The 112,523-nt window shown below is 62.8% G+C and carries 106 protein-coding genes, 1 tRNA gene, 1 other RNA gene and 1 riboswitch (1 of these 109 running past the window's edge); of the genes, 59 read left to right on the forward strand and 49 right to left on the reverse strand.

All coding sequences use genetic code 11. The features are described from left to right. The 4 genes from ACN0X9_RS03140 to ACN0X9_RS03155 all read right to left on the reverse strand — a co-directional run. On the reverse strand, window positions 1–563 hold a 563-nt coding region (locus ACN0X9_RS03140; protein WP_417486183.1), incomplete at its 3' end, for a 5-formyltetrahydrofolate cyclo-ligase. 2 nt (window positions 564–565) lie between these two features. Then, a non-coding RNA gene (ssrS, locus tag ACN0X9_RS03145) (6S RNA) lies at window positions 566–725 on the reverse strand. A 34-nt stretch (window positions 726–759) separates the two neighbouring features. Beyond that, a complete protein-coding gene (locus ACN0X9_RS03150; RefSeq protein WP_417486184.1) occupies window positions 760–1,185 on the reverse strand; it encodes a cell division protein ZapA in 426 nt (141 codons plus the stop codon). A 4-nt stretch (window positions 1,186–1,189) separates the two neighbouring features. Beyond that, window positions 1,190–1,567, reverse strand: coding sequence for a DUF4164 family protein (locus ACN0X9_RS03155; protein ID WP_417486185.1), 378 nt, complete (start codon window positions 1,565–1,567; stop codon window positions 1,190–1,192). A gap of 131 nt (window positions 1,568–1,698) precedes the next feature. On the opposite strand from ACN0X9_RS03155, the gene ACN0X9_RS03160 reads away from it, so the two are divergent. Beyond that, window positions 1,699–2,286: a hypothetical protein gene (locus ACN0X9_RS03160; protein WP_417486186.1), complete on the forward strand. Its 588-nt coding sequence runs from the start codon at window positions 1,699–1,701 to the stop codon at window positions 2,284–2,286. Here ACN0X9_RS03160 and ACN0X9_RS03165 read toward each other — a convergent pair. Together ACN0X9_RS03165 and ACN0X9_RS03170 are read right to left on the reverse strand one after the other, a co-directional pair. After that, window positions 2,283–3,314 (reverse strand): glycosyltransferase family 2 protein, encoded by a 1,032-nt coding sequence (locus tag ACN0X9_RS03165; RefSeq protein ID WP_417486187.1) that lies wholly within the window; start codon window positions 3,312–3,314, stop codon window positions 2,283–2,285. The two genes, ACN0X9_RS03160 and ACN0X9_RS03165, sit on opposite strands and share 4 nt — an antisense overlap. After that, on the reverse strand, window positions 3,307–3,915 hold the full coding sequence (locus ACN0X9_RS03170) for a DapH/DapD/GlmU-related protein (RefSeq protein ID WP_417486188.1): 609 nt from the start codon (window positions 3,913–3,915) through the stop codon (window positions 3,307–3,309). Before ACN0X9_RS03170 ends, ACN0X9_RS03165 begins: the two co-directional genes overlap by 8 nt. 173 nt (window positions 3,916–4,088) lie before the next feature. Here ACN0X9_RS03170 and ACN0X9_RS03175 point away from each other — a divergent pair, with 173 nt between their 5' ends. Together ACN0X9_RS03175 and cysQ are read left to right on the forward strand one after the other, a co-directional pair. Continuing rightward, the gene (locus tag ACN0X9_RS03175) at window positions 4,089–5,801 is read left to right on the forward strand and encodes an SLC13 family permease (RefSeq protein WP_417486189.1); all 1,713 of its coding nucleotides are present in this window, start codon (window positions 4,089–4,091) and stop codon (window positions 5,799–5,801) included. A 22-nt stretch (window positions 5,802–5,823) separates the two neighbouring features. Further along, window positions 5,824–6,627 carry a 3'(2'),5'-bisphosphate nucleotidase CysQ gene (cysQ, locus tag ACN0X9_RS03180; RefSeq protein WP_417486190.1) on the forward strand — a complete coding sequence of 268 codons (804 nt, stop codon included), beginning with the start codon at window positions 5,824–5,826 and terminating at the stop codon, window positions 6,625–6,627. Between the two features lie 67 nt (window positions 6,628–6,694). Here cysQ and cysN read toward each other — a convergent pair whose 3' ends face one another. Both cysN and cysD read right to left on the reverse strand, forming a co-directional pair. Then, window positions 6,695–8,590, reverse strand: a complete 1,896-nt coding sequence (gene cysN / locus ACN0X9_RS03185) for a sulfate adenylyltransferase subunit CysN (RefSeq protein ID WP_417486191.1) — start codon at window positions 8,588–8,590, stop codon at window positions 6,695–6,697. Next, window positions 8,590–9,564, reverse strand: a complete 975-nt coding sequence (gene cysD / locus ACN0X9_RS03190) for a sulfate adenylyltransferase subunit CysD (RefSeq protein ID WP_417486192.1) — start codon at window positions 9,562–9,564, stop codon at window positions 8,590–8,592. The genes cysN and cysD overlap by 1 nt, the downstream gene beginning before the upstream one ends. Before the next feature lie 227 nt (window positions 9,565–9,791). Between cysD and ACN0X9_RS03195 the strand changes: the two genes are divergently transcribed. The 4 genes from ACN0X9_RS03195 (at window position 9,792) to ACN0X9_RS03210 (ending at window position 12,943) form a co-directional block, all read left to right on the forward strand. Next, entirely contained in the window at window positions 9,792–10,622 is an 831-nt protein-coding gene (locus tag ACN0X9_RS03195) for an ABC transporter permease (protein WP_417486193.1), read from the forward strand. 2 nt (window positions 10,623–10,624) lie between these two features. Then, the gene (locus tag ACN0X9_RS03200; RefSeq protein WP_417486194.1) at window positions 10,625–11,401 is read left to right on the forward strand and encodes an ABC transporter ATP-binding protein; all 777 of its coding nucleotides are present in this window, start codon (window positions 10,625–10,627) and stop codon (window positions 11,399–11,401) included. 83 nt (window positions 11,402–11,484) lie between these two features. Next, a complete protein-coding gene (locus tag ACN0X9_RS03205; RefSeq protein WP_417486195.1) occupies window positions 11,485–12,261 on the forward strand; it encodes a hypothetical protein in 777 nt (258 codons plus the stop codon). 82 nt (window positions 12,262–12,343) lie between these two features. Beyond that, window positions 12,344–12,943: a hypothetical protein gene (locus ACN0X9_RS03210; RefSeq protein ID WP_417486196.1), complete on the forward strand. Its 600-nt coding sequence runs from the start codon at window positions 12,344–12,346 to the stop codon at window positions 12,941–12,943. Window positions 12,944–12,984: 41 nt separating this feature from the next. Here ACN0X9_RS03210 and ACN0X9_RS03215 read toward each other — a convergent pair whose 3' ends face one another. The 6 genes from ACN0X9_RS03215 to ACN0X9_RS03240 all read right to left on the reverse strand — a co-directional run bounded on the left by ACN0X9_RS03215 (window position 12,985) and on the right by ACN0X9_RS03240 (window position 19,338). Next, on the reverse strand, window positions 12,985–13,254 hold the full coding sequence (locus ACN0X9_RS03215; RefSeq protein WP_417486197.1) for a hypothetical protein: 270 nt from the start codon (window positions 13,252–13,254) through the stop codon (window positions 12,985–12,987). A gap of 38 nt (window positions 13,255–13,292) precedes the next feature. After that, the gene (locus tag ACN0X9_RS03220; protein WP_417486198.1) at window positions 13,293–14,603 is read right to left on the reverse strand and encodes a lipopolysaccharide biosynthesis protein; all 1,311 of its coding nucleotides are present in this window, start codon (window positions 14,601–14,603) and stop codon (window positions 13,293–13,295) included. Window positions 14,604–14,622: 19 nt separating this feature from the next. Continuing rightward, window positions 14,623–15,618: a GNAT family N-acetyltransferase gene (locus tag ACN0X9_RS03225; protein WP_417486199.1), complete on the reverse strand. Its 996-nt coding sequence runs from the start codon at window positions 15,616–15,618 to the stop codon at window positions 14,623–14,625. 38 nt (window positions 15,619–15,656) lie between these two features. Next, entirely contained in the window at window positions 15,657–16,508 is an 852-nt protein-coding gene (locus tag ACN0X9_RS03230; protein ID WP_417486200.1) for a sulfotransferase family protein, read from the reverse strand. Window positions 16,509–16,543: 35 nt separating this feature from the next. Continuing rightward, window positions 16,544–18,421, reverse strand: coding sequence for a hypothetical protein (locus ACN0X9_RS03235; protein ID WP_417486201.1), 1,878 nt, complete (start codon window positions 18,419–18,421; stop codon window positions 16,544–16,546). Between the two features lie 287 nt (window positions 18,422–18,708). Further along, on the reverse strand, window positions 18,709–19,338 hold the full coding sequence (locus tag ACN0X9_RS03240) for a YdcF family protein (protein ID WP_417486202.1): 630 nt from the start codon (window positions 19,336–19,338) through the stop codon (window positions 18,709–18,711). A gap of 107 nt (window positions 19,339–19,445) precedes the next feature. Between ACN0X9_RS03240 and ACN0X9_RS03245 the strand changes: the two genes are divergently transcribed. The 7 genes from ACN0X9_RS03245 (at window position 19,446) to ACN0X9_RS03275 (ending at window position 28,922) form a co-directional block, all read left to right on the forward strand. Beyond that, window positions 19,446–21,053: a hypothetical protein gene (locus ACN0X9_RS03245; protein ID WP_417486203.1), complete on the forward strand. Its 1,608-nt coding sequence runs from the start codon at window positions 19,446–19,448 to the stop codon at window positions 21,051–21,053. Further along, window positions 21,053–23,038, forward strand: a complete 1,986-nt coding sequence (locus tag ACN0X9_RS03250; protein ID WP_417486204.1) for a hypothetical protein — start codon at window positions 21,053–21,055, stop codon at window positions 23,036–23,038. Before ACN0X9_RS03245 ends, ACN0X9_RS03250 begins: the two co-directional genes overlap by 1 nt. A gap of 39 nt (window positions 23,039–23,077) precedes the next feature. Further along, the gene (locus tag ACN0X9_RS03255) at window positions 23,078–24,028 is read left to right on the forward strand and encodes a glycosyltransferase family 2 protein (RefSeq protein ID WP_417486205.1); all 951 of its coding nucleotides are present in this window, start codon (window positions 23,078–23,080) and stop codon (window positions 24,026–24,028) included. Between the two features lie 135 nt (window positions 24,029–24,163). Next, window positions 24,164–25,108, forward strand: a complete 945-nt coding sequence (locus ACN0X9_RS03260; protein ID WP_417486206.1) for a Gfo/Idh/MocA family protein — start codon at window positions 24,164–24,166, stop codon at window positions 25,106–25,108. A gap of 120 nt (window positions 25,109–25,228) precedes the next feature. Continuing rightward, window positions 25,229–26,383 (forward strand): DegT/DnrJ/EryC1/StrS family aminotransferase, encoded by a 1,155-nt coding sequence (locus ACN0X9_RS03265; RefSeq protein WP_417486207.1) that lies wholly within the window; start codon window positions 25,229–25,231, stop codon window positions 26,381–26,383. Window positions 26,384–26,394: 11 nt separating this feature from the next. Then, a complete protein-coding gene (locus ACN0X9_RS03270) occupies window positions 26,395–27,768 on the forward strand; it encodes a nucleotide sugar dehydrogenase (protein ID WP_417486208.1) in 1,374 nt (457 codons plus the stop codon). A gap of 101 nt (window positions 27,769–27,869) precedes the next feature. Next, window positions 27,870–28,922: a hypothetical protein gene (locus tag ACN0X9_RS03275; protein WP_417486209.1), complete on the forward strand. Its 1,053-nt coding sequence runs from the start codon at window positions 27,870–27,872 to the stop codon at window positions 28,920–28,922. Between the two features lie 8 nt (window positions 28,923–28,930). Here ACN0X9_RS03275 and glmS read toward each other — a convergent pair whose 3' ends face one another. Beyond that, window positions 28,931–30,751 carry a glutamine--fructose-6-phosphate transaminase (isomerizing) gene (glmS, locus tag ACN0X9_RS03280; protein WP_417486210.1) on the reverse strand — a complete coding sequence of 607 codons (1,821 nt, stop codon included), beginning with the start codon at window positions 30,749–30,751 and terminating at the stop codon, window positions 28,931–28,933. A 166-nt stretch (window positions 30,752–30,917) separates the two neighbouring features. On the opposite strand from glmS, the gene glmM reads away from it, so the two are divergent. The 8 genes from glmM to rfbD all read left to right on the forward strand — a co-directional run bounded on the left by glmM (window position 30,918) and on the right by rfbD (window position 39,815). Further along, window positions 30,918–32,273, forward strand: a complete 1,356-nt coding sequence (glmM, locus tag ACN0X9_RS03285; RefSeq protein ID WP_417486211.1) for a phosphoglucosamine mutase — start codon at window positions 30,918–30,920, stop codon at window positions 32,271–32,273. Between the two features lie 90 nt (window positions 32,274–32,363). Next, on the forward strand, window positions 32,364–33,233 hold the full coding sequence (gene galU / locus ACN0X9_RS03290; RefSeq protein WP_417486212.1) for a UTP--glucose-1-phosphate uridylyltransferase GalU: 870 nt from the start codon (window positions 32,364–32,366) through the stop codon (window positions 33,231–33,233). 127 nt (window positions 33,234–33,360) lie between these two features. Then, entirely contained in the window at window positions 33,361–34,671 is a 1,311-nt protein-coding gene (locus tag ACN0X9_RS03295; protein ID WP_417486213.1) for a UDP-glucose dehydrogenase family protein, read from the forward strand. Between the two features lie 82 nt (window positions 34,672–34,753). Continuing rightward, window positions 34,754–36,274, forward strand: coding sequence for a phosphomannomutase/phosphoglucomutase (locus ACN0X9_RS03300; RefSeq protein WP_417486214.1), 1,521 nt, complete (start codon window positions 34,754–34,756; stop codon window positions 36,272–36,274). Between the two features lie 51 nt (window positions 36,275–36,325). Next, window positions 36,326–37,201: a glucose-1-phosphate thymidylyltransferase RfbA gene (rfbA, locus tag ACN0X9_RS03305; protein ID WP_417486215.1), complete on the forward strand. Its 876-nt coding sequence runs from the start codon at window positions 36,326–36,328 to the stop codon at window positions 37,199–37,201. A gap of 45 nt (window positions 37,202–37,246) precedes the next feature. Next, a complete protein-coding gene (gene rfbC / locus ACN0X9_RS03310; protein ID WP_417486216.1) occupies window positions 37,247–37,852 on the forward strand; it encodes a dTDP-4-dehydrorhamnose 3,5-epimerase in 606 nt (201 codons plus the stop codon). After that, window positions 37,849–38,910 carry a dTDP-glucose 4,6-dehydratase gene (rfbB, locus tag ACN0X9_RS03315; protein WP_417486217.1) on the forward strand — a complete coding sequence of 354 codons (1,062 nt, stop codon included), beginning with the start codon at window positions 37,849–37,851 and terminating at the stop codon, window positions 38,908–38,910. The genes rfbC and rfbB overlap by 4 nt, the downstream gene beginning before the upstream one ends. After that, window positions 38,907–39,815, forward strand: a complete 909-nt coding sequence (gene rfbD / locus ACN0X9_RS03320) for a dTDP-4-dehydrorhamnose reductase (protein ID WP_417486218.1) — start codon at window positions 38,907–38,909, stop codon at window positions 39,813–39,815. The genes rfbB and rfbD overlap by 4 nt, the downstream gene beginning before the upstream one ends. On the opposite strand, the gene ACN0X9_RS03325 is transcribed toward rfbD, so the two are convergent. The 6 genes from ACN0X9_RS03325 to ACN0X9_RS03350 form a co-directional block, all read right to left on the reverse strand. After that, a complete protein-coding gene (locus ACN0X9_RS03325; protein WP_417486219.1) occupies window positions 39,769–40,761 on the reverse strand; it encodes an NAD-dependent epimerase/dehydratase family protein in 993 nt (330 codons plus the stop codon). The two genes, rfbD and ACN0X9_RS03325, sit on opposite strands and share 47 nt — an antisense overlap. 217 nt (window positions 40,762–40,978) lie before the next feature. Further along, entirely contained in the window at window positions 40,979–45,877 is a 4,899-nt protein-coding gene (locus tag ACN0X9_RS03330; RefSeq protein ID WP_417486220.1) for a cadherin domain-containing protein, read from the reverse strand. A gap of 258 nt (window positions 45,878–46,135) precedes the next feature. Then, on the reverse strand, window positions 46,136–47,473 hold the full coding sequence (locus ACN0X9_RS03335) for a TolC family protein (RefSeq protein WP_417486221.1): 1,338 nt from the start codon (window positions 47,471–47,473) through the stop codon (window positions 46,136–46,138). 5 nt (window positions 47,474–47,478) lie between these two features. Continuing rightward, window positions 47,479–48,789 carry an HlyD family type I secretion periplasmic adaptor subunit gene (locus ACN0X9_RS03340; protein ID WP_417486222.1) on the reverse strand — a complete coding sequence of 437 codons (1,311 nt, stop codon included), beginning with the start codon at window positions 48,787–48,789 and terminating at the stop codon, window positions 47,479–47,481. Next, a complete protein-coding gene (locus ACN0X9_RS03345) occupies window positions 48,789–50,483 on the reverse strand; it encodes a type I secretion system permease/ATPase (RefSeq protein ID WP_417486223.1) in 1,695 nt (564 codons plus the stop codon). The genes ACN0X9_RS03340 and ACN0X9_RS03345 overlap by 1 nt, the downstream gene beginning before the upstream one ends. Before the next feature lie 139 nt (window positions 50,484–50,622). Further along, the gene (locus ACN0X9_RS03350; protein WP_417486224.1) at window positions 50,623–51,591 is read right to left on the reverse strand and encodes a KpsF/GutQ family sugar-phosphate isomerase; all 969 of its coding nucleotides are present in this window, start codon (window positions 51,589–51,591) and stop codon (window positions 50,623–50,625) included. Between the two features lie 363 nt (window positions 51,592–51,954). Here ACN0X9_RS03350 and gpmA point away from each other — a divergent pair, with 363 nt between their 5' ends. The 3 genes from gpmA (at window position 51,955) to ACN0X9_RS03365 (ending at window position 54,679) form a co-directional block, all read left to right on the forward strand. After that, window positions 51,955–52,686 (forward strand): 2,3-diphosphoglycerate-dependent phosphoglycerate mutase, encoded by a 732-nt coding sequence (gene gpmA / locus ACN0X9_RS03355; RefSeq protein ID WP_417486225.1) that lies wholly within the window; start codon window positions 51,955–51,957, stop codon window positions 52,684–52,686. Then, the gene (ribD, locus tag ACN0X9_RS03360) at window positions 52,683–53,306 is read left to right on the forward strand and encodes a bifunctional diaminohydroxyphosphoribosylaminopyrimidine deaminase/5-amino-6-(5-phosphoribosylamino)uracil reductase RibD (protein WP_417486226.1); all 624 of its coding nucleotides are present in this window, start codon (window positions 52,683–52,685) and stop codon (window positions 53,304–53,306) included. Before gpmA ends, ribD begins: the two co-directional genes overlap by 4 nt. A 71-nt stretch (window positions 53,307–53,377) precedes the next feature. Then, window positions 53,378–54,679 (forward strand): pentapeptide repeat-containing protein, encoded by a 1,302-nt coding sequence (locus ACN0X9_RS03365; protein ID WP_417486227.1) that lies wholly within the window; start codon window positions 53,378–53,380, stop codon window positions 54,677–54,679. A gap of 80 nt (window positions 54,680–54,759) precedes the next feature. Here ACN0X9_RS03365 and ACN0X9_RS03370 read toward each other — a convergent pair whose 3' ends face one another. Continuing rightward, window positions 54,760–55,236, reverse strand: a complete 477-nt coding sequence (locus ACN0X9_RS03370; protein WP_417486228.1) for an Hsp20 family protein — start codon at window positions 55,234–55,236, stop codon at window positions 54,760–54,762. Between the two features lie 221 nt (window positions 55,237–55,457). Here ACN0X9_RS03370 and ACN0X9_RS03375 point away from each other — a divergent pair, with 221 nt between their 5' ends. Further along, window positions 55,458–56,390, forward strand: coding sequence for a class I SAM-dependent methyltransferase (locus ACN0X9_RS03375; RefSeq protein ID WP_417486229.1), 933 nt, complete (start codon window positions 55,458–55,460; stop codon window positions 56,388–56,390). After that, complete coding sequence (locus ACN0X9_RS03380; protein ID WP_417486230.1) at window positions 56,387–57,055, forward strand: hypothetical protein; 669 nt, start codon at window positions 56,387–56,389, stop codon at window positions 57,053–57,055. The genes ACN0X9_RS03375 and ACN0X9_RS03380 overlap by 4 nt, the downstream gene beginning before the upstream one ends. 4 nt (window positions 57,056–57,059) lie before the next feature. On the opposite strand, the gene hisN is transcribed toward ACN0X9_RS03380, so the two are convergent. The 3 genes from hisN to ACN0X9_RS03395 all read right to left on the reverse strand — a co-directional run bounded on the left by hisN (window position 57,060) and on the right by ACN0X9_RS03395 (window position 59,251). After that, the gene (gene hisN, locus ACN0X9_RS03385) at window positions 57,060–57,857 is read right to left on the reverse strand and encodes a histidinol-phosphatase (RefSeq protein WP_417486231.1); all 798 of its coding nucleotides are present in this window, start codon (window positions 57,855–57,857) and stop codon (window positions 57,060–57,062) included. Between the two features lie 64 nt (window positions 57,858–57,921). Further along, complete coding sequence (locus ACN0X9_RS03390; protein ID WP_011644435.1) at window positions 57,922–58,308, reverse strand: helix-turn-helix domain-containing protein; 387 nt, start codon at window positions 58,306–58,308, stop codon at window positions 57,922–57,924. Window positions 58,309–58,435: 127 nt separating this feature from the next. After that, the gene (locus ACN0X9_RS03395) at window positions 58,436–59,251 is read right to left on the reverse strand and encodes an N-formylglutamate amidohydrolase (RefSeq protein WP_417486232.1); all 816 of its coding nucleotides are present in this window, start codon (window positions 59,249–59,251) and stop codon (window positions 58,436–58,438) included. Between the two features lie 207 nt (window positions 59,252–59,458). Here ACN0X9_RS03395 and cpdR point away from each other — a divergent pair, with 207 nt between their 5' ends. Then, entirely contained in the window at window positions 59,459–59,824 is a 366-nt protein-coding gene (gene cpdR, locus ACN0X9_RS03400) for a cell cycle two-component system response regulator CpdR (RefSeq protein ID WP_075188630.1), read from the forward strand. 140 nt (window positions 59,825–59,964) lie between these two features. Here cpdR and ACN0X9_RS03405 read toward each other — a convergent pair whose 3' ends face one another. Then, window positions 59,965–63,012: a TonB-dependent receptor domain-containing protein gene (locus ACN0X9_RS03405; RefSeq protein ID WP_417486233.1), complete on the reverse strand. Its 3,048-nt coding sequence runs from the start codon at window positions 63,010–63,012 to the stop codon at window positions 59,965–59,967. Between the two features lie 320 nt (window positions 63,013–63,332). On the opposite strand from ACN0X9_RS03405, the gene ACN0X9_RS03410 reads away from it, so the two are divergent. The 3 genes from ACN0X9_RS03410 to ACN0X9_RS03420 all read left to right on the forward strand — a co-directional run bounded on the left by ACN0X9_RS03410 (window position 63,333) and on the right by ACN0X9_RS03420 (window position 65,512). Next, a tRNA-Val gene (locus ACN0X9_RS03410) sits at window positions 63,333–63,407 on the forward strand. 20 nt (window positions 63,408–63,427) lie between these two features. Continuing rightward, window positions 63,428–64,339, forward strand: coding sequence for a Stf0 family sulfotransferase (locus ACN0X9_RS03415; RefSeq protein ID WP_417486234.1), 912 nt, complete (start codon window positions 63,428–63,430; stop codon window positions 64,337–64,339). A gap of 87 nt (window positions 64,340–64,426) precedes the next feature. Then, window positions 64,427–65,512, forward strand: a complete 1,086-nt coding sequence (locus ACN0X9_RS03420) for a P-loop NTPase (RefSeq protein ID WP_417486235.1) — start codon at window positions 64,427–64,429, stop codon at window positions 65,510–65,512. On the opposite strand, the gene ACN0X9_RS03425 is transcribed toward ACN0X9_RS03420, so the two are convergent. The 5 genes from ACN0X9_RS03425 to ACN0X9_RS03445 all read right to left on the reverse strand — a co-directional run bounded on the left by ACN0X9_RS03425 (window position 65,505) and on the right by ACN0X9_RS03445 (window position 71,180). Beyond that, on the reverse strand, window positions 65,505–66,266 hold the full coding sequence (locus tag ACN0X9_RS03425) for an ABC transporter ATP-binding protein (protein ID WP_417486236.1): 762 nt from the start codon (window positions 66,264–66,266) through the stop codon (window positions 65,505–65,507). The genes ACN0X9_RS03420 and ACN0X9_RS03425 overlap by 8 nt on opposite strands. Further along, on the reverse strand, window positions 66,263–67,243 hold the full coding sequence (locus ACN0X9_RS03430) for a FecCD family ABC transporter permease (protein ID WP_417486237.1): 981 nt from the start codon (window positions 67,241–67,243) through the stop codon (window positions 66,263–66,265). The genes ACN0X9_RS03425 and ACN0X9_RS03430 overlap by 4 nt, the downstream gene beginning before the upstream one ends. Further along, complete coding sequence (locus ACN0X9_RS03435; protein WP_417486238.1) at window positions 67,240–68,121, reverse strand: ABC transporter substrate-binding protein; 882 nt, start codon at window positions 68,119–68,121, stop codon at window positions 67,240–67,242. Before ACN0X9_RS03435 ends, ACN0X9_RS03430 begins: the two co-directional genes overlap by 4 nt. Beyond that, the gene (locus ACN0X9_RS03440) at window positions 68,057–69,955 is read right to left on the reverse strand and encodes a TonB-dependent receptor plug domain-containing protein (protein WP_417486239.1); all 1,899 of its coding nucleotides are present in this window, start codon (window positions 69,953–69,955) and stop codon (window positions 68,057–68,059) included. The genes ACN0X9_RS03435 and ACN0X9_RS03440 overlap by 65 nt, the downstream gene beginning before the upstream one ends. Window positions 69,956–70,066: 111 nt before the next feature. After that, window positions 70,067–70,262, reverse strand: a riboswitch (cobalamin riboswitch). Window positions 70,263–70,295: 33 nt separating this feature from the next. Then, a complete protein-coding gene (locus ACN0X9_RS03445; RefSeq protein ID WP_417486240.1) occupies window positions 70,296–71,180 on the reverse strand; it encodes a WecB/TagA/CpsF family glycosyltransferase in 885 nt (294 codons plus the stop codon). A 161-nt stretch (window positions 71,181–71,341) separates the two neighbouring features. Here ACN0X9_RS03445 and ACN0X9_RS03450 point away from each other — a divergent pair, with 161 nt between their 5' ends. Continuing rightward, complete coding sequence (locus ACN0X9_RS03450; RefSeq protein ID WP_417486241.1) at window positions 71,342–71,608, forward strand: hypothetical protein; 267 nt, start codon at window positions 71,342–71,344, stop codon at window positions 71,606–71,608. Here ACN0X9_RS03450 and mnmD read toward each other — a convergent pair. The 3 genes from mnmD to motA form a co-directional block, all read right to left on the reverse strand. Then, window positions 71,576–73,333: a tRNA (5-methylaminomethyl-2-thiouridine)(34)-methyltransferase MnmD gene (gene mnmD, locus ACN0X9_RS03455; RefSeq protein WP_417486242.1), complete on the reverse strand. Its 1,758-nt coding sequence runs from the start codon at window positions 73,331–73,333 to the stop codon at window positions 71,576–71,578. The two genes, ACN0X9_RS03450 and mnmD, sit on opposite strands and share 33 nt — an antisense overlap. Continuing rightward, window positions 73,330–73,896, reverse strand: a complete 567-nt coding sequence (locus tag ACN0X9_RS03460) for an RBBP9/YdeN family alpha/beta hydrolase (protein WP_417486243.1) — start codon at window positions 73,894–73,896, stop codon at window positions 73,330–73,332. Before ACN0X9_RS03460 ends, mnmD begins: the two co-directional genes overlap by 4 nt. Before the next feature lie 120 nt (window positions 73,897–74,016). Beyond that, entirely contained in the window at window positions 74,017–74,889 is an 873-nt protein-coding gene (gene motA / locus ACN0X9_RS03465; protein WP_417486244.1) for a flagellar motor stator protein MotA, read from the reverse strand. 188 nt (window positions 74,890–75,077) lie between these two features. Between motA and ACN0X9_RS03470 the strand changes: the two genes are divergently transcribed. Continuing rightward, window positions 75,078–76,352 carry an MFS transporter gene (locus ACN0X9_RS03470; protein WP_417486245.1) on the forward strand — a complete coding sequence of 425 codons (1,275 nt, stop codon included), beginning with the start codon at window positions 75,078–75,080 and terminating at the stop codon, window positions 76,350–76,352. A 3-nt stretch (window positions 76,353–76,355) separates the two neighbouring features. Here the strand turns inward: ACN0X9_RS03470 and ACN0X9_RS03475 are convergent, their stop codons facing one another. The 6 genes from ACN0X9_RS03475 to ACN0X9_RS03500 all read right to left on the reverse strand — a co-directional run bounded on the left by ACN0X9_RS03475 (window position 76,356) and on the right by ACN0X9_RS03500 (window position 84,008). Beyond that, window positions 76,356–77,564 carry a lytic murein transglycosylase gene (locus ACN0X9_RS03475; protein WP_417486246.1) on the reverse strand — a complete coding sequence of 403 codons (1,209 nt, stop codon included), beginning with the start codon at window positions 77,562–77,564 and terminating at the stop codon, window positions 76,356–76,358. After that, complete coding sequence (locus tag ACN0X9_RS03480; RefSeq protein WP_417486247.1) at window positions 77,561–78,373, reverse strand: DUF1194 domain-containing protein; 813 nt, start codon at window positions 78,371–78,373, stop codon at window positions 77,561–77,563. Before ACN0X9_RS03480 ends, ACN0X9_RS03475 begins: the two co-directional genes overlap by 4 nt. After that, entirely contained in the window at window positions 78,370–79,146 is a 777-nt protein-coding gene (locus ACN0X9_RS03485) for a DUF1194 domain-containing protein (RefSeq protein ID WP_417486248.1), read from the reverse strand. The genes ACN0X9_RS03480 and ACN0X9_RS03485 overlap by 4 nt, the downstream gene beginning before the upstream one ends. A gap of 75 nt (window positions 79,147–79,221) precedes the next feature. After that, the gene (locus ACN0X9_RS03490) at window positions 79,222–80,394 is read right to left on the reverse strand and encodes an iron-containing alcohol dehydrogenase (protein WP_417486249.1); all 1,173 of its coding nucleotides are present in this window, start codon (window positions 80,392–80,394) and stop codon (window positions 79,222–79,224) included. A gap of 64 nt (window positions 80,395–80,458) precedes the next feature. Next, window positions 80,459–81,355, reverse strand: coding sequence for a hypothetical protein (locus ACN0X9_RS03495; RefSeq protein ID WP_417486250.1), 897 nt, complete (start codon window positions 81,353–81,355; stop codon window positions 80,459–80,461). 70 nt (window positions 81,356–81,425) lie between these two features. Next, window positions 81,426–84,008: a TonB-dependent receptor gene (locus ACN0X9_RS03500; RefSeq protein ID WP_417486251.1), complete on the reverse strand. Its 2,583-nt coding sequence runs from the start codon at window positions 84,006–84,008 to the stop codon at window positions 81,426–81,428. 362 nt (window positions 84,009–84,370) lie between these two features. On the opposite strand from ACN0X9_RS03500, the gene ykgO reads away from it, so the two are divergent. From ykgO to ACN0X9_RS03555, 11 genes are all read left to right on the forward strand, one after another. Then, the gene (gene ykgO, locus ACN0X9_RS03505) at window positions 84,371–84,496 is read left to right on the forward strand and encodes a type B 50S ribosomal protein L36 (RefSeq protein WP_011644457.1); all 126 of its coding nucleotides are present in this window, start codon (window positions 84,371–84,373) and stop codon (window positions 84,494–84,496) included. A gap of 106 nt (window positions 84,497–84,602) precedes the next feature. Next, window positions 84,603–85,217 (forward strand): HAD family hydrolase, encoded by a 615-nt coding sequence (locus ACN0X9_RS03510; RefSeq protein ID WP_417486252.1) that lies wholly within the window; start codon window positions 84,603–84,605, stop codon window positions 85,215–85,217. A 216-nt stretch (window positions 85,218–85,433) separates the two neighbouring features. After that, window positions 85,434–86,615: an acyl-CoA dehydrogenase family protein gene (locus ACN0X9_RS03515; protein ID WP_417486253.1), complete on the forward strand. Its 1,182-nt coding sequence runs from the start codon at window positions 85,434–85,436 to the stop codon at window positions 86,613–86,615. A gap of 2 nt (window positions 86,616–86,617) precedes the next feature. After that, window positions 86,618–87,706 carry an acyl-CoA dehydrogenase family protein gene (locus ACN0X9_RS03520; RefSeq protein WP_417486254.1) on the forward strand — a complete coding sequence of 363 codons (1,089 nt, stop codon included), beginning with the start codon at window positions 86,618–86,620 and terminating at the stop codon, window positions 87,704–87,706. 138 nt (window positions 87,707–87,844) lie between these two features. Further along, complete coding sequence (locus tag ACN0X9_RS03525) at window positions 87,845–90,487, forward strand: ATP-binding protein (RefSeq protein ID WP_417486255.1); 2,643 nt, start codon at window positions 87,845–87,847, stop codon at window positions 90,485–90,487. Then, on the forward strand, window positions 90,484–90,936 hold the full coding sequence (locus tag ACN0X9_RS03530) for a response regulator (RefSeq protein ID WP_417486256.1): 453 nt from the start codon (window positions 90,484–90,486) through the stop codon (window positions 90,934–90,936). Before ACN0X9_RS03525 ends, ACN0X9_RS03530 begins: the two co-directional genes overlap by 4 nt. Window positions 90,937–91,009: 73 nt before the next feature. Then, window positions 91,010–91,588, forward strand: a complete 579-nt coding sequence (locus ACN0X9_RS03535) for a tetratricopeptide repeat protein (RefSeq protein ID WP_417486257.1) — start codon at window positions 91,010–91,012, stop codon at window positions 91,586–91,588. A gap of 3 nt (window positions 91,589–91,591) precedes the next feature. Further along, entirely contained in the window at window positions 91,592–92,548 is a 957-nt protein-coding gene (locus ACN0X9_RS03540; RefSeq protein ID WP_417486258.1) for an alpha/beta fold hydrolase, read from the forward strand. A 91-nt stretch (window positions 92,549–92,639) separates the two neighbouring features. Next, window positions 92,640–92,924: a DUF2312 domain-containing protein gene (locus ACN0X9_RS03545; protein ID WP_323761841.1), complete on the forward strand. Its 285-nt coding sequence runs from the start codon at window positions 92,640–92,642 to the stop codon at window positions 92,922–92,924. Between the two features lie 26 nt (window positions 92,925–92,950). After that, window positions 92,951–93,418: a hypothetical protein gene (locus tag ACN0X9_RS03550; protein ID WP_417486259.1), complete on the forward strand. Its 468-nt coding sequence runs from the start codon at window positions 92,951–92,953 to the stop codon at window positions 93,416–93,418. 88 nt (window positions 93,419–93,506) lie between these two features. Then, window positions 93,507–93,938 carry a hypothetical protein gene (locus tag ACN0X9_RS03555; protein ID WP_417486260.1) on the forward strand — a complete coding sequence of 144 codons (432 nt, stop codon included), beginning with the start codon at window positions 93,507–93,509 and terminating at the stop codon, window positions 93,936–93,938. Between the two features lie 146 nt (window positions 93,939–94,084). On the opposite strand, the gene ACN0X9_RS03560 is transcribed toward ACN0X9_RS03555, so the two are convergent. Beyond that, complete coding sequence (locus ACN0X9_RS03560) at window positions 94,085–95,548, reverse strand: sigma-54-dependent transcriptional regulator (protein WP_417486261.1); 1,464 nt, start codon at window positions 95,546–95,548, stop codon at window positions 94,085–94,087. 175 nt (window positions 95,549–95,723) lie between these two features. On the opposite strand from ACN0X9_RS03560, the gene ACN0X9_RS03565 reads away from it, so the two are divergent. Together ACN0X9_RS03565 and ACN0X9_RS03570 are read left to right on the forward strand one after the other, a co-directional pair. Beyond that, window positions 95,724–96,575, forward strand: a complete 852-nt coding sequence (locus ACN0X9_RS03565) for a CPBP family intramembrane glutamic endopeptidase (protein WP_417486262.1) — start codon at window positions 95,724–95,726, stop codon at window positions 96,573–96,575. Window positions 96,576–96,606: 31 nt separating this feature from the next. Then, on the forward strand, window positions 96,607–97,554 hold the full coding sequence (locus ACN0X9_RS03570) for an alpha/beta fold hydrolase (protein WP_417486263.1): 948 nt from the start codon (window positions 96,607–96,609) through the stop codon (window positions 97,552–97,554). A 27-nt stretch (window positions 97,555–97,581) separates the two neighbouring features. Here ACN0X9_RS03570 and ACN0X9_RS03575 read toward each other — a convergent pair whose 3' ends face one another. The 4 genes from ACN0X9_RS03575 to ACN0X9_RS03590 are packed head-to-tail and all read right to left on the reverse strand — an operon-like array spanning window position 97,582 to window position 100,163. After that, window positions 97,582–97,839: a hypothetical protein gene (locus ACN0X9_RS03575; protein WP_417486264.1), complete on the reverse strand. Its 258-nt coding sequence runs from the start codon at window positions 97,837–97,839 to the stop codon at window positions 97,582–97,584. 50 nt (window positions 97,840–97,889) lie between these two features. Then, the gene (locus tag ACN0X9_RS03580) at window positions 97,890–98,492 is read right to left on the reverse strand and encodes a response regulator transcription factor (RefSeq protein ID WP_417486265.1); all 603 of its coding nucleotides are present in this window, start codon (window positions 98,490–98,492) and stop codon (window positions 97,890–97,892) included. After that, window positions 98,485–99,576 carry a sensor histidine kinase gene (locus tag ACN0X9_RS03585; RefSeq protein ID WP_417486266.1) on the reverse strand — a complete coding sequence of 364 codons (1,092 nt, stop codon included), beginning with the start codon at window positions 99,574–99,576 and terminating at the stop codon, window positions 98,485–98,487. The genes ACN0X9_RS03580 and ACN0X9_RS03585 overlap by 8 nt, the downstream gene beginning before the upstream one ends. A gap of 14 nt (window positions 99,577–99,590) precedes the next feature. Next, entirely contained in the window at window positions 99,591–100,163 is a 573-nt protein-coding gene (locus tag ACN0X9_RS03590) for a DUF7010 family protein (protein ID WP_417486267.1), read from the reverse strand. Between the two features lie 184 nt (window positions 100,164–100,347). Here ACN0X9_RS03590 and ACN0X9_RS03595 point away from each other — a divergent pair, with 184 nt between their 5' ends. From ACN0X9_RS03595 to ACN0X9_RS03630, 8 genes are all read left to right on the forward strand, one after another. Next, the gene (locus tag ACN0X9_RS03595; protein ID WP_417486268.1) at window positions 100,348–100,653 is read left to right on the forward strand and encodes an aa3-type cytochrome c oxidase subunit IV; all 306 of its coding nucleotides are present in this window, start codon (window positions 100,348–100,350) and stop codon (window positions 100,651–100,653) included. 128 nt (window positions 100,654–100,781) lie between these two features. Next, complete coding sequence (locus ACN0X9_RS03600) at window positions 100,782–101,912, forward strand: Re/Si-specific NAD(P)(+) transhydrogenase subunit alpha (protein ID WP_417486269.1); 1,131 nt, start codon at window positions 100,782–100,784, stop codon at window positions 101,910–101,912. Further along, complete coding sequence (locus ACN0X9_RS03605; protein ID WP_417486270.1) at window positions 101,909–102,322, forward strand: hypothetical protein; 414 nt, start codon at window positions 101,909–101,911, stop codon at window positions 102,320–102,322. Before ACN0X9_RS03600 ends, ACN0X9_RS03605 begins: the two co-directional genes overlap by 4 nt. After that, window positions 102,309–102,653, forward strand: a complete 345-nt coding sequence (locus ACN0X9_RS03610) for a proton-translocating transhydrogenase family protein (protein ID WP_417486271.1) — start codon at window positions 102,309–102,311, stop codon at window positions 102,651–102,653. The genes ACN0X9_RS03605 and ACN0X9_RS03610 overlap by 14 nt, the downstream gene beginning before the upstream one ends. Next, window positions 102,650–103,231: a hypothetical protein gene (locus ACN0X9_RS03615; RefSeq protein WP_417486272.1), complete on the forward strand. Its 582-nt coding sequence runs from the start codon at window positions 102,650–102,652 to the stop codon at window positions 103,229–103,231. The genes ACN0X9_RS03610 and ACN0X9_RS03615 overlap by 4 nt, the downstream gene beginning before the upstream one ends. 25 nt (window positions 103,232–103,256) lie before the next feature. Next, window positions 103,257–104,660 (forward strand): NAD(P)(+) transhydrogenase (Re/Si-specific) subunit beta, encoded by a 1,404-nt coding sequence (locus ACN0X9_RS03620; protein WP_417486273.1) that lies wholly within the window; start codon window positions 103,257–103,259, stop codon window positions 104,658–104,660. A gap of 24 nt (window positions 104,661–104,684) precedes the next feature. Further along, complete coding sequence (locus ACN0X9_RS03625; protein WP_417486274.1) at window positions 104,685–105,116, forward strand: DUF3995 domain-containing protein; 432 nt, start codon at window positions 104,685–104,687, stop codon at window positions 105,114–105,116. Window positions 105,117–105,165: 49 nt separating this feature from the next. Beyond that, entirely contained in the window at window positions 105,166–105,453 is a 288-nt protein-coding gene (locus ACN0X9_RS03630) for a hypothetical protein (RefSeq protein ID WP_417486275.1), read from the forward strand. Window positions 105,454–105,643: 190 nt separating this feature from the next. On the opposite strand, the gene ACN0X9_RS03635 is transcribed toward ACN0X9_RS03630, so the two are convergent. After that, window positions 105,644–106,264 carry a class I SAM-dependent methyltransferase gene (locus ACN0X9_RS03635; RefSeq protein ID WP_417486276.1) on the reverse strand — a complete coding sequence of 207 codons (621 nt, stop codon included), beginning with the start codon at window positions 106,262–106,264 and terminating at the stop codon, window positions 105,644–105,646. Between the two features lie 122 nt (window positions 106,265–106,386). Here ACN0X9_RS03635 and ACN0X9_RS03640 point away from each other — a divergent pair, with 122 nt between their 5' ends. After that, on the forward strand, window positions 106,387–106,941 hold the full coding sequence (locus ACN0X9_RS03640) for a DUF4269 domain-containing protein (protein ID WP_417486277.1): 555 nt from the start codon (window positions 106,387–106,389) through the stop codon (window positions 106,939–106,941). Here the strand turns inward: ACN0X9_RS03640 and ACN0X9_RS03645 are convergent. Next, a complete protein-coding gene (locus ACN0X9_RS03645) occupies window positions 106,938–107,681 on the reverse strand; it encodes a 2OG-Fe(II) oxygenase (RefSeq protein WP_417486278.1) in 744 nt (247 codons plus the stop codon). The two genes, ACN0X9_RS03640 and ACN0X9_RS03645, sit on opposite strands and share 4 nt — an antisense overlap. A 76-nt stretch (window positions 107,682–107,757) precedes the next feature. Continuing rightward, entirely contained in the window at window positions 107,758–108,081 is a 324-nt protein-coding gene (locus tag ACN0X9_RS03650) for a TraR/DksA family transcriptional regulator (protein ID WP_417486279.1), read from the reverse strand. A gap of 105 nt (window positions 108,082–108,186) precedes the next feature. Here ACN0X9_RS03650 and ACN0X9_RS03655 point away from each other — a divergent pair, with 105 nt between their 5' ends. The 3 genes from ACN0X9_RS03655 (at window position 108,187) to ACN0X9_RS03665 (ending at window position 111,125) form a co-directional block, all read left to right on the forward strand. Further along, window positions 108,187–108,684, forward strand: a complete 498-nt coding sequence (locus ACN0X9_RS03655) for a DinB family protein (protein ID WP_417486280.1) — start codon at window positions 108,187–108,189, stop codon at window positions 108,682–108,684. Between the two features lie 93 nt (window positions 108,685–108,777). Continuing rightward, complete coding sequence (locus ACN0X9_RS03660; protein WP_417486281.1) at window positions 108,778–109,725, forward strand: ABC transporter ATP-binding protein; 948 nt, start codon at window positions 108,778–108,780, stop codon at window positions 109,723–109,725. After that, on the forward strand, window positions 109,725–111,125 hold the full coding sequence (locus ACN0X9_RS03665; RefSeq protein WP_417486282.1) for an ABC transporter permease: 1,401 nt from the start codon (window positions 109,725–109,727) through the stop codon (window positions 111,123–111,125). The genes ACN0X9_RS03660 and ACN0X9_RS03665 overlap by 1 nt, the downstream gene beginning before the upstream one ends. A gap of 345 nt (window positions 111,126–111,470) precedes the next feature. Here the strand turns inward: ACN0X9_RS03665 and rpsU are convergent, their stop codons facing one another. Beyond that, window positions 111,471–111,749 (reverse strand): 30S ribosomal protein S21, encoded by a 279-nt coding sequence (gene rpsU, locus ACN0X9_RS03670; RefSeq protein ID WP_011644492.1) that lies wholly within the window; start codon window positions 111,747–111,749, stop codon window positions 111,471–111,473. Between the two features lie 76 nt (window positions 111,750–111,825). On the opposite strand from rpsU, the gene ACN0X9_RS03675 reads away from it, so the two are divergent. Then, a protein-coding gene (locus tag ACN0X9_RS03675; protein ID WP_417486283.1) for a COQ9 family protein crosses the window boundary here: on the forward strand, window positions 111,826–112,523 show its 5' portion. The gene runs 16 nt beyond the window's last position; 698 of the gene's 714 nt are visible here — the first part of the coding sequence; the start codon lies at window positions 111,826–111,828; its stop codon lies off the right edge, out of view.

A 112,523-nucleotide genomic window follows, 5' to 3' on the forward strand; every position in this document is an offset into this window, starting at 1 on the left:
GGTATTCCCCCCCCCGGGCTCCCCCCCCCGCCCAACGCCTGCTCATGCCGTCCTGCGGGAATTCCCCCACCCACCTGGCAGTCAAAGGCCAGTCCGACGGCCCGCACGCCTGCCTCAGCGCGCAGCCCGGCTAACGTATAATCATAATATCCCTTGCCGAAACCGAGCCTGTTGCCAGCACGGTCGCAAGCCAGCATCGGCACCAGAACAAGCTCGGGCCGCAAGGCTGGCTGCTCTTCGCGAGGCTCCATCACACCCATGCCCCGACGCTCCAGACCCTCACCCTCTGCCCAGCTCCGAAAAACCAGCGGCTGACCGTGCCCCTGCACAACGGGCAGACACAAGGGATGCTCGAGGTCGCACAGACGCTTCATGAGAGGACGCGGATCGATTTCGCCGGACAATGGCCAATACCCGGCCACAGGAGCACCGGCGGCAGGCAACCAGGCGTCGGGAAAGTTCCGGGCCAGGTCATCTCCGGCCGCAGGCAGGCTTTCGGCCGCCCTGCGGCGCAGCCCGATCATCCGTGACCGCAGGGCCGGCTTGTCTGCGGGAAAAGTCATGTGGCGGCTCCACTTGCGCCGTCAGAGCGTGTTTATCCCCACAAACCCGACAGTGCAGGTGGGCACCACATGAACGGGACCAGGGTCCCAGACAGAGGCAGTTCCCTCGTGGAGGTGTACGGTCCGCAGGATAGACGCTCCAGTCGTACGCAGCAGATAACCGCCACCCCCTATGTGGAGGCGAAACGTCGCAAGCTCAAGCACCAGCTTCCGCAAGAGAGGTGTCAGGCGCAGGCGTGCGATCAGCGCTGCCATGATCACCGCCCTGGGCTTCAAGTGTATCGGCGAAACTTTCCATGCGTTCTGCGAGACGCGTCAGATGCCCGGCCAGCTCACTCCGGGCTTCGGCCTGGAGGCTCGCGGCGCCGTGATTTTCGTGACGCAGACGCTGGGCCTGTCCCTCAAGCTCCGCGATCTTGCGGTCGGACTCCTTGAGGTCATCGACCAGGATCAAGGATGCCATCAACAACAGTCGCAGATCACCGATCTGGCCAACCTGGGCGGATATCTCGCTGACGCGCTTGTCGAGACTGCCAGCGAGTTCCCGCAGATAAGCTTCCTGCCCTTCCTCGCAGCCGATGGTGAAGTCGCGACCATTGAGTTTGACCGTCACGCGAGACATGGGGTCATCCTTCCTCGGTCAGCAGGTCACGCAAATCGGTGATTGCGGTATCCAGGGCGTCAGAGGCGGCCTGGGCCGCGTCCTGCAGGACAGCTTCCCGACCGCGCGCCTGGTCCAGCGCCTCGGCCAGATTGGCGCGATCGACATCCGCATCCCGCGCCTCGACCGCGGCCGCTTCGGCCAGACGGACCCGCTCGCGCATGCTTCGCGCCACGCCCTCGACACGGCTCATCGCGGCATCTAGGCGGACGACAACGGCCTCAAGGGCATCTTCAGGCATGTCGGCGCGCACGTTCATACGTCCAAAATCGGCTGTGTCGCGCCAAAGTTCAAGTTCTTCGTCAACTTCATCCCCTTGGTCATTGACTCCAGTCTGAGTCATGGCACCCAAAAACGGCAGAACCGTGTTGGATCCGCCCGACAACAGACCGGTTACACGCGTTTGACGCTGCCTCCGGACCGGTCCAAAAGAACAGGTCTTCACAATTCGACGCGCAAGGGCGCTGATCCGAGATGCCTTCCCTACCCGACTGGGCTTTTTATCCGACCGCTGCCGCGGTTGTGGCCGCCATGATCGCCGCCGCCACAAGCTTCGGCGATACGAACCATCGGACACCGGAAGAAATCCGCGCCGAAGGCATCACCTTTTCAGGCGACCGATTGCCGATGCTGACGACCGGCAATGGCTTGACTGTCGAATTCCTCTCGGAAGACGGCATCCAGTTCGCCCGCATCATGGCAGCACGCGGGCCGCTGGACGGCATCCAGTCCGCTGGTGCCTTTTTCACCCTGTCCGAAGACGAGATCGAAGCGCTCGAGGGTCATAGGCTGCGAATGACCTATGTCGTCCGGTCGTCCGCCGAGGATGGCGCGGAACAAATGCTGACCAATCTGTTCATTCCCGGCCGCAGCCAGAGCCAATGGGAAACGAACGCGCTCGAACCGGACTTCACCGCCCTGACGGTCGAAATCTCGCCAACGCGATGCGACTGGGAATACGCATATGTCAGCGTTTGGCCGGACTGGAACAATGTGCGCAATCAGGTCGACCTGCAGCGGGTCGACGTGACAGTGCTCGAACCGATCAGCTGCCCGGACTAGTCTCGCTTTGCCTCGAACGCCCGGACTTTCGGCCGCCGCGTGAAGAGGTCGATCGGGTTCCAGTTCATCATGCCGGCAATCTGTAACGCAGAAACCCGACGATCTGCATGGATTCTCTTCCGCTCGGACAGCATCTCGGCCCGGCCGGCCAACGCATCGCCGATGGCCCGGGCGAACACACGCCCCTGTCCGAACCGGAACGCCGAGAGCCACAGGGCCAATGTGGCCAGGACGTGCCCGGGCAGCAAAACCCATAGCAGCCAACCGGGCGTATTCTTCATGAACACCCAGAGCCGGTTGCGGACACCGTGATAGGTGGCAAATTCCGAGCGCCGGCCCGATGATCCATAGCCGACATGATCCACTGCGGCATCGCGCAACTGGACAATGCTGTGGCCCAGCAGCCGGGCCCGGTAGCCAAGGTCAACATCTTCATTGTAGCAGAAAAAGCGGTCGTCAAATCCGCCGAGCGCCTCGAACAGGTCACGCCGGATGAACATGGCTGCACCGCAAGCCGCGAACATTTCACCTTCTTCTGGCAGCGCCGCGACCGGGCGGCCATAACCCGACCGATAGGCGAGGCCGGCCGCGTGGTAGCAATCTCCGCTACCGTCCAGGACACCGGGTGCATCGGCCGCATATTGTGTCGATCCGAAAACCGGGACGCCCTGATAGCGCTGACAGGCGTGTTCGAACTGTTCGATCCAGTCGGGGCGAGCGAACGCATCGGGATTCAACAGAGCCAGCCACTCGCCGCGCGCGCCCGCCGCGAGCCGGTTATTGCCGGTCGCGAAACCGAGATTTTCGTTACTTTCAACGAAGTCGACCGATGCCGGCAGATCGGCGCGGCCAATCCGCTCGTCTGCCGGGGACCCGTTCTCGAGCACCCGGATTTCAAGCGGTTGGCGGGTCTGGCCCCGCAAGGAGCCCAGGCACCGCTCAATTGTCCCGCGACTTCGATAGGCAACAATCAGTACAGAAACCGACGCCGCATCCTCCCGGAGCGTCGCTTCGGATTGATCAGTCAAGGTGCGGACTGTCCTGATCGGGAGCTTCTTCGATGATCACCAGCTGTCCGTCTGTCTCGGCGTACCGTTCACCTGTCCTTGGACATGTCAGGTCCTCGCGAAGCACTTCCCCGGACCGGCTTACCCAGCCAATCTGCCGCGCCGGCACACCCGCCATGAGCGCATGGGCCCTGACATCCTTGGTGACGGTCGCGCCGGCAGCGATGAAGCAATATTCGCCCAGCTCGGTCCTGCCATTGGGGTTGCCACACACGATCGTCGAGTTGGCACCGATCGTCGCACCGCGACGTACGATGGTCTCACCGAATTCAGCCTTGCGCTCGACGAAGCCACGCGGCGTCAGCACATTCGTGAACACGCACGAGGGACCGCAGAACACACCGTCCTCCAGGTGCACGCCCTTGTAGAGCGAAACATTGTTCTGGATCTTGACCTTGTCGCCGATGGTCACGCCCGGTCCGGCCATCACGTTCTGGCCCAGCGAGCAATTCCGACCAATGCGGGTATCCGGCAGGACATGGCTGAAATGCCAGACCTTTGTCCCCTCGCCGACAACCGCCCCGTCATCGACAACCGCTGTTTCATGCTTCCAGAATGCCATTTTCAACCGCCCTCAAATCCTGCGCGAGAGATAGCGAGGAAGGTTTCGACTGGCAAGCAACAAGGTCGAAAACCGGGTGTTGTTGGCCCACCGCGATTGGGCTATGTGAAGCCTCCTTTCCTGCTTGGCGATATGGCCCTGTCTTGATCAATTCTCCTTCGGGCCAAATCCTTTTGGACCTGCTTCTCGGGCTGGGTCTCGCAGCCGGACTGCTGTCGGGCCGCCTGTCTGCCGGGCGGGCCTTCGCGGTTTTCATTCTGGCCGTGATCATGACCGGTCGCCTGCCCCTGACCGACACGCTGGACCTGCTGACCTCTCCCGCAATCATTGCGGTGTCGAGCCTGGTCATTGTGTCGTCAGCGCTCGCAAAACTGCCCTGGTTGCCGCGCATGCTTTTCGGACGCGCCGGCCAAGGCAAGCGAACGACACTGGCCCGTTTTCTCGGGTCCGTTGCTGTCATGTCGGCCGCAACGCCGAATACCGCTGTGGTCGGGGCCGCGCTCGGCCCGGCAACACGCAATGGCACACTGACCCCGCGGGAATGCCTTCTTCCTTTGTCCTACATGGCACTGGCGGGCGGAATGCTGACCCCGTTCGGAACCAGCGCCAGCCTGCTCGTTGTCGCCGAAGCGGCGCGTTCGGGATTGATGCTCGACGTTCTCGATTTCACAAGGCCCGGCCTGGCCGTGGTCGTCGGCGTCTATCTCTGCCTTGTTTTCGTGTCGCCCTATCTCCTCAAGGCCCCGCCTGCCGAGACGAGTGACAATGACGACTTCTATTACCTGCAGGCGCGGGTCGAGAGCGACAGCTCGCTGATCGGCCGGTCGATCGAACAGAACCAGCTTCGCAAGCTCCATCACTTCTTCCTCGCGGAAATTGTCCGTGGCGACCGCACTGTCGCGCCGGTCGCGCCCCAGGAAATCATCCAGCCCGGAGACCGCCTGATTTTTGTCGGGGATGTCGGCAATGTCGACGAGTTGCGGGCCATGCGGGGATTGAGCCTCGACAGCGCGCCGCGCTCGCGGGAGCCCGGCGCCCAGGTCCATGCCGTCATTGCCACCGGGTCGGTTTTGGCGGGGCGGACCTTGCGGGAAATCGATTTCCGCGCTCGCTTCGACGCCTCTGTGGTCGCTGTCCGCCGGGGCGAAAGTCGCCTGTCAGGCAAGCTTGGCGACATTCGCCTGCAGGCCGGCGACGAGCTGGTTCTCGCGGCGGGCAGCGATTTCCGCCACCGCAGCAATATCAAATCGAATCTTCATCTGCTCGACCTCGACAATCCCGGCCTGATCCCCCTGAGCCGACGCGGCTCGGCGATGCTGCTCGGCTGCTTCGGCCTGTTCCTGGTTGGCGCCTTGAGCCAGATGGTCTCCTTCGCCCTCATTTCGCTGTTGCTGGCCGGGCTGGTCGTCCTGGCCGGCTGGGTTCCGCCGCGGGAAGCCCGGCGCGTATTCCCGTTCGAGCTCATCATCGTGCTGTGGGGCGCCATCGTCCTGAGCGAGTTGATCCGCGATTCCGGCGCGGCTGACGTCGCGGCAGACCTGATTGTCACCTATGCCGGCTCGCTGTCACCGATCGCGGCCCTGGCTGCGATATTCCTGATGGCCTGGGTGATGACCGAATTGTTCTCGAACACCTCGGCCGCCCTGACAGCGCTGCCGGTCGCATTCGTGATCGCGGAAAGGCTGGCCCTGCAGCCGGACGCCTTTGTCCTGGCGACGGCGTTCGGGGCCAGTGCGAGCTTCCTGATGCCCTATGGATACCAGACACATCTGATGGTGATGACACCGGGGCGATATGGCCTTGGCCATTTCCTGCGGATGGGCAGCATCGTTTTCCTGGTCTATGCCACGCTGAGTATCACATCCCTTTCAGTCCTGTATCTGTAACCAATTCGCTGCTGGAGTGCCCATGCCCGACCTGACCGACAAGAACGCCATCGCCTTTTCATTTGCCGAACTCTGCAGCGAGGCCGGCGTCGAGATCATGCGGATCTATGACACCGATTTCGAGAACCGGTCGAAAGATGACAATTCACCGGTAACCGATGCCGACGAAGCAGCCGAGGCGATCATCCTGAAAGGTCTCGAGGCCCGGTTTCCCGGTATTCCCGTATTGGCCGAAGAAAGCTTTGCCGCCGGGTTCCGACCGGAAATCGGTGCGGCCTTCATCCTGGTTGATCCGGTCGATGGCACCAAGGAGTTCATCAACAAGAACGGTGAGTTCACGGTGAATATCGCGCTTGTCGAGGACCGCCGGCCGACAGCCGGTTGCGTGTTCGCCCCCGCCCGCGAGCGCATCTATATCGGCGGAACAGACGCGTGGGCAGGCGGCCACCGTGCTGGCGAACCGGTGCGTCTGGACAGTCTGGAGAAAATCCGGACGCGGCCCCGCCCGCAAGCCGGGATGACCGCCGTGATGAGCCGGTCACATGCGGACGCCGACACCCTGGCCTTCGCCGAAGCGCGCGGTGTCTCGGACCGGATTTCGGCCGGATCCTCGTTGAAGTTCTGCCTGGTGGCAGAGGGGCGGGCAGATGTTTACCCGCGCTTCGGACCGACAAAGGAATGGGATACCGGCGCAGGCCATGCCGTGCTCAATGCCGCAGGCGGGGCCGTTACCACACCGGACGGCGCCCCGTTCCTCTACGCCAAGGAAGCGACCGAGTATCTCAACGGTGCCTTTGTCGCCTGGGGCCGCCCGGAAACGGCCTGATCATATCGGGCAGAGACGGGCGGGGCCTGCCAGTGCAGCCCTGCCCGTCTCCGTCGATGCTTCGTGATCAGCCCAGACGTCCCCGCTCCCGCAGGTGGGCGATCACCTGGTCGGCAGCCTCTTCGGCGGACAGCTTGGACGTGTCGAGACGGATTTCCGGTGCTTCCGGCTCTTCGTACGGACTGTCCAGCCCGGTGAAATTCTTGATCTCACCAGCCTGGGCCTTCTTGTAGAGGCCTTTCACGTCGCGCTCCATGCAGACATCGAGCGGCGTGTCGACGAACACTTCAACGAATTCACCATCATCGACCAGCTCGCGCACCATGCGGCGCTCGGACCGGAAGGGTGAGATGAACGAACACGTCACCAGCAAGCCGGCATCGACGAACAGTTTTCCGACTTCACCGATGCGCCGGATATTCTCGACGCGGTCTTCGTCGGTGAATCCCAGATCGCGGTTCAGGCCATGGCGGACATTGTCACCATCAAGCGAGTAGGTGTGCAGGCCGGCTTCGGCCAGCTTGCGCTCGACAATATTGGCGACCGTTGACTTGCCGGCACCGGACAGGCCGGTGAACCACAGCAGGGTCGGTTTCTGGCCCTTGATCTGCGACCGGCGCTCCTTGCTGACATCCATCGCCTGGGTATGGATGTTGGACGCCCGGCGCAGTCCGAACTCGATCATCCCGCCGCCGACCGTCTGGTTCGTGAACCGGTCGATCAGAATGAAGGAGCCCGTGTCCCGGACCTCACGGAAGGGGTCGAACGCGATCGGGCGGGCCGTCGACACGTTGCAAAAGCCGATGCCGTTCATTTCCAGCTTGCGGCTTGGCTGCTTCTCGTAGGTGTTGATGTCCACGCGATGCTTGAGCGTAGTGATCGTCGCCGGGGTCGTCGCGGTGCCGATCTTGAGCAGGTAGGACCGGCCTGGCAGCAGATCGTCATTGGCCATCCAGAGAATTTCGGCGGCAAATTGATCCGACACTTCCGGTCGTTGCTCAGCCGAGGCGAGAACGTCTCCGCGTGAAATATCGATTTCCTGGTTCAGTACCAGGGTCACCGCATCGCCGGCCCCGGCTGTCTCGAGATCCCCGTCCGCGGTCACGATGCGCGAAACATTCGCCGCCAGCCCGGACTGCGCGACCACGATCGCGTCGCCGACGCTGACCTTGCCCGACACAATCATTCCCGAGTAGCCGCGGAAATTGAGATTGGGCCGATTGACCCACTGCACGGGCATGCGGAACGGTTCGTTGCGAAGCTCGGTGTCGAGGTCGAGGTCTTCCAGATACTCCAGCAATGTCGGACCGGTGTGCCAGTTCATGGCGTCGCTGCGCCGGGTCACATTGTCCCCGAAGCGGGCCGACATCGGGATCGGCGTGATGGACTCGAAACCCAGGGATTCCGCGCTCTTGAGGTATTCCGCAACGATCTCGTGGAACCGGCCGCGCGAATTGTCCGCCAGGTCCATCTTGTTCACGGCCAGCACGATGTGCCGGATGCCCATCATGCGCGCAATGTAGGTGTGACGGAGCGTCTGCACGAGCACACCCTTGCGGGCATCGATCAGGATGACCGCGACATCCGCGGTCGACGCGCCGGTCGCCATGTTGCGCGTATACTGCTCATGTCCCGGCGTGTCAGCGACGACGAACTTGCGTTTCTCTGTCGCGAAAAAGCGGTAGGCGACATCAATCGTGATGCCCTGTTCCCGCTCGGCCTCGAGCCCGTCCAGCAGCAACGCAAAATCGATCTCGTCGCCAGCCGTCCCGTGCTTGCGGCTGTCGCGCTCCAGCACATTGAGCTGATCTTCAAACAACAGTTTGGAATCATAGAGAAGACGGCCGATCAATGTCGACTTGCCGTCATCCACGGACCCGCAGGTGAGAAAACGGAGAACGCCACGACCGCCGGAATGGGTCAGCCGCTCAATGACTTCGTCGCGCTTGGCTTCAATGTTCATCAGAAATACCCCTCGCGCTTTTTCTTCTCCATCGACCCGGCCTCGTCATGGTCGATCAACCGTCCAGACCGTTCCGATGTCCGGGCGGTCAGCATCTCCAGGACGATCTCTTCGAGCGACTGCGCTGTCGACTCGATGGCGCCGGTCAGCGGATAGCAACCCAGCGTCCGGAAACGCACCATCTTGAGTTCGGGTGTCTCACCGTCCTTGAGCGGCAGCCGGTCATCATCGACCATGATCAGCTGGCCGTCGCGCTCGACCACCGGACGGTGTCCGGCGAGGTAGAGCGGCACGATCGGAATGTCCTGCTCAAGGATGTACTGCCAGATGTCCAGCTCGGTCCAGTTCGAGAGGGGGAAGACGCGGATCGACTCGCCCTGCTTGATCTTGGTGTTGTAGTTGCGCCAGAGCTCGGGTCTCTGGTTTTTCGGATCCCAGCCGTGATTGGTGTCGCGGAACGAGAAAATGCGTTCCTTGGCCCGCGACTTTTCCTCATCGCGGCGGGCACCGCCAAATGCGGCATCGTATTTGTGCCGGTTCATGGCGCTGCGCAGGGCCTCGGTCTTGAGCACCTGTGTATGCAGTTGCGAGCCACTGTCCCACGGATTGACGCCCCGCGCGATCGCGTCCTCGTTGACCTCAACGCGGATCTCAAGTCCCAGCTCTTCGGCCAGCGCATCACGGAAGGTGATCATGTCGCCGAATTTGAAGGTCGTATCGACATGCTGCAGCGGGAAGGGTGGCTTGGCCGGGTAAAACGCCTTCAGCGCCAGGTGCAGCATTACCGCGCTGTCCTTGCCGATCGAATACAGCATCACAGGGCGCTCGAATTCAGCCGCCACTTCGCGAATGATATGGATGCTTTCCGCCTCAAGCGCCTTGAGGTGGGCGGACAGCTTCCTGTCCACCGGTTTCTTGCTGTCGCCCGCGAACCGGGCCGCGTACGCTTTGACATTTTCCTGAATGCTGGACATTACTTTGAGGCCGTATCCGATCTACCAATGAGAGCTAGCTTGGTCCTATCGCCCTGTGCGAGGGACGCAAGGGCTAATTGTGCCTGCCCCTGCATATTTTCAACTGACAGTGATCCAAGGAGCAACCGGCTTCTCTTCGCTGCGGACGGCTCGGGTGCTCGCAGCTTATGATTTGCACGGAGGCCGCCGGCACGTTATCTGGGCAGCGCTTGTTACCGGACGGCTTAATGTTCAATCTGCCTCAGTTGATGGTCGGGTCAAACCGATACCCGCGCACGGGTGTCCATGACGCGCTGGCGTCCGCCCTGTCCTGGCGTCTCTGGCTGCTGCTGGGCATCCGGGAAGTGAACTCACATTATCAACGCGCTTTCATCGGCCCGGCCTGGCTGACGGTTCACGCAGGCGTCTGGATTGCCGCAGTCACCTTCATTTTCGGCTACGTGATCGGGCTGGGCGAGAGCACGACCTCCTACGCGGCTCATGTCGCGGTCGGCATCGTGATGTTTCACTTCATCACGAATATTGTCGCCGGAAGCAGCGAGGTTTTCATCAAATCCCGCATCATGATCCACAGCCATCCGAACCCGTTGCTGATCCATCCAATGCGTCTTGCGGCCTCGGCCGTCTACGAGATGGCGCTGCAGCTGCCTGTCGTGATCGCGGTTTTCGTGGTGTTTCATACAAGCCTGTCGGCGACAGCCTGGCTCGCCATTCCGGGCCTGATGATGAACTTCATGATGGGCGTCGCGGTGGCCCTTCTCTTCGCGCTGGCAGGAGCGAGGTTTGGTGACTTCCGCTTCGTGACGCTGGCAGCGATGCGGCTGGCCCTGTTCATTACGCCGGTTTTCTGGCCCGCGGATCGACTGGGCCCGGATACGCGCTTCATCGCAGACGCCAATCCCCTCACCCATTTCATCGCCATCGTTCGCGACCCGTTGCTCGGCGAGCCCGCCTCGATGCTTGCCTGGATCACCGTCCTGGCCTGGTTCGGCCTTTGCGCGATCATTGGCGGCGTCTGGTTCGCCTCCGCCCGTCGCACCATTCCAATGTGGGTCTGACCATGGTCGTTGATGTCAAAGTGGACGGCGCCTCGGTCTATTTCCCCCAGCGCCGACAGAAGGTCCGCCGCCGGATGCTGTCCGGCAACCGGGTCGGCGGCGATGTTGTGGAATACCGCAACAGGCCCCATGTCGCGGCCCTGCAGGGGATCGATCTGAACCTTGAGGCCGGATGCCGGGTCGGCCTCGTCGGTCACAACGGCGGCGGCAAGACAACACTCCTGCGTACCATCGCGGGCGTATACACGCCGACCGAAGGTGATGCGACGGTGCGCGGGCGCGTGTCGACATTGTTCTCAAACGCTGTAGCCCTCAGCGAGTATGACACCGGACGGGCCAATCTCGAGCTTGCGGGCCTGCTGAACGGCCTGTCGGCCAGAGAAGTCCGACAGACCCTGCCGGAAGCTGTCGAACTCGCCGGACTGGCGGCCTATGTCGATGACCCGATCGTGTCCTATTCGGAGGGCATGAAGACCAGGCTCGGATTTGCGATGGCGGTCCTGACGAAGCCCGACATTCTGCTGATCGATGAAATCCTGAATGCATCGGACTGGGCTTTCCTTGACCAGATCCGGAGCAACATCACCGCGCTCAACAGCCCTGACCACATCCTGGTCATCGCGTCCCATTCTCGTGAACTCCTTCGGCATCTCTGTGACGAGGCGATCGAACTCGAACGGGGCCGGATCAAGCGTCGCGGGACCGTCGAAGCGGTTTTCTCGGCGATGGACGACGACCGGGCCAAGGTCGCGGAGTGGACCGACGAGCCCGCAAAATGACACTTCAATTCCGAACCGCGGGCTGCAACAATCCCGGTGCAATGCCCGTCCCTTCCAACGCCTGACAGTCGTGGACCAGAATCATGCGCGATTTTACGCTCGACGCCTATCTTGAGGTCATCGACCTCTTGCGGCGCAAGGACTATCCCTTCTTCGGAATCGCCGACTGGATGGCGGCCAATCCGGCGCGAGGCGCGCTGCTGCGTCATGACGTCGACCGGAAACCGGCGAACGCGCTCGAGATGGCGCAGGCCGAGGCTGACCGGGGGATCCGCGCCACCTATTATTTCCGGATTCTGGACATGTCGTTCGACCCGGCGATCATTCGGAAGATCGCCGAGCTGGGGCACGAGATCGGCTATCACTACGAAGACCTGAGCCTCGCCGGCGGCGATCATGACAAGGCCATGACGATGTTCACCGGGCACCTGGCGCGACTTCGGGAGCTGGCACCGATCACCACCATTGCGATGCATGGACGCCCGTTTTCGGCGTACAACAGCCAAGCGCTCTGGGACCGGGAGGCACTGTCCGACTACGGGTTGATCGCGGAAGCCTTCCGCACGGTCGACTACTCGGGAACATTCTATTTCACAGACACGGGGCGCCGCTGGGATGCCGGTCGCACCAATTTGCGTGACCGCCCCAAAGTCGCCCTCTTCCCTGACGAGGCTGTGCCCGACACACCCGCACTCAAGTCCTGGATTGAAAGAAACGAACCGGATCGGATATCGATCTCCGCCCATCCGGAGCGATGGGATGCCCACGCCGGCAATTGGTATGCACAGATGAGCAAGGACCGCCTGATCAATCTCGCCAAGGAAATCCTGGTCCGGGTCCGCCCACCCAAGCCGGTCTGACCGGGCACCGCCGCTGATATACCTTCAAACGACGCAACAACCCCGCCTTCCGTCCCGGAGAGGCCAAAGAGGAGAGCCCCACATGACGCCCAGATTGCTTGCCTTGATTGCTGCCACCGGACTGGCCGCCTGTTCCGACGGTCAGCCGGCCGAAACGACGACCGTGACCGAACCGGTTGAGACACCGGCGACCGCTGCCGAGGTCTTTGCCGAGCGCTTTGATCTGGCATCCGCCGATCATGTGGTCCTGTTCACCGACAGGGAAACACGCGACGCCATGTCGCTCCCGGACGAATTCACCTTCGAATATCTCGATGACGGCGATGTCGGCCGGGTTGCGGTCAGGGGTTTTCGCGAGTCACCGGCTCCACACGGACGCACCCAGGGCATCAGCCTGCGACTGCCCGAACAGATCGAGCAGTCGGTCAGCGGTCATCCGATCGAGGTCACAGTGATTGCCCGCAGCGCCGCACCAGGCACCATCTATCGCGTCGCCTACTCGACCAATGATGTCGGGAATTCCGGGTGGCGCGAGCTGTCCGCGGGCGCCGACTGGTCTGCTGAAACCTTCCGCTTCAATGTCCGGCCGATCGAGGCGGGCGGCGACGACTTCATTGGCGTGCTGCCGCCGGCCAGCGGGGCCGTCGAAATCGCGGCCATCACGATCAAGCTGGCGGACTGAGGCAAGGCTGCCGACCTCACGATCCGGGGTCGGCAGCCTTCCTAGATAAGCGCGCCGATCAGCGGTCGCAGCAGCCAGTGCAGAATGGTTGATACCACGCCCGCGATGATGCCACCGCCGGCATAGGTCACGATCGTCAGATACTCCCCGTCGCGAAGTGCCTGGGTTGCCGCCTGCCGATTGAAGGCCAGGGCGAAAAACGCACCGGCCAGTGCCAGCAGCGGTGTCGAGTTGAGGAAGAACGCCAGCACCAAAGTGGCCGGCAATCCGGCGGCGAAGCCAAGATTCACCGGCTTCTTGATTTCGTCCATTTTCGCCCCCTTTTGGGTCTGTCAGACCCGATCATGTCTCAGAACACGATGCGCACACCGAGTACGCGACGCGCCAATACCACAAGCATTATGGATGAGACAACAAAACTGCCGCCCGTCGACAGGGCTGCGCCGAGCAAGCCCATTCCCGGAATCAAGGCGATGTTCAGGACACAATTGGCGAGCAGTACCGTCGCCATGTAACCGGTATGAACCGATGGTTTGTGCGCCTGGGAAAACGTCTGATTGAACATGAGAAACGGCGCGGCAATCCCCATCATCGCAAGCAGCACGAATAGCGGTGTCCGGGCGACGTAATAGATTGGATCGCCAAGGAACCAGTCGACAAAGAACGGGTAGAGCAACCAGCCAAGGCCCGCCCCGACGAGGAACACCGGTGCCCCGCCGAGGAAAATCATTCGGCTGAGCTTCAGGATGCGATCTCGCTCGCCATCACGAATATGGCGGGCAATCAACGGATTGATATTGTTCCGCACGACGAAAATCGCCTGCATCACACCTTCCTGGATCAACACGGCCATGGTGTAGATTCCGGTCTGCGCCGCGCCGGCCATATATCCCAGCACCAGCACGGAGATACGTGAATTGAGCTCCAGGATGGCGCCGCTCAGGAACACCCGGGCGCCAAAAGACAGATGGCGCCGGATCCAGACCCGGTCGAGGGCCATGCGCTTGAGGCCCACCGCCCGGATCGCGGCGACGCCGAGGACCGGCAACAAGGCCAGCTCGGCAATGGTCAGGCTCAGCGTGATGTAGGCACCCGGCGCGTCGGTCAGGGCCAGAACCACAAGTGCGGCAATCATGAAAATGTATCGCAGCGATTGCATCACCGCGAACACGCGCATCTGGCGGGCACCATTGATGACGGCGTACAGAACCTTGTTGACCGCAAAACCCCACAGGCCCGGCAGCATGACCAGCCAGGCCGTTACAAAACCGTCGATCTGGTAGACCTGCGCCAGGACCGGTGTCAGGACCAGCCCGGCGAGCGTCGCCACCGTTGTCGAGATCGCGACCACCACCACCGCGTGGAACGCGCCCGAAATCGCCCGGTCCTGGTCGTCATGGGCGAATTCGGACACCGATTGCAGCGCCGAGAGATGGAAGCCGAATACCCCGAACTGCGACAGCGCGATGTAGAGCGCGAAGCAGATATTGAACAGGCCAAGGACGGTTTCATCATAAACCCGCGCAATGATGATGTTCATCACCACGCCCGCCGCCGCGAGGAAGACAAGGCTTCCCATGTTCCAGACCATGCCCGACATCAGCCGGGTCGGCGGCGGGGTTATCGCAGTGGAGGCGGGTTTGTTTTCTGGATCCGACATGGCTGGCCTCTTGTGACGATCAGGCTGCCAGCTTCAAGATCATCGGGGAAACGAGCTGGAACAGCGGCATGGGCATGCGTTTCAGCACGGAGGACGCGAGCTTGACGGCTGCTGATTCACGTTCCACCCCACCGCCTTCTCCACCGAGGGTGATATAGGGCAGATCGACGCTGACCCCGCCCCACTTTTCCTTGTACTGGACCAGGTTCGGCTGGCTTTTCGGTGAGGTGCCGAAGTCCACCTTGCGGCATCCGCGGGCAAACGCCGCCTCGATCGCGTCCCACATGACCAGCTGATTGACGCCATCCTGCCAGATATCCCGCCGGTCCAGCGACGCGCCGTATCCATAAATGGTCGTTTCGCCATCATCTAAGAAGATGATCGAAGCAACAGCTTCGCCATCGGCATTGATTGCGGTGTGCATGTGGAAGTCCGCCCCCATCTGGCGGGCCATCTCGGGGAAGAACGACTTGGGAAATGTCGGCGAACCCTGCCGCCGCCTGGTCTCCGCCTGCATCGACGTGAAGGCATCAAGGCAGGCCGGCGAGGCCTCACGGGACAACGCATAGTTCGACTTCTGGGCCTTCTTGATCTTGCGCTGGATGCTCGACTTGTTGAAGCCCTTGAACACCGTGTCGACATCGGCCGCGGCGCTCATGTCGAGAACCGTCATCACACGTCCGTCCACACGGGCACCATCATGGCCGTCGCCGGCTCCGTGGACCTGAACCGGCAGCACGCCGGCGGGCCAATCCGAAGGCGTTCCGAGCGGCTCGACATGATGGGAAAGGGGCAGGGCAATCCGCGCTTTTTTCAGACTCGTACCCATTTTCGACACCACCGGCAGGAAAAAGGTGACCTGCCCGTCCGGTCCGCGACCGATGACGGCACCGACCGGCCAGCCGAACACGCTTTCCAGAAAGTCGTGCCAGGGCTTCAGATGGTAAACCCGCGCACCTGGCATTGCAGCCACGGCCTGGTAAGTGGCCTCATCGATCTGCTTGACGTAGTCCATGCCTGTCCCCCGCCCGGTCGCCCCGGGCCCTGCCCGTATCAGCCGGGCTTTTTCATGATTTCCGGAATTGGAATACTGGTTCTCTCAACCGAAACCCCGGTGTCTCTTGTGTAGGCGTCCGCAAGCCCTTGCAGCATCGTCCGTGGATCTGCAATGAAATCCTCGTAGCGGACGTCAAAGGCCGTGCGGCCAGCGGCTGCCAGATCGGTGTCGATCTGCTCTTGCACCGCATCATACTGCCATCGCGTCTGCTCGATCGGCTCCGCCGACACAACAGCATCCGCTCCGTCAGGACGAACACCAGCCCACTGCTGTTCGCCCCCCACACTGCGGCGCATTTTCAGGATTGACCGTGCGGTCGTCTCCCGGTCGCGGTGCGTCCTGACCACCCATGCATCGGGCAGGGCCCGGAAAATTGTCGGCAGGCGGATCGCGTTGACCGTGTTCTTGCAAAGATAGGGCACGCCACTCGCCACCGACATGTGCCGGATGGCCCGCCCGAACGAGTCGACCCGACGTTCATCGTCGAGGAAATAGCGCATCAGCGGCCCTGCTTCGGAGGCGCCCCACAAACCCGGGACATAGCCGAAATCACTTGAGTCGCCGTGAGAGCGCTCCCGGTCCTTGAACCGCCTGCTGATCGCGTGCGCCATGCAGGGCAGGCTGAACAATGCCGCATCGACATTGCCGGGATAGGTAAAACGAAAATGCGTCAGCAATCGCTGATACAGGATCGTCGTTCCGGTTCTGGGCGGACCGACAATGAAGATCGGCGGCAGCGCCGGGGCAGCCCGGGTGGATTTCGCCAGTTGCCGGTCTAGCGCCGTCAGAGGCCAGAGCCTGGGCATCACAACCTGGCAGGTGTCCGAAATAATGCCCAGGACGCTCATGGAAGTACGCTTTCGCTCTCGTCCGGCAGAAACAACTAGTAGAGTTTTTCGATCGAGTTGATGGCAAACATGGCCCGGTCGAAATCGAAACCGATCACATGCGCATACTCCCGGATCGACTCATAACGCGGAGCGTTCTCCACCTCGGCCATCTTCAGCGCCGTTGCGCGATCAAGCTGACCGTCGCGGATCTGGTTGGAGCGGAAGGTGTCGATCTCCGAGAAGCCGGCGACGGTGTAGTAGATATAGTTGTAGAATGCGGCCGTCCCGTCACCGACGCGCCAGGTGCTTTCGGTGTCCGATGCCGTCTCCCAGCCATAGCGGTTTTTCAGGGTGTCGTTGATCTCGTCCTCATTCCACTCGATGTAGTCATAGAGCCAGACGAAATCGTGTTTCTGGAAGTAGGATGACCAGAAGCCCGTACCGGTATCGACCAAGGATGAATTCCAGTAGCCGGGATTCTTGCCCATGTGCCACGCGAAGTAGCCGATATAGCGCGCCTTCTTGAGGATCGACATATCGTAGGGACGCCACGACTTGCCTTCCCCATAGCCCTTGCTGTGAACGCCACAAAAGCCGGACTTGAAGTCGGTTTTTTCGAACCGGTTACCACAAGTGATCACAAGATCGATATTTCTCTCTTTGCGCAACTTGTTGTAATAATAGAAGTACATCTTGTCGCCGGCCATGAACAACGGAATGATGCCGAGGTTCGGATCACGCAGCCAAGCGTTTACGTTTTCGCGAATGTAGCGGCGCTTCTGCTGGATATCCGCGGATACAAGCAGATGCTCGACGCCCATGTCATAGGTCATCCGTGAGGTGTTGCGGCGCGCCAGATCGGTCACCAACGCCCAGTCATAGGTATAGGCGACCGTGTTGAGACCAAGCTCATTCACCGCGTAGTGCAATCCGAAACAACTATCCCGGCCACCCGACACTCCCATCAGGAGTTCCGGCGTCCCGTCCTTGCGGCGATAAGGCTCGACAGCCTCATGCAGGGCGTCCAGCCCCTTGACCTTGAACGGCACATGATCACGGCAGGTGCTGCACACGCCGTTCTCGTCAAATGTGATGCCCGGCAGGGTCTCGGGTAGGATACACTTGGTGCAGCGACGCAGATTGCGGCGGCGATCGGCCGCTTCCTCATGCTGGTCGATGATCTTGGCGCTTGCGCGCTGGGCCGACGTCGAAACCTGGACGACCGGCTCGGATGCCTTGAGATCAAAGATGACCGGCGCGGACTCGGCATCAACGAAGCAAGCTTCGAACGGCTTGAAGCGCTTCAGCGGGACGCCCTCAAACGCCTTGCGGACGTAGGCATTCTTCTCGCGCAGCTCTTCAAGGAAACGGCTTTCCGATGCGCAGATGAAGATGCCGTCGCCACCGTCAAACGCGTAGAGTGAACCGAAATTCGTTCCGCACAACAATCCCTGGGCATCGTCGCGCAGCATCACGGTCGTCGCCTGGCCCTCGAGCTCCGCATAGACCGAGCGATAGGCATCAAAGACGTCGCTGCCCTTTTCGCGCGCCGCGTCGAACAGGTAGGGGATCAATGTCGAGTCGAGCTGCGACTTGGGTCGATCAAGCTCCGGGTGCTTGGCCCAGACAGCCTCGTCATTGACGATGATACCATTGTGCACCGCAACCGAATTGGGGCCGACGGTCGGCAGATTGTTGGAGTTGATACCCTGATTGCCATTGGTCACCAGCCGGGCATGGCCGATCACGGAGACCGGGCCGTCTATGGTGCCGTCAGGTCGCGACTTCGTAGCCGAGGCGCGACCGTAAAAGTCGTTGAATTCCTTGAATTTTATCAGCTTGTTGGCATTCATCGCCTTTTTGTAGACGAACACTGCGTCGTCGGCATGGAATGCGAGCCCGGACGCTTCCTTGCCGCGTGACGACGACAAGCGGAACAAATCATCGACCACCCCGCGAAGCTCGGCCGACGTGATTGACCGGTCTCCCCAGATGGAAACCCCAAAAATACCGCACATAGTGGACGTCCCTGACAGAAAGCTAGATTGGACTCGCCACAACCCCGACGATCAGGCTTCAGCACCTTGAAATCATGATTGGTGGCACGAGCTTGAGTCGTCTTAATGAAACCCAATGAGGCTGTCGAGAGCGCCACGAAGATAATTGTGCCCGATCCGTGCGTGCGTCCGCCCCGCACCCCGGCGGGGTCGCCACCGCATCATTGACCGCGAAGGCGTGCAAGCCAGGCTTCCCGCCACCGCCGTGGCAAGGTGAGGCTGGCCCAGGCGATCAGCTCATGCTGCGACCGGACCAGGGTCCGGACCGGATTTGCGGGAGGCGCCGAACAATAGGTTTGAACTTCCAGGTCCGGCATCGTGCGGCGCACAATCCATGAAATACGCAGCAGATGAAGACAATCGCTGACCAGGACCACTTGTGGCACCGCTCCGCTCCTATCAATCAAATCGGCAAATGCACCGACATTGCTCACGCTGTCGAATGAGCCGCCCCCGACAACAACCCGATCGGCCGGCACGCCGCGATCCACCGCCAGTTCCGCCATCCAGGCGGCGCCGTGATACCCGGCCCTTGGCCGAAAGCCGCCGACCATTGCCAGGCCTTCGACGCGCCCCTCCAGCAACAGCAGCGCCGCAGCATCGACACGGCGACCGGTCGCAGCGCCGGCATCACCATAGAAGGCGACCGCAACGTCACCGCTGGCGGCGTCATTGTGCATCGCCCGGGCGGACAGCAAAAGTATCGCCGTTACAACCAGATGCAGGGAAAATGCCGCTGCGACAATGCCCAGCGATATCCGTTTGAAGTTGCCAAATTTTGCTGGCTGCATCCGTCCCCACCCCCAGTAGAGAACCGCGTTGGTAGTCCAATTTTCGTTTTTTTTCAAAGCAATGGATGCTCGATGCAGCGGCCTTGGCAGCCATGAAGTGTTGGTCTATGAACACGCCGACATGGGAACGGCTGGGGGCAGATCCATTGGAATCGAGCAATTACGAGTTCGCAGCTGTCCAGCTGATTGCCCACAGTGTGGTGCTACTCGGTTTCTTCGTGCTCTCTTCGTCCGCGGCTTTTTCCGCCATATCCTGGCTGGGCGGACGTCAAATCCCCCCCTTCCTGGCTTGGAGTTTGAGCCTGGTAATCGGACCGGTGCTGATGTGCTGGACCCTGGTGCACGCACTCTACTTCGCTCCCGGAATGGACCCGCGCGTATATCTTGGACTGTTGCTCGCCGTATTCGGTTTGCCGGGTCTCGCGCTGATCTGGCCGTTTGCCAAGACGCCGCTTGCCGGATTGATCAACCTGTATCGGGACCTGTCGTCCACGCCACTGCGCCTGACGCTCTGCGTCGGCCTTGCCATCGGCGTGGCAACAACCCTCGGCCATCTCATCCTGCATCAGCTGTTCATTCCACTGTGGTCGAATGACCCGCTCGAATACGCCCATGTCAGCCGCGTCATGGCCGATCTGGCCAGCGTCCGGGACTATCCCTTCACCGAGCCGTCCCTGACCGGCGGATTGCAGGCAGCCTGGACCCATCCACTGGGTTATCCGGGCTTCCTGATCCTCGGCTATTTTGTTCAGGGTTCGACTGACCTGGCCGGCTGCATCCGCATGGTCACACCGTGGCTGCTGTTCGCGAACGCCTGCATTCTCGGAGCGATCGCCGGCTACCGCCGCCCGGCAGCAGGCTTCGCCGCCGCGCTCCTGCTGGTAACCACCCCCTATGTCTTCCACCTCGCCGCCCAGTCCCATATCGACGTCCTGAGACTCGCTGCCCTGTCGGCCTGTTTCACGTCAATCTGGCTGCTGGCGCGCATGCCGGGCATCGGCATGGCCGTGATTGCGGGTTTTGCGACCGCGACCGTACACTTCACCCACTCGATCGGCCTGATTACGCTGCCCTTGGTGATCCCGCTTTACTTGCTGATTTCGCAAGCAACCTGGCAGGAGACCTGGCGGAATATCGTGATTGTGGCCACGCTCTCGATCGCTGCAGTCGCACTTCGCATCGGCATCAATATCGCCGAGTTCGGCAGCATCCTGAAGGATGGGCCAACCGTGTGGAGCTACGAGCACCTGCGGGTGGAGGAGCACCGTGAAGTCGTGCGTCTCCTCTACACGACCTATGACAAGATTTTCCGAGGCGTTTTCGCAGGATGGACACAACAGGCACTGTTCGGCTGGTCCTACTGGGTCGGCACGATCGGCCTGATCTGGGCGACCTGGCGCTTCCGCTCGCATTTGCGGACCCCGATGACATTGCTCAATGACCGCTTCTGGCGGCATCCGGACCCGATTTTCGCCGCCGTCATTCTGTGTGGCGGATATTTCGCCTTTGTCTGCCTGACCATCGCCGCCGGTTCAGATCTGGTGATCAAGAACCCGCGCTATCTCCTGACCATCCATCCATTCGTCATTGTCATCACAGCGCGCCTGCTCACCATGCCGCTGGAGGCCGCGAAGGGCTTCGCCTTTGCAACCGGCCCGTCCAAGGCCAGCCCGCAAGACGATGAGCGCGCTGATGCAGCCGGGAGCGTCTCCTGATGTCCGACCCGACCCAAAACCCCGGACCTTCGAGCTCCGACAAATCCACTGCAGACGTGAATGAGCGCATCATTCGGGTACCGGCTGATACTGCCAGCCCGAAGGCCGATCCCAACCGGCCAGAGGAGTCTGCCGACAAGGCGTCACTCAATGCACGGGCCGCCGACGCAATTGATGATTTTGTCGGCCAGGCGAGCGCGATCCAGTCTCGTGTCCGGTTCAACGCAACCTACTGGGTCTGCCTGTTGGTACTCATCGCCCTTTCCGCGTCCGGCTGGTTCAATGCGGCGGTGGTGACCGGGTCTGATTTCCGTTCATTCCGGGTGACCGGATCGACCTTGCTTGACCCTGAACCACAAAAAATGATGGCTCGGAACACGCAGATGATCCAGCTCATCGAAGCGATTTCGCGCGAGCAGGAAGAAGGTGAGTACACACTCGCTTTCCGGCAGGCCGAGCTGAGCTTCTACGGCGACCTGCCCTTTATCTATTCGATCAGTGAATCGATCGCCGAGATTTACGAGATAGATACGCCCGCCGCCTTGTTCGAGGAGTTGCAACAGCGCAACATCCGCTATTTCGCCCTGCCCAGCTATGCACGGGCGGAGCTGGAAAACTCGCAGTTCGAACCCCTTCTCGGCAATCCGGACTATGTCCAGTTGCTCTATGAGCTGGATGATTACCGCCTGTTCGAGCTTCGTGACGCTCCGGAGAATTTCGAGCGCGTCACCCTGATCCGAGAAGATTTCGAGCGTGACCCCGTGCTGCTGGCGAACTGGGCACTCAGCATGCGTCCGATCGGACTGTTGGCGACTCTCCAGGCGATCCTGTCAGGAGAACAGGCCGTTTTCACAACCAATGAGGACTCCGGATTTGTCGAAACCCGGCGCGAACGCAGCTACCGCGCCAGGCCGGGGATTGTCGACGTCCTCCAGCGTGGCGAACTGGCTCCCGGCGTGTCCCCGTTTGCTGTCCAGCAGAGCGATTTCGATGCCAGCCGCGGCACGTTGCAACTGGTCGCCGAAATTGAAGGCGACGGCTATTTCGAAGCCGTGATGACGGCCTATGACAGGTCTGGCAGCGAGATCAGCCTCGAGCCGCAAGTCCTGTGGAATGGCGTGCTGTTCCCGGGCGAACGGCGGACCATCCATGCGCAGTTCACCGACCTCAGCCAGCGGGTCCTTCCGTCCGCCCTTGGCGACCAGGACCGCCTCTACCGCATTTTCTTCCAGATTCGCGACGGCGGATATCTCCGGCTTTACAACTGGGAGATCAATCATTTCCCGGAAGTGGCACCGACCTCCAGCCAGTTCACCGATGCCTATCTCGCCCCGCTCAACAATGGCTGGAGTCAGGCCGGTGACGATCTGACAGGTCGCGAGCTGTACTTCACCACAGTGGCTGACGATCCGGATCCCTCCGACAATTTCACGCCGGTACGCTTCCGCCGCTATGACTCCCGACCGATTTCAGTGCTGAGCCCCGCCTTTTCGGCCCCGATGGAACTCTACAGCACGGATTTTCTTGAAACATCGACGCGATTGTCGTCGGCGATCCGCCCGGCCGTTCACGCTCGCACCCGCCTTGCCGGGACTGGCGTTGTGGATGTCACCGCGGTTGTTCGCTGTTCAACCCTGCTGAGAAACCAGGTCGAGGCCAGGGCGGCGACGGGCGATGCAACGCGCGGTGACGGAGATGGCTCCCTGCGCATTCCTCTGGGCACGATCCTGCTCGACGAAGCGGACAGGAACACCGCTTTCACATTCGACGTGCCGTGCCTTCCCCAGCTCATCAACTTCGAATATACGGCTGTCCGAAACACACTTCTGGTTAGACGAGACAACACTTTGTCGGACATTCAGGTCCTCGATCTCGACGCATCATTGCGGCTGCTGGACATCAGCGGGCGTGTCGCCGAGGCCCCCTTCACGATCACGACGCAACAAATCAACGAATATCGTGAGCGGGTTTCGCCCGTTCACTGAATCCACCCCTAATTTCCGCCCGAGAGCAGATCGAGTTTCATGGCCTATAAAACAAAGACGCTTGCAGCCGTCATTCCATGCTACAAAGAAGAAACACAGATCGGCATGGTGATCGACACCATGCCCGACTATGTCGATCACATCGTGATCATCGATGATTGCAGCCCCGACAAGACGTCCGAAGTGGTTCGGGGCTACATGGAATCCAACGACCGGATCGTGCTGATCGTGCACGAGGAAAACCAGGGTGTAGGCGGAGCGATCGCGTCCGGATACAAATGGGCTCGCGACAATGGTACCGACTATGCCGTCGTGATGGCCGGCGACGGCCAAATGGACCCCGATGACATGCCGGCCCTGCTCGATGTCATGATCGACGAGCAAGTGAATTACGCCAAGGGCAACCGCCTGATCTATCCGCGCGCCAAGGATCTCATTCCGCCCGTCCGCTATTTCGGCAATTCAGTGCTTTCCCTCATGACCAAGGTGGCATCCGGCTACTGGCACATCTCCGACAGTCAGACCGGCTATACGGTCATCGACCGCGAGGGACTGGAACGCATTGACTGGGACGACATGTACAAGCGCTACGGTCAGCCCAATGACCTGCTCGTCAAGCTCAACATCGAGAAACTGCGCGTCCGCGACGTGCCCATCCGTCCGGTTTACGGCGTCGGGGAGCAGAGCGGAATCAAGGTCTCGAAGGTCATCACCAAGATCTCCCGTGTGCTGCTCAAGGGCTTCCTGCACCGGATGAACGAGAAGTACATCGTCCGCGATTTCCATCCGCTTGTGCTGTTTTATGCGGCCGGTGCGCTGCAACTGATCATCGGCCTGCTCTTCCTGCTGCGGGTCCTGTTCGTCTGGGCCACGGCCGGCGACGCGCCGATCGCCTCGCTGATCCTGATGATGTTCATGATGTCCATGTCGATGCAGGCCTTCTTCTTCGCGATGCTCTTTGACATGCAGGACAATCGCGACCTCAGATAGACCGTCTGCGGGCCGGCCGGACAGACCGGTCGGCCCGCGCCGTTTTTCCGACGCACCGCAGGGGGCCGCTTGCTCGCTTTACGGACACGGAGCAGGTCCCTATAAGGGCGCAAATTCTTTCAAGGGACAAAGCGAATGAGTGTAAAAGTTGCCGTCGTAGGATGTGGCCACTGGGGCAAGAACCATGTCCGGAACTTCGCACAACTGGGCGCTCTGGCGGCCGTTGTCGATCCGCACGCTCCGACGGCCCAGCGGTTCGCTGACGAGTACGGCGCCGAAGCGCTGACCTTCGACAAGGCGCTTGAGCACGAGGACGTCGATGCCGTCGTCATCGCGGCTCCGGCCGAGTTGCACGCCGACCTGGCGGTTCGCGCTTTCGAAGCCGGCAAACATGTTTTCGTGGAAAAGCCGATCGCCCTGACCCTGCAGGAAGCCGAAACGATGAAGGCCGCGTCGCTGCGCGCCGGCAAGACACTCATGGTCGGCCACCTCCTGCAATACCACCCGGCCTTTGTCGCATTGCGTGATTTCGTCGGCGCGGGAAAGTTGGGCGAGCTTCGCTACGCTTACAGCCACCGGTGCTCGCTCGGAAAATTCCGGACCGAGGAGAACGCGCTTTGGAGCTTTGCGCCTCACGACGTCTCGATGTTGCTGGCCCTGTTCGGCAACGCGCCGGATTCGGTATCGGGCACGGGCGGTGCGTTTGTTACCGACGGCGTTGAAGATGAGTGCCGTGTCGACATGACCTTCCCGGGCGGTGGACGTGCCCACGTGTTTGCCAGCTGGCTGCATCCGTTCAAGGAACACCGGTTGATCGTCGTCGGCGAAACCGGAATGGCGGTTTTCGAGGATTCTGCGAACGGTGACGAGAAGCTGCGCCTCTATCGGCACACGATCGATACCTCTGGTGCGGCCCCCGTGCCCAGCAAGGCCGATTGGGAACCGATCCCTTATGGTGACGACGAACCGCTGCGGACCGAATGCCAGCATTTCCTCGACGCCTGCGCCGGCGGCAAGGCCCTCACCGATGCCGACGAGGCCATGCGGGTCCTCGATGTATTGCTGAAGGCATCTGCCTGACGCGAACGTGACGGGATCGCCACACGAAAGCAGCGAAACAACAATGTCACATATTCGCTATTGATTGTCGCTTACGGTTGCGGAAGAAAACGCGACCTCTACAGGGAAACGGGACACACCATGCAGTTCATCGACCTCCAGGCCCAGCGCGCACGCATTTCAGACAAGATCAACGCCGCGGTGGCGAAAGTCATCGAGGAAGGCCGCTATATCATGGGGCCCGAGGTCAAGGCCTTCGAAGCCCAGCTCGCCGAGTTCGGCCAGGCCAGCCACGCGGTCGGTTGCGCCAACGGCACCGAAGCCCTTGCCCTGCCGCTGATGGCCTGGGGCCTTCGTCCGGGTGATGCGGTGTTCTGCCCGTCCTTCACCTTCGCCGCGACCGCCGAAGTGGTTCCCTGGCTGGGGGCATCGCCGGTGTTCGTCGATATCGACCCGAACACCTACAATATCGATCCGGACCATCTGGAAGCGACGATCGAGGCCGTGAAGGCTGAAGGCAAGCTGCGCCCGCGCATGATCATCGCGGTCGACCTGTTCGGCCAGCCGGCGGATTACCCGCGCATCGCCGCGATTGCCAAGAAGCATGACCTGAAGCTGATCTCCGACAGTGCCCAGGGCTTCGGCTGTACGCTGCACGGCGACCATCCGATCAAGTGGGCCGACGTCGCCACGACAAGCTTTTTCCCGGCCAAGCCGCTGGGATGCTATGGCGATGGCGGGGCTGTGCTCACCAACGATGCCGCACTCGCCGAACGGCTGGATTCGCTGCGCGTCCACGGCAAGGCCGTGCCGTCGGACATCCAGGGCCGGACCTTCGATCACGACACCAAGTATCTCAACATGCGGATCGGCATGAATTCGCGCCTCGACACGATCCAGGCAGCGATCCTGATCGAGAAACTGGCCATTTTCGCTGACGAGATCGAGGCACGGAACCGCGTCGCCGCCCGCTATAACGAGCATCTCGCCGACCATGCTGCCAGCGTGCCGGCCATGATCGATGGCGGTGTCTCGGTCTGGGCCCAATACACGATTGAACACGAGAACCGCGACGGGCTGGCCGCTCATCTCAAGAGCCAGGGCGTGCCGTCGGCCGTCTACTACCCGATCCCGATCCACCAGCAGGACGTTTACTCGGTTTACCCGACCGGTCCTGGCGGATTGCCGGTGTCAGACGAAAAAGCGGGTCGGGTGATTTCCCTGCCCATGCACCCCTACCTGGACGAGGCCACTCAGGATCGCGTCATCGAAGCCGTCCGCGGCTTCAACGGATAAAGGACGATCACATGAACGCGCCCATCACAGCTGAATTCGACACCCTCGACACCCTGACGCCGGACTTCGAACGTCGCGCCGAGTCTCGCGACCTCATAATCGGCGTCATCGGTCTGGGTTATGTCGGCCTGCCTCTGGCTCAGGCCTTCTGCCGACAGAACACCCGGGTCATCGGCTTTGATGTTTCCGAGTTCAAGGTCGAGAAACTGAACGCCGGCAAATCCTACATCAAGCACATCAGCGACGACTCGGTCGGCGGCATGGTCGAAACAGGTCGTTTCGAAGCGACCACCGACTTTGACCGCCTGGCCGAACCGGACGCCCTGCTGATCGCCGTGCCCACGCCCCTCAACGCACACCGCGACCCCGATCTCGACTATGTCATCAAGTCGACCGAGGCGATCGCCAAGCGCCTGCGCCGCGGCCAGATCGTGATCCTGGAATCGACCACCTATCCGGGCACCTCGGACGAGGTGATGAAGCCGATCCTGGAGAAGCTCAGCGGTCTGGTCGCCGGTCGTGACTTCGGGATTGCCTACTCGCCGGAGCGCGAAGATCCCGGCAACCCGCAGTTCGAAACATCCACCATCCCGAAAGTCGTGGGCGCGGATACCGACGCAGAAAAGCGTATGGCTGTCGCGGTTTACAAGACGATTGTACCGCAAGTCGTGCCGGTCCGGGATTTGCGGACCGCCGAAGCGGTCAAGCTGACGGAAAACATCTACCGCGCCGTCAACATCGGCCTCGTGAACGAATTGAAGATGGTTTACGAGGCGATGGGCATTGATGTCTGGGAAGTGATCAACGCCGCCGCAACGAAACCGTTCGGCTTCCATGCCTTCTATCCGGGCCCGGGACTGGGCGGCCACTGCATCCCGATCGATCCGTTCTACCTGTCGTGGAAGGCTCGCGAATACGGCCTGCCCACGCGGTACATCGAGCTGTCCGGCGAGATCAACTCGAAGATGCCGGAATACGTCATCAACAAGCTGGCGGAAGAACTGTCGACCCGCCTCGAGAAGGCCATCAAGGGATCCCGCATCCTGCTGGTCGGCCTGGCCTACAAGAAAAACGTCGATGACATGCGGGAAAGCCCGTCTCTCAACCTGCTCGAGATCCTGGAAGAGCGTGGCGCGAAGGTGGACTATTACGACCCCTATATCCCGGTCGTCCCCTTCGATCCCGACCATCCGCAGTATGAAGGCCGCGCATCGACGGCTTGGGACAGTGACAGCCTGTCCAAGTATGACGCCGCGATTGTTGCCACAGACCATGACCGCGTAGACTATGCGATGGTTCTGAAAGCCGTGCCATTCGTGATCGACACCCGCAACGCCACCGTCATGTTGCAGGGTGAGTATGGCGACAAGATCATCAAGGCCTGATGGCGACGAGGTGTTGAATGCCGGGCAAGCCGGAGCTTTCTTTTCTGGTTATTGCCCGGCACTTCCCTCCCTCCGTTTCAGGGGGGGCACGGCGCCCGCTGATGTGGATCAGGGGATTGCAGGCGAACGGCGCCCGGACATTTGTCGTTGCCCCGGAACTTCCCGATGGCATTGAGGGGACTGCGGTCCACCATCCACATGTGGACCCCTCCACCCGGCCACCAACGGCTCCCGGACTGAAAGACCATCTCAGGGACTGGCTGCTGTGGCCTGACCCTGACATCCGGTGGGTGCGCAAGGCCGTCCGGGCTGCGCGGCAGACCTGTCCGTTCGTACCAGACTGGATATTCACCACCAGCCCGCCTGAATCCGTCCACACGGCGGGTCACGCCCTGAAGCGCGCCTGGCCGACTGCCCGGTGGGTGGCCGACGCCCGCGACCAGTGGATGCTGCGCCCCTTCCGCGCCGAACGCCGACAGCTCATCCGCCGCACGCTGGAACCGCTCCTGGCACGCCATATCCTGCGTGACTGCGACGCCGTCCTCAGCGTCAATTCAGCCATCTCTGACGAGCTCGCAACTTACGCGCCCCGCGCCGCCCGCTGCGTTGTCCCGCATTTCACCGAAAACACGGAAGCGCCCTACCCCTTTGACGGCACCACCATCAACCTGGTGCATACCGGCAGCTTCAAACTGTCCGATCCCGATGTGTCGGTCGATCACCTCATCGAACCGTTCGAGCAGGCCGCAGCGCTCAATCCGGCGCTGAGACTGCATCTGGCGGGCCGACTGCGCGATGACGAGATGGCGCGAATACATTCGAGCCCGGCGCACGACCGGATGGTGCTGCACGGAACGGTTTCACTAGCCGAGTCGATGCAGTTGCAGGCTGGGGCGGATGCCCTGATGGTCGTCGCCGCGGAAGCCTCAGACGCGCCCCCGGGCAAGTTGACCGAATATCGCGCTGCCAGCCGCCCGATCCTCCCGGTAGGTCCCGGCTCATGGCGCCGCCATATTGATGGAAGCTCGGCCGACCAGGACGTCAGCCGCTTGGCGGCCGTCACCAAGGCCGGCGCAGGCATCGATGCGCCAATGCCGACGCCGCCCGCAGAAGCGGTCGCGAATGCCCTCGAATTCCTTGCGGATTGCCCGTAGGCCCGGCACTACTCGACCGTGACCGACTTGGCCAGGTTTCGCGGCTGATCCACATCGGTGCCCTTCAGAACCGCCGTGTGGTAGGCGAGCTGCTGGATCGGGACGGCTGCGACAATCGGCTGGATGATCGGATGGCATTCCGGCATCACCAGCGTGTGGGCTGCGTCATTTCCAGCCAGTTTCGCGCCTTTGGGATCGGTGATCAGGATCACCTGCGCGCCCCGGGCGACCACTTCCTGCAAGTTGGAAATCGTCTTCTCGAACAACTCGTCAAACGGGGCGATGACAATGACCGGCGTGCCCTCTTCGATTAGCGCGATCGGCCCGTGCTTCAATTCACCGGCCGCATATCCTTCGGCGTGGATATAGCTGATTTCCTTGAGCTTGAGCGCCCCTTCCATCGCCAGCGGATAGAAGACGCCGCGGCCGAGATACAACACGTCCCGCGCCTTCGCCAATGACAGCGCAATGGTCTCGATCTGGCTCTCCAGCTCCATCACCTCATTAATGTGGCGCGGGGTCTGGAGAAGGGCCTCGACAAGTTCGGCCTCGCCATCATCGCTCAACTGGCCGCGCGCGCGCGCCGCCACACCAGCGATACAGGCCAGTGCCGACAACTGGGCCGTGAACGCCTTCGTCGAGGCGACACCGATCTCCGTACCGGCATGGGTATACAGAGGCAGTCGACAGTCCCGCGCGATGGAGGACTCCGGAACATTGACGACCGCTGCGGTCGGGATCTGCCGTTCATTGCAATAACGCAGGGCGGCCAGCGTATCCGCGGTCTCACCGGACTGGGACACGAAAATCGCCCGGTCATCCGGCGACATCACCGGTGAGCGGTAGCGAAACTCCGACGCGATATCGATATCGACAGGAATGCGAGCGTATCGTTCAAACCAGTATTTCGCCGTCGCTGCCGCGTAGAAAGCCGTGCCGCAGGCGGAACTGATCAGACGCCCTGAAGCGTCCCAGAACTCGCCCATATCACAGGAAAACCGGCGATTCACGGCGTCGATATAATTGGACAGCGTCCGACTGACGGCCTCCGGTTGTTCATGGATTTCCTTGTCCATGAAGTGCCGGAACTCACCCTTGTCGGCAAAGCCCGGCGTCGCGTTGGAAACCTGTTCAGGGCGCTCCACCGGCGTGCCGTCAAACTCGAAAATCGACGCAGAGGTCGGGGTCAGCTCACACCAGTCATCTTCTTCCAGATAGATTACCCGGCGGGTCCAGTCGGCGAGGGCGATCGCGTCGGAACCCAGATAGCTTTCCCCGTCTGCCAGACCGACCACGAGCGGGCTGCCGCGACGCGCACCGTAGAGATGCTCGGGATTGTCACGGCAGATGGCCGCGACCGCGTAGGCGCCCCGCAATCGCTTGATTGCCGAATGGAAAGCATCGCGCATCGACAGGCCCGCTTCGCGGTAGCTGGCAATGACATGAGCGATCACCTCGGAATCGGTCTCGCTGGCAAAGACGTGCCCCTTGCCTTCCAGCTCCTCACGCAACTCGCGAAAATTCTCGATGATGCCGTTATGGACAATGGCGACCGTGCTGCGGACATGGGGGTGCGCATTGCGCTCACCGGGCTTGCCATGGGTCGCCCAGCGGGTGTGGGCTATGCCGAGCGGACCATCGCAGGGATCATCGCGCAGGACGGCATCCAGGTTCGCGATCTTGCCACCCGCGCGGCGACGTTGCAGCCCGGTCTCTGAAAGCACGGCCACGCCTGCGGAATCATACCCGCGATACTCGAGGCGCCGAAGCCCTTGGACCAAGCGGTCAGACGTTGTCGTCGACCCTGCAATACCGAGAATACCACACATTTGCCTATGCCCCGCGCACACCTTGTATCACTCAGTTGTAGACGTGGTTGAACCTGCGTTGTAAAGACCCTTTCCACATTGACACAGCAAGTTTCTCGGGCACGCATCGACTGCGGATACCAGTCTGATCGCCCTGCCGTAATTCGTGTTTTGAAAAGAAAAGCCGATGAAGAAGTATTTTGGTACCGACGGCGTCCGGGGGCGCGCGAACTCCTTTCCGATGACACCGGAAGTCGCACTGCTGCTCGGCAAGGCAGCGGGTGCCTATTTCCGCAACGGTAATCACCGCCACATGGTGGTCGTCGGAAAGGACACGCGCCTGTCCGGCTATATGCTGGAATACGCCCTGATCGCCGGTTTCACGTCCGCCGGCATGGACGTGCGCAGCGTCGGCCCGTTGCCCACCCCGGCGATCGGCATGCTGACGCGGGCCTTGCGCGCGGACCTCGGCGTGATGATCACGGCCTCGCACAACGCCTATACCGATAACGGCATCAAGCTGTTCGGGCCGGACGGCTTCAAGCTGGCGGACGAAGCCGAGCTCGAGATCGAAGACCTGATGGGTACGCCCGAAAACCATCTGTCTGCCACGCCGGTGGAAATCGGCCAGGTCGCTGTCTATCAGGATGCCAAGGGACGGTATGTCGAAGCCGCCAAAGCGTCTTTCCCGCGCGAACTGACCCTCGCCGGGGTCAAGATCGTCCTCGATTGCGCCAATGGCGCCGGGTACCGGGTTGCGCCGCAGGCGCTGTGGGAATTGGGCGCCGAAGTGGATTCCATCGGCATCACCCCGAATGGCGAGAACATCAATCACGATTGCGGTTCGACCCGCCCGGAAGCGATGGCACGCCGTGTGGTCGAGACCGGTGCCGACATCGGGATCGCGCTTGATGGCGATGCCGACCGACTGATTGTCTGTGACGAGAATGGCCGGGTTGTCGATGGCGACCAGATCATTGCCCGAATTGCGACGGACCGCCTGAAGGCGGGCACACTTGCCGGCGGGGGCGCGGTCACCACGGTCATGTCCAATTTCGCCATGGACCGGTATTTCGAGGCCGAGGGAATGCGGCTGCTCCGCACCGGTGTCGGAGACCGATATGTGGTCGAGCGCATGCGCCAGGACGGGTATACCCTGGGCGGCGAACAGTCAGGCCATATTGTCCTGACGGACTATGCCACAACGGGTGACGGGCTGATCGCGGCGCTACAGATTCTGGCGGCCTGTGTCCAGCAACAACGACCGGTCAGTGAGTTGTGCTCCCTTTTCGACCCGGCTCCGCAAATCAAGACGAATGTTGCCTTCACGGGGCGAAGCCCGCTGGAGCAGGCAGAGGTCCAGTCTGTGATCCGCGACGTGACCGAACGCCTGGGCACGTCCGGCCGACTTCTGGTCCGGCCATCCGGAACCGAGCCCTTGGTTCGGGTCCTGGTGGAGGGCGAGAATACCGACATCATCAAGAAAGCCGCCGACGACGTGGTCGACGCCCTGCAGAGCGCGTCCGCAACGGTCAGCGCCTGATCCGTCAGGCAAGCCGGCCGCGGACAGCGGCGGAATGGACCCTGACAGAAGATTGGTCTAGTCGTGCTGCTCAGACAAATTTGAGGTCCCATGCGCAAGATCAGGAAAGCCGTTCTGCCCGTTGCAGGTCTGGGGACCCGTGTCCTTCCAGCGACGAAGGCGATGCCCAAGGAAATGCTGCCGGTTTTTGACCGGCCCGCGATCCAGTACGTGGTCGATGAGGCCTTCGCGGCCGGCATCGAGCACGTTGTTTTCGTCACCGGACGGAACAAGGGTGCCATCGAGGACTATTTCGACACTGCCTACGAGCTGGAGATTACGCTTCGGGAAAAGGGAAAGACCGACATTCTCGAAGCGCTCGAGTCATCCCGTCCGACGCCGGGCTCGATGAGCTTTGTCCGGCAACAGGCCCCGCTTGGCCTGGGACACGCGATCTGGTGCGCCCGTGACATCGTCGGCGACGAACCCTTCGCGGTCCTGCTTCCCGATGTCCTCGTCCAGGCGAAAACCGGGTGCCTGGCGCAGATGGTTGATGTCTATTCGGAAACCGGCGGCAACATCATCGCCGTCGAACAGGTCCCCCCCACCGAGGTGGACAAGTATGGCGTCATTTCGCCATCCAGCCGCAATGGCAACCGCATTCGCATGAACGGAATGGTCGAAAAGCCCGCTGTCGGAGCCGCTCCGTCAAACCTGGCGATCACCGGTCGCTACATCCTGCAGGCGTCTGTCTTTGGCTATCTCGCCGACCAGGCGTCTGGAGCGGGTGGCGAAATCCAGCTGACCGACGCCATGGCACGCCAGATGGCCAGTGAAGATTTTCATGCGGTCGAATATGACGGACAGTCCTATGACTGCGGCAGCAAGCTGGGATATCTGCGGGCAACCATCGCCTTTGCCCTGCAACACGAGCAGCTTGGCGGCGACGCCAACCGGATCCTGGCTGAATTCACCCGCTAGCGGGGAAGGCATGCGGCATCGCGCTGGATTGTCACAGTAAAAGCCCGGCAAGGGCCGGGCGCAGAAACATACCTTGCGCCACAGCGTCCGCTCGGCGATACCACAAGTCAGCCTTGGAGAATTTAGCATGCGCGTTGCAATGATCGGCACCGGTTATGTTGGCCTGGTTTCAGGGGCTTGTTTTGCTGATTTCGGGCACGAAGTGATCTGCGTCGACAAGGACGCCAGCAAGGTCGAGACGCTCAATTCAGGCGGCATCCCGATCTATGAACCGGGCCTCGACATGCTCGTGACCCGCAATGCGCGCGAAGGTCGCCTCTCATTCACCCAGGATCTGGCCGAGGCCGTCAAATCGGCGGACGCCGTCTTTATCGCGGTCGGCACCCCGTCGCGACGCGGCGATGGCTTTGCCGATCTGAGCTATGTCTATGCCGCCGCCAAGGAAATCGCCGAAGTCATGGACGGCTATACCGTCGTCGTGACCAAGTCGACCGTGCCGGTCGGCACGGGCGATGAAGTCGAGCGCATCATTCGCGAGACCCGCCCGGACGCCGATTTCTCCGTCGTCTCCAATCCGGAATTCCTGCGCGAAGGCGCTGCGATAGACGATTTCAAGCGGCCTGACCGCGTTGTCGTCGGCACCGATGATGACCGGGCCCGGGCCGCAATGAACGAGTTGTACCGCCCGCTTTTCCTCAACGAGACTCCGATCGTCTTCACCTCGCGCCGGACCTCCGAGCTGATCAAGTATGCAGCCAACGCCTTCCTGGCGATGAAGATCACCTTCATCAACGAGATCGCCGATCTGTGCGAGAAAGTCGGCGCCAACGTCCAGGAAGTCGCCAAGGGCGTTGGCCTGGACCAGCGCATCGGCGGCAAATTCCTGCATGCCGGGCCGGGCTATGGCGGCTCCTGTTTCCCGAAGGACACGCTGGCCCTGACGCGGACCGCCCAGGAGAACGATGCCCCCCTGCGCCTGATCGAGACCGTGGTCGAGGTCAATGATGCGCGCAAACGGGCCATGGCCGACAAGGTCATCGCCGCCTGTGGTGGCGACGTCAACGGCAAGACGGTGGCCGTGCTTGGGGTCACCTTCAAGCCGAACACCGATGACATGCGCGACGCACCGAGCCTCGAGATCATTCCGGCCCTGCAAAAGGCCGGCGCAACGGTTCGCGCCTTTGATCCGGCCGGCACGGTCGAAGCCGAAAAGCTGTTCGACAATGTTGAATTCGTCTCCGGACCGTACTTCTGCGCCGAGGGCGCCGACGTGCTGGTCATCATCACCGAGTGGAACGAGTTCCGCGCGCTCGACCTGCAGCGCCTGAAATCAACGATGAAGGCACCGGTCCTCGTCGATCTGCGCAATATCTACACCCTGGAAGAAGCGACCAATGCCGGGTTCGCCTATACCAGCGTCGGGCGGCCCAATGGCTGACCCACAGCCCGCCGGGTACAGCCCGACGGGCTGTGCGCGTCACAAGTTCCACCCTGCCTGTTGAACGAGAAGCGGTGTTCCCATGACGACCAAACCCCACGCCAGCCTGCAACCCAATTCCTGGGAGTTCGAGACCGAGGCGCTGATCAAGCCGACCGGCTTTCGCGAATATGATGCACGCTGGTGGTTCGGTCATCCCGGCTCCGACAAGGCCCCCGATCTGAACCTGTATGGCGTACAGGCACTGGGCGCGGGTCTGGGCACATTGATCCATGAACTGGGCGTCGCGCCGAAGATTGTCGTCGGGCATGATTATCGCGGCTATTCCCAGAGCGTGAAACAGGCGCTGGAGGTGGGACTGATGTCCGCCGGCATCGAAGTGCATGACATCGGCCTGGCCCTCTCGCCCACCGCCTATTTCGCACAGTTCGATCTCGATATTCCCTGCGTCGCGATGGTCACCGCAAGCCACAACGCCAACGGCTGGACCGGGGTCAAGATGGGCGCCAACCGCCCGCTGACGTTTGGCCCGGACGAAATGAGCCGGCTCAAGGAAATCGTTCTCACAGGTTCAGCCATTACGAAATCCGGCGGAGGCTATGTCCGTCAGGCCGGCGTCGCCGAACGCTATCTGGACGATGTCGCGAAAGGTGTCACCATCAAGCGCCCGCTGAAAGTCGTCGCTGCCTGCGGCAATGGCACCGCGGGCGCCTTTGCCCCGCAGGCCCTCAGGGCGATGGGCGTCGAGGTGATCGAGATGGATTGCGAACTCGACCACACCTTCCCGCGCTACAATCCCAATCCCGAAGACATGAAAATGCTGCACGCCATGCGCGACGCGGTCCTTGAACATGGCGCCGATGTCGGCCTCGGCTTTGATGGCGATGGCGATCGATGCGGGGTGATTGACAATGAGGGCGAGGAAATCTTCGCTGACAAGATCGGCCTGATGCTGGCCCGCGACCTGGCCCCGCTTCATCCGGGCGCCAGCTTTGTCGTCGACGTGAAGTCCACCGGCCTGTTTGCGATCGATCCGGTGCTGGCGGAACATGGTTGCAAGACCGATTACTACAAGACCGGCCACTCCTATATCAAGCGTCGCTCGAAAGAGCTGGGGGCCCTGGCCGGCTTCGAGAAATCCGGACACTTCTTCCTGCAGCCACCGATCGGACGCGGCTATGATGACGGTCTCGTGGCCGCCCGCGCTGTATTGCAGATGCTGGAGCGCAATCCGGACAGGACCATGGCGGATCTGCGCCGGGCCCTGCCTACCAGTTTTGGCTCGCCCACCATGTCGCCGGCCTGCGCCGACGAAAACAAATACGCGGTCGTCGAACGGATCGTCGCCAAGGTTGAGGCGCTGCAGGCAGCTGGAACAACGGTCGCGGGGCGGCCCATAGTCGACATCAACACCATCAACGGGGTTCGCTTCACCCTCGACGGCGGCGCCTGGGGCCTGGTACGCGCCAGCTCGAACACGCCGAATCTTGTCGTCGTCATCGAAAGCCCGGACTCCGGTGATGACGTGAAGGCCATTTTTGGCGAGATCGCCGAATTGCTGAGCGAGTTTCCGGAAATCGGCGACTTCGATCAGAAGATCTGACTTGGCCCGGTCGAGGCCAGTCCTCGACAGGAAGCGGAAGGAGCACCCCGCGTGAAAGGCATCATTCTCGCCGGCGGAAGCGGTTCACGCCTGGGTCCCCTGACCCGGTCGACGTCGAAACAGCTGCTCCCCGTGTTCGACAAGCCGATGATCTACTACCCGCTCTCCGTGCTGATGCTGGCCGGGATCCGGGACATTGCCATCATCACCACCCCGCGGGACCGCGACGCCTTCATCGCCCTGCTTGGCGACGGGTCCAAATTCGGCGTCACGCTGGACTATGTGACCCAGGACCAGCCGCGCGGTATTTCCGAGGCCTTCCTCCTCTGCGCCAATTTCATTGGCGACCAGCCCGTCACCCTCATACTCGGCGACAACCTGTTCTACGGTCATGGCCTGTCGGGGCTGGTCCGGGAGTCGATTGCAGCGCCGATCACCGGCGCGACCGTTTTCTCCTGCAGCGTGAGTGACCCCAGCCGCTACGGCGTGGCCACGATCGATGCCGAGGGGCGCGCGATCAAGATCGAAGAGAAGCCGGCCAATCCGACCTCGAACCTGGCGATTACCGGCCTCTATATCTATGACAACACGGTCGTCGAGCGGGCCCGCTCACTGACCCCGTCCGCCCGTGGCGAGCTGGAGATCACCGATCTCAACCGCACCTACCTCGAACAAGGCACGCTGAAAGTGACCCCGCTCGGGCGCGGCGTGGCCTGGATGGACACCGGAACCCCGGACGCCCTGCTGGAATCGTCGGAATTTGTGCGCTCGCTCCAGCGTCGCCAGGGCCTTCATATTGCCTGCCTAGAGGAAATCGCGTTCCGCCAGGGATGGATTTCACAGGACGCCCTCGCCGCAGCTGTCGCAGGACTGGGGGCCAGTGATTACGGACGCTACCTGGCCGAAATTTCAAACGCCGGCCGGTGAACCAATCGCCTTGAATACAGCCTCCAAAAAGGCGACACAGTCCTGATGTCCGTCTCCAATTTCGAAATAAGGCCGCTGAATCTGGAGAACGCCGCGTGCGTTCGCCAACCACGATTTGCAGACGGGCGCGGCAGCTTCTCCGTCCTCGCAAATCACGAGCTGTTCGCCTCGCTCGGGATGCAGACCAGCTTCCTCCAGCAAAACATGTCGATCTCGAAGGCCGCCGGGACCGTGCGGGGATTGCACTATCAGGCCCCGCCCGCCGCACAGGCAAAGCTGGTCAATGTGATCAGCGGTCGAATTTTCGATGTCCTGGTGGATGCACGCCCGAATTCACCGGGGTTCGGTCGACACTGCACGGTAACACTCGACGCCGACACGCCGACCGGGGTGTTTGTGCCACGCGGATTCCTGCACGGGTTCATGACATTGGAGCCTGAAACGACAGTCCTTTACACCGTTGACCACCCCTACGCTCCGGATCTCGACGTCAGCATCGCCTGGAACGACCCGGAACTGGGGATTGAATGGCCGTTCGACCCGTCTGAAGTGACGCTGTCCGGCAAGGATGTCGCCGGCGCGCCGTGGTCGTCGGTCGGCGATACATTTGACTCCATCGTCTGCGGACCCGGTCAGGACACGCGCTCATGAAACTGCTTGTCACAGGCGGCTGCGGCTTTATCGGGTCGGAAGTGGTCCACATGGCCATCGCCCGCGGGCATGATGTCACCAATCTCGACGCCCTCACCTACGCCGCCAACCCGGCCAATCTGAGCAGCATTGACGCTCATCAACGCTATCACTTCATCCGGGCCGACCTGCGTAACCTTGAGGAAACCCAGGCCGCCATTCGGTCTGCTCGACCGGATGCCATCCTGCATCTGGCTGCGGAATCTCATGTTGACCGGTCAATCGATGCGCCATCCGTGTTTGTCGATACGAATGTGGGTGGGACTGCCAACCTCCTGCAGGCCACGCGCGCCTATCGGGACAGCCTGCCTGTCGATGACCGCGACCGCTTTCGTTTCGTGCATGTATCGACCGATGAAGTTTACGGCTCGCTCGGTGAGACCGGCGTTTTCACGGAAGCATCACCCTATCAACCAAACTCTCCCTACGCGGCGTCAAAGGCGGCGGCGGACATGCTCGTACGCGCCTGGGGCAAGACCTATGGCCTGCCGGTCCTGATCACCAATTGCTCGAACAATTACGGACCCTTCCAGTTCCCGGAAAAACTCATTCCGATGGTCATACTGTCGGCAATCCGGGGCCGTCCCATTCCGGTGTACGGGTCTGGCGAAAACGTGCGCGACTGGCTGCATGTCGAAGACCATGCCGATGCCTTGTTGCGGGTCATGGAATCCGGACGATGCGGCGAGATCTACAATATTGGTGGTGATGCCGAGCTGAGAAATATCGATCTGGTCCGTCAGCTTTGCACCCTGCTGGACGAGGCCCGACCGGCGCCACAGTCGTATTCCGACCTCATCACTTTCGTCGACGACCGGCCGGGGCATGATCATCGCTACGCGATCGATGCCGGAAAAATCAGCCGGGAACTCGGCTGGCGCCCGCAGACGGACCCGACGACAGGATTGCGCAAAACCGTGGACTGGTATCTTGCCAATGAGAGCTGGTGGCGTGACATCCTGGACAATCGCTACGGACAGGAAAGGCTCGGTGCCGGCACGCCGGTGTCGACGTCGTGACACGCCGGCTTCTGGTCCTGGGTCGCAGTGGGCAACTCGCGACGTCCCTGTCGGGGCTGGCCAAGGGCGCCGGTTGGGAGATCGATACCGTCGACCGCAGCGAGGCGGACTTCACCCGTCCCGATCAGGTGATCAAGGCCGTGCACGCCCGCCCTGCGATCGATGCCGTCATCAACGCGGTCGCCAGCAATGATGTCGACGGGGCAGAGGTTGATGACCGCGAAGCGATCGCGGTGAACACCCTCACTCCCGCGGAACTCGGTCGGGCCTGTGCCGATCGCGGCATTCCCTTGCTCCACGTGTCGACCGACTATGTTTTCCCGGGCCGTCAGGGCGGGAAGTACCGTGAAAGCGACACGCCGAGCCCGCTGAATGCCTATGGCCGCAGCAAGTTGAAGGGCGAATCCGGGGTTTTGTCCGCGTCCGCCCGACATGCCGTGTTTCGCACCGCCTGGGTGTTCAACGGGACGCACAAGAACTTCCTGACGGCGATGCTGGCTCAGATCGGTGTCCGGCAGGAGGTGCGGGTCGTGTCCGACCAGATTGGCAGCCCTACCCACGCTGACACCCTGGCATCAGGGCTTCTTCGCGCTGCGGATTACCTGTTGGCGGGAAAGGCGCGCGGTGGCCTGTTCCATCTGTGTAGCCCTGACCCTGTCAGCCGATCAGACTTCGCCGATTTCATTTACCGGACCGCCGCCCGGCACGACGGGCGCTGCCCGCGTGTCATACCGATCGGGTCGGCCGACTGGCCGTCCAAAGCCCGACGTCCGGACAATTCGAGTCTCGATTGCGACCTTTTTGAAACTACCTTCGACTACGCCCTGCCGCACTGGCGGACGGGCGTGGAACAAGCGGTCAGTCGTTGGATGGACGGTCGGGCCGGGCCGAGTTCCACTCCCTGAACCAGTCAGCGAACTTCGCCAGTCCTGTCGCCAGGTCGACAGATGGCCTGTAGCCATAATCCGCTTCCAGTCGGCTGGTATCCGCATAGGTGCGCGTGACATCGCCGGGCTGCATCGGCAGCATCTCTTTTTGTGCCACAACGCCCAATTCGGTCTCGAGCGTGTGAATCATGTCCATCAGCCGGACCGGTGAAGATCCGCCGATATTGTAGACCGCGTGACGCCCCCGTGCCGGCGTGTCAGCCAGGATCCGGGACAAGGCCTCGACGATGTCGTCGATATAGGTGAAATCGCGCTCCATATCACCGTTGTTGAATACCTTGATGGGTCGCCCCGCCAACATGGCCTCGGCGAACAGCCAGTAGGCCATGTCCGGCCGCCCCCAAGGCCCGTAAACCGTGAAGAACCGCAAGCCGGTGGCGGGAATTCCGTACAGGCTGCAATAGGAAGCCGACATCAATTCATCGGATCGCTTGGTCGCCGCATAGAGCGAAGCGGGCGCCTCAGCGGCATCGCTTTCCCTGAACGGGACCGCCGACCGCTCGCCATAGACCGAGCTCGAGGAGGCGTAGACCAGGTGCTCCAACCGGTCGCCCAACGCGCGCGCAGCTTCAAGCACTGACAGGTGACCGACCAGATTTGAGCGGGCATAGGCAAAGGGCGCTTCAAGCGAGTATCGAACCCCGGCCTGGGCGCCCAGGTGCAGCAGGCGCTGCGGGCGGATGTCACTCACCAACCGGACCACGCCGTCATGATCGGCCAGGTCCAGTGCTTCAAACCGGAAACCGGAATACCGAGCCAGTTGATCGAGACGCGCCTGTTTCAGTGCCGGATCGTAATAGGGGTTGAGATTGTCGATACCGACAACGTCTTCGCCCGCTTCAAGCTGCGCTTTCGCCGCGTGAAAGCCGATGAAGCCCGCCACTCCTGTAACGAAACTCGTCAAACCCTGGCCTCCCCGACCCGACCTTGTTTGCCCGACCTTGTTTGTCGGCGATCAATTCGCTCGTCGATGCATGGCAAGGTCCGCATGGACAACAACGCTGCATCCCGCACCGTTTTGCCTCAAGGCCCGGTGACGCAACAGTCTCCGTCGCACATGGAATTGCTGGAAATCCCTGGTGTTGTGGAAGGCGGGGAGGGATGAACCCTCCCCGTCAAGCTCAGGCCCAGCCGTCGGATGCCTCATCCGACAGGGTCATCATCTGCGTATCCCGCGGATCGAACACATTGGTGAACGCGTCGTCCGGGAAGTATTCAAGACCATAATTCCCGCTGGCAGCCACCTGGCTGACCGGAGTGTCGATACTCGCAGGCACGGTCAGCGTCTCGAAAACCGGATGGTCCTTGGCCGCTTGGAACGCCGCTTCCGGTTCAACCGGCCATTCGAGCATGGCGTCGCGGAAATCACCGCGGGCGTCTTCCCCGTTGCGCCAGAAATTCGTGCCGACTTCGCCACGGAAATCGCCGATGGAGTCCGACAGGTTCAGCAGCAGGGCCAGATCACCATCGCTGAGATGCGGATAGACATGCTCGTGATGATCCCCCTTCTCGCTACCTTCCAATCCATCCATCACCGGGTGATCGGCGTCATGGCCGAACTCGTTGGGATTGAATGGTGCCAGAGTCGGCATGTCGTCAGGGTCAAGACCTTCACGACCGGCAAAGTCCGGATCTCCGAAGTATTCCGGATTGCTGGTCCCGCCGTCATAAACGATGGTTTCAACACTGATCAGCTCGACGACACCGTCCGGTGCGCCGGCGCGATTGTCGGTGACCACCGTATTGCCGGACCCGTTGGTCGAGAGGGTGTAGTCAGTTGAAGCGCCCGAGAAGACGGCCGTATCCGAACCACTGCCACCATTGAACACATCGCTGCCGCCGGAGGCGTAGAAACGGTCAGCACCGCCAGCGCCCCGCAGCTCGTTGTCGGCATCATTGCCGATGAAGATATCATCACCGGAGCCGCCAATGGCATTCTCGATCACCGTACCGCGGGCAATGCCGACATTGCCGTCACGACCCATAACGCTCGAATAGGACTGCTCGCGCAAGTCGAGCGTCTGGTCAGCGCCGGAACCGGAATAGTCCATCGTGTCGGTGCCGCCGGTGTCAAAGATCGTGAAGCTGACAGCGTTGGTGTGCGCTGTGGCGTCAAAGATCACATTGCCGGCAGTGGAATTGTAGCCGTAGGTCGTGTCACCGCCGCGGGTTGACGTGGAACCGCCGTACATGTCCAGAACCGCAATGATATCGGCTACCTGCGGCCCGATCACATAACCGAAGTCGGCGTCGATATAGGTATTCTCGTTCTGCGAGAAGTACGACATCACCGAGGCCTGCCAGGAATCGTTCAGATAGATGGCATCGACAGCGTAGTCGGCCGACCCGTCGTATGGGCCACCATGGCCCAGGCCGAGTGCGTGGCCGATTTCATGGATGTAGGTCTGGAATGAATACCCGTCGATATTGGTGCCGTAGGTGTCGAGCCAGCCTGTTCCCACATTGACGCTGGCCGAGGTGATGAAGCCGCCGGATGTCGTGTCCGGGCCGGCAAAGGCGCCTTCCTCATCATCGTCAAACGTGATTTCGCCACCCGTTGCCACCTCGGTGAAACTGATCCCCGTAATGTCTTCCCACAATTGCAGGGCCGCACGCGCCAGGGTCTGGCCGGCCACGGTCAGAGCGGTGATGTTGACCGTGATCGTGTCGCCGGCGGACCGGTCCCACTGCAGGCCACCGAAGCCGTTTGAATCGAGATAGTCCCCAATTTCCTGGTAATTCCACGCAGTCAGCGGGTCCGTGTGACGAACCTGCAGCGTGTATTGGCCGGACAGGGTGGCCCCGCTGTCCGGCTCCCAGGCGCCGACTGAAACGTAATAGGTGCCCGACGTTGTTGCCGTGAAGCCAAGGCGTGAATCCGTATTCACGCCAAGGGTGATGTCGTCATTCTCGGCGATCAGCGTGCCGGACGCATCATAAAGCCGGATATAGGTGTCATCGAGTTCGACACCCGCGCCGCCCGAACCGAAGGCGTCGAACTGGTAACGCTGTCCCGCCTCGAGCGTAATGGCCACCCAGTCGCGGTCGCCCGCCACTTCCAGCGTGCCTGTGTAATCACCGCCCGAGACCATCTGGATCTGGGTGGTATCCCCTTCGGGAATATCCGCCGCCTCGCTGCTTACATCGCCGACCGTGATCGCCACGGCCTGGTCGGCGGAAGTGCCGCCATCCGACGCTGACACGATGATGTCGTAGACATTGTCGCCACCGCTGTCTGTCGGGTTCTCAAAGTCCGGAGTCGCAAGGAAACGCACTTCGCCGGTCGATGAATCGATCGTAAAGAGCGCCGCGTCTGTTCCGGAAAGCGAATAGCTGACAGTGTCGCCGTCCGTGTCGGTAGCGCGCGCGACATAAGCGGATGTCTGGTTCTCCGAAACGGTCTGATTTGACCTGGAGGTGAAGACCGGAGTGCTGCCGTTGGACTCATCAACATCGGTGACCGTGACGGCGACAGCCTGGGAGTCCGTGAAATCGCCATCAGACACGGTGACGATGATATCATAGACATTGTCGGCACCGGCATCGCCCGGATTTTCGAAATCCGCCGGTGTGAGGAAAGACACCGCGCCGGTCACACTGTGGATCTGGAACAGGGCCGCATCCGTACCGGACAACGAATAGGTCAGGCTGGCGCTGTCGGCATCCGTCGCCGTCGCCGTATAGACTCGCCCGACATCGTTTTCCTCGATTGTCGCGGTCGCGCCGGAGGTAATCACCGGTGCCACATCATTCTCGTTCTCGACCGTGATGCTGACGGCTTGCGTCGTGGTCAGGACACCGTCGGATGCACGCACATTGATTTCATAGACATTGTCACCATCGGCATCGACGGGCGTCTCGAAGTCAGGCGAGGCCACAAAGCTGACCGCGCCGGTTACGGCGTTCACCGTGAACAGGGCTGCATCTGCGCCGGTGATCGAATAGACTATCGCGTCGCCGTCTCCATCGGTCGCCGCGATGGTATAGACCACACCTGCGCCATTTTCGGTGAAGGTCGCCGTGCTCGACGAGGAGATCACCGGTGCCGAGTTCACATTGTTGACGGTGACACTCAGCGCCTGGGTGACGCTGGTCGTCCCATCACTGACCTGCAAGACGAGATCGTAGACATTGTCGGTATCCGCGTCAGTCGGGTTCTCGAAGTCCGGCGAGGCGATGAAGCTCAACTCTCCGGTCGCGCTGTCAATCTGGAACAGGGCACCGTCGCCGCCTGCCGCAATCGAATAGGTCAGCGTATCGCCATCGCCATCGGTCGCTGTGGCGGTATAGAAACTGCCGGTCGAATCTTCATCAACCGCATCGACCGCCGCCGACGTGAAGACCGGGGCGAATTCATTCTGGTTGGTGACCGTGATCGACACGGCTTGCGTGTCCACATTGCTGCCATCCGACGCCGTAACGGTGATCTCGTAGACATTGTCGCCATCGGCATCGAGGGGGGCTTCGAAGTCGGGCGGCGCGAGGAAACTCACCGCACCCGAAGCGGCATCGATCGTGAACAGCGCGGAATCGGCGCCGGACAGCGAATAGGACAGGGCCGCGCCTTCCGGGTCGGTCGCCGTCGCGGTGTAGACGACGCCTGCATTGTTTTCCGGCGTGCTGGCCGTCGCTGCCGATGTCACCACCGGTGCTTCATTGACGTCATTGACCGTCACTTCGACCGTTTGGGTCGTGACCGTCGTGCCATCGCTTGCCCGGACGGCGACCTCGTAGACATTATCGCCATCGCCGTCAGCAGGCGCCTCGAAATCGGGCGATGCGATGAAGGTCAGCGCGCCGGTCGCGCTATCAATCGCGAACAGCGCGCTGTCACCGGTTGTGCCGAGTGAATAGGTGATCGTCGAATTGTCCGGATCAGCAGCAACAGCCGTGTACACCGTGCCGGTCGCGTTTTCGTCGAAGCTGGCAGTGGTTCCGGACGAGAATGTCGCCGGGCCTTCATCGACAGGTTCGACCGTGATCGAGACGGCCTGGTCGGTCGAATTCGTTCCGTCTGATGCGGTTACCGTGATCTCGTAGACATTGTCGCCATCAGCATCAGCCGGGCTTTCGTAATCCGGCGCAGCGATGAAGCTGATGGCACCGGTCACCGGGTCGATACTGAACAGCGCCGCGTCGGCTCCCGACAGTGAGTAGGTCAGGGCCGTACCTTCAGGGTCGGTCGCGGCGGCGGTGTAAACCGTGCCGGCCGTGTTTTCATCGACCGATGTGGCCGCGGCTGAGGTAAATGCCGGCGCTTCATTGACATCATCGACAGTGATCGTGACCGTCTGGTCGGTGGTGTTGACGCCATCCGATGCCCGGATGGTGACTTCGTACACATTGTCGCCGTCAGAATCCGCCGGTGCTTCGAAGTCGGGTGTGGCGTTGAAGGTCAGGGCGCCGGTCGCGCTGTTGATCGAGAACGCCCCGGAATCAGCGCCGCCGCTGATCGAGAAGGAAATCGAATTACCATCAGCATCGGTCGCGGTTGCGGTATAGACACTGCCTGTCGTGTTCTCATCAACGCTCGCACTTGTTGCCGAGCTGAAAACCGGCGGATTGGTATTCGGAGTGGGTGTCGGCGCGGGGCTTGAACCACCGCCTCCTCCGCCGCCAGCTGCCGCACCAAGCAATCCTGCGCCACCCAGCACGCCCAGGATGGCGGCGCCCCCGCCTCCACCAGCCGCCGCGGCAGCCGATACGCCCAGCAACGCATTGGCCTCGATGGCGGCTTCGGAGATGAAATAGACACCATCAACGACGGCGAGGTCATTGGCGGCGATCAATACCGTCCGGCCATCCGACATGACCAGTTGCATCGAACCGTCCGCGGCCATCTCGACGCGCGAGACTCCGCTGATCTCGGACAGCGGCGTGAAGCCTTCAGGCTGGCCGGCTGCCGGTCCCTGGGCTTGTGCACCGCCCGCCAGCAACAAAGCGCCACCGGTCGCCATTGCGGTGGTCAGCAGCGCATTGCGCACGGTTGAAGCGTTTTTGGTCTTGCTGGTAACAGGCATGGTCGATCTCTCCCGACGATCTTCTTGCTTTCACACGGCTTTACATCGGCGTCGAACGACTCTCGACCACGCCGGAACGTGGTCGACCCGAAAACATGCGATCCTCACTTACTCCCGAAACCGGCTTCCTCGGAATCCCGGTCTCACCCCTATTCGACTGCCGCCAAGGCCTACCGCGCGCCGACCTCTGGTCCGGTCGAGATGCGCGCCAATCAACTCGGTTGCACGCCAACACCGTTCACTGCGACTGCGCGAGCGTCAAGGCACTTCGTTAGCATTGTCCGATCCTGCCTGCGGCTGCGGCATCCGCGCCGTCAGCCCCATCAACTCCAGTCGCTGGCGCAGCAGGGTGAACCGCGCGCCGATCACGTCAAGCTCGGCTCTTTCATAGGCGAGCCTCGCATCAATCAGGTCTGGCAAGGTTCCGAGCCCGAAATCAAACTCGCCGGACACCGCGTCGAAGTATTCGAACTGGGAGCGGGCGACCGCTTCCCGGCGGATCAGCTGGGCTTGCAGGGACATGGAACGGCGGAACACGATTTCCGCCTGTTCCCGCAACTGTCGCTGCATCGACCTCAGTCCGCTTTCTTCCTGCTCCAGCCGGGCGACTGCGCGGTCACTGCGGGCCCGTAGCGCATTACCTGTATACAACGGAACTGACACATCGATGCCGACCCGGTCCCGAGCGTCCCAGGTTTCACTGAAATCATCATAGACATAGGACGCAATGCCGACCGCCTCGATCACCGGCAGACGGCTGCGGCGGGCCCGCTCTCGTTGTGCATCAAGCGCCCTCACGGCTTCGGCCTGGGCTGCAAGACCCGGATTGCGCGTCAGTGTCAGGTCGACCGCATCATGCACTGTGACGACCCCTTCAAGGGCCCGGTCCAGGTCATTGGCAGCCGCGTCGGCACCACACAGTGCGCCGGGCGCATAGCCGGTATACTCCCGAATTCGGGTTCCCGCCCGCTCGCGCATGAAACTCAACTCCAGCGCATCGGCCTCCGCCTCTGCCAGCTGGGCCGCGATCTGTGCCCGGTCGGCGCGAGTGGCACCGCCGGTCTCCAGCAGCGCCTCGACGGCGACCCGCTGGCGGTCAAAATAGTCGCGACGCTCGGCGATCACGTCGATCATGGCTTCGGCCTCCAGATGCGTCAGATACGCATCGGCAAGCCGATTGGATGCATCAATCTGCTGGGCCCGCAATTCATGCGCCCTTTGGCCGATCGAGCGGCTGGCCGCGGCCATCGCATAATGGGAGTCACCGAAATCATAGAGGCGCTGGGACAGACGAACCCCGACCTGGTTCTCGATCTGGCTTCCGGTCAATCCACTGTCGCCGGACGCTGTTCGACCGAAGGTGGAGACTTGCGGCAGTCGCAGCGACTCGGCTTCCCGATAGTCGGCAGCGGCCTCATCCTGACGGGCAATGGCGCCCGCCACCTCTGGCGCGCGTTCGGCCGCCAGCTGCAATGCCGCCTCGAAGGACAGGCAAGCGTCCGCCTGGGCGCCTGCGTTACCCGCGAGGCCAGACAGTGCGAACAGCACTGCACCGATTGCGGTCACGCTTCGACGCTGAACACGATCCAGTTTCATCACCACTATCCGGTCCGGGCGCCGCGGAACAGCGACTCACTGATGGGTTCCAGCAGATAATCCAGCGTTGTCCGGCTGGAGCCGGAGAAGATGAAAACCTCCACCGGCATTCCCGGAATGACATCCAGCTCACCCAATCGCGCCGCCTGATCCGCCGGGATCCGAATCCGCACTTCATAATAGGAGACGCCGGTATTCTGATCAGTTTTCAGGTCGGCACTGACACTGATCACTTCACCATCCAGTCGAGGGGTCATCCAGCTCTTGTACGCTGTCAGCCGGGTACGGACTGCCTGCCCCTCATACACCGCCGCCCGATCGGCCGGCTGGATACGGACAGAGGCCGTCATTTCGCCGACAGCCGGCACGATCTCCAGAATGGCCTCGCCCGGTCTCACAACACCGCCACGCGTGGCAAAACGGAGATTGAGAACCTCACCGGACAGGGGCGCAACCACAACCGACCGGTTCAGCACATCCTGGGCGGCGGCAATCCGCTCGCCGGCTTGTTCAAGCTGACTGCGGACCTCCAGTTGATCAGCCGAGATCTGACGCAGGAAAGCCGCTTCGGTCTGGGCGATCTGGCCATCGAGGTCCTGCTCCAGGGTCGCGGCCTGCTGGGCATCCGTGCGCAGCCGGGAGATATCAGCTTCCAGCGCCGCTACGTCACGCTCCATGCCGCGCAGCTCGTCCAGCCGGGCCATCTGGCGCTCATATCGTTCCCGCAAAAGCGCGAGCTGGTCCTCGGCAGCAGCGATGACACGCTGGGTCACCCGTATCTGCTGGGCATGCAGGGCACGCGATGACCGGGCGCCATCACGTCGGGCGGTGAGGACCGCGATATCCGCCTGGAACGACTGGGTTTGCTGGCGAAAGAGATCGCTCTGCCGGGTAGTGACCGCCTCGCGTTGGTCCGGTGTCAGATCAAGATCATCGAGCGGGGTGAAGTCCGGCTCGTCCAGTCCGGCGCGCAAGGCCGCGAGACGTTGCTGGGAACCGGTCAGTGTGGCGATCTCCTGCAACAACTCGTCGCGCACGGCGAGCGAGGCTGTTTCCTGAAGTGTCAGCAGCGCCTCGCCAGCGACGACACGGTCGCCATCGCGCACCAGCAGCTCGTGAATGATGCCGCCCTCGAGGTGTTGCACCACCTGGCGGTCATTCTCGACCACGATCTGACCCGCCGCCGGCACACCTTCCGCCAACGGCGCCAGGCCCGCCCAAGCGAGGAACCCGCCGAGACCGACCAGGCAGATCAGCGCGGAATTGCGCACGAAGCCATCACCGAGGACGCGGCTCGCTTGTTCAGGCGCCGCCATCAGGCTGCGCCTCCGCGACCGGACATCTGGGTGCCGGCACCGGGGCCGGTTGCCAGTTTGAGGAATTGTTCCGCCGGCGCGGCCATGACGTCGCCATTGCGGACTAGCAGGACGGTTTTCGCCCTTTCGATGACGCGGCGATCATGGGTTGCCGCGAGGATGATCGCGCCGCGCTCTGCGGCCTGTCGCAACGCGTTGACCAGGCCGGGCGCTGCAGCAGCGTCCAGATTGGCCGTCGGCTCATCCAGCAACAGCAACACCGGATCGCCAAACAGGGCCCGCGCCAGGCCGATCATCTGGCGCTGACCGGCCGACAGATGGGTACCGCCCTGGCCCACGCGCGTGTCGTAGCCGTCCGGCAGGGCCAGAATGGCCTCGTGGGCGCCGGCCGCCCGTGCCGCCGCGATGATCGCATCGGCATCAGCCTCGCCCAGCCGGGCAATGTTTTCGCCGACAGTGGCCGGCAGGAGCTCGACATCCTGCGGCACATATCCGACATGGCGCCCACGGTCGGGCCCAGGCCAGTCGTGCAGATTGCGCCCGCCCAGGCTTATCGTGCCCGAACCGGGCTGCCAGGCGCCGGCGAGCGTCTGCAGAAGCGTGGTCTTCCCGGCACCGTTGCCGCCGGTCACCGCGACCAACTGGCCGCCCGATGCTGACCAGCTGAACGGGCGAACCTGTGGCACTTCGGCGCCCGGGACGACGACCGAAAGCCGATCCAGCTTCAACTCCGCCGCCGGTCGCGGCAAGGGCGTGAAACGCGGCTCGGCATCAGTCCCGTCGACACGTTCAGTCAGGCCTTTCCAGGCCGCCCAGGTCTGCACGGTATTGCGCCATCCGCCGACGATCTGGTCGATCGGTCCGAGCGTCCGGGCCAGGATGATGGAAGACGCGACGATGGCGCCCGGCGAAATCTCCTGGCTCAACGCCAGCGCCGCGCCTCCTCCGAGCACACAGATCTGCAGTATCTGCCGCGTCGAACGGGATATCGCGGAAAATTTGCCATCCCCTTTTGCGGCATCCATCGAAAAACTCTGCCCGGCGCCCTGGCTGGCACGCCAGCGGCGAAAGGCGGCCGGCACCAGTCCCATTGCGGCCATGGCCGAGCGTTGACGCTCCAGACCGGCAGCGAAATCTCCGGCGCTGCGCAGCGCACCCTGGGAAAACTGACCGGCCTGTCGTGTCGTCATCTCCGCGGTTACCGCCACTGCGAACACAATCACGGCGCCCACCAGACCGATCATCCCGAGGACCGGATGGATGAGAAAGAGAACGATCAGGAATAGCGGCGCAAAGGGCAGGTCGGCGAAAGGCAGCAACGATCCCGACTGCAACGCTGTCTGCACACGCTGGATTGCGCCGAGATCGCGCGCGAGATGCGGCGTCCCGGTTTCGGTTTCAAACCGGGCGAAGACCAGCGGCACCAGCAGGGAATCCAGTTCCTGACCGGCCAGCGCCCCGACGCGGCGGCGCCCGGCTTCGGCCGCGCCATAAATGCCGAGCAGAAAAACCGCCAGCACCGACAACCAGATCAGCGTATCGATGGAGGCCGAGGACAGAACCCGGTCATAAACCTGAAGCATGTAAAGCGGCGACACCAGAAGCAGCAGGTTCGAGGCGAGTGAAAACCCGGCCAGCGCCACCATATGCGGCCGCAAACGCTGCCGGACCTGCAATGCCAAGGGTTGTTGCATACTCACTCCCACACGGACCGGAGGCTTGGAACTCATGACCGGAGCCTGCCCTGCAATCCCGTCCCGCCTTCCCGGCAACGATACCTTGAGGATCAGGATTTCACCAGTGCCTGCACAGGCTTGAATGCACGATACCGGGCTATTTCAGTCCGACACGCAGCAGGTCATGAAGGTGCAGTATGCCAACGGGGCGATTGTCCGGATCGACAATGAACAGTTGAATGATCTTAGGTGTGCCCGCCGTCATCAGTCGCAGAGCATCCGCCGCCAGCATGCCCGCACTGCCCGTTCGAGGCCCGGCTGTCATCACATCACCGGCCCGTTTGTCGACGAGCCCCGCACCCATGTGTCGGCGCAAATCGCCGTCCGTGATGATGCCTGCCAGCCGGCCGTCCGGGTCGACGATGCCCGCGCAGCCAAAGCTTTTGGTCGTCATCTCGATAAGTACGTCACTCATCGGCGCATCCGAGGCGATCAATGGCACAGCATCACCCGCGTGCATGATGTCACCGACGCTCGCCAGGGCCGCCCCGAGCGCCCCTCCCGGATGGAATGTCTTGAAATCCGTGGCGGTGAAACCGCGCGATTCGAGCAAGGCAACCGCCAGCGCATCACCCAGCGCCATCATCAGGGTCGTCGACGTCGTCGGCGCCCGCGTTTCCCCGCAGGCTTCCGGCGATTGGGGAATGGCGAGCAGGAAATCCCCGGCCCGGCCGAGGGTGCTGTCCGGCTTTGCGGTCATTGCGATCAACGGAACACCAAAGCGGCGGCAATAGGCAATCAGATCGCCCAACTCCTTGGTTTCACCGGATTTTGAAAGCGCCAACACCGCGTCATTGGTGCCGATCATGCCCAGGTCACCATGGCTGGCTTCGGTGGGGTGGACATAATAGGCCGGCGTCCCTGTAGAGGCGAGCGTCGCGGCGATTTTCCGTGCGACATGCCCGGACTTGCCGATACCGGCACAGATGAGCCTTCCCTGGAGCCCCTCAAGGCGCGAGACGGTCTCTGCAAAAGCTGACGAGATCGACTGCTCCAGGGCCTCCATGCCTTCGCGCTCGATGGCAATGACGCGCCGGGCAGATCGCACGGAATCAATGTCAGACATGCCGTTTCCTCACAGCCAGTCAGGACGGAATGCCCTTTTCAGGAAGACCCAATAGCAGAACCGCGCACGTCCGGGGAAGAGACGTGCGCGGTTTGGGCGACAGGTTGCGGTCCGGCCTTAGGGGGACGGATAAAGGCCGCGCATCCCGACGCCGCTTATCGGAGCGGATAAGTCATGCCTTGGGTATCGGTTCAATGGGTTGAACCAGGCCCGCCCCGGGAAACCTGTGGTTCCTTTATACCACAACTTGATATTGAAGGCTAAGCGAATTCTGGTCAGCTTCGCGCACCGCCGCGCTGTCTTGCCCTGCTGCGATGGGCGGGCTATCGCTGCCCGAGACAGGGCAAATCGGGAGACGACCTCATGCCGCAACTCGCACTCATCCGGCACGGACAGAGCGAATGGAATCTCCAGAACCGGTTTACCGGCTGGGTTGATGTCGATCTGACTGATGAGGGCATTGCCCAGGCCAAGCGCTCGGGCGAATTGCTGGCCCGGGCCGGATTCGAGCCGACCCACGCATTCGTGTCCGTGCTCAAGCGCGCGATCAAGACACTCAACCTCACACTCGACGGGCTGGACCGTTTGTGGATTCCAGTCGATAAATCCTGGCGCCTCAACGAGCGTCACTACGGCGCCCTTGCCGGTCTCGACAAGAATGAAACCCGGGCCAAGCATGGTGACGAGCAGGTAAAGATCTGGCGGCGTTCGTTTGATACACCGCCGCCGCCGATCGCCACCGATCACGCTTACCACCCGATCAATGATCGCCGCTACGCCGACGTACCACGGGAGTTTCTGCCCGCCTCGGAGTCCCTGAAATCAACGCTGGATCGTGTCGAGCCCTACTGGTCGGAATCCATCCTGCCGCGACTGCAGGCCGGTGAAACACTGATCGTGGCAGCTCACGGCAACAGCCTGCGCGCCCTGGTCAAACTCCTGTTCAGGGTTTCTGACGCCGACATCATGGAAATCGAAGTGCCGACCGGAAATCCTTTGCTGATCGATCTCGATGACGACGGCACCACATTGCGCAATGCGCGGTATCTCGATGCCGAACGGGCCAAGCCGCTGCCGCCCCTTCCCGACGCATGACCGCGATCGACGACGCACGCTACATGGACCTCGCGCTGGCACTGGCGCAGGCCCAGCAGGGCCGCACAGCACCCAATCCGGCGGTCGGATGCGTACTCGTCAAACAGGGCCGGATCATTGCCACCGGCGCGACACAGGACGGCGGAAGACCGCACGCCGAAAGGGTTGCGCTGGATGCGGCCGGTGACCGGGCTGCCGGCGCGACCGCTTATGTGACACTTGAACCCTGCGCCCATCATGGCCAGACACCACCCTGCGCCGAAGGCCTTGTGCAGGCCGGAGTGACCCGCGTGGTGATCGCCTGCCAGGACGAGTACCACGAGGTCGCCGGCCGCGGTGTGGCCATCCTGTCCGAGGCGGGGCTCGTGATTGAAACCGGCTTGCGAAAGACCACTGCGGCCGCCCTCTATTCCGGTTTTTTCCAACGCCTTTCCAGCGGCTTGCCACAAATATCAATCGATCAGCGCGCCGGACTTTATGATGCAGAACTGACAGCCACGACGCCCGAAGCGGCCGAGGCACAGATCCACGCATTCTCGACCGCCGGCGTGAACAGGGTCCGGATCGCGCCGGATCACCCCCTTGCGAACCACGACTGGGCCGGATTCGGGAGCACCTGATCGGAATACTGGCTGTTAACGGTCGGTCGCTATGATGCCGGGCTGAAACAGATGCCGACAGGACCGCGCCGATGACCGGTCGCAAGATCGAGTTCAAAAGACTGACCCAGGACGAAGTCGACGCGATATGCGCCCGGCACGAACGCCTGTGGTCCGGCCGCTCCGGCGGCGCCCGGGCGAATTTCGCCTATACGATCCTCGAGGACATGGTGCTCGCCAACCGGGACCTGTCAGACGCCGACTTCAGCGGCGCTGTCCTTCGCGGTGCGGTGCTGTCAGGCGCGACCCTGAACAGCGCGGTTTTCTTTGCAGCCGACTTGCGCCGGGCCAATCTGGAAGGCGCATCAATGCGACGTGCCGACCTGAGGGGCGCCATCATGCGAGGCGCCAACCTGACCGGCGCCGACCTCACCGAAGCCGATTTGCGTGAAGGTGCCATCGCCCAGGTGGACAAGGAGAAGGGCCTGTCGGTCCTGAAGCACCGGACCCAGGAGAACGACGCCGGAACCGCCAACTTCACCGGCGCCAACCTGTCCGGCTCGAAAATGGCAGGCATTGCAGCACAGCAGGCCGACTTTACCGACGCCATGCTGTTGGGAACGCGGTTGATCCGCGCCAATCTGCGCGGCTCCTCCTTCCAGGGTGCCAATCTTGAGGGTGCCGACCTGTCGGGCGCGGACCTGTCCGATACCGACTTCTCGCACGCCGTTCTGATCGGCACCAAAACGACAATGGCCAAGACACAGGGCATGAACACGGACGGCGCCTTGACCAATGAGCCGGTCGGCATCGACCCCGAAGGCCTGGACCAATCGGTCGCCGACCAGATCGCCGAACATGTCCGCTGGTGCGACACCAATGGCAAGGAAGGCAAGCCCTCCCTGTTCGACGGCACCGACCTGCGGGGTCTGACCTCGCTGGCCGGCAAGACATTGACGGCCTTCCACGCGCGCGGCTCAACCCTGTACGGGCTGGACCTTGAAGGGGCACAATTACAGGGTGCCCGGCTTGAAAAAGCGGACCTGCGGATGGTCAGCCTGCGCGGCGCCGATCTGCGCGGCGCCGACCTGACCGGCGCCAATCTGTCCAACGCCGATCTGCGCGACTGCCAGCTTGGCCCGCTCCTGCTTGACGGGAATCGCGTCCTGCCTGCCTCGCTCGCCGGAGTGCGCGCCCGCTACACCGACCTGCGCGGTGCCGATATGAGGCAGACCAAGGCCACCGGCGCAGACTTCTCCTACGCGACCCTCAACGGCGCCAATGTAAAAAGGGCGGTGTTCAACGGGTCCTGCTTTACCGGCGCCCGCGTCGACGAGGACTTTACCGAACTGGTCGATTCCCTGGATGGTGCCGTCGACCTCGACGCCGCCTGACCGAACGAAAAAGGCGGCGAGCTTTCGCTCACCGCCTTCCGGGTCAATCGGAGGGAAATTCGACACCCGTCAGTGACGGGTCAGGCGGCCTTGGTCTTGCCGCCCTCGATCAGCCGGGCACGCTTGGTGCCGGCGCCGGATTTGATCTCGATCCGTTTCGGTTTGGCCGCTTCAGGCACTTCACGCACCAGGCGAACCTGCAGCAAACCGTTCTTCAAGCCGGCATCCGCCACCTCGACATGATCCGCCAGGTGGAAGCGACGCTCGAACGACCGCTCAGCGATCCCGCGATGCAGGAAGCGGCGATCATCGGTTTCCGTCTTCTCGCCGATACGGCCTGAAACGGTCAGAATGCTTTCCTGCACTTCAACAACGAGGTCTTCTTCGCCGAAACCGGCAACCGCCAGTTCGATCAGATACTCGTCATCGGCAACATGCTGGATATTGTAGGGGGGGTAGCCTTGGGACTCGATCTTGGTGGCCGAGTCCATCATGTCCGCGAGCCGGTCAAATCCGACAATCGAGCGATACAGTGGCGTGAAATCTACAGTTCTCATTTCAGTCCATCCTCCTTCAGAGCGATAAACAGGCCCGGGCCATCCGGGCGGTTGCGACAAGCCAGATCCGACGGATCCTGGCACTGGTTGCGAGCCCCGTTCGGCGACCCGCCCAACCTATTTGGGTAGCCATTTTGCCGGCTGCAACCCCCCGCAATCAGGATTTGCGCACAACCCCGGCCTTGGGTACCAATTGCGCATCTCATCCAGGAGTTTCCACCATGCGTCACGTTTCCCTTCTTGCACTTCTCGCCGGCACCGCGGTTCTGGCGGCCTGCAGCAGCGAACCCGCCGAAACAACAGAGGCTCCCGACACACAAGCGGCGGCCCAATCCGCCCCGGACACGACCGAGGCCAACATTGCGGAGACGCCGGCCGCTCCCGACCTGACCGTCCTCGCCGAAGTCATCGACGCTGATTGGCGGGACTCCGGTCGCGACCGCGACCAATGGCGCCATCCGCAGGAAACACTGGAGTTCTTTGAAGTCGATCCAAGCGGTACGATTGTTGAAATCTGGCCGGGCGGCGGATGGTACACCGACGTCATCGCGCCCTGGGTCAACGCCAATGGCGGCCAGTATGTCGCCGCTCATTTCGACCCTGAATCAGAAAGCCAGTACCGGCAACGCTCACGGGCCTCCTTTGAAGACCATGTTGCCGACACAGCGGTGTACGGCGATGTCATGACCGTCAGCTTCAACAGCGATACGGCGCTCGACCTGGATGCAGGATCGGTCGACACTGTCCTGACCTTCCGCAATATCCACAACTGGATGGCCCGCGGCTTTGCCGAACGCGCCTTCGCCGACTTCCACACAGTGCTGCGGCCCGGCGGCGTGCTGGGTGTGGTCGAGCACCGTCTGCCCTCAACTCGCGAGCAGGACCCGGGCGCGCCGAGCGGATATGTACAGCAGGCCTATGTCATTGCCCTGGCCGAAGAAGCCGGGTTCGAGTTCGTCGGCGCCTCCGAAATCAATGCCAATCCGGCCGATACAGCGGACCACCCGCTTGGTGTCTGGACCCTGCCTCCGGTGCGGCGCAACCCGTCGGCGGATAGTGAACTGGCCGCTGACTTCGACAGCGCAGTCTATGAGGCCATCGGCGAGAGCGATCGCATGACGCTGATGTTCCGCAAGCCCGCCGCAAGCGAATGATGCGAGCAATCCTGCTCGTTGTCGGACTGGTGGCCGGCCTTGTTGCCGCGGATGCCGATGCGCAATCCGTGGAGCGAGAGGCCGGCCCCCTGCCCCGCTTTTTCCCGCACCGCACGACCTATCTCGAGCTTGATCCCGATCAGCGGTCTCATTTCCGGCTTGCCTATCTGGTCTCGTCACAATCCGGCACCCCGCCGGAGGAGATCCGGATGTGGTTTAACCAGAATGGCGAAGTGATCTCCTTCGACATCGACTCGAGCGGTCGTATCACCCGCCTGCCGGGCCCGGACGAGTTGGCAGCAGAGCCCACCGTTTGGATCAATCAGGAGCGGGGCGGGATGTCGCTGAACCTGCAGTTCGAAGCGACGCTTCCCGGCGGTCCGGACTACACAATCGGCGATCTGCAGCTTGCCTTGGGACAGGCCAATCATGCGATCAGGCAGGCTGCGGGAGTGGCTGCGCTCTTCGCGCCGAATTTCAAGACACTGGTGTTCGAATTCGACGGCCTCGCCCCGTCCGCCATTGCCATTCACGATGACGGGACCACCACCGCCCTGACCGCCCAGGAGAACCGGGTCATGCTGCGCCCGCGCGACAGGGCCATGCGCAATCTGGTCCGTATCGAACTGGGGCGCATGCCGACGCGTGTCCTGCTGGACAGTTGAATATCTAGACTGCCGCGGCGGCGAGGTGCTCCAGAGCCTGTTCAAGCAGGGCTGGTGTCGCCGCCGCAACGACCTGGCCACCTTGTGAAGGGTCGCCGCCCGCCCAGTTTGTGATGACGCCGCCGGCACCGGTGACCACCGGAACCAGGGCCTGGACGTCGTAGATTTGGAGCCCGCTTTCAACGACGAGGTCGATGCCGCCGGCCGCCAGCATGGCGTAGGCATAGGCATCAAAGCCGAAACGGCAGAGCCGTGAGGCGGAACGGACGGCCTCGAAAGCACGCAGCTCGGCACCTTCGAACAGGTAGGGGTCGGTACTGGCCATGATGGCCCGGTCAAGCCGGTCGCACTTTGAAGCGCCCAGCGCCCGTACCTCGCCCGCGCGGTCGAAGCGGGCACCGCCCGGCCAACCGGAGAACCGCTCACCGATATGGGGTTGGTCAATCAGCCCCAGGCGGGGGCGCCCGGCCACTTCAAGAGCGATCAGGACGGTCCAGGTCGGCAGTCCGGCGATGAAGGCGCGCGTTCCGTCGATCGGGTCCAGGATCCAGCGGCGATCACCCTGGCCAACCGAGCTCCCGAACTCCTCGCCGAGGATTCCGTCCGCCGGGGCCAAGTCCGCCAGGACAGCCCGCATGGCTTGCTCGGACGCCCGGTCCGCTGCCGTCACGGGATCGAAACCCGCGGCCAGCTTGTTATCGATGTCCAAGGCTGTACGGAAATATGGCGCTATGGCTGCCCGCGCGGCGTCGGCCATGGCGTGAGCCGTTTTCAGATCGGTCTGGTCATCGTGTTCTGACATGCCAAGGCGCCTAGCACGGGCGGCGAGCCGGTGCCAGACGCCTGCGCGTCAATCACGCGCCTGTTCAGGCTGCGTCGTTGGCCGCTTCTTCCGGCTCCAGCGACTTGGCCAGTTCAAGGAGGCGTTTCCGGGGCCGCTCTCCGAGCCGGTAGTAGGCCCGGATAAGGTCGACGGTTTCTTTCTGGGAAAGGACATCCGCCGCCAGCGTATCGTCGCCATTGACCTCGTCGCGCTTGGACAGGCCCTCGTAAAAGTACTGGACCGGCACGTCGAGCGACTCGGCCAGCTCGAACAGGCGGCTGGCGCTGACGCGGTTGGCGCCGCACTCATATTTCTGGATCTGTTGAAAACGGATACCGACCGATTCGGCCAGTTGCTGCTGGGTAAGGCCCAGAAGGCGCCGCCGCCGGCGCAACCGTTTTCCTACATGAAGGTCGATATCACTTGTCATAACTACTCGCCGCCTGATCTTCGCGTCTCAAAGTGCGCCGGTATGAAACGCACACCTCACAGGAGAGCAAAGCGCGTGCCGGGCGAAGGCAGTGACCAGTCTTCGCCTGAAATGGGCATCAATGAGGCTAGACGGCAGCCCGCCAGTCAGTTCGGGCCAATGCTTTGACAAAGAAGCGTAATTTTTTGATCAAACTTGTGTGATCGGTGGTCAGCCTGACCCGGTTTTCATCAAGATAGAGGCCGCGATTGATCTCGACCTGAATCACATGGACACCGTCATGTGGCCGCCCGTAATGCTCAGTCGTATAGCCGCCCGCGTAGGGGTTGTTCCGAACTGTTACGAGTCCAAGGTCGCGGAACACCGCTTCGGCAAGGTCGGTCAGGGCGCCATCGCATGACGTGCCGAACCGGTCGCCCAGCACAATATCGGCGCCGCGGGCGCTGGAGGCCGGCATGGAATGCATATCGGCGAGGACAACATGTCCAAAGCGGGACTTCAGGTCAGAAATCTCTGCGCAAAGCGCCGCGTGGTATGGGTGGTAGAAGCGGTCCAGCCGAGCGCGGGCCTCTCCGAAACGCAAGCGGCGTCGATACAGGGGTCGCCCCTCGGCGCCAATTCGGGGAATGACACCCAGTCCTGAGTCGGCGCGCCGAGAGGGCTCGATGTCCGACACCGGAACACGGTCCGAGAACATGCCCGGATCCAACTCCCCGACGCTCCGATTGACATCGACGAAGACACGCGGAAACCCGGCGCAGACCAGGCTGGCGCCATATTCCGGTGCGAAATCAATCAGATTGTCGACAAAGGCGTCCTCCGAGCGACGCAGCAACTCGAGCGGCAACCTTGTCGAAGCGCGCAATTCGGCGTCATAATCGCGACCGGAATGCGGTGATGCCAGAATGACAGGACAAGCCTGACCATCCGCCGGCCGCCGCACCCGCACGACCCCGTCTGAAGGCTGCGGCTGGTCCTGACCGGCTCCAGCGTCTGACCGAGGCGCGCAAATGGTGGGAATCGTTGGTGCCATCGACGGAGATTGGGCAGCTGCTCAACGCGGGTCAAGGATGGCAGCGCGTTCAGCCCGTTTTTACCAGATGGCTGTATCGTGCCGTCAGTTTGAGAATTCGCAAGGGTGGGAACCAAGATGGCAAAGATTCTTCTCGCGGAAGACGACGACTCGATGCGCGACTTCCTGGCCAAGGCGCTGAAGCGCGCCGGGCATGAAGTTCTGGTGTGTTCGGACGGTGAGGAAGGTCTCGATGCGATCGGCGAACAGCCGGCGCAGTTCGACCTGCTGCTGACCGATATCGTGATGCCGGGGGTCGACGGTATCGAGCTGGCCCGGCGTGCCGCGGAAATCGATCCGGCCCTGAAGATCATGTTCATCACCGGCTTCGCGGCCGTTGCACTGAACCCGGGCTCGGGGGCACCGACGAATGCAAAGGTGCTCTCCAAGCCTTTCCACCTGCGAGAGCTGGTGGACGAGGTGGCCCGTGTCATGGCCGCCTGATCAAAGGCTGAGACGAAAACAATAAACGCCGCCCATCGGGCGGCGTTTTTTTGTGTGCCAGGCACGGCCGGGACACAGGCAAAGAAAAAGGGGGCCGCCCGAAAGGCGGCCCCCCAATTCCGTCAGCAATGGTCTGGAGACTACCAGGCCTTGCGGATGTTCATGAACAGGGCGCGACCGACGAGGTCATAGCCCGAACCCAGAACCTGGCTACCAGAGCCAAGCGTGGCGCCGGAAGCGTCCTGGTCGATCACAGCCGGACCTTCGTCGGTCAGGTTGTTCACGCCAACGGTGACGCCCCAGGTGTCCGATTGCCAGTTGATCGACAGATCCTGGTAGTAGACAGCGTCCCAGCTATCGACAGCATCGCCGCCGAGCTCGGATGCAGCCTCGAGACGGTCACCGTAGTTGACACCAACCACGTTGGAGATCGACGCCTGCTCACCGAGGTAACGGATACGCCAGTTGAGGCGCCAGTCACCACGCTCGAAGCGGTTGTTGATCGTGCCACGCCATTCCGGGTTACCCCAATCACCAACGAAGTTGTTGGTGTCGGACTGTGCCGTGGTCTGGCTCAGGATCTCTTCCGACTTCGTGAACGTCGTGTACATGTCGTAGTTGAAGCCACCGAACAGGTCGATATCCATGTTGAAACGACCATGGAAGTCCCAACCCGTAGCTTCCTGCGTAGCAACGTTGAACGGTGTGTTGTCAACGAGCGTGAGGAGACCGGAGGCCGCGTCACGTGTACGACGTGCACAGAACGGATCGTTCGGGAAGTTGGTCGAGCTGTAGCACTGCGCCAGAGAGAAGGCCGTGCCCGGGATCGCGATGGAATCCTCGACCTCGATACCCCAATAGCTGACACGCAGCGAGGCATCGAATGCATCCGTGAACGGTTGGTCAAAGACGAAACCGATCGAGTATGCATCGGACGTTTCCGGATCAAGACCCGGGTTACCCGAACGGAAAGCCTCGATGGACGAGACACCGCCGAGACCCAGAGCCGTCGGATCGACGCCTTCAGAGACACAGTTCGCCAGAACCTGAGCGTCACGATTGTCGCTCGTCGGGTCGTAAACGCCGCCATTGTTGGCCGCAAGCGGAACAACACAGGGGTCATTATAACCAGAGTCGAAACCGGTCTGACCGCCGAGGAAGAGTTCCCGGAGGTTCGGAGCGCGGAAAGACGTGCCCATCGTACCGTTGAAGGTCAGCGAGTCATTGACGACCCAGGCACCACGAACGGAGTAGGTCGAGTTCTGACCGTAGAACTCGTGGTCGGTCAAACGACCGGCCAGGTCCACCGTGATGTCTTCAGCGAAGGCAGCACCGGAAACCAGCGGGATGGAGAGCTCGCCGTAGTACTCGGTCAGGGACGCCTGTCCCACCGAGCGACGGTCGGCGAAGTAACCAGCCGCACGACCTTGCGAGGCCACCGTATCCGTACCGGAGTCGAGTGAATCGCGACGCCATTCGATACCGATCACCGCATTCACTTCACCAGCCGGCAGTTCGAAAACCGGACCCGTGGTGAAACCGCCCACGATGAGCTGGTCAACAGTGGTCGTTGCCGTACGGTCGATACGCAGGAAGTCATACTCATCCTGGGTATTGAACTGCGGTCCCGTCACACCATCACTGGGATACAGCGACGATGCGAACAGGTTGACCGGCACGCAATTGCTCGGGCTCAGGAAGCCGAACAGCGAGACGTTCGAGTTGTCGTAACCACAAACGATCTGGCCACCTTCGACACGGGTCGTGGCGATGGCTGCCGTCAGGCGTTCTTCGTCAACCTGCGGACGACGCGAGTAACCCATCGAGCGGGTGTAACCAGCGAACATCTCGTACGACCAGGACGGAGCAAAGCTCCAGTCGCCCTGCAGACCCGACATGAAGCGGGTGTACTGGGTTTCAACGTCGATGTTGGAACGCTCGATCGGCGAAGCGAAGATCGGAACGACATCGAAGCCGAACGGGTTGTACGGGTTGGAGGCGCCCACGGTCGGGAAGATCTGGCCGTGGTAACCGGAACGGTAGGTCGTCTGCGAGTTGGTGTGAAGCAGCTCGGTGAAGACCGTCACGTTTTCCTGACCAAGGATACGGTCGATGGTGTAATCGCCCGTAAACATGAAGGAGTAACGCTGGCTGTCCGGGACGATGTCGGTCGACTGATCGAGATAAGGCGAACGATACTGCTCATCACCAGAGTTGCCGGTCGACCAGCCCTGGATCGGAACCACGAAGTTCGAGGTGCCCGGGGTGGAGTAGACGTCTGTCTGCCAAAGGCCCGGATTGGCGAAGTAAGATGCCAGGCTCGGAGCGCCATCGACGTAGTAGCTGAACGTCCGGACGCGGTTGATGATCGAGCCTTCACACTCTGACAGCAGCGAACCGTCAGCGGCGATCTCGATGTCACGGCTACAGTAGAGCTGATCGGTCGGATCCCAGTTGGCGTCGCGGTCCTGGACCTGCAGGCGCTGCTGGTGGAAGTACTCCATGGAGAACATGAAGCGGCCATTCTCGGAAGAATCGCCCAGCGTCATGTTCCAGCGATGCGAACCGCCACCGGCTTCTTCCGGCGAAGACGTCACGGCACCGACACGGAAACCTTCGAACTGATCCTTCAGGATCACGTTCACAACACCGGCAACAGCGTCAGAACCGTAAACCGACGATGCGCCATCCAGCAGGATGTCGACGCGAGCGATCGCGTAGGTCGGGATGATGTCGAGGTTCGGCAGCGACGGAGCGCCTTCAACGCCCGACGGTGCAACCCGGCGGCCATTGATCAGCAGCAGCGTCTGGTCCGGATTCAGACCACGCAGCGAGATGGTGTTCGAGCCCGGGCCGGCGTCGGTGACGAAAGCACCGGCGATGGCGTTGTCGAGCTGGACGCCCTGGGCCACGGACGACGTCTGGAGGATGGCCGCGGCGTCGATCAGACCGGCGTCACGAATTTCCTCAGCGTCGATGACCTGAAGCGGTGCCGGCGAGCTGAATGCGTCGCGGCGGATACGGGAACCGGTGATGACAATGGTGTCATCGCTGGATTCCTCGGCTTGCTCGTCTTCGTCCTCGTCCTGGTTCTGTGCGTAGGCCGGCGAAATGGTCAGACCGGCGGCAGCAAAGCCAGCGAGGATGGTTGAGCGCAGAAGACGCTCACGATCCCAAATATTGCTCACGATTGTACCCCTTTGTTACGTGTCACCCGGATCCGCCTTGATGCAGAACTCGGGATGGTCGGGTAAGACCCTACCTGCCTGAACTATGTCGAAGGCCTGCTGGTGATGGAAGCAAGACTCGCTGCGCTGCCGCATTTCTGTCGTAATTGTTGCAAAAAAGTCATAGGCCATTCAGCGGGAAGCAACATGCCGGAAAGGGCGATGCGCGCGATTTCGGAGCCGGCTGGAGGGTCGCATGCACCGATCCTGCAATCAGGTGCGACAGACGGCTTGCACTCGATGAAAGCTGGGGTTAGAACCCCGGCTCTCTTGAGACGGATGGGCGATTAGCTCAGCGGGAGAGCACTTCGTTGACATCGAAGGGGTCACTGGTTCAATCCCAGTATCGCCCACCATCAAGTCTCAGGTCGAAACGATGCAGACACGCGCCCCGCACACCGGAACCAGCATCAACAGCTCGGCGAACAATCCCCGCATCCCGGCGACGACCCGCCTGCCCTATGAGACCATGTCTGCCATGTTCACCTACCTTGCCCAGCAAGGCGTGGACCAGTCCGGCGACCCGCTCGGACTCGACACCGTCCAGCTGTCACGCCAATACGCGATCTGCCTCGTTCCGCGCTCTGGCAGCACTTATCTCACCCACCTCCTGAAGGAAGCCGGAGGCTTCGGATTCCCGGATGAGTGGATGGCTATCGGGACGTGTGAGAAAGAAGCCCGCGATACAGCAGCAGCCGACTGGGACCAGCTCCTCAAGCGGATAATGGCTCGCCACGCGTCGGAGAATGGTGTCAGCGGCGTTGAGTTCGCCCTCGCCCACCTTACCTGGGGCCGACAGGCAACGGGCCGGAAGGACATACTCGATCCCGCTTGGACCTATTTCTATCTGCGCCGTCGCAATATCGTTCGCCAGGCCATTTCGATGCACGTCGCCCACCAGTCCGGCGTGCTTCACTCCTACCAGCTTGATGATGACGCACGAAAAGTGCGCGACGCCGTAATGTACGACACTCCGGCGATCCGGAACTGGATCAAGTTCCTGCACGATGAAGAACTCAAATGGGAGCGCGAGTTCGGAAGCGTCGGAATCGAACCGGTTCGCCTTTACTACGAAGATATCACGACCCGGCCCGAGCGCGCCGTGCGACTGTTCTCCAATGTGCTCGGCTTGTCCGAGACGCCTTCCGTCAAGACCAGTCCGATTGAACGGGTCGGCACGTCGCGAACCGATGAGTGGGAAGACCGCTATCGCTTGGAGGATGGGGATTTCCTCGCATCCTTGGCGCATCACCGGCCGTTCGTACACACACCCGTCCAGATGACCTGACCTGACCGGGCCGGGCGCACTGCGTCTGCGCCCTACCGCGACGCGATCCGGATCGCTATGTCTCGCTGACCACGAGGGAGACCCGTCATGGACGAGCGACTGCGCGACGCCCTGAAATCCATTACCGAGCAACAATCCGGGCGCGACCTTGTCGATGCCGGACGGATCGAAGCGGCCGGTGTCGCCGGTGACACGGCGACGATCATCGTCAAGCCTCCGGTCGCCGGTGCTCCCGATCTCGACCGTCTCCAGCCCCGCATCGAAGACGCGGTCTCTGCACTCGACGGGATCAACCGTGTTCGCGTCGTCATGACCGCCCATCGCGACGGCCAGGGGAAATCCGCCCCCGCCGCCAAACAAGCGCGGAAACCGGCTGCCTCTGCGGCGAAGCCCGCCAAGCGGATCATTGCCGTGGCCTCGGGCAAGGGCGGCGTGGGCAAGTCCACGATTGCGGCCAACCTGGCTGTCGCACTGGCAAGGGAAGGCCTGAAGGTCGGCTTGCTGGATGCCGACATTTACGGCCCGTCCGTCCCCCGCCTGTTCGGGCTGACAGACGTGCCGGGCCTGCGCAAGACCGATGCCGGCGTCCAGCCGGTCGAGGCGCATGGCGTCAAGCTGATCTCGATGGGATTCGTCGTGAAACCGGGCGCCGCCGTCGTCTGGCGTGGCCCGATGGTCCAGGGCGCGATTCGCCAGTTCATGCTGGACACCGAGTGGGGACAGCCGGACGTCCTGATCATCGACATGCCGCCCGGAACCGGTGATGCCCAGCTGGCCATCGCCCAGGACCTGCCGGTCGACGGCGCCGTCATCGTCTCGACCCCGCAGGACCTGGCGCTTGATGACGCCCGCAAGGCCATGAGCCTTTTCGAGCAGACCCATGTGCCCCTTCTGGGCATGGTTGAGAACATGAGCGTTTTTCTCTGCCCGCATTGCGGCGAAAGCAGCCATATTTTCGGCGAAGGTGGCGTTCGCGCTGAAGCCGAACGGGCCGGCCTCGCCTATCTCGGCGACATCCCGCTTCATCCCGAATTGCGGGCGCGCTCCGATGCCGGCGAGCCGGCCGCGCTGGACGATGGACCGGTCGGCAAGGCGTTCCGCAAGGCGGCGCTTGCCGCGTTGGAAGCCGCCGACATGGTCGGCAAGCCGGCCCCGACGATCACCGTCAGCTAGGCAGGCGCAGCCCGCCGCAGGTCAGGCCATCGGGCGCCTCCACGCCAAAGGTCCCGGTCAGCACCGATGGCTCGAGCGCCCGCGCGGGCAGGCCATCGGCCACCACCTGTCCGCTATCGAGGACGATGACCCGGTCGGCGTAACGCGCGGCGAGGTCGAGTGCGTGCAACGACACCACCACCAGCGTCCCGCTTCGGGCTTCTTCCTGCAGTATGTCCATCACGCCCAGCTGGTGCCGCACATCCAGCGCTGCCATGGGCTCGTCGAGCAGGATGGTTCCCGCCTGGACAGAAAGCGCACGGGCCAGCAGGACCCGGGCCTTCTCACCGGACGACAGCGTATCGAAAGCCCGGCCGGCAAGGTGTTGGGCAAGCGTTCGCCCCAGCGCCGCGTCGATCGCGTCGTCGTCATGCGGCCCCGGTTTGCGAAGCGGCTTGAGGTGCGGGATGCGGCCCAGCGCGACCAGGCGACGGACGGTGATGGGCCAGCTGGCCCGACCATCCGGCGGCAGATAGGCGACCGTTCGCGCCCGTTGCCCCTCATCCATTGCCGCCAGAGACCGTCCGTCATGTCGGACATCCCCGCTGTCAGGAACGGCCAGTCCGGCGAGCAATCTGAGCAAGCTGGACTTGCCGGCCCCGTTGGGTCCCACCAGCGCCACCAGACCAGCCCCGTCGAGCGTCAGGGACAGTTGCGAGAAAAGGTCGGTCCCGCCCGGCCTGTAGCTGACCTGGTCGACTGTCATGCGGGTCATGGCGCCACCTTCTGGTTCTGGCGGACAAGCCACAGGAAAAAAGGCGCACCGATCAACGCCGTCAGCACACCAAGATAGAGCGGGATGCCTGGTCCCGAAAGCAGGCGTGTGGCGAGGTCGGCGACCACGATCAACAGCGCGCCGCCCAGCGCGGAGGGCAGGATCAGGGCGCCCGGCTGATGTCCCACCAGCGGACGCAGCAGATGGGGCACAACCAGGCCGACAAAGCCGATCGCCCCCGCCACGGCGACACCGCCGCCGACCGCCAGGGCGGTGCCGCAGACCACCGCCATCCGCAAACGCCCCATGGAAATCCCCAGTGAACGGGCGGTCTCCTCACCCAGTCCCAGTGCATCGAGACTGCGGCCCAGCGGCGCCAGCACGACCAGGCCCGTCAGGATGACTGGCGCCGCAAAGCCCACCTCGGTCCAGCTGGCATCGTTCAGGGAGCCCATCAGCCAATAGGCGATTTCGGCGAGGGCCCAGGGATTGGAGGCGAGGTTCATCAGGAGCGCGGTGAAGGCACCGGCCGTCGCATTCACCGCAACCCCGGCCAGGATCAGCGTCGTCGCGCTGGCGCCGCGACCGGCGATCGCAAACAGGGCGGCCACACCCGAAGCCGCGCCGGCCACACCCGCCAGTGGCAGCGCGAGGGCGAACACGGCCGAAAGCCCGAAATAGAGCGAAATCACCGCGCCCAGCCCGGCACTCGCCGACACGCCGATCACGCCCGGATCAGCCAGCGGGTTTCGGAAAAAGCCCTGGAGAACAGCCCCGGACGCGCCCAGGCCCGCCCCGACCAGGATACCCAGCAGGACCCGCGGCAGACGCAACTCCCACAGGATCAGCCCCGCCAGACCACGATCTCCCGCCAGCAGATCAGACAGTCCGGCTCCGCCGCTGCCGAGAAACACACTCGACACGCCCCAGACAAGCAGGCCGGCGAGCAGGGCAAGATTGAGCTTCAGATGAATCACTGCGCGCGCTCCCAGGCATCAATGGCATCGGCGATCAGTTCCGCTGCGTCGATCAGACGTGGCCCGGCGCACGGCCAGAGACCGGCCGGAATATCGGCCCGCGCCGGATGCGCCATCAGACGTCGGTACGCGGCGTGCCGGCTGGCCCGGTTGAACGTGCTCGCATAGCCATCGATGAAAAAACTGGTCAGCACGATGTCGACATCCAGCCGCAAGGCGAACTCCGGATCTGACCGGGTCCAGCCCGTCGCTCCTTCATCGGCCACGACATTGCGCCCGCCCGCTGCGGTGATGGCTGCATCGATATAGGTCCCGGAGCCGGCAGACCCGCCGGACACGCTCAGATAAGCGATCCGGGGAATGTCGGAACGCATGACAGCGCGATCGGCAAGCGCTGCCAGTCGCCGGTCAAGATCAGCGATCACGGCATCAACCCGATCAACGCTTTCGACAACCTCCGCCAAGGCTCGCAGATTGTGGCGGACGCCGTCGAAATCATCCGCCCAGGCAAGCTCGAACGTGCGATAGCCAGCCCGCTCCAGCAACCGCGCCGTTCGACCGCCCTCTCCGGCACCAAAAACCGACAGGCCCGGTGACAAGGCGAGCATCCTGGCGGCATCAGGCCAGGCCTGCGGTCGTGACCGAGACCAGGGCGGAGCCGATGACACCGGCTGGTCGACCTGCCAGGACAGCGCCGAGATTGCATCCGGATCAACAAGCGCGAGGACATAGGCATCCGCGCACAGGGAGGCCGAGGCGACACCGTTGTCCGGTGTCACCTCCCGAGCCTGCACATTTCCGGCAAAGACCAGACTAGCCGTGGCTGAGGCGCAGACCGAAATAAAGGCCGCGGCCCGGCGTGTGATAGCCGAAGACATCCTGATACTCCTCGTCGAGCAGGTTATCCCCGCGCGCATAAATCTCGATACCGGACCGGATATCCCAGCGAACCTGACCGCCGACCAGTGTGTAGGCGTCCAGCGTTACGGGTTGGAATGTGCCGAAATCAGTATCGGTCTGATCACCTGTGTGATCGAGGGTCGCCGAAGCGGAGACCGGGCCATCGACGGGCGCCCAGGCGATCGTCAGTGACGCCAGGTGTTCAGGGCGGCGGATTTCGGCGGCACCGTTTTCCTCACTTTCGAGCGCGGTCAGTGACCCGAAAAGCGACCAGTCCTGGTCGATCTCCCAGCTACCGAACACTTCAACCCCGCGCCGTGTCGAGCGTGTGATGGCGTTGAGCGCTGTTGCCGGAAAAACCGAGAAATCGGTGTAGATCTCGTCTTCCAGCTCGGACCGGAAATAGCTGGCCGAGACCCGTGCGGCCCCATCCATCAGTGTCTGATCCCAGGCAATCTCCCAGCCACGCGAACGTTCCGGCGTCAGGGCCGGGTTGCCGACAAAGAAGGCGGGGAAGAAACCGAACAACTCGTAGACGCCCGGATTCTTGACCGCCTCACCGAAATTGCCGCGAAGGCGGCCATCAACCGCCTCGAAATCCCAACCTGCGCCAACGCGCCAGGTCGTGGAATCTTCAAACAGGCTGTGCGCTTCGCGGCGGGCCGACACGGTCAGGTCAAAGAGGCCTCGAGACAATCCGTAGTCGAAGGCCAGGGCATCCGATGACAACTCGCGCGACTGGTTGGAACCGGCGCCCGGTCCGGCATGGGACTTCAACCGGTCGCGATCATGTTCGACCAGGCCGGTCAGGCGATGCTGCACCGGGCCGGTCTCCCAGTGACCGGTGATCTCATAATGGGCTTGCAGGCGTTGCCCCAGCGAGCGGGCCGTTCGGCTGCCGGCAGAAAAGGTCTGCGACGTGTCGTCTGTCAGCTGCAGGGCGGCTTCATGACTGAGGCGGAGGCCCTGCCAGCCATGTTCGCCCAGCAATGCGGCCCGGCCGAGCACCGTATCGCCATCGCTGCGCAGATCGGCATTGTCGAGACGGCCGTCAAAGTCGGTGTCGCTGTCGTAATCGCTCTGACTTTCGATCCGGCGGACGGACGCTTCCAGTCTGACCTCCGGGATGAGGGCCAGACCGCCAGAGACGGCCAGCGACCGGTTGTCATACCCGTCCGATTCACCACCCAGCCCAGACACGTCGATGCCGTCGCTGTGGTAGTCACTGGCGCTGACCGAGAACCAATGCCCGTCTGCAGCGGTGCCCGCGCGCAAGGCAAACCGCTGCGTTCCGAAACTGCCGGCTTCGATGCGCCCGCCGACGGTGAAGTCACCATCGGGCCGCGCCGAGTTGAGCCGGATCACGCCGCCAATCGCATCAGCACCCCACAGCGCAGATTGCTCGCCACGCGCGACCTCGATCGAGGCGAGGTCGTCGAACACATAGTGCGAGAAATCCGCCTCGCCGGTGAACGGGTTGGACGCCTCGACGCCATCGATCAGGACCAGCACATGATTGGCTTCCGAACCGCGGGCCCGGATCTGGGTCAGGGCGCCGGGCGCTCCGGACCGCGAAACCGCCAGACCCGGCACCGCACGAAGGGCGTCGGCCGCGAAGCTCGCGCCACGAGCGTCCAGCATGGCGTCGTCGAGTAAAGTGATACTGGATGTCGCCTGCTCGGCCGGCAGGGCGATCCGGGCGGCAGTGACATAGACGACGTCTTCATCGCTGGAGGATTGGGCCAGGGCGGGGGATGCCAAGGCCAGACTTGTGGTCGCCAGACAAAGCTGGTGCCAGGTTTCGATACGCATGTGCCACGTCTCCATAGCATTGGAGCCGGTGGCCAGGCTGGCCTCCGGCTGGTTGCAGAGGAGTCGTCAAAAACGGGTATACCGCGCCGGTCTCGTGAGCTCCCGCACGAGCGGACAGACGACAGTGACGGCAGGTCTTCCGGCTTGCGGGTCAGTGCGGATGAAGCGCCTTCCCAGGGTCGCCCCCAGTGGCTTTGTGCTTCACCGCTCGCCGCCTACGGCTGCGGGAACAGCGCTGGACTTGGCTCGAAGGCCTGACCAGCTTCCCTGTTAGTCCCGTGAGGGAACCATCACGGCGCGGACGCTATGTCGCAGCGCGCCAAAAGGCAATCAGGCAGGATCAGTCGCGGCCGGCGAGCTCGCGCTCCAGATTGCGGATGCGCAGATGGAGATTGCGCTCCTTGACCCGCTCCGGCGAACCCAACGCCATTTCCAGCGCGCGCATGGAGCGGCGGGTCTTGCGCCAGCGGCGCCACAGCAACAGGATTTTCGGGCCTTCCACCAGGTAGCGACGCCACATGCGCGACGGCTCCTGGGCGAGGCGGTGGAGCCATTCCAGCCGCAGCTTCTGCATCCACACAGGCGCCCGGCGGGCGGTACCGGCGAGAAAGTCCAGCGACGCACCGACACACAGGCCGACGCCCGTGCAATCGCCACGGTCCAGACAGGCTTCCGCAATCATTTCCTGCTGCGGGGACCCCACACAGAAAAGCGTGAAACGTGACGGGTTTTCAGCGACGAAGCGCGCACAATCCTCGACCGCGTCGCGATTGTCGCGCAGTCCCATTGGCGGTTCGTGCCAGCGCACATCGGTCAGATTGTAACGGGCCGTCACCGCATCGATGACAGCTTTCGTACCCCCGATGATGGTCAGCGGCTGGTCCGGGTCGATGGCCTCGTCGAACAGGCGCTCGGTCAGGTCGGAACCCGGCGTGACGTCGATGGTTTCCCCGGAGATACGGCCGATCAGTTCGAGGATTCGGCTGTCACAAACGGTCAGCCAGGCTTGGGCATAGAGCGTCGCGAGGACGGTGTCGGTCTCGAGGCGAACCAGATGATCGACATTCGGCGTGACCACAAAGGCGAACGGGCTTGTGGCAGGCCGCTCGGTGATCCGGCGCATGGCGACATCCATGCCGATCCTGTCGAAGGCCGAGTTCAGGAACCAAACATGTCGCGAACCGGAACGCCGGTCGACAAAGCCTTCACCCGTAGCCATCACCATGTTGCACCACCTTGTATCGATACGCGTCAGATCGCGCGCTTGCCCGCGTCCCGTGCAAATCCCGCGCCGGGTTTATCAACCAGGTCTGCATCCAAACGGCCGGGCGGCGGCATCAAACGAGCGAACCCCTGCAACAGGGATGAGTGAGCGGGAGACCGGAGATGGCAGTCAGGCGTGTATTCATCGCGGCAGCTCTGCTGATCGGCGTCGCCTTTCCTCTCGCCCTGCCCTTCGCTTCGGGCGCCGTCGTGGCGGTAACCGTCGGCCCGGTCGCGCTGGAGGCATCGAAAGCTGAAGGGCTGGCTATCAGCGTCGATCCGGCCTGTCTCGGCACGGACTGCCCGATTGCGTCACTGCGCTTCGCAGACGTCGACCGCCCCACTTACCTGGCAGATCTATCCAACCGGACCCTGGCCGGCACGCCTTGAGCGGCGCTCCGCGAACCGGCCGGGCGCAAGGGCCTCACGGCCGGAAAGCGCCAGGGCGGGTACAGCGCCAGCAAGCTCGCTGACCAGATCCTCCGCCAATAAAGGTGCGTGCGCGAAGCCGCGTGACCCAAGGCCAGCCAAAATGGAGACGTGATCGCTGAGGCGACCGCCGACGGGCAAGCGGTCCGGCGTCGCGGCGCGCACGCCCTGCCAGCGTTCCAGAACCCGACCGAGTGCCAGATCCGGCAGCCGGTCAGCGACCGCTGCGCGAAATCCAGCCTCGGCGACGTCTTCAGGCCCGACCTGTTCGCCCCGATCATGAGTCGCGCCGACAAGCACGCCTCCGGGCGCCGCGCAGGCATAACGCCCCCAAGCCGTCGGCATGTCGGGCGCCTGACCGTCAAACACCGCCAATTGCCCGGCGCTGGGCTGCAGGTCGGGATAAAAACCCTGCGCGCCCGCACCGGCCGCGATCACCAGATGGGCGACTTCGAAGCGGCATTGATCGTCGCTGTCGAGGAGGCCGATACCGCCCCCCAGCTTTTCGGTGCGGGTGATCCGGACATTGTGGCAGGCAACATCCCCGATCAGATCCGCGACCAGTTTTCGCGGCTCGAAGCGGCCTGCGCAGGGCATGATCAGAGCCTCGCCGGTCCAGTCCAGATGATCCGGCATCCACGCGGCGAGAACGGCAAACCGTTCGGCTTCCCGCTCATCCTTGGGCAGGCGGCGCACGGGTTCGGCGTGAAAACCGGGGCGCCCGTCATACAGGCGCCGGGCAAAATCAAAGGCGGCCAGCGTCGCCCGGACGTGAGGCCTGTCGGCTTTCTCGAGGCGCGGCGTCAGGAGGCCGGCGGGTGCTCCGGAGGCACCACCGGCAACGCCATTGGCATCAATCAGAAGCGTTTCAAAGCCGCGTCCGCGAAAGGCATGCACGAGACTGGCACCGGCGATTCCCGCACCCAATACGGCGACAGGCCCATCCATCCCGGCCGGGCTTTGGTCCGCCGCGTCACCGGGCCGGACCGCCTCGAGGCGCTCGCGCTTGCGACCAAAGCCGGGGCGCTTGGCAACCTCGAAACCGGCTTCGGCCAGACCGCGACGGACAAAGCCGGCAACCGTGAACGTGCCCACCCGGGCGCCCGGTGCCGATAACTCGCCGAGCCGGTTGAACACTCCCTGCGACCACATCGCCGCGTTCCGGTCGGGCGCAAACCCGTCCAGGAACCAGGCATCGACGGGCCGGATCATTTGCGACAGCGCCGCCTCGACCTCGTCGTGGAAGACCGTGATGGTGAAACCGTCGTCGGGAAAGACCAGCCTCTGGGGTCCGCGAAGGCGGCTCGGCCACTGCGCCAACAGGCGCGTGGCCAGATCTGACAGGCCGGGCCACGCACCAAAGGCCCGGGCCGCCGCACCGCGATCAAGCGGGTGTTTTTCAACCGTGACGAAATCCAGCCAGCCACCCTTCGGTCGGGTCAGGCGCCAGAGCTGCCAAAGGGCCAGAGCGTTCAACCCGGTGCCGAACCCCAACTCGCCCACAACAAAATGGCGGCGACCGGCCCAGGCCTCAGGCAGCCCGCAACCGCGCAGGAAAACGGCGCGCGTCTCCTCCAGCCCGTCCTCGGCCGAGAAATAGACATCGCCATAGGCACTGGCACGCGGGCCGCTCGGTTGCGACCAGTCGAGTTCAGCCGGATCGCAATAGAGCCCGTCCGGGGTCATGCCGCGGGAGGTTGCAGGGACTGGGTGAATTTGGCGAAGGCCATCAGGCCTTCCGGCCAGGGACCATGTCCGCTCTCGGCTTCGAAATGCCCGGCCTCACCGGCATTACCGAAGCGGACGCCCCAGTCGCGGGCCCAGCCTTCCGCCTTGTCGAGATCACAGGTCGGGTCGTTGGAACTGGCGAGGACCAGAGCCGGAAATCCCAATGGATCGCGGGGAACGGGGTCGAACCCGTGATCACCGAACTTGTCCTTGAGTTCCGGCCGTTCCCAGTCGGACGCGCCGACCAGAAAAGCGCCCGCCACCTTGCCGACCAGCTGCGGCGCGGCATGGGCGACGGTGAGCACACCCACCGAATGCGCCACCAGAATGACCGGCTTTGCGGCGCGCTGGACCTCTTCGGTCAGCCGCGCTGTCCAGGCATCACGCTCGGGGCGATCCCAGTTATCCTGCTCGACCCGTCGGGCCGTGGACATCTTGTCCGCCCAGCGACTCTGCCAATGGAAGGGCGAGGCATTGCCCAGCCCCGGAACGATCAGAATTTCGCTGTCCTTGATTTTCATGCCGCTCTTCTAGACCCAAATTCCGGAACTGCCAGCCCCGAGATAGTGAGCGATTGCACAAAAACAAAGGCGCGAGGTCTTTCGACCCCGCGCCAGGAACCCGGTTGCTGCCTTTTTGGATCAGGCCGCTTCGGCGGGAATTGCGTCCAGTGCGGTCTCCAGCTCGGAGAAGCTGGGCTGCATCTTGGAGGGAACACCACCGCGACCGATCTCGACCGAAATCTGGGCGGCATTGCCGTGCAGGTGTGCGACCAGCACATCCTGGATGATCTTGTAGAATGAGTGTTCCTCGTCATAGACGGCCTGCATGTAGGCCGCGAAGGGGCCGACAAAGCCGTAGGCGATGAACACGCCGAGGAAGGTTCCGACCAACGCGCCACCGATATAGCCACCCAGCACGGCGGGCGGGCTCTCGATCGCGCCCATGGTCTTGATGACGCCGAGCACGGCCGCGACGATACCCAGGGCCGGCAGGCCATCGGCCATGGTCTGCATGGCGTGGGCCGGGTCGGCGGCTTCGTGATGGTGCTTTTCCAGCTGTTTTTCCATCGCGTCCTCGACCTGGTGCGGATCTTCCAGGTTCATCGTCATCATGCGCAGCGTGTCGCAGATGAAGTCGACCGCGAAATGGTCCTTCATGATGCGCGGGAAGCGGGTGAAGATGGTGCTTTCAGTGGGGTTTTCGATATGGCTTTCCAGCGCGATCACCCCTTTGGTCTTCATTGTTTTCGTTAGCAAAAACAACAATGATAGCAAGTCGGTATAGTCCTGCCCCTTCCATTTGGGGCCGGTGAAGACCTTGGAGAGATCGCCCAGCGTCTTCATCACTGTCTTCGGCTTGTTGCCGATCAGGAACGCACCGACGGCGGCGCCGCCAATCATCATCATCTCGAAAGGCAAAGCCTTGAGGATCACGTCGAAATGGCCGCCGGCGAGCGAGAAGCCGCCGAACACCATCACGAAAACGACGACTATGCCGATAATCTGAAACATCTACCCGTCCACCACATTTGCCGGGCGGTTGTTCCACCCGAGTTGAGGGCACTATGGCGGGTTAAGCTTAATGTCCGGTTGAACAGGCGTTAGATGCCTGTTTACCCGCAGGCCATTGCAAAAACGGATGGCCGCCCACCGGCCCGAGAATTGGACGCTGGCCGCAGACGCGGTCTACACCTTCGGGCATGACACCGTTTTATGATCCGGCCAATCCATCCAGCCAGGCCGAACGTCGCAGCGCCTTTCGCCTGCTCTTCCTGTGCCTGATGGCGACCGGCATCGGCAACAACATGCTGTTTGCCATCCTGCCGCCGCTGGCGCGCGGGCTGGCTGTGCCGGAATACTGGGTCGGGGCGATCTATACGGTTTCCGCGGTCCTGTTCATGACCATGACGCCGATCTGGGGCGCCCTGTCCGACCGGCGCGGGCGCAAGCCCTTCATCGTTTTCGGTCTCTCGGCCTTTGCCTGCTCCACCCTGATCTTTGCCGGCGCCGCCTGGGCCGGCGAGAGCGGTTGGGTACCACCGCTGGCCGCGATCTTTGCCATGGCGCTGGCCCGCACCCTGTTCGGCTCCCTCGGCTCGGCAACCAATCCGGCAGCCCAGGCCTATGTCGCGGACCGGACCTCACCGGCCGAACGCACGGAGGCATTGGCCGGACTGACCGCCGCCTTCGGCATGGGCGCCGTCATCGGCCCGACCCTGGCGGCGACCCTGGTCGAGCTGGTCGGCGTGCCAATCTTCATGGTCATCATCTCGGCAACCGTGGCGGCCGGGGCCGTCGCAGTCTGGTTCAAGCTGCCGGAACAATCGCCGCCGAAACAGCAGAGCCGCCCGATCAACCCGTTCAAGCAATTCGCCTTTGCCGCCGACCCGCGCATCGCGCCCTTTGTCGGCTATGGCTGCGTAACCTGGATCGTCCAGTCGCTGAGCCTGTCGACGCTGGCCTTCTTCATCATGGATTCGCTGGGTCTGGACGAGGCCGAGGGGCTGCAGATGTCAGCGATTGCCCTTGCCGCCGGCGCTGGCGCGTTGATCGTCGCACAATTGGTGGTGATCCCGGCCATGAAGGCCAGCGCCCGCGTGTTGATGGCCTGGGGCGCGGTGATCACGATTGCCGGTTTCGGCCTGATGATCATCGCGCCAAACTATGCCGGCATTGTCACCGCCTACATCCTGATCAGCTTCGCCTTCGGCCTGTCACGCTCGGGCTTTGTCGGCGGTGCCTCGATTGCCGTGAAGCCGGAAGAACAGGGCCGCGTCGCCGGGCTGACGACCGCGACCGCCGGCCTCGGCTTCATCATCGGCCCGGTCGGCGGGCTGTTCATGTACAACCAGCTCGGACATCTGGTGCCCTATTACGTCGCCGTCGTGCTGAGCATCATCGCAGCGATCATTGCCTGGCATCACCCGGGCATTCGCCGCGCGGTCGAGGTGGTCGAGGTTGAGCCCGAAGTCTGAGCGCTACTCCGCAGCCGCAGCGAGCACAGCATCATACATGGCCCGGCCGAGATAACCGTCGGCCAGCAAGCCATTGGCCCGTTGGAAACCGCGCAGGGCTGCCCGCGTGTTTGGTCCGGCAAGACCATCCGGCGTTCCACTGTCGAAGCCCAGCCCGTTGAGCGCCGCCTGGACCTCACGGGTCTGGCTGCGGGTCAGTGGCGGATTGTCTTCCGGCCAGGGCCCGACCAGAGCCGGATCCCCGGCGATCCGGTCGGCCAGGTGGGCCACGCCAATCGCATAGGATGTGGAATTGTTATAGCGCTTGATGACCCGGAAATTCGGGAAGGTGAGAAAGCCCGGCGCCTGGCCGCCGGCCGGAAGCTCCAGCCGCGCCGCGCGCATCAGATCGTCCGCCGGCCACTCGCCACTCGCCGGTCTCAGGCCGCGCATGGCCCATTCACTGACGAGGCGCGACTGGGCGGGATCCCATGCGGCAAAATCGAAATCATCCGGCACGCGGACTTCGCGGATCGCCGGCTCACCCTCACGCCATCCGGCGCGGGACAACAGGTTGGCCGCCGAGGCGAGCGCGTCGGCAGGATTGCTCCAGATATCGCGACGCCCGTCGCCATCCCAGTCATGCGCCCGCTCCAGATAGGTGGTCGGGATGAATTGCATCTGGCCCATCGCGCCGGCCCAGGAACCGGTGAGCTGTTCGCGGGTCGCATAGCCGGACTCCAGCATCTCGGCGACGGCGACCAATTGAGCCTCGGCCCAGTCACGGCGACGGCCTTCCCAGGCCAGGGTCGCCAGCGCCTGGACGATGTCATTATTGCCCGGAATCGCACCGTAGGAGCTCTCGAGCCCCCAGATCGCGATCAGGATTTCCGCCCGCACACCGAAATGGGCGGCGACCGCATCGACATCATCACGGTTTTCCGAAAATGCATCACGACCATTGCGGATGCGCAGGTCGGAGGCGGCGATATCAAGATAGGACCAGAGTGGTCGGACAAATTCCGGCTGGCTGCGGTCGCGCTCGATGATGCGCAATTCCGGCTGTAGACCGTCCAGCATCGAGGCCGCAGTCGTCTCCTCGGCGCCCGACGCGATCAGCCGGTCGCGAAACCCGCTGCGCCAGTCAGCGAAAGTCTCGCCCTCGGGCTGGGCCGCGGCGTCAGCGGCGATCAGGGAAAAACTGGCGGCGAGTACAAGCAGTCGACGGATCATCCATTCCTCACGAGCACAGCCGGTTCGAGGACACGGAGAGGGTCGAGCCCGGCAATTTCGATAATAAGCTTGCGCCGCAGCGCGTCCACGAAATCATCATGCTCATTGCTGGGCGAAATAAAGGCGCCCGGCCCGGCAATCACCTGATTTTCGAAATAGGCGCTGACATCGATCGAGACCGACGGACGAAACGGGTGCTGACGGCCACCGGCGATCGGCAGCCCGTTGACGGTGACCTGACCGGCCTCCGCCCGCTCACGGGCCACGTTCAGGCTGGGTCCGGCGTTCTGGGGCCCGTCGCCGGAAATGTCGATCACCTGGCGAACGCCCTCGAAGGCATTGTCATCCATCAGGGTCAGGGAAGTATCGATAGCGGCGCCGATCGCGGTCCGGCGACCGGAAATGAAGGGGGCGGTGGCAAGGGTCGCGGCAAAGATCTGCGCGTCCTCCTCGGTCTCGATCACCGTCCAGGGTGCGACAATGCGCTGGAAATCGGCATCAGCCCATTCCAGATAGACCACCGCGATACGCCCATAGCCGCCGCTCTGGATCGCCGAGATGATGTCCGGGTCGGCGAGCGCTGCCACATGCCCTTCGCGCTGACGGCGGGCCTCGGCCTCGTCGATCGATGACGACACGTCGACGGCGAGGACGAGTTCGAGATCAACCCGTTCACGGCCATCTTCGGTAAATTCATGCGGTCGCGGCTCGAACGCCCACGCCGACGGATCTTCGGCTCCCGGCAGGGTTCCGGCACCCAGCAAAAGCGCCAGCACCAGGCCACCAACCGCTGTCAGGGTCGGCTTCACGGAGCCCGTCCTGTGTGGCGCGCATAGGCCGGATCGACCTCATCAGCCGACGGCAACGCGCCGGCGATCTCGATGATCAGCTTGCGCAGGATGGCTTCGCGAAACTCCGCTTCGGTCCGTGCTGGCAACACAAAGGCGCCGGGCCCGGTAATCACATTGTCACGGAAATAATCATCCAGATTGACCTCGACAGGACGCACCCAACGGCCAGAGCCGGCGGAAATGACCGGCAGGCCGTTGACGACGACATGGGCATTGTCAGCGAGGGCCCGCGCCTGCTCCAGCGGCAAGCCCTGATTCTGGGGACCATCTCCGGAGATGTCGATGATCAGGCGAGGCGCGGTATAGTCGTTGGATTCGATGCGATTGACCGCATCCGCCAAGGCCGCCCCGATAGCCGTATAATGGCCTCGCTCCAGCGGGGCCGCGGCCACCTGCGACGCAAACGCCAGCGCGTCTTCTTCCGAAGAGATCACGGTCCAGTCGGCAGCGGAACGCTGGAAGCCACTATCGGCCCATTCGACATAGGTCACCGCGATACGGCCCAGCGGTCCGCCCTGGATTGACCGGATCACGTCTTCAGACGCCAGCGCCGCGACATAGCCCTCGCGCTGCCTCCGCGCCTCTTCCTCATCCACGGAATAGGAAATGTCGACGGCCAGAACCAACTCGACATCGACCTCGATTGAACCGGGCTGGTACGCCGACACGGCGGACGCAGTCACGAAAAAGGCCGCCAAAGTGGCGGCACACATATTACCCAAGCCTGTCATGGGCCGCACACTATGGAGCGTGTCCGCAAGGGGCAACTTTCGATGTTGTAAGGCACGGGGATCATCAGCGGGGTGTTACCCCCAAACCTCGTCATAAAGCGCGATGATCTCGTCCGTGTTCGGGATACGGGGGTTGTTGCCGGGCGATCCGGACGCCAGCGCCTGCTCGGCCATCAGCGGGCGCAATTGCCGCCAGCGATCAGGTTGGATGCCGAAACCCGCCGGTGTGGGGACGCCCAGTTCCACGTTCAGCGCCCGCAACTCGTCCAGCAGCACGCCATTGGCCAGCTCATCATTCGCCCCTTCACCAACCAGTCCCATCGCCCGTGCGCACTCGGCGTAGCGTCCCGGAGCAGCGGGGATCGACCACGCCGTCACGGCAGGCAGAAGCATGGCATTGGAAAGCCCGTGCGGCACGTGGAAGAAGGCACCGATCGGTCGGCTCATGCCGTGAACGAGTGCGACCGAGGCATTGGAAAAGGCGATGCCGCCAAAACAGGCGCCGACAAGCAGGGCCTCCCGAGCCGGCAGGTCCTGACCGTCATGAAAGGCCCGGCGCAGATTGGGCGCGATCAGCCGCATGGCGGCGAGCGCCTGCTGGTCGGAGAAGGGCGAGGCCTTGCGGCTGACATAGGCCTCGATGGCATGGGTCAGCGCGTCAATGCCCGTATCTGCCGTCACGCGCGGCGGCAGGGACAGGGTCAAGTCTGGGTCGAGAATGGCGGCAACCGGCATGAAGGCGAGCCCCATGCACAGCATTTTCTCGTCATTCTCCGGGTCGGTGATCACAGTCACCCGTGTCGCCTCGGAACCGGTACCGGCGGTGGTCGGGACGGCTATGACCGGCAGAGCCGGCTCATCGACAAGGCGCGGCACCTTGAAGTCCCGCATCCGGCCGCCATGCGGGCCAAGCACGGCCAGCGCCTTGGCCGTATCGATGGCGCTGCCTCCGCCCAGCGCGACCAGGCCGTCAAAGGCCTGCCCGTCATGTCCTGTCCGAAGGATTGCTTCCGCCGCGATCACCGACGTCTCTGTCGGTTCCGGCTCGGTCGCATCGAACAGGCCGGACGGGATTTTCGCGCCGTCGAGGGCCTGTTGGAGACGGGCGAGATATCCCAACGCGACCATGGTCGCATCGGTGACCACAAGCGGACGCGAGACGCCGCAGGCCGCCAGGAGATCGGGCAATTGACCGAGTGCGCCGGATCCGGTGCGGATCAGGCGTGGCAGGACGAGCGAATGGGACATGAAACCTCCGGGTCGGGTCCGCGATTGAGCGGTACCCGACCCGGCAGGTCAAGCGGGCACGGCGTCAGTCGTCAAAGCGCCGTGCATCGGGATCGGTCAGGCTGACCTCGGGCAAACGGATCGCCCGGACTTCCCGGTTCGGGCGGCTGATCGCCCAGATCACACGATCATCGGCCGGATCAAAGGCAAAGGCCTGGCCTTCGGCGTCCAGCTCGATCGTCGCAACATGCAGCAGGGTCGGGCCCATCGCCGGCCGGGCCAGCACATAAAGCTCCGGCACGTGATGGCCGAAGACATAGAGCAGGCCGTCAGACCCGATCGCGCCGCCGGACGCGGCCTGCGGCGCCATGCGCTCGATCAGGGCCGGCGGCAGACGCCAGCCACCGGTACGGCGCCATTGGGCGTCAAAGGTGTGCACGCCGCCATAGGCATTGGATTTGAACGGCTCGCCGGTTTCGTCATTATAGTGGGCGAAGCCGACGATCCAGCCATCGCGATAATGGTCGAACCAGGTCAGCGAACCCTCATCCATCAGGCCAAGGCTGTGGCTGTCGACATGGGTCAATCCCTCGGTTTCGAAGACCTCCACCGAACTCGCCATCGGCACTTCGGGATGGTTGGAATTGGCGCAGTAGAGGCGACCCTCTTCCTCGAAACAGGAATTGAGATGGCCGATCAGGCCGCGGCGCGGACCGATCCAGCCGCCAACCCGCTCGCCGCTCTCGCGGTCATACTGGCCGATGGCGAAATTGACGATGGCGTAGAAATGCGTGTCATCGACCGCTGCGCCCTGGCCCGCTTCGACGGCCGGAAAGCTTTGCAAGGTCTCGGCCTGGAGTACGATGGGCTCGGGGGCCTCATAGACCGGAATGGACCGTAGGTCAGGCTGTGCTGCGGCGAGGCCGGAAAGGCCGGCCGCAAGCGCGAGGCCGAGGCCCAGGCATTTGATGTTCAGTGTCATCTCTGTCTCCCTCAAACGCACAGACACCCGGGCACAGGAATGCGCCCGGGTGCTGTAGCGGTGATGCGGCCTAGTTGAAGGCGCCGGTGAAGCCGACCCAGAAGGTGCGGCCGAACTCGGCATCTTCCTGCAGGTATTGCGCGTCCGGACCGGTCAGTTCGCGACGACCCTGGTCGGTCAGGTTCTGGACCTCACCGATCAGCGTGAAGCGGTCGGTCAGGTTGAAGCGGGCCTGCAGGTCAACCTGCGAACGCTCTTCCCAATACTCGTCGAGATTGGGGTTATTGGCGTTCATCGTGTCGAGGAACATGTCCGTGAAATTGTAGGACACGCGGACCTCGAAAGCCTCGGTCGCGTAGAAGCCGGTCAGGTTGTAGGTCAGGTCCGGCTGCTGGAAATAACCGGTCGTCCGGCTGCCCGTTGCGGTCGGCACTTCAAACTCGGTGTCGAGAATGGTGACGTTCGCGGCAACACCGAAATCGCTGAACGGGCCGGGCAGGAAGGCCAGTGTCTGCTGGTATTGCGCCTCGAAGCCGAGGATTTCGGCACCCGTGGCATTCTCCGGCTGGGTCAGGGCGTCATAGGTGACACCGTCAACCGTGATCGGGCCTTGCGTGGTCTGCACGAAGACCTCGTCCTGGATGTCTTTGTAGAACAGGCCGGCGGCGAGGATGCCGTGCGGGATATACCATTCGGCCGACAGGTCGAAATTGGTCGACTGGCGCGGTGCGAGGTCCGGGTTGGAGCGCGAGATCGTATTGTTGACCAGGTTGATGCTTTCGCCCCGGGTCAGCTCGTTGAGGTTCGGACGACCCAGCGTCTGCGAGGCCGCAGCCCGCAGGACAAAGTCGTCATTCACGTCAAAACGGACAGTGAGCGACGGCAAGACGTCGGTATAATCGCCAGAGACCCGCGTCCCGCCCAGCGGTGCACCATCCCATTCGGTCTGCTCGATGCGGACCCCGCCGAGGAACTGCCAGCGGCCCGAACGATAATCGCCCATGGCGTAGACGGCATTGACGTCCTCATTGGCGGACGATCCACTCTGAACGGTCAGCACGGAGTTGAACGTGTTGGCGGCGAAGAAGGCGTCCGACGCGTCCAGCCCGATCCGGTTCTCGAAGCGATAGCCGCCCTGCCAGACCAGATTGGCCAGTTGCGGGTCGGCGACATCCGCCAGCGTGTAATTGGCGGCCGGATCAGCCACAAAACGCTCGAAGGTGAAGCCTTCGGACTTTTCGATCGACCGGCTCAGCAGGCCCGCCTTGAGGGTGAGGCCGGCGACCAGCCCGTCGGTCCAGGTCGTGTCGAGGCGGAATTCGCGGGTTTCGTCTTCGGCAAAACGATCCAGCGTGCCGCGATTGACGTGATTCCAATTGGACAGGTCGTTATAGGCAGCCGGATCGAGCGGGCTGAATGTGTTGAAGAATTGCGACGTGTCGTAGCGCGCACCATAGCCGGTTCCGGTGCGGAAGCCTTCGGTGACTTCCGGATTGTCGAGCTCGGCTTCGGTGTAAACGAGATTGGCTTCAATCAGCCAGTTCTCGGCCGGCGCCCAGTCGGCACCCGCGCGCAGCGACAGGATTTCACGGTCGAGCACGAAGCGGCCGATGCCGATAAAGCCATAACCGCTGTCCGTGATACCGGATGTGGCAGTCTGGTCGCGGATGACGGCCGGTTGCGAGGACGCGCCGCTGGTGCCCAGCTCATAGGTCTCTTCGTCACGGCGTTCGCTGTCATTATACTGGTTGTAGGAAATGCCTGCATCGAGCTGGAGGGCGTCGCTGACGCGCCACTCGAACTGACCGGACAGGCCCAGGCGTTCACGCACATTATTGTAGAGGAAGAGGCGGTTATTGGTCGGAACGACGAAACCATTGCCATTGCCGAGACCGACATTGGCGCCGGTGGCGTCAAACTCGGTGTAGTCGGCATCATCGACTTCGACCTGGGTGATTTCGAAATTGCGGATTGAGTAGTCGACACCGAAGACAACGCCGAACTGGTCATTCGCACCGAAGGTCGTACCGGCCGCGAAATTGCCGCGCCAGGGCTGGACCTGGTCGCCTTCGTCCAGCGTGGTACCGGAGCCGGCGCTCTCATGCGTGCCCATGAACAGACCGCCGACGAAGAACGGGCCGTCACTGTCAAAGGCTGAACGGGTGACCAGGTTGATCGTGCCGCCGATGGCGTTGTGATCGAGATCCGGCGTCACCGACTTGCGCACTTCAATACTGCCGACCAGCGAGGCCGGGATCAGGTCGAGCGGGACCGCCCGGGCCGAACCGCCACGTTCCGGCGAGGCGACAATGCCGCCGTCGATCGTGGTGCGGTTATAGGTGGCATTGAGGCCGCGAATGATCGGGAAGCGCGATTCACCCTGGTCGTTCTGGACCGCGACGCCCGGCACGCGGACGATCGCCTGGGCAATATTGAGGTCCGGCAAGCGGCCAATATCGTCCTGAGCCACCGCGTCGAGAATGCCGTCAGCATCCCGTTTGGCTTCAATGGCCCGCTGGATGGACAGGGCCTGGCCATACACCGTGACCACGTCTTCTGTCGTCGCCGCGTCCTGAGCAGTGGCCGGTGCCGCGAGAACGGCACTTCCGATTAGCAGAGCGGCCCGGAAGCCATTTGAGTATGCAGTCGCCATGATTGATCCCCTCTAAGCAGGCGTTACGGCGCCGCGTATGAGATCAAAACCTGACACTACAGAGACACTTTATTAACGTTTTGAAGAATTGACCAAATACATTCCTACTCAAGGTTGATACCAATATTCTAAAAATCGCAAATTCTCGAAATATTCATACAATATACACCAGATCGACGGGCGTATGGATTTGGAATGGTCGACCCGAAGCCGGTCAAGGCAATGCGCTGCGCGACCGGGACTCGCGGAAAAGAGAACTGCAGTCCGGCACGCATGCACAGGCCGATCGTGTTGACAGGCCGCAATTGCTCCAGTATCTCCCGCGCTCCGTTGAATTACGCTTGTAACGCGAAGGCCATACGATGAAAGTCCGCAGCTCGATCAAATCGCTGAAAAACCGCCACCGCGATTGCCAGGTCGTGAAGCGCCGTGGCCGTGTTTACGTGATCAACAAGACCGACCCGCGCTTCAAAGCGCGCGCCGGCTAGTCGACACGTCGGCAGCGCCTGTTTCCAGGCGCGCCCGCTATTCAGCTTTTAAGCCGCTTTCCCCGTGCATCGACAAGGTGCGCGGGTTTTGCGTTGGGGAGAAGGCATGACGACGAAAGCCGTTCTGTGGGATCTCGGCAATGTCCTGTTGGACTGGTCGCCCGCCTATCTCTACTCCAAGCTTTTCGCCACTGACGAAGAGTGTCGCCACTTCCTCGACAATGTCTGCACCATGGAATGGCATGCCGCGCATGATCGCGGTGTATCGATGGCCGACAATCGTGTCGCCCTGATCGAAGCCCACCCGCATCTCGAAGATGCGATTCGGGCCTGGGAAACCGGCTTCGAACAAATGCTCAATGGTGCCATCGACGGCACGCCGGAGATCATGGATGCGCTGGCCGATCATGGTGTGCCGCAATACGCACTGACCAATCTGCCCGCTGAATGGGTCGAGCCGGTCACGCGCCTCTATCCCCAGATGCGGCACATGAAAGACGTCATCGTTTCGGCGCATGAAGGCGTGATCAAGCCGGACCCGAAGATTTACGCCATCACCGCGGCCCGCCTGCCCTTCGACGCCCGGGACGTAGTCTTTTTTGATGACCGCGAAGCCAATGTCATAGCCGCCCGCGAGTACGGCTTCGATGCCGAGCTGTTCACCGGCAAGGATGCACTGGGCGCGGCGCTCGAAGCGCGCGGGCTGCTTGTCTCGGCCTGACGCCGGTTTCGCGCCCCCGGAACCGCCCCGCCTTCCCCATACGTCAACCTGATCCGCGCCGCAGCGCCGCACCAAATGTTGCAGGTGCGCACTATTCATGTGGATGGGTTTTGTTCTACATACATACCCAGTCATCGAAAGCGGACAGGCCCGGCGCAAGACCGGCCGCCGCCAACGTTACGATTACGGTCGATAAAGGGTTTGAGGAGCGGCGATATGGATCTGAATTTCACCCCCGAGGAGGAGGCCTTCCGTCAGGAAGTCCGCGACTTCCTCAAGAATAATCTGTCCGAGGAACTGGCCACCAAGGTGCGCAATGGCCGCGACCTGAACAAGGCAGACCTTGAAGGCTGGCACGCGACGCTGAACAGCCGCGGCTGGCTGGCTCCGGGTTGGCCCGTCGAGCATGGCGGCACCACCTGGGATTCGGTGCAGATGCACATCTTCGAAGAGGAATGCGCCCGTGCCAACGCACCACGCACCGTTCCCTTCGGCCTCGGCATGCTGGGACCGGTCCTGATCAAGTTCGGTACCGAAGAGCAAAAGGCCACCATCCTGCCGCGCATCCTGTCCGGCGAGGATTGGTGGTGCCAGGGTTATTCCGAGCCGGGCGCCGGCTCCGACCTGGCCAGCCTGAAGACCCGCGCCATCCGCGATGGCGACGACTATATCATCAATGGCCAGAAGACCTGGACCACGCTGGGCCAGTTCGCCAACAAGATCTTCTGCCTCGTGCGCACCTCGACCGAGGGCAAACGCCAGGAGGGCATCTCCTTCATCCTCGTCGATCTCGACACGCCCGGCATTGAAATGCGGCCGATCAAGCTGATCGAGGGCGGGTTCGAGGTGAATGAAGTCTTCTTCACCGATGTCCGCGTGCCTGCCGTCAACATGGTCGGCGAAGAGAATATGGGCTGGACCATCGCCAAATACCTGCTCGGCCACGAGCGCACCAATATCGCCGGTGTCGGCGCCTCCAGCGAAGCCCTGAGCCAACTCAAGGCGCTGGCCCGCAAGGTCAAGCGCAAGGGCAAGCCGCTGGCCCAGGACCCGATCTTTGCGGCCAAGATCGCCGAGGTCGAGATCGACCTGGAAGCCATGCGGATGACCAATCTGCGCATGCTGTCCGGCGTCGCCGACGCGCAGGGCTCGGTTTCCTCGATGCTGAAAATCAAGGGAACGGTGATCCGCCAGGCCATCAACGACCTGTCGCGTCGCGCACTGGGTGCCCTGGCGGCGCCCTTCCCGTCGGAGGACGTGATCGGGAACTACGCCATCGCCCCGGCGGAGGCCGCATCGAACGCCGCCAACTACTTCAATAATCGCAAACTTTCGATCTTTGGCGGGTCGAACGAGATCCAGCGCAATATCATCGCCAAAGAAACCTTCGGAGCCTGATCATGGATTTCACGCCGACTGAAGATCGCCGCATGATCGGTGATAGCCTGCGTCGCTATCTGGCCGAGCAGTACCCGATCGAGCATCGCAACAAGGTCGCCTATGAGGGCGTCTTCCACGACCCGGCCAAATGGGCCGAGCTGGCCGAGCTGGGGATTCTCGGCGCGCTGGTGTCCGAGGATGATGGCGGATTTGGCGGTGCCGGTTTCGACATCACCACCGTGTTCGAGGAAATGGGCCGCGCGATCTGTCCCGAGCCCATGCTGGGCAACCTCATGGCATTGCGCCTCTACGCCGCCCATGGCCAGGCCGAGCGCATCGAGGCCATCATTGCCGGTGCCGAAAAAGCGGCCTTCGCCTTCGACGAAAGCGATGCCTTTGGCGATCTGGACGAGATCGCGGTCAAGGCAGAGAGCGACACGCTGACCGGTCGCAAGACAGTCGTCTATGGTGGCAATAGCGCCGACTACCTGCTCATCGCCGCCAAATCGGCAAGCGGTGCGCTCGGCCTCTACGAGGTCGCTGCCAGCGACGCCGAAGTCCTGCCCTATGCCATGATCGATGGCGCCGGCGCTGCCGAGGTCATTCTCGACAAGACCCGGGCCCGCTGTATCGCTGACGATGCCCGTGCCGCCATCGAGGCCGCACTGGACGCCGGCCGGGTTGCGCTGTGCGCGGAAGCCGTCGGGGCAATGGATGTCCTCAAGGTGATGACCAAGGACTACCTGATGCAGCGCCAGCAATTCGGTCGCCCGATTGCCCTCTTCCAGGCCCTGCAGCACCGCTTGGTCGATTTTTCCATCGAGATCGAACAGGCCCGCTCGATCACCATCCATGCCGCTGCAAAGCTGGATGCCGATGACCCCAAGGCCCGCGCCCTGGCCGTTGCCCAGGCCAAAAACCTGATTGGCCGTGCCGGCAAGCTGGTCGCCGAAGAAGCCGTGCAGATGCATGGCGGTATCGGCATGACCTGGGAATATGCCGGCTCGCACTATGCCAAACGCCTGATCATGATCGATCACCAGCTGGGCGATACCGAAGACCAATTGCGCACGGCGATGAGCCTCTCGGACATTTCCGAACCGGCCTGATCCGACAGTCGGCGGGTCGGTTACTGCGCCGGCCCGCCGACCAACTATCTCGCAAACATTTGTCGGAACGACAGAATTGCGCTTCAATCGACGCTCGGGACGACTTTCCGGCGTCGACGGGCGGGAGCCATTGCGCGCATGCGTGATCTCAGGGCGAATGCGGTCATTCTGATCGCTTATCTGCTGGCGGGTATCGGGTCACTCCTGATGGCAATTCCGCCCGGATTTCTCGCGCCGATCTGGTTTCCTGGCGCCATTGGCCTTTCTGCCGTTCTGCTGATCGGCCATCGTGCCCTGCCGGCGATCTTCATCGGCACCGTCCTGCTCACACTGCCCTACGGGCTGTTCATTCTTGAAGCCGGGACGGTCAGCTCGCTGGCCGGGAGTTTCGGGCTCGCGGTCGCCGCTGCGCTGCAGGCCGTCATCGCCAAACGCCTGGTCCAACCCGGCCCGGTCAGCGCAATGCCGCTCGAAACCGGCGCCGAACTGGCCCGGCTGGTCGTGTTCGGGGCGATAGTCGCCAGCATGTGCGGTGCCGCCCTGGCAGCTGGCTGGCTGACAATCGGCGGTTTCGCACCTCCGAACCTCGATTTCTGGACCGCCTTCGCAAGGAATTGGACCGGCAATGCGGTCGGCGCCGCAGCGGTCAGCCCCATCATCCTGTTGCTGCTGGCAAAAGACCGGGTCAGCCGTCGGCGCAAACGCAATGTGGCCCTGGTCTTTGTCATTCTCGCCGTGATCAGCCTTGTGACCTTTGTGGCAACCCGTGTCCACGCGCTCGAGGAGCGCAGGGAGAGCTTCGCGGCCTTGATCGCGGAAGATCACATTGCCCTGCAGGAGCGGATCAATAGTGCCCGCCGGCGTCTGGAGTCGCTGCACGCCTTGTTTGCCGCCTCCGAAACGGTTACCGCCGAGGAATTCGCCACCTATGTCGATATAGCGTTCAGCCAGTTTGACAGCACATCCTCGGTCCACTGGCTGGTCGTTGACGAGGCCGGCAGACGCCCGGAGCATGCCCTTCTGGACCCGCCGGGCGCGTTGAGGCCGGATCCGGGTCGCGGCATCCTGATCGCCTCGGACCGGCGAATCATCACGGACCACTATTTCGATGGTCTGCCCGAGCTGGTCGATACGGCCTTGCTGACGGGCCTGTTGTCCGCCACGCCCCTTTATGGCGCGGGTGATGAAGCGTGGATCGGGCTGGCACTGCCGGCTTTCAGTGATCGCGCGAGCCCGGCCACGCAGACCGACAGGCGACGGCAGCTGCAGGGTCTCGCCGTCGGGACCTTCCGGATCGAGGCAATCATCTCCCGAGCTTTCGCCCACGAAGGCACGGTTTACGATTTCCGCGTCAGCGGGTCGGACCCGAACGGGGACTATTCCTGGAGTCATGGTGGTTTCGACACCGACACTCCGCTGGCAGCCACGCTTGCCCTGCCGATCGGGGGGCAGATCTGGCAGATCGAATACGCCGCAACCGACCTGTTTCTGGCCAGGGAGCAGGACTGGGTGTCGTGGGCGGTGATCGTGGTCGGTTTCACATTCATCACCATGCTCAACGCGCTGGCCTTGCTGTCCACCGCCCGCACAGATCTGGTCCAGCGCCTGGTGGAAGAGAAATCGGCGGAAGCCCTCACCCTGTCGAACAACCTGTCCCTGGTGCTGGAACACGCGGCGGACGCTATCCTGAGTCTGGACGGCGACGGTCGGGGCGTACTGGTCAACCCGGCGGCCGCCAAACTGCTCGGCTATGAGCTTGATGAGCTGACCGGTGAAATCGTCCATGACATCATCCACCCGGTCGACATGCAGGGCCAACCGCACACCCGGGTCGACTGTCCGGTCTTCCAGACCAGCCCCGTCGTGTCGGGACAAAACAATATTGAACGCTTCCGTCGCAAGGATGGCAGCGACTTCTTCGCCGAGTATTCGACCGAAATCATCGAAGCCCCGGACGGCAGCCCCGTCGGCGCTGTGACCGTCCTGCGCGACATCACCGCCCGGATGGAAGTGGAAGCGGATCGCGAGCGCTTCATAGAACAGCTGACCCGCGCAAATGAGGAGCTTGAACGATTTGCCTTCGCGGCCAGCCATGACCTTCAGGAACCGCTGCGCCTGATCTCCAACTTCACCGGACTTCTGGCCAGCCGGCATGGCGACAAGCTGGACGAAAACGGCCTCACCTATCTGCGCCACACCCTCGACGCGACGGCGCGCATGCAGGCATTGATCACCGACCTGCTCGCCTATGGTCGCCTGAACTCGGACGCCGACGTCATGAATTCCGATGTCGACCTCAACACCCTGGTTTCCAGCACCCTCGACACGCTGGGACCAGCCGTGCAAGCGGCGCGGGATCATGTCGAGGTCGGATCGTTACCGATTGTCCGCGGCAACCCTGCGAGGCTGGGCCAGCTATTGCAGAACCTGATCGGCAACGCCGTGAAATTCCAGCCCCCCGGCCAACAGGCCGAGGTCCGTATTTCGGCCCGGGAAATGGACGCGACCTGGGAAATTGAAATCGCCGACAACGGAATTGGAATCCGGCAGGACTATCGGGAACAGATATTCAAACCGTTCAAACGACTTCATTCACCAGACGCCTATCCCGGCAGCGGATTGGGCCTCGCCATCTGTCGAAAAATTGTGGCATCGCATGGAGGCGTGCTAACGGTATTGGACAATGACCCAGCCGGAAGCATCTTCCGCTTCACCCTGCCGAAAGTCCGCCCGGCAACGCCCGGCGACATCGCACCTGCATCGGGAACCCCTGCCTCATGAACCTGCCTCGTGCCGCCAACATCCTGCTAGTGGAAGACAATTCCGGCGACGAATTCCTGGTGCGTGATGCTTTCGGACGCGGCCGGGCACGACACCAGTTGGAGGTCGCCCGCGACGGGGAAGCCGCCCTGGATCGGTTGCGCGGGCTCGGCGAGCATTCCGAGAAGCAGGCGCCGGACCTCATCCTGCTGGATCTGAACCTGCCGAAGATCGATGGGCGTGACGTGCTGAAAACCGTCAAGAGCGACGCGACCCTTGCCAGTATTCCTGTTCTCGTCCTGACCACGTCCTCCGCACATTCCGATGTCACGGGGTGTTACTCGCTGCATGCCAACGCCTACCTCACCAAGCCGTTTGACGCGCTTGGCTATGAGGAAATCGTCGAGGCGGTGGAGAATTTCTGGTTCGCGACCGCGGTCCTGCCGCCACACGAGCAGGCCCGGCGCTGAGTTCGGCTTAAATCTCGTCCACTATGTGGACTGACCATCTGGACGCGGACGGAAGGCCGTCTATGGTTCTGGCATGACAGCCCTTCTCCTATCCGGCCTCCTCCTGCTGACCGGCGTACAGGACGCGCCGCCTGCCGATGTGCAACTGGCGCCCCAGGTCGAATTCCAGACGCCGGAGGAACGCCTCGCCGAGCGGCTGGATGCGCTCGCCAGAGCCAGCCAGCAAGACGCGCCGCCATTGATTGATGAAATCCACGCCCTGTGGGCCCATTCCGGCAGCGACACGGTATCATTGCTGATGGACCGCGGTCGCTTGGCTGAACAGGCCGAAAACACCGATATCGCGGCCCGCATGTACGATCATGTGACCCAGCTTGCTCCGGAGTTCGCAGAAGGTTGGCTCGCCGCCGGGCGCATGGCCGCCCAAGCCGAGGACTGGGGCTACGCGCTGGAAACACTGAATACCGCGCTGACCCTGGAGCCGCGTCGCTACGACGCCTATCTGACGATTGCCCGCCTCCTGGAACGGGCCAATGAACTTGATGCTGCGCTGGAAGCCTATCAGGACGCACTGGAAATCTTTCCGGCCCACCCTGGTGCCATCGAGGCGCGGGACCGGCTGCTAGCCCTGCAGGCCGGCCGGGCGCTCTGACCGGTGTCGCCTTTCCTGACGCTTCTTGCTGTCGTGATCACCGGCTTGCTCGGACTGACCGGCCTCGCGGTCTGGCGCGCGCAACGGATCATCGCCCGGATCGAAAGCCGTTTCCCGCCGAGCGCCGACTTCGTCACAGTCAACGGGACCCGCCTTCATCTCCGCCAGACGGGCCCGGCCACCGGGCCGGCCATTCTTGTGCTGCACGGGGCGGCATCCAACCTGGAGGAACCCTATCTCGCGCTGTCGGGCGTTTTGTCCGACGAGCGCGTCATCTGGCTCGACCGCCCCGGGCTGGGCTGGAGCGACCGTCCCGCCGGCGACTGGAATCCGGAACGCGAGGCGAGTCTGATCGCCGACCTGCTCGACACGCTGGATACCGGCCCGGTCACCGTGATCGGACATTCCTGGGGCGGAGCGATCACACTGCGACTGGCGTTGGACCATCCCGGACATGTCGCCGGGATCGTGTTGGTCGCGCCGGCCCTGTCGGCCTGGATCGGCGATGCTGCCTGGTTCAACGCCGCCAGTTTCTGGCCGGTCCTGGGTCCGTTGATCACCTGGCTGATTGTACCGCTGACCGGTGAGCGTCAGGCCGCCAGTGGCGCGGTCAAAGCCTTTCATCCCGAGCCGATGCCGGATGGGTATATTGAGGCATCGGCACTTCCCCTGCTGTTGCGGCCACGCAGCTGGCAGGCCAATTCGCGCGACATGATGCAGGTCAACCATCATCTCGACGCCCAGGACGGGCTTTACGGGACGATCACCCAGCCGACCGTGATTCTCGCCGGCAAGGCGGACACGGTCCTGTGGTCGCACCGCCATGGCGGCATGGCCGCCCAGCGCATGCCGCGTGCGAGCCTGCGCTGGATCCCCGGAGCCGGCCACAACCTCCACCACCATCATCCCGCCGCCGTGCATGATGCCGTGGCTCAAGTGCGTCGGCAGGCGGCGGAGTAGCAACCAATTGCCGCGTTGACTGGCCCAACCGCTTGAGGCTGACGGGGGCTGGAACTAGTCTCCCGCTCCGTCCACCTGAAAGGCTTCCCCCATGGCATTCATTGATCCCGCGAACGAGACCCACAGCGACCAGTCCGACGCCATCGGCGGCGCGGCGCGCGAGCAGCTGAAGGCCTTCGTGGCCCGCATCGAACGGCTTGAGGAAGACAAGGCCAATGTCATGGCCGACATGAAGGAAGTTTACGCCGAAGCGAAATCCTCCGGCTATGACACCAAGATCCTTCGCAAGGTGATCGCCCTGCGCAAGATCGACCGCCATGAGCGCCAGGAAGCCGAAGCGTTGCTGGAACTGTATCTCGGCGCCGTCGAGGGCTAGACTGGCGGCCTCACCCGGAGGCTCGCTTGGTTCGCAAGATCGACGAGAAGAAAACACGGCGCGCCTTGCGGCGGCTCGAACGGGCCCGCAAGGCCGCCGAGGATTCCGGTATCGAGACCCCGGACCTGTCCGAATGGGAAGGCGAATTCCTCGGTTCGCTGGAAGAACGACTGGAGAAATTCGGTTCCGCCTTCAATGACCCCGACAAGGGCAATACCGACGACGCCCTGTCGGCTCGCCAGGCGCTGAAGCTCCGCGAAATCGAGAAGAAGGCCAAGGGCAAGGCCCGCAAGCCGATGTCGCGTGGCAATGGCTTCAAGCGCAAGGACGACCGTCCGAGACCGCGCAGTCGCGACATCCATGACGATATTGACAGTCCGCAAGAAACCCCCGCCGCTTCACCGTCTTCGCCGCGTCAGGACCGCCCTGCGCCGGAAACATTGCGCGCCGGTTTCCGGGTGATTCCGGGCGGTGGCGGTTCGTCCGACGATTAGCAATTCGTTCAGGGTTAACCCGACTTCCACGCGCACGCCGCCCGGCGCGCGCCTATCCTGTGCCTCTGATTTGAACAGGATGGACGCGATGTTTCAGGATGTAGATGTGTTTGGCCATCACGAGCAGGCGCTCTTCGACGCGCTCGACACCGCCTCACGCGAGGGCCTGGCCACAGCAGAGGGGCGGGCGGCCTTTGCCGACGGCATGACCGCACTGGACCGCCTGGTCGACGACCGCGAGACGCGCCTCTACACGCCGCTTGCCGCTGACCCGCTGACCCGTGACTATGTCACCCGGCTCGACGGCCAGATCCACGGACTAAGCAGCCGGATCGACATCCTGCGCCTGCATATCGAGCTGGGCCTGATGGCGGACAATGACACCGACACGAATCTCGACACATCCCTCCACCGGCTGGTCCGGCAATTGCGCGCCCGCTTCCGCCGCGAGGCGACCCTGCTGCCGGTCTATGCCGGATGGCTGGACCGGACCGCCGACCGCCTCGCCGCCGCTGGCTGAATGAGGGCGGGCAGTGTTTGCCCGCCTTCCCCATTGCCTCGATCTGACATGAAAACGGGCCGGCGCGCATGGCAGCGCCGGCCCGTGCCGTCCCCCGCCCCGCAGGGCAGGCCTCCTCCCGTGGCGGGGAGGCTTTTTTCGTTTGATCAGCCGGCGGCGCGGACGCCGTCCACATCCAGCTCGTACTCGCGGACCTTGCGATACAGCGTCGAGCGGCCGACTCCCAGACGTCGAGCGACTTCACTCATACGTCCGGCATAGGTCTCGATCGCGAACTCGATCAGATCGCGCTCGATGTCCTCGAGCGAACGCAGATGCCCGCCCTCGTCCATGATATCGACCGGGCCCAGATCATCGGCAGCCGCGCTGTCGCCAGCTGCCGCCACCTGGGCGATCCCGGACAATGCTCCGGTATCCGGCATCTCGCCGATCTGTGGCGTCAGGCCGGAGATCTGGGGGAAGTCTTCCGGCTTCAGATGGTCATCATCCGACAGGACAACGGCGCGGAAGACCGCATTCTCCAACTGACGGACATTGCCCGGCCAGTCATAGGTCGACAGCAGCGCATGGGTCTCCGGTGCCGCGTCCTGGATCGATTTGTTTTCCTGGGCGTTGAACCGGCCGATGAAATGGCGGACCAGGGCCGGAATGTCATCCTTGCGCGAGCGCAGGGATGGCACCTCGATCGGAAACACGTTGAGGCGATAGAACAGGTCTTCGCGGAAGGCCCCTGCCGCGACCTGCTCGGCCAGGTCACGATTGGTCGCCGAGATGATGCGGACATTGACCTTCACGGGGCGCTTGCCACCGACCGGGTCGACCTCGCCTTCCTGGAGGGCGCGCAGCAGCTTGACCTGCATGTCCAGCGGCAGTTCGCCGATCTCGTCAAGGAACAGGGTGCCGCCATCGGCCTCCTGGAACTTGCCCATATGCTTGCCGACGGCGCCGGTGAAGGCCCCCTTCTCATGGCCGAACAGGGTCGACTCGACGAGGTTTTCCGGGATCGCCCCGCAGTTCACGGCGACGAACGGACCACCGGCACGCTTGGACGCAGCCATGATCGATCCGGCGACCAGCTCCTTGCCGACGCCGCTTTCGCCCGTGATCAGGATCGGAATATCGGACTGTGCAGCGCGCTCACCCAGACGCACCACCTGCCGCATCGTCGGCGCACCGGCGATCATGTCAGCAAAGCCCAGCGTGCCTTCGGCCTTGCGGCTGAGACGCTTCACTTCACCCGACAGGTTCTGCACCTTGAGCGCGTTGCGGATCGACACCGTGATGCGTTCCGGGCTGGCCGGCTTCACGAAGAAGTCGGCGGCTCCGGCGCGCATGGCTGCCACAACGGTCTCGATACCACCGCTTGCCGTCAGGACAATGACCGGGAGGTCCGGCTGTTTGCGTTTGACCGCCTCCAGCGTTTCCATCCCGTCCATGCCCGGCATGATCAGGTCCAGCAACATGACATCCACCCCTGGTGATGCCACGCGCTCGAGCGCCGCCTCGCCGCTTTCCGCGGTCTCGGCCCGATACCCCTGCTTCTCGATCACCGCCTGAAGGAGGCGGCGTTGCGTCGGATCGTCATCCACGATCAGAACTGATTTCACCATCACCCACGCCTTTTCGGTCGCATTGTTATTTCGCCGGGCCTTTTGGCCTCACCGCTCTTTCAAGCGGGGCGTCTATGCGAACCGTTATGGGACACTTGTCTAAATTTGACGTTTAAGAGACGGCAACGAGCGGTTAAGCATAAGGCTCAAGACCTGCTTAACGTTCGGAACGGGAGTGGCATTCGCCAACGACATGGCTGTCTCGCAAGGATCACAGACCCGCTGGCCATTTGCGCGCCATGACGTCTTCGCCGGACTGGCAGAGCCTCACCGCATGCGCGTGATCCGGTCCCTGCCGGGCATGATCGTCTGGCCGGCCATGATGTTCGCCCTGATCTATGGCGCGCAACTGGCAACCATTATCGGCTGGGCCATGGCCGGTGGACCGGCAACCGGCCTGAACGAGGGCGGCGCAACATTCCTTGGCATCATCCTCGGGTATGCCGGCCTGGCGGTTGTCATGTGGGTCTGGATGAAGCGCTACAAGGTGCACCGGCCGGTATTCAGCATTTTTCCCCTGCGTTTCACCGATTTTGTCGCGGCGGCGCTGACCATCATCTTCATGGTATTTATCGCCAGCCCGCTGACACTCAGCTTCCACGAATTCGCGATGAGCAACCCCGACATGACCCTGTCCGGCGGTGCCTCGCGGGACGACCTGTCCAATGTTGATGACTTTGCGGGAGCCGGGGCCAGCCTGTGGCTGGTCATCGGCCTGACCCTGATAGCCGCGCCGATCGTCGAGGAAATCCTGTTTCGCGGCTGGATGCTGCCGATGATGATGGCGCGCGGTGTGCCGGCATTTTTCGCGATCATCATTTCGGCACTGGCCTTCGGCCTCGTCCACATCACCCAGGGCCTGCTGGTCATGACATCGACCTTCTTCCTGGCCCTGGCGCTGGGCGCGGCCCGGGTGTGGACCGGACGGCTGGCGGCACCGATCCTCGGACATGTCGCCAATAATGCATGGGCCGTATTCGCCGTTCCCTATCTGATATCCCTCGCTCCCGCGACCGGCGGCAATTGACGGCGCCGCCCCCCGGGGCTAGCGCTAGCTGATGAGCCAAAAAGCCGCGTCCTCCCCCCGCCCGCCTGCCCCGCTTGTCCAGTTCAATGGTGACCGTCCGCCGTCACCCGACTGGTTTGTCAAAGCTCTCGCCGTTGCGACCGATACCGGATCCGTAACCGTCGAGGGCGCCACCATCTGCTGGAAGGCCTGGGGCACACGCGGTGCACCCGGTCTGATCCTTGTTCATGGCGGGGTCGCCCACAAGGACTGGTGGGACAGTATCGCGCCCTTCCTCGCCGACACCCGCCGCGTCGTCGCGCTTGACCTCTCGGGCATGGGCGACAGCGATCACCGCGACCGCTACCGCATGGAGACCTATGCGCTGGAAGTCCTCGCGGCCGGCGAAGACGGCGGCGCGTTCGAAGCGGGCAAGCCCTTCGTCGTCGGTCATTCATTCGGCGGTTTCGTATCGCTGGCCACAGCCATGGAGCATGGCGAGCGCCTCGCGGGCATCGCGGTTCTCGACAGCCCGATCCGGCCCAGCGAGGAACAGCGTCGCTCCTCCCCGCCCTCACGCGGCGGCATGATCTACAACGCCTTCGAAGCCGCCCTGGCGCGCTTTCGCCTGTTGCCGGAACAGGACTGCGACAACGCCTTCCTGCTTGACCACATTGCCCGGCAATCGCTGAAACCTGTCACCCGTCCTGATGGAACATCCGGCTGGACCTGGAAGTTCGATCCGAAACTCTGGGACAAGCTGGACTATAACCGCCCGCCACCGGCCGATATCGTCGGCGCACTGAAGACACGCATCGCGTTGTTCCGTGGCGCCAAGTCGCGCCTGGTGACCGACGAAGTCTGGGGCTTCATGCGGGAGACGTTCGGGCCGGAGACCACCATGGTCTCGATCCCGCAGGCCGAGCACCACCTGATCCTCGATCAACCGATTGCAGTCGCTGCCGCGCTGGAAGTGTTGACCGGTCCGGGCTGGGGTTGAACGAACCTGTAGCCCGACCGCACGGCCTCAGTGCTCGGGGTGACGCCGGATTTCCTGTGCCACATCATCAGGCAGCTCGTCCGGCGGCGGTGTGGTTGCCTTGCGGAAACCCGAAACGACAGCCGCAATCACCACCAGGGCGATCCAGACGCCGGCGACCTTCAGTCCGATCGGCCAAAGATGGTCGAACTCGAGCGCCCCGAAATTGAGATATTCCCGCCCGGCCAGGCCGACAAAGACCAACAGGGCAATGGCACCGGACCAAAGGGCAAAGGGAATTCGCATGCGACGCTCCGAACTGGTTGCAGCACGGCCAGTCTAGGACAGGCGGATTCCTACAACCACCCCTTTTGTCGGGCAATACGGGCCGCTTCGATCCGGTTGCTCGCGCCCAGCTTGCCGATGGCGCTGTGCAGGTAATTGCGCACCGTGCCGCGGGCCAGGCCAGACGCCTCGGCGATGGCATTGCTGTCGAGGCCGGCCTCCGCCAGCCGCAACAGACGGCGCTCGGCATCGCTCAGCGGATCGGCCTCGTCCCAGGCGCGGGCGGCCAGCTCCGGCGCGATCACCCGCTCACCGGCGGCGACGCGGCGGATGGCGCCGGCCAGATCGGCCGACGGCCCGTCCTTGAGCACGAAGCCGGCAACGCCCGCCTCCATCGCCCGACGCAGATAGCCGGGACGGTCGAAAGTGGTGACGATCAGGACGCGGGTGGCCATCTCCTCGCGGCGCATCAGGGCGGCCAGTTCGAGCCCGGTCATGTCCGGCATCTCGATATCGGTCAGCAACACATCGGGCTTGTGGCGACGCACCAGCTCGTGCGCTTCGCGGCCATTGGCAGCGAGGCCGACCACCGCAATGTCGCTTTCCAGACCCAGCAGGGTCGACAGCGCGTCACGCAGCAGCGTCTGGTCCTCGGCGATCACCACCTCAATCATGACCACCTCCGGCCCAGGGCAGCGACGCCTCGACACAGCTTCCCGAGCCCGACGGGCCCGGCCCGACACGCAAGGCTCCGTGCAGCGACCTCAAACGGGCATCCAGCCCCGACAGTCCGCCGCCAGCGGGATTCGCCCCACCGACACCATCGTCAATAATGTCGAGACAGGCATGGGCACCATCACGGCGAAAGGTCAGCAAAACAGATCCGGCTTCGGCATGACGCAGGATATTGGTGACCGCCTCGCGCACGACCATGGCCAGAGCCGTTGAGGCGTCCGCGGGAAGTCCGCCAGTCTGGTCAGCACCGCTCACCCGGGCAGTGACGCCGGCATCGCGCAAGCGCTGGACAGCATCGGCCAGGGCGTCGGCCAGTGACCGGCCGCGCAGGCCGATCACGGCCTCACGCACTTCGGCGAGGGCATCGCGGGAAATGGTCTGGATCGCCTGCAATTCGGCCTTCGCCCGGTCCTGGTCCTGATCGATGAGCTTTTCGGCGATCTCGGCCTTCAGCGTGACGACCGAGAGTGTGTGTCCCAGGAGGTCATGCAGGTCACGGGCGATACGCTGACGCTCGGCCTCGGCTGCCGCATGGGCGGCTCGGGCCTGGGTCTGGCTGGCCTGCGCGGCCTGGCGCTCATTGCGGGCTGCAATGGCGGAACCGCCGGCGGCCATCGCGACGAGACCCAGAAATCCTAACGCCATCAGTGGTGTCGGCGCGAACATCATCATCGCGGCGGCACCGGATACCGATACCGCGGCGAGGGCCGCCCAGACCGGCGCCGTGAAACGCAGCCGCCCCAGCATGGCGGCGGCGAAGACCAGGTAGACGCCGCCCCCCGGGGTCTGCGGCAGGAGGACCAAGCCGAGCAACACGGCCACAAGGGCGGCGGGATAGACCGTCCAGTCGAGCCGACGCATCGCAAAGATGTAGACCGCGATAAAACCGGCCATCGCCGCCAGCGAGACCGCTGCCTCGACCGGTTCGGGTGGCGCGTAAAACCACCCGAAGAAGAACATGCCCAGATAGAGGAGATGGATCCAGGGCCGGTTCGGCGATGTCAGCTCGCGCACGGTGATCACGGTCTTCGCCTTCCTCAGCCCGGCATCGCCAGCATGCGGCGAAAGCGGTTCGACTCCCAAGAAAGCCCGGCAGCGGCGAGAAGGTAAAGCCCGCTGACCACCATCGGGATGGCGACAAGGCTGATCTCGGGCAGGCCGAAGAAGATCGCCGTCACCGCCGCAACCCTTACAATGGCGTGGATGAGGCAGACCCGGCTGGCATAACCCCAGCCAATAATCGGCCAATGCAGCGCCATGCCGATGGCGAGGGTCAGGGGGGCCGCCTGCGGCGCGGTCCAGATGACGATCATGTGGACAGGCCAAAGCAAGTTGATGGCAACAATGGCGGCGGTCGTGACCCCCGACAAGGGCGACTTGGCCTTCATGAAGGGAGACTTGAACATACCCTGCAGGAGAACGCCGAGCGGGAAGATCGCACCGGAGAACATGGCGGCCGTGTAGGCCCATTGGGTCGGCTCCATGTAGAGGCCCGCAATGGCGAGGCCGGCCCAGTATACAGCGCCTGCAACGGGCAGCGACACGCCACCGCCGGCAGCCGCACTGTAGCGGCGGCGCTCATTGAGGAATTGGGTTGAAAGGTCGGTCATGCCTGGGCTCCTTGCCTGTCTTGTCTGCCAGCACATTGGCCCGGCCCCGGCGACGACGGCAGTAGCAGGCGTCACCGATCGGACATGACAGGTGTCACCTGCGGCATATGGCGCTGGCATCTTGGCGGGACATTCAACGCGTGCTATCCGCTCGAAATCCAGTTTTGACGGAGGCACGCAACCGATGGCGTCTGATTATGTTCGTGGCGAAATGAATATCGCCTCCCAGAAATCCACGTTTGACGGTTTCATCGCGGTCACCGTCTGGGGCAGCCTGCTGACCATCGTCACCGTGCTCTACCTCACCCTGGCCTTTGCCGTGGGTATGGACTGGATGGTTTCGCTGATCGCCACCGCGATTGTCGGCGGCGTGCTCGGCCTGGCGCTGGGCATGAAGACGTCCTGGTATGTCACCGTGGGTGGCCTTTTCGTCTTCGGCCTTGTCTGTGGCGGCCTCGTTCAATTGTTCGGTATGGCGTTCGGCGGCTGATTTCCTCGCCGGATCTTCGCACTGCACAATTCTTCCCGACTTCGGTCTAGAAATATCCCGGAGGGGCCTTCCCCTCACGGGAGAATTCGCGCATCCTCGCCGCATCAAGCCAAAAGCGGCGGGACGAAATGCGAATTGCCATTCTGAAAGAACGACATGCGGGCGAGACCCGCGTGGCTGCCACCCCTGAAACCGTCAAGAAGTTCGTGGCCGCCGGCCACGAGGTTGCCATCGAGAAAGGCGCCGGACTGACCGCCGCCGTCACCGATGAGGCCTTTGCCGACGCAGGTGCGAAAGTCGGCACCGCAGCCGCAACACTCAAGGGCGCCGATGCGCTGTTCGCGGTACGCAGCCCGGACGAGGCCACGCTGGCCAAGCTGAAGGGTGTTCTGCTGGTCTCCCATCTCAGCCCGCACGGCAATACCAAGATGGCAGAAGGCCTGGCCAAGGCCGGGATTGACGCGCTCGCCATGGAATTCGTGCCGCGCATCACCCGCGCGCAAGCCATGGACGCCCTGTCCTCACAAGCCAATCTCGCCGGCTATCGCGCCGTGATCGAAGCTGCGGAACTTTATGGCCGCGCCTTCCCGATGATGATGACGGCGGCCGGTACGGTTGCCCCAGCCAAATCCTTCGTGATGGGGGTCGGCGTCGCCGGCCTGCAGGCGATCGCCACGGCGCGCCGCCTCGGTGCCATTGTCACCGCTACCGATGTCCGCCCGGCGGTAAAGGAACAGGTCGCCTCGCTGGGCGCGAAATTCATCGCCGTCGAGGATGACGAATTCAAACAGGCTGAGACCGCCGGTGGTTACGCCAAGCAGATGTCACCGGAATACCAGGCCAAACAGGCCGAGCTGGTGGCCAGCCATATCGCCAAGCAGGACATTGTGATCACCACCGCCCTGATCCCGGGCCGCCCGGCCCCGACCCTGGTCACGAAAGCCATGGTCGAGACCATGAAGCCGGGTTCGGTGATCATCGATCTCGCCGCCCCCAATGGCGGCAATTGCGAACTGACCAAGGTCGACGAGGTCGTCGAGCACAAGGGCGTCAAGATCGCCGGCTATGGCAATCTTGCCGGCCGCCTCGCCGCCGACGCCTCGGCGCTTTATGCCAAAAACCTCGCCAATCTCCTGCCGCTCCTCGTCAATGAAGAGAACGGCCTCGCCCCGCACTGGGATGATGAAGTTATCCAGGGCATGGCGCTGACCAGGGACGGCGAAGTCGTGCATCCGACGCTGGTGAAGGAAAGCGCGTGACGCCCAATTATAGCCTTCTGATTGCGCTTGTTGCCATCTCAACTTTTGTCTCTGCGGCAATGTTGGGGCTCGTTTACGCGCCTGGATGGACTCTGCTGATCGCTACCCTTTTTTTGGTCTTGTTCGGGATATGCGGGTGGCGCTATGCGGAAAAACCTGATCGCTTTCCCTCGGTTCCAACGCTGACACCTCGGAAGCGGGCAGCCGCTTTTACAAGCCTTGTGGCGGCGCTGTTGCTCCCAGTTCACCTCTACCCGGTGACTCTCGTGTTCGTTGCTCATGTGGACGACTGGTCGGATTGGGCCGCGATCCCGCTCATCGTGGCCTTTAGCCTGATATTGGGCGTTGGGTTAGGCCAACTATTCCAACCGAAAACCAACAACAATGGAGCCACCTATGGAAGCCGTTGATCCCGTCATCTTCCGCCTGGCGATTTTCGTCCTGGCGGTTTTCGTGGGCTATTACGTCGTCTGGTCGGTGACCCCGGCCCTGCACACACCGCTGATGGCCGTTACCAATGCCATCTCCTCGGTCATCATCGTGGGCGCCCTTCTGGCCGCCACGGCGACCGCGACCGGTGGCGGTGATGCTGCAGCGACGGCCGAAGCCGCCGGCGGTGCCGGCTTCTCGCGCGGGCTGGGCTTTGTCGCCATCATCCTCGCCAGCGTGAACATATTCGGCGGCTTCCTGGTCACCCAGCGCATGCTCGCCATGTACAAGAAGAAGGAGCGTCAGCCATGATGAAGCCGCTGATACTCCTGTCTGTCCTTGCTGCCGGCATTTCGGGCGCCGAAGCCCAGAACCAGCCACAACCCCAGACCCGGACAGCTTTGCCGACCCTGCGCAATCCGGCCATCCTCCGGCGCCAAGCGGTGCAGGGGGAAGAGCCGGACGACGATGAGCAGGCGGACGGCTCTGGCTCGACGACCATCGATCGGCGAACACTTGAGCTTTACCAGGAGGCACAAGAAGCCGAACGGCGCCGCAACGCTCTGCCCCGACCTCGCTTTTATGACGTCGAGTGCGGCAACGTCACCGAATTGCAATTGGACGTGATGGAACTCCGCATCACCTGCGATCGCTATGATCCCTACGGGCAGAATTACTACATCCTCTGGCTCGACGTCGCCGATCTTCCACCGCAGGACAGTGGCGGAAACGAGATTCGCCACTGGCGGGCCGAGCGCCTGATCGAGGCCGTCAATATCAGCCGCAACGATCCCAATGCCCATTTAACGCTACGGATCGGCCCCCTGGATATGCGAAGCGGATCCACGATCCGCGACCTCAGCGGCTACACGATCCGCTACTCCGACTAACCGCCACAACTCGCAAGAGAGCGCCATGTCTGCAAATCTCGCCGCACTGCTCTACCTCGCCTCGGGGATCCTGTTCATCTTCGCGCTGCGGGGCCTGTCCAATCCGGAAACCGCGCGCCAGGGCAATTTCTTCGGCATGGCCGGCATGGCCATCGCCATTGTCACCACGCTGCTGGCGGTCAATCTGGACGGGGCCTCGATTGCCCTGATCATTGGCGGTGTGATGATCGGTGGCGGGATCGGGGCGATCATCGCCCGCCGCATCCCGATGACTGCCATGCCGCAACTGGTTGCCGCCTTCCACTCGCTGGTCGGACTGGCTGCCGTGCTGGTCGCCGCCGCGGCGCTGTTTGCCCCGGAAGCCTTCCACATTGCCGACGCGATGGGCGGGTTGAAACCCCTCTCCCTGTTCGAGCTGTCGGTCGGCTCGGCCATCGGAGCCATCACCTTCTCCGGCTCGGTGATCGCCTTTGCCAAACTGAACGGCAACATGTCCGGCGCGCCTATCCTGCTACCCGCCCGTCACCTGATCAATATCGCCATCGGCGCCTTCATCGTCATCATGGTGGCCTTCCTGATGGCCTCGGGCGGTGACGCCAAGACGGCCTTCTGGCTGATCACCCTGGCCGCCTTCGTGCTCGGCGTGACCCTGATCATCCCGATCGGCGGCGCCGACATGCCGGTCGTGGTGTCGATGCTGAACTCCTATTCCGGCTGGGCTGCCGCGGCGCTCGGCTTCACGCTGGAGAACACCGCCCTCTTGGTCACCGGCGCACTGGTCGGCTCGTCTGGCGCAATCCTGTCCTACATCATGTGCAAGGGCATGAACCGCTCCTTCATTTCGGTCATCCTGGGCGGGTTCGGCGAGAGCGGCGACGCCGCGGCTGCCGCCGGTCCGCAAGGCAATGCCAAGCAGGGCTCGGCCGAGGACGCGGCCTTCGTGATGAAGAATGCCGGCAAGGTCATCATCGTGCCGGGCTATGGCATGGCCGTCGCCCAGGCCCAGCACGCCCTGCGCGAAATGGGCGACATGCTCAAGGCCGAAGGCGTCGACGTCGCCTATGCCATCCATCCGGTCGCCGGACGGATGCCCGGCCACATGAATGTCCTGCTGGCCGAAGCCAATGTCCCCTATGACGAGGTGTTCGAGCTGGAGGACATCAATTCCGACTTCTCCAATGCCGACGTGGCCTTCGTGATCGGCGCCAATGACGTCACCAACCCCGCTGCCGAGGACGATCCCGGCTCGCCGATCTATGGCATGCCGGTGCTGCAGGTCTGGAAGGCGCGCACCGTCTTCTTCATCAAGCGCTCGCTGGGCTCCGGCTATGCCGGCGTCGAAAACCCGCTCTTCTTCCGCGACAACACGATGATGCTGCTGGGCGATGCGAAGAAGATGACGGAGAGCATTTTGAAGGCGCTGGACTAGGGTGGACTACGGGTGCTGTCGATATTGAGACCGTTTACCGTCGGGGTCGTCACCGCCTTTGCCTTGGTCGCCCTCGCCTTGATCCATGCCTACTGGGCGTTTGGCGGGCTATGGCCGGCACAATCCGAACCCGCTCTCGTCAACACGGTTGTGGGGATCACGCACGCGCAGACCATGCCGCCACGCCTGATCACCCTCACCGTTGCCGCTGCTCTGTTCGCCGCCGGCGGTCTGGCATTCGTGCGTGGTATCCTGGGGTGGAAGGCCGTCATACTGGTCCGACTGCCGCTTGCCGGCCTCGCAATCCTCTTCGCGATACGGGGCGTGATGGCCTACATGCCCGGCCCGCTCGCCAACGCCACCGAACCATTCGCCCAGTTGAACCTGTACGCCTACTCGCCCGGCATCCTTGTACTCTCGCTCGCCTTTGCCTATCTGGCGACAAGTCGGCGCTGACTGTGACGCAGTCAGCCGAGGTTCATCACTGAGCATGCAGGGTCATGACATGCTCGCCGAACTCGCCCTCGCCCTTGCAGGCCCCATCGCTGACGACTGCACCTTCAACGGCATCCCGCTTCATGGTGATGTCGAGATCGTGGACAGCTTCCCGGATATCCGGGTTCAGGTCGTCACCAGCTTTCCCGACCTCAAGGTCAAGGCCGTCACATCGTTCGCGGATGATTGCGGGGAGTGGGAATTCGTCGACAGCTTCCCGGACTTCACAATCCAGTTCGTGACCAGCTTCCCGGATATCAAGATCGAATACGTGTCGAGTTTTCCCGGGATGCCGTGAGGGGCTGGGTCGGGCACTCTCCATTTAGTCGTCATCCCACGGTCGCAGCACCGCCGCAATCCGGGGGCCCCCGTCCACCCTGTCGACAGAGACGCAAAGGTCCCCCGGATGCCCGCTTCGCGGTCCCCGTGGGAAGACGATGTTGATTGGTTGAGACGTTGCAAGGATGGAGACAAGGACCCAGCGGCCCTCACCGCACCCCCGCCAGACCCCGATAGATATAGCCGGCAAATTTCGGCGTCCGCGGCTCGTAATTCGCTTCCAGCCGATCAATGCGGAAGCCGCCTGCCTCGATCAGGCGGTCCATCGGGCGGGTCAGGTGACAGCCTCCTCCGGTGATCTTCCAGACCGGTTCCAGACGCAGCTGCCATTTTACCACACTCTCATCCGGTGCCAGACCATGCTCCATGAAGACAAGGCGACCGTCGGGTTTGAGCACGCGTCGCATCTCGGCGAGGGCGGCTTGATAGTCGGGGATTGTACACAGGGTGAAGGCCAGCAGGACCGTGTCGATCGATTTGTCCTCGACCGGCAGGGCCTCGCCGGGCGCGTCGATCAGTTCGACCGGGATGGACTGGGCGTCAATCGCCCGCCGCGCCTTGGTTCGCATGCCCTTGGACGGCTCGGCCCCGATGATCTGGCTGACCCGGCTCGCGTCGTAATAGGGCAGGTTCGGTCCCGACCCCATACCGACTTCGAGCACCCGGCCACTGGCTTCCGGCACCATGATCTTGCGGTGGTTGGCGACCGGTTTGCTGCCGCAGGCACAGGCAATGAGATTGGGCAGGATGCGCTCGCTGTAAAACCCCATGCGGGACCTCCTCAGGTGACCCCAAACACTCGCCCCAACGCCTGTGCCTGTCCATGCACGAAGATGTCAGACCGATCCGGCCCGCATTGACAGCCGCCGGGCCGTGCGCGAAACGGCGAGGCATGACCGAAACCATCCTGCCCTGTTCGCAAGCCCGCCAGATCATGTCGCGCCACGGCCTGATGCGGCGACTGGCAGCATTCACGCCGCGCTGGGTCGGCTCCATACCGCTCAACATTCACGGACCGGGGGCGGATATCGACATTGCCTGCTGCGCGACGGATGGACTGCCAGCGTTCAAAGCGGCGCTGATCGAGTTCAGCGCCAAATGGCCGGGCGCGACCGTCAGAGACAACCAGCATGCCGGCGAAGCCTCGATCATCGCCAGGCTGGAGATCGAGGGTGTCCCGGTGGAGATTTTCGGCCGCGAACGTCCGGTCGAGACCCATGAGAGCTATGTCCATTGGCTGGCCGAACACCGCCTGCTCGGGCTCGCCGAGGACCGGCTGCGGGTGGACGTGCGCCAAGCCAAGGCGAGCGGGTTGAAGACCGAGCCGGCCTTCGCCCGCTGTCTCGACCTGGGCGGCGACCCGTTTGTCGAATTGCTCAAGCTCGCCTCGCCCGGCGACGACGCTTTGCGGACCCTGATCAGCCGAGCCGGTTACGCGCCGCGCTAGCTGGCCCGGCTGACCGGTCCCGGATCATCCCCGGTCCGCAACCAGCCGGTGACTGACACTCGATGCGCCGCGACACCCGCCGTCACCGGCGTGACCTGGTGCGGTTGCGGAACCTTGAACAGGGACAGAGTATTACCGCGCGGGACAAAGCGCCCGGTGACATCACCCAGTGCTGTTTCGAACTGGAGCACGCCGCCCCATTTCTCCTGCCAGCCCTCGCTCAGTGTCAGGACGAAGGCTGCGACCCGGTTCTTGCCCGGATTGCCATCATCATGCGTGGTCAGGAAATGCCCGGCGCGATAGCGCGTCAGCTGGGCGTCGGCAAAGCTGATCTCCGGCGCCTCAAGGATCTGTCGCATCGGATCCAGGAAGTCGGCGCTGTTGAGGGCGGTGTAGAGGTCGGCCAGTACAGGCGCCTCATCGGCCAGCACACCGCCATGCCATTTGTCGTAAAGCGGATAGGTCTCGTAGAGATATTGAAAGCCCTCCGCCGCGCCCGCCTGGACTCGGCGATCAAATTCGGCCCGCTGCGCCGCTGGCATCGCGTCCATGGCCGCGGCGTCCAGATCAAGATGACGACCGCCGAGGCGGGTGACCAATGTCCAGCGCGGCACGGCATCCACCGCCTGCAGCAGGTCCGCATGGGCGTCGGCAGCCAGCGCCTGTGGCAGCTGGCAGCGCGTCGCCTGCCCCAGCGCATCATGGGCTTGTGCGAGCGTTTGCGTGGACAGATCGAACATTCAGGCCGTCTCCTTCGCGGGCAGTGTCCCAGAAGGTTGCGCCGGATTGAAGTGACCGATCAGCAATTCGTCCGGCTCAGGCGCAGCCGGCGCAGCGTGGAACGGCGGGGTCCAGCGCCAGGCGGGCGGGCTCGATGACCTCGCCGCACTCCACGCACCAGCCATAATCATCCTCGTCGACCCGGGCCAGGGCCGCGTCAATCCGGCGAACCTCGACCGCGCGGCGGGCATTGGCGGCCTTGGCCATTTCCTGAACCTGCATTGAATCGAGCCGCGACAGGCGCCCCACGGATTGCTGGTCGAGTTCGACCGGCTTGCGGTCGTCACGCGCGGCATCTGACAGGTCAAGCAATTCCTGGCGCAGGGCCATCAGCTTGGTTCGGGCGTCTTCACTGCTCATGCGTGTTCACCCTTGTGTGCTTTTGCAACACGGGCAGTATCGGCCTGAACCTGACCGGCGGCCAGCCGATTGAACATCAGTCTTGCAGCGAGCGGAGTCCCAGCCATGCGCGACCATTTTCTTCAACTCGCCGACTACAATGCCTGGGCCAACCGGCGTATCTATGCCGCCGCGCGGGATGTGGGCGAGGAAGCCCGAAGCCGCGATATCGGAGCCTATTTCAACTCGCTGCAGGGCACACTGGCCCATATCCTCGTCGCCGACCGCCTGTGGCTGGCCCGTCTGATGTCGCAGCCCGCGCCGCATGCAAGCCTCGATGAGACGCCGACGGCGGACTTTGAAGCCCTGTGGACCGCGCGGCAGGAGCAGGACGACGCTACACGCGGCTTCATCTCCGGCCTGACCGACACCGCCATCGCCGAGGACTTCAGCTACAAGGACATGTCGGGCACGGATCGCACCCTGCCCCGCCGGATCATTCTCACCCACATGTTCAACCACGCCACCCATCACCGCGGGCAGGCGCATCATCAACTGACCCAGCTGGGCCTCGCAGACCCGCCACCTCTCGACCTGCCCTATTTCGTGCTCGACCTGGTCTGATCCAGCCGTTGGGGGGACGCCGCACTGCCCAATGCCGGTAGCCTCGCGCCACCGCTCTGATTAGGCTCCGCCGGATATATGACAGGGGGCATCATGTCCGAGACCATTCTCGAACTTTCCAACGTATCGAAGACCTTCGCTGGCAAACCGGCTGTGCGCGACGTCAGTTTTGGCGTCCAGCGCGGTCGGATCACCGGCTTTCTCGGTCCCAATGGCGCCGGCAAGACGACCAGCCTGCGCATGTCACTGGGCATTCTCACCCCCGACAGCGGCTCGGTCAGCCTGTTCGGCGGCAAGCCGCGACCGGCGGCCCTCGACCGGGTCGGCTTCCTGCCGGAAGAGCGCGGCATTTACCGCAAGATGAAGGTGATCGACGTGATCACCTTCTTTGCCCGCCTAAAGGGTGTCGGTGCGGCCGAGGCCCGCAAGCGCGGCCTTGCCATGCTGGAAGAGTTTGAGCTGCCCGGCGTCGCCGAGAGCAAGGTGAAAACCCTGTCCAAGGGCATGGCCCAGAAGGTCCAGATCATCTCGACCCTGGTCCACGAGCCGGAGTTCATCATCCTCGACGAGCCTTTCTCGGGCCTCGACCCGGTCAACCAGAATGCGCTGGAACAGATTGTCCGCCGCCAGGCCGAGGCCGGACGGACCGTCCTGTTCTCGACTCATGTCATGGAACATGCCGAGCGCCTGTGTGACCAGATCGTGCTGGTCGCCAAGGGCCGCAAGGTCTTCGATGGCAGCGTCAAGGAAGCGCTGGGCGAGGTTCCGCGCCGGGTGACCGTCGAGGCCGCGTCTGACCATGACCTGTCTCAGCTACTTGCCGGCAAGGGTGAAATTGCCCGCGGCGAACCCGTCGACGGCAATGCGGTCTGGACGATCGATCTCGCCAGCGGCATCGACGCCCAGGACGTGCTGAAGGCCTGCGTCGATGGCGGCGTGAAACTGGCCCGCTTCGAGCCGGTGCGCGCGCACCTCCACGACGCCTTCGTCCATCTCGTCGGCGCCAGCGCCACTGCCAACGCCGAAACGGAGGCCGTGTGATGCGCGCCATCTATCTCATCGCTCGCCGCGAGTTCCTCTCCTATGTCGCCACCTGGGGCTTTTGGCTGTCGCTCGCCTCGGTGCCGATGTTCATGGCGCTGGGCATCGGCATGCCGATCCTGATCGAGAACTCCCAGCCGACTCGCTATTACGTCCTCGTCGACGAGACCGGTGGTTCGCTGGAAGCGGCCATCGAGGCAGAAGCCGAAGCCAGTCGCGCCGAAGCGCTGATACGGACGCGGGAAATGGCCCGCGACATGTTCGGCGACAACCCGCAGATCGAAGCCGCACTGGCCTCGCAACCGCAATTGTCGGACGAACGCTATGTCCGCGTTGATGTCGGCCAGACCGAGCTTGACGCCCTGCGCCCCTATCTCACCAACAACGCAACGTTTACCGCCGCCGACGGAGAACACAGCTTGTTCGCTGCAATCTACCTGCGACGCGGTGCCGATAGCGCGATCGAGATCGATTATTGGAGCGCCAATATCTCGGACGGCGGTCTTCGCTCTCAGATTCGGACTTCACTGCGAAACCACATGCAGACCCAGTATCTCATTGATGCCGGCGTCAACCCGCAGCTGATCGAAACGGCCGAAGACCTGTCGCCCGTTGTCCGCGAACTCAATCCAGAACGAACCGGCGACACCGCCGAGGTAACGGCTGCCGAGCGCATCCCGCTCGTTGTCAGCGCGATGACCGCATTTGGCCTTTGGGTCATCATTTTCTCTGTTGTCAACATGCTGTTGAGCGCCATGATCGAAGAGAAGGGCAACAAGATCCTGGAAATGATGCTGGCTTCGACCCGGCATCATGAAATCCTGACCGGCAAGCTGCTCGGCGTCGCGGCGGTTTCAGCGACTTTGCTGGTTGTCTGGGGCGGTATGGGCCTGCTGGGAACGGTGGGCGTGCAGCAGCTTGCAGCCTCCACCGACATGCCGATAGCCGAGATCCTCGCCGCCGTCCTTGACCCCGGCCTGTTACTTCCGGCGCTGGGCTATTTCATCATCGGTTATCTGATGTACGGCGCAGTGTTCCTGGCCATCGGCTCGCTCTGTGAAACCCTGCAGGACGCCCAGACCCTGATGACCCCGATGATGCTGGTCATGATGGTCCCGATCTTCCTGGTGATGCTGGCGGTCGACTCGCCGGATTCCCCTGTCGTGGCGATTGCCAGCTGGGTGCCGCTATGGACGCCCTTCATCATGCTGGCGCGCCTGCCGCACGAAGTCGGCATGGTCGAAGTCGTTGGCACAACGGCCGCAATGATCGCCTTTGCCGCCTTCGTGATCTGGGTGTCCGGCGTCCTGTTCCGCATGGGTGCGCTCAACCAGGCCAACCAGGATACCGTGAAGGGCTGGTTCAGCCTTGGCGGCAAGAAGAAGCCGACCGAGGGCTGAGCCAGCCAATCCGGCCGCCCTTCGGGGCGGTCGGGTTTGCCCGGGACGCGAATGAACGGGGACACGTACCGTTTTTCGCGAGCGCCCCTCTACCCCCGCGCCTTTGGCGCAATCCCCACCCTAAACCGCTTGCCGGGAGACCGTCGTATCCGGGTCTTCAGGTCAAGGGCGCCCGGGTCACAGGCGATCTACCGACGGCCAGGGTTCGGCCGCCCAACCGGGAAGAAGGGCGCAAGGTCCGAATGGTTCAACATCCCGGGGCCATCTGAATCCCGGGCAAAAGGAAACCGCCGTGCCCGAGCGGACACGACGGTTTCACTTTACTCGCAATGAGGCCTGGCGACCCTAGCGGCGGGTGGTACCACCACGCTTGGCGATAAGCCCTTCGCGCTGCGCCCGCTTGCGGGCCAGCTTGCGCGCACGGCGAATGGCTTCAGCCTTCTGGCGAGCCTTTTTCTCCGAGGGCTTCTCGTAATGGTTACGACGCTTCATTTCGCGGAAAGTACCTTCCCGCTGCATCTTCTTTTTCAGCGCGCGGAGCGCTTGCTCCACGTTATTGTCGCGCACAACGATCTGTACGATGGCTCTCTCTCCATTAGGTTGGACGCGAGGGCCATTCCTCACGCCACTAGTTCGCCAGAGGCGGGGCTACTAGCAGGCCTGCGACCACGTGTCCACACTGTCAGCACACACGGGCGAGGTGACGAAGTCACTGCACTGGTCTAGACAGTTCGACATGATGGAAGCCGAAACCCTGCCCCGCTCCGTGAAGGATAGCACACGCGACGCGCTTTTAGAGTCGATTCTACCGTTGGCGGCCTTTGATGGCTGGACCAATGACAGTTTCGACCAGGCCGTCACCGATGCCGGCATCGATCGGGGTCAGGCCCTGCTGGCCTGCCCGCGCGGTGCGCTCGACCTGATCGTGCGCTGGTCAAGGCAGCTCGACCTCGCCGTGGTGGCCGCCGTCCGCGATGCCGATATCAGGGCGATGAAGATCCGCGAACGGGTCCGATTCGGGGTCATGGCCCGTCTGGAAGCCATCGGACCGCACGAAGAAGCCGCCCGTCGCGCCCGCGCCCGCCTGATGCTACCGGATGCCGCCAGCGAGGCCCCGCAGCTGCTGTGGGCCACCGCCGACACGATCTGGCGCGCCATCGGCGACACCTCGACCGATGTGAACTTCTATTCCAAGCGCACCATACTGGCCGGTGTCTATGGCTCGACCCTGTCGACCTGGCTGAACGAGGCCGATCTGGAAAAGACCGAGGCCCAGGCCTTCCTCGACCGCCGCATCCAGAATGTGATGGATTTCGAGAAGACCAAGGCCAATATCGCCAAGCTCACCGCCGACCTGCCCGACCTCGCCGGCCTGCTCGGCAAGCTGCGCCACGGACC

Origin of the sequence: Maricaulis sp. (assembly GCF_048268525.1) — a bacterium.
GTDB lineage: Bacteria > Pseudomonadota > Alphaproteobacteria > Caulobacterales > Maricaulaceae > Maricaulis.

What these genes read in the sequence shown, in the direction of transcription:
- ACN0X9_RS03150 (WP_417486184.1), bottom strand. Translation starts at nt 1,185, where the DNA reads ATGTCTCGCGTGACGGTCAAACTCAATGGTCGCGACTTCACCATCGGC.
- ACN0X9_RS03155 (WP_417486185.1), bottom strand. Translation starts at nt 1,567, where the DNA reads ATGACTCAGACTGGAGTCAATGACCAAGGGGATGAAGTTGACGAAGAA.
- ACN0X9_RS03160 (WP_417486186.1), top strand. Translation starts at nt 1,699, where the DNA reads ATGCCTTCCCTACCCGACTGGGCTTTTTATCCGACCGCTGCCGCGGTT.
- ACN0X9_RS03170 (WP_417486188.1), bottom strand. Translation starts at nt 3,915, where the DNA reads ATGGCATTCTGGAAGCATGAAACAGCGGTTGTCGATGACGGGGCGGTT.
- cysQ (WP_417486190.1), top strand. Translation starts at nt 5,824, where the DNA reads ATGCCCGACCTGACCGACAAGAACGCCATCGCCTTTTCATTTGCCGAA.
- cysN (WP_417486191.1), bottom strand. Translation starts at nt 8,590, where the DNA reads ATGAACATTGAAGCCAAGCGCGACGAAGTCATTGAGCGGCTGACCCAT.
- cysD (WP_417486192.1), bottom strand. Translation starts at nt 9,564, where the DNA reads ATGTCCAGCATTCAGGAAAATGTCAAAGCGTACGCGGCCCGGTTCGCG.
- ACN0X9_RS03195 (WP_417486193.1), top strand. Translation starts at nt 9,792, where the DNA reads ATGTTCAATCTGCCTCAGTTGATGGTCGGGTCAAACCGATACCCGCGC.
- ACN0X9_RS03200 (WP_417486194.1), top strand. Translation starts at nt 10,625, where the DNA reads ATGGTCGTTGATGTCAAAGTGGACGGCGCCTCGGTCTATTTCCCCCAG.
- ACN0X9_RS03205 (WP_417486195.1), top strand. Translation starts at nt 11,485, where the DNA reads ATGCGCGATTTTACGCTCGACGCCTATCTTGAGGTCATCGACCTCTTG.
- ACN0X9_RS03210 (WP_417486196.1), top strand. Translation starts at nt 12,344, where the DNA reads ATGACGCCCAGATTGCTTGCCTTGATTGCTGCCACCGGACTGGCCGCC.
- ACN0X9_RS03215 (WP_417486197.1), bottom strand. Translation starts at nt 13,254, where the DNA reads ATGGACGAAATCAAGAAGCCGGTGAATCTTGGCTTCGCCGCCGGATTG.
- ACN0X9_RS03220 (WP_417486198.1), bottom strand. Translation starts at nt 14,603, where the DNA reads ATGTCGGATCCAGAAAACAAACCCGCCTCCACTGCGATAACCCCGCCG.
- ACN0X9_RS03225 (WP_417486199.1), bottom strand. Translation starts at nt 15,618, where the DNA reads ATGGACTACGTCAAGCAGATCGATGAGGCCACTTACCAGGCCGTGGCT.
- ACN0X9_RS03230 (WP_417486200.1), bottom strand. Translation starts at nt 16,508, where the DNA reads ATGAGCGTCCTGGGCATTATTTCGGACACCTGCCAGGTTGTGATGCCC.
- ACN0X9_RS03240 (WP_417486202.1), bottom strand. Translation starts at nt 19,338, where the DNA reads ATGCAGCCAGCAAAATTTGGCAACTTCAAACGGATATCGCTGGGCATT.
- ACN0X9_RS03245 (WP_417486203.1), top strand. Translation starts at nt 19,446, where the DNA reads ATGAACACGCCGACATGGGAACGGCTGGGGGCAGATCCATTGGAATCG.
- ACN0X9_RS03250 (WP_417486204.1), top strand. Translation starts at nt 21,053, where the DNA reads ATGTCCGACCCGACCCAAAACCCCGGACCTTCGAGCTCCGACAAATCC.
- ACN0X9_RS03255 (WP_417486205.1), top strand. Translation starts at nt 23,078, where the DNA reads ATGGCCTATAAAACAAAGACGCTTGCAGCCGTCATTCCATGCTACAAA.
- ACN0X9_RS03260 (WP_417486206.1), top strand. Translation starts at nt 24,164, where the DNA reads ATGAGTGTAAAAGTTGCCGTCGTAGGATGTGGCCACTGGGGCAAGAAC.
- ACN0X9_RS03265 (WP_417486207.1), top strand. Translation starts at nt 25,229, where the DNA reads ATGCAGTTCATCGACCTCCAGGCCCAGCGCGCACGCATTTCAGACAAG.
- ACN0X9_RS03270 (WP_417486208.1), top strand. Translation starts at nt 26,395, where the DNA reads ATGAACGCGCCCATCACAGCTGAATTCGACACCCTCGACACCCTGACG.
- ACN0X9_RS03275 (WP_417486209.1), top strand. Translation starts at nt 27,870, where the DNA reads ATGTGGATCAGGGGATTGCAGGCGAACGGCGCCCGGACATTTGTCGTT.
- glmS (WP_417486210.1), bottom strand. Translation starts at nt 30,751, where the DNA reads ATGTGTGGTATTCTCGGTATTGCAGGGTCGACGACAACGTCTGACCGC.
- glmM (WP_417486211.1), top strand. Translation starts at nt 30,918, where the DNA reads ATGAAGAAGTATTTTGGTACCGACGGCGTCCGGGGGCGCGCGAACTCC.
- galU (WP_417486212.1), top strand. Translation starts at nt 32,364, where the DNA reads ATGCGCAAGATCAGGAAAGCCGTTCTGCCCGTTGCAGGTCTGGGGACC.
- ACN0X9_RS03295 (WP_417486213.1), top strand. Translation starts at nt 33,361, where the DNA reads ATGCGCGTTGCAATGATCGGCACCGGTTATGTTGGCCTGGTTTCAGGG.
- ACN0X9_RS03300 (WP_417486214.1), top strand. Translation starts at nt 34,754, where the DNA reads ATGACGACCAAACCCCACGCCAGCCTGCAACCCAATTCCTGGGAGTTC.
- rfbC (WP_417486216.1), top strand. Translation starts at nt 37,247, where the DNA reads ATGTCCGTCTCCAATTTCGAAATAAGGCCGCTGAATCTGGAGAACGCC.
- rfbB (WP_417486217.1), top strand. Translation starts at nt 37,849, where the DNA reads ATGAAACTGCTTGTCACAGGCGGCTGCGGCTTTATCGGGTCGGAAGTG.
- ACN0X9_RS03330 (WP_417486220.1), bottom strand. Translation starts at nt 45,877, where the DNA reads ATGCCTGTTACCAGCAAGACCAAAAACGCTTCAACCGTGCGCAATGCG.
- ACN0X9_RS03335 (WP_417486221.1), bottom strand. Translation starts at nt 47,473, where the DNA reads ATGAAACTGGATCGTGTTCAGCGTCGAAGCGTGACCGCAATCGGTGCA.
- ACN0X9_RS03340 (WP_417486222.1), bottom strand. Translation starts at nt 48,789, where the DNA reads ATGGCGGCGCCTGAACAAGCGAGCCGCGTCCTCGGTGATGGCTTCGTG.
- ACN0X9_RS03345 (WP_417486223.1), bottom strand. Translation starts at nt 50,483, where the DNA reads ATGCAACAACCCTTGGCATTGCAGGTCCGGCAGCGTTTGCGGCCGCAT.
- ACN0X9_RS03350 (WP_417486224.1), bottom strand. Translation starts at nt 51,591, where the DNA reads ATGTCTGACATTGATTCCGTGCGATCTGCCCGGCGCGTCATTGCCATC.
- gpmA (WP_417486225.1), top strand. Translation starts at nt 51,955, where the DNA reads ATGCCGCAACTCGCACTCATCCGGCACGGACAGAGCGAATGGAATCTC.
- ribD (WP_417486226.1), top strand. Translation starts at nt 52,683, where the DNA reads ATGACCGCGATCGACGACGCACGCTACATGGACCTCGCGCTGGCACTG.
- ACN0X9_RS03365 (WP_417486227.1), top strand. Translation starts at nt 53,378, where the DNA reads ATGACCGGTCGCAAGATCGAGTTCAAAAGACTGACCCAGGACGAAGTC.
- ACN0X9_RS03370 (WP_417486228.1), bottom strand. Translation starts at nt 55,236, where the DNA reads ATGAGAACTGTAGATTTCACGCCACTGTATCGCTCGATTGTCGGATTT.
- ACN0X9_RS03375 (WP_417486229.1), top strand. Translation starts at nt 55,458, where the DNA reads ATGCGTCACGTTTCCCTTCTTGCACTTCTCGCCGGCACCGCGGTTCTG.
- ACN0X9_RS03380 (WP_417486230.1), top strand. Translation starts at nt 56,387, where the DNA reads ATGATGCGAGCAATCCTGCTCGTTGTCGGACTGGTGGCCGGCCTTGTT.
- hisN (WP_417486231.1), bottom strand. Translation starts at nt 57,857, where the DNA reads ATGTCAGAACACGATGACCAGACCGATCTGAAAACGGCTCACGCCATG.
- ACN0X9_RS03390 (WP_011644435.1), bottom strand. Translation starts at nt 58,308, where the DNA reads ATGACAAGTGATATCGACCTTCATGTAGGAAAACGGTTGCGCCGGCGG.
- cpdR (WP_075188630.1), top strand. Translation starts at nt 59,459, where the DNA reads ATGGCAAAGATTCTTCTCGCGGAAGACGACGACTCGATGCGCGACTTC.
- ACN0X9_RS03415 (WP_417486234.1), top strand. Translation starts at nt 63,428, where the DNA reads ATGCAGACACGCGCCCCGCACACCGGAACCAGCATCAACAGCTCGGCG.
- ACN0X9_RS03420 (WP_417486235.1), top strand. Translation starts at nt 64,427, where the DNA reads ATGGACGAGCGACTGCGCGACGCCCTGAAATCCATTACCGAGCAACAA.
- ACN0X9_RS03425 (WP_417486236.1), bottom strand. Translation starts at nt 66,266, where the DNA reads ATGACCCGCATGACAGTCGACCAGGTCAGCTACAGGCCGGGCGGGACC.
- ACN0X9_RS03435 (WP_417486238.1), bottom strand. Translation starts at nt 68,121, where the DNA reads ATGTCTTCGGCTATCACACGCCGGGCCGCGGCCTTTATTTCGGTCTGC.
- ACN0X9_RS03440 (WP_417486239.1), bottom strand. Translation starts at nt 69,955, where the DNA reads ATGCGTATCGAAACCTGGCACCAGCTTTGTCTGGCGACCACAAGTCTG.
- ACN0X9_RS03445 (WP_417486240.1), bottom strand. Translation starts at nt 71,180, where the DNA reads ATGGTGATGGCTACGGGTGAAGGCTTTGTCGACCGGCGTTCCGGTTCG.
- ACN0X9_RS03450 (WP_417486241.1), top strand. Translation starts at nt 71,342, where the DNA reads ATGGCAGTCAGGCGTGTATTCATCGCGGCAGCTCTGCTGATCGGCGTC.
- mnmD (WP_417486242.1), bottom strand. Translation starts at nt 73,333, where the DNA reads ATGACCCCGGACGGGCTCTATTGCGATCCGGCTGAACTCGACTGGTCG.
- ACN0X9_RS03460 (WP_417486243.1), bottom strand. Translation starts at nt 73,896, where the DNA reads ATGAAAATCAAGGACAGCGAAATTCTGATCGTTCCGGGGCTGGGCAAT.
- motA (WP_417486244.1), bottom strand. Translation starts at nt 74,889, where the DNA reads ATGTTTCAGATTATCGGCATAGTCGTCGTTTTCGTGATGGTGTTCGGC.
- ACN0X9_RS03470 (WP_417486245.1), top strand. Translation starts at nt 75,078, where the DNA reads ATGACACCGTTTTATGATCCGGCCAATCCATCCAGCCAGGCCGAACGT.
- ACN0X9_RS03475 (WP_417486246.1), bottom strand. Translation starts at nt 77,564, where the DNA reads ATGATCCGTCGACTGCTTGTACTCGCCGCCAGTTTTTCCCTGATCGCC.
- ACN0X9_RS03485 (WP_417486248.1), bottom strand. Translation starts at nt 79,146, where the DNA reads ATGACAGGCTTGGGTAATATGTGTGCCGCCACTTTGGCGGCCTTTTTC.
- ACN0X9_RS03490 (WP_417486249.1), bottom strand. Translation starts at nt 80,394, where the DNA reads ATGTCCCATTCGCTCGTCCTGCCACGCCTGATCCGCACCGGATCCGGC.
- ACN0X9_RS03495 (WP_417486250.1), bottom strand. Translation starts at nt 81,355, where the DNA reads ATGACACTGAACATCAAATGCCTGGGCCTCGGCCTCGCGCTTGCGGCC.
- ACN0X9_RS03500 (WP_417486251.1), bottom strand. Translation starts at nt 84,008, where the DNA reads ATGGCGACTGCATACTCAAATGGCTTCCGGGCCGCTCTGCTAATCGGA.
- ykgO (WP_011644457.1), top strand. Translation starts at nt 84,371, where the DNA reads ATGAAAGTCCGCAGCTCGATCAAATCGCTGAAAAACCGCCACCGCGAT.
- ACN0X9_RS03510 (WP_417486252.1), top strand. Translation starts at nt 84,603, where the DNA reads ATGACGACGAAAGCCGTTCTGTGGGATCTCGGCAATGTCCTGTTGGAC.
- ACN0X9_RS03515 (WP_417486253.1), top strand. Translation starts at nt 85,434, where the DNA reads ATGGATCTGAATTTCACCCCCGAGGAGGAGGCCTTCCGTCAGGAAGTC.
- ACN0X9_RS03520 (WP_417486254.1), top strand. Translation starts at nt 86,618, where the DNA reads ATGGATTTCACGCCGACTGAAGATCGCCGCATGATCGGTGATAGCCTG.
- ACN0X9_RS03525 (WP_417486255.1), top strand. Translation starts at nt 87,845, where the DNA reads ATGCGTGATCTCAGGGCGAATGCGGTCATTCTGATCGCTTATCTGCTG.
- ACN0X9_RS03530 (WP_417486256.1), top strand. Translation starts at nt 90,484, where the DNA reads ATGAACCTGCCTCGTGCCGCCAACATCCTGCTAGTGGAAGACAATTCC.
- ACN0X9_RS03535 (WP_417486257.1), top strand. Translation starts at nt 91,010, where the DNA reads ATGACAGCCCTTCTCCTATCCGGCCTCCTCCTGCTGACCGGCGTACAG.
- ACN0X9_RS03545 (WP_323761841.1), top strand. Translation starts at nt 92,640, where the DNA reads ATGGCATTCATTGATCCCGCGAACGAGACCCACAGCGACCAGTCCGAC.
- ACN0X9_RS03555 (WP_417486260.1), top strand. Translation starts at nt 93,507, where the DNA reads ATGTTTCAGGATGTAGATGTGTTTGGCCATCACGAGCAGGCGCTCTTC.
- ACN0X9_RS03560 (WP_417486261.1), bottom strand. Translation starts at nt 95,548, where the DNA reads ATGGTGAAATCAGTTCTGATCGTGGATGACGATCCGACGCAACGCCGC.
- ACN0X9_RS03570 (WP_417486263.1), top strand. Translation starts at nt 96,607, where the DNA reads ATGAGCCAAAAAGCCGCGTCCTCCCCCCGCCCGCCTGCCCCGCTTGTC.
- ACN0X9_RS03575 (WP_417486264.1), bottom strand. Translation starts at nt 97,839, where the DNA reads ATGCGAATTCCCTTTGCCCTTTGGTCCGGTGCCATTGCCCTGTTGGTC.
- ACN0X9_RS03580 (WP_417486265.1), bottom strand. Translation starts at nt 98,492, where the DNA reads ATGATTGAGGTGGTGATCGCCGAGGACCAGACGCTGCTGCGTGACGCG.
- ACN0X9_RS03590 (WP_417486267.1), bottom strand. Translation starts at nt 100,163, where the DNA reads ATGACCGACCTTTCAACCCAATTCCTCAATGAGCGCCGCCGCTACAGT.
- ACN0X9_RS03595 (WP_417486268.1), top strand. Translation starts at nt 100,348, where the DNA reads ATGGCGTCTGATTATGTTCGTGGCGAAATGAATATCGCCTCCCAGAAA.
- ACN0X9_RS03600 (WP_417486269.1), top strand. Translation starts at nt 100,782, where the DNA reads ATGCGAATTGCCATTCTGAAAGAACGACATGCGGGCGAGACCCGCGTG.
- ACN0X9_RS03610 (WP_417486271.1), top strand. Translation starts at nt 102,309, where the DNA reads ATGGAAGCCGTTGATCCCGTCATCTTCCGCCTGGCGATTTTCGTCCTG.
- ACN0X9_RS03615 (WP_417486272.1), top strand. Translation starts at nt 102,650, where the DNA reads ATGATGAAGCCGCTGATACTCCTGTCTGTCCTTGCTGCCGGCATTTCG.
- ACN0X9_RS03620 (WP_417486273.1), top strand. Translation starts at nt 103,257, where the DNA reads ATGTCTGCAAATCTCGCCGCACTGCTCTACCTCGCCTCGGGGATCCTG.
- ACN0X9_RS03630 (WP_417486275.1), top strand. Translation starts at nt 105,166, where the DNA reads ATGCTCGCCGAACTCGCCCTCGCCCTTGCAGGCCCCATCGCTGACGAC.
- ACN0X9_RS03635 (WP_417486276.1), bottom strand. Translation starts at nt 106,264, where the DNA reads ATGGGGTTTTACAGCGAGCGCATCCTGCCCAATCTCATTGCCTGTGCC.
- ACN0X9_RS03640 (WP_417486277.1), top strand. Translation starts at nt 106,387, where the DNA reads ATGACCGAAACCATCCTGCCCTGTTCGCAAGCCCGCCAGATCATGTCG.
- ACN0X9_RS03645 (WP_417486278.1), bottom strand. Translation starts at nt 107,681, where the DNA reads ATGTTCGATCTGTCCACGCAAACGCTCGCACAAGCCCATGATGCGCTG.
- ACN0X9_RS03650 (WP_417486279.1), bottom strand. Translation starts at nt 108,081, where the DNA reads ATGAGCAGTGAAGACGCCCGAACCAAGCTGATGGCCCTGCGCCAGGAA.
- ACN0X9_RS03655 (WP_417486280.1), top strand. Translation starts at nt 108,187, where the DNA reads ATGCGCGACCATTTTCTTCAACTCGCCGACTACAATGCCTGGGCCAAC.
- ACN0X9_RS03660 (WP_417486281.1), top strand. Translation starts at nt 108,778, where the DNA reads ATGTCCGAGACCATTCTCGAACTTTCCAACGTATCGAAGACCTTCGCT.
- ACN0X9_RS03665 (WP_417486282.1), top strand. Translation starts at nt 109,725, where the DNA reads ATGCGCGCCATCTATCTCATCGCTCGCCGCGAGTTCCTCTCCTATGTC.